We start from the raw sequence: 115343 nt of genomic DNA, 5'->3' as shown, positions 1-115343 counted from the left end.
GGGGGCCTGCCGGGCGTCGCCCAGGCCGCGGTGGTCGTGCGCGACGGCGCGTTGGCCGCCTACGCGGCCGGCGAGGGCCTCGACCCGGACGCGCTGCGCCGGGCGCTCGCCGAGCGGCTCCCCGCCTTCCTCGTGCCGGCCCACTGCATGGTGCTCGACCGCGTCCCGCTCACCGTCAACGGCAAGGTCGACCGGGCCGCGCTGCCGGCCCCGGTCGCGGCCGCCGGCGGCTACGTGGCCCCGCGCACCCCGGCCGAGGACCTGGTCGCCCAGATCTGGGCCGGCGTGCTCGGCGTCGAGCGGGTCGGCGCGCACGACGACTTCTTCGCCCTCGGCGGCCACTCGCTGCTGGCCATCGCCGCGGTCGCCCGGCTCTGCGCGGCCACCGGGCGGGACGTCCCGGTGCGGGCGTTGTTCCTCGACCCGACGGTCGCCGGGCTCGCCGCCGCCGTGGACCGGCACCGCCAGGAGGCGCCGGTGGTCCGCCGGGGCCTGCGCCGGGGCCCGCTCTCCTTCGGCCAGCAGCGCCTGTGGTTCCTGCACCAGCTCGACCCCGAGGACGCCTCGTACAACATCGCCGTCGCCTACCGGCTGCGCGGCCCGCTCGACGCCGACCGGCTGGAGGCCGCGCTCAACGCGGTCGTGGCCCGGCACGAGTCGCTGCGCACGCGGTTCATCCCCACGGAAGACGAGCCGTTGCAGGAGGTCACCGACGCGCGCCTGACGCTGGAACACGGCGAGGACGTCTCGGCTGATGTCCCGGCTTGGACCAACCGCCCGTTCGACCTGGAGTCCGGGCTGCTGCTGCGGGCCGGGCTGGTGACCGATGCGGATGACGACCACGTGCTGGCCCTGGTGGTGCACCACATCGCCGGGGACGGGCGCTCGCTCGGCGTGCTGGTGCGCGAGCTGCGGGCCGAGTACGCGGGGGAGCCGGTCGCGGAGCCGCCGGTGCAGTACGGCGACTTCGCCGTCTGGCAGCGCGAGCGGGACCGCGACCAGCTCGACTACTGGTGCGACCAGCTCGACTACTGGCGCGGGCAGCTGACCGGCGTGCCGATCCTCGACCTGCCCACGGACCGGCCCCGCCCGGAGATGACCGGCTTCGAGGGCGCCTTCCTGGTGCACGACCTGCCCGCGAGCCTCGCCACCGGGGTGCGCCGGCTGGCCGCCGAGGCCCGGTGCACGCCGTTCATGGTGCTGCTGTCGGTCTACGAGGTGCTGCTGGCCCGGCTCACCGGCCAGGACGACTTCTGCGTCGGCACCCCGATCGAGAACCGGCCCCGGGTCGAGGTCGCGGACCTGGTCGGCTACTTCGTCAACACCCTCGCCCTGCGGGCCGACCTGGCCGGCGACCCGACCTTCCGGGAGCTGCTCGGCCGCACCCGGGACACCGCGCTGGCCGCGTACGCGCACCAGGACGCGCCCTTCGACCGGCTCCTCGCCGCCGTCGACGTGCCCCGGCGGCTCAACCGCACCCCGCTGTTCCAGACCATGTTCACCTTCCACACCGAGGAGGCGGCCGGCACCGACGTGCTGCCCGGGGTCGACGCGGCCTTCCACGACCCGGGCGGGCGGCAGGTGAAGTACGAGCTGACCCTCGACGTCTGGCGCACCGCCGACGGGCTGCGGCTGGTGCTCGGCCACCGCACCGACCTGTTCGACCGGGCCACCGCCGAGGCGCTCGCGCACCGCTTCGAGGCCCTGGCCACCGCGCTGCTGTCCAATCCGGACGGTCCACTGTCGACGGTCGACGCCGGGGGCGACGCCGAGGCCCGGGCGGCCTTGCGACGGTCGGTCCGCGCGCCGCGGGCCGTCGCCAAGCAGGGCCCGGCCACCTTCGTCCCGCCCCGCGACGCGGCCGAGGAGCTGGTCGCCGGGGTGTGGCGGGAGGTGCTGGGCCTGGAGCGGGTCGGCGTGCACGACGACTTCTTCGCCGCCGGCGGGCACTCGCTGCTGGCGATGAAGGTGGCCGGGCGGCTGCGGGCGGCGACGGGCACCACCGTGCCGCTGCGCACCATGTTCGCCCACCCGGTCCTCGCCGACCTGGCCGTGGCCGTGGAGGAGCTGATCGTGGCCGACCTGAACGAGCTGTCCGACGACGAGGCGGAGCGGCTGCTGGGGGAGTCCGGATGACGCTGACACCCACCAAGCGGGCACTGCTGGAGCAGCGGCTGCGGGGCCGGTCCACCCGGACGATCCCCGCCCTGCCGCAGGACGCGCCGCCGCCGCTGTCCTTCGCGCAGGAGCGCTTCTGGTTCCTGGAGCAGCTCGCCCCGGGCAACACCGCGGCCGTGATCCCGATCGTGCTGCGCCTGCTCGGCGACCTCGACGCGGACCGGCTCGCCGCCGCGATCTCGGCCGTGGTGGCCCGGCACGAGCCGCTGCGCAGCCGGTTCGTGGACGGCGGGGACGGAAGGCCGCGGCTTCGCATCGACGAGGCCGCACCGGTACCACTGCCGCTGCTGCCCTTGGAGGCGCTGGAGGCGCACCTGGCGGAGCCGTTCGACCTCGCGGCCGGGGGGCTGCTGCGCCCGGCCCTCATCGAGGTGGCGCAGGACGATCACCTGCTTGCCATCGCGGTGCACCACATCGTCACCGACGGCTGGTCGATGGACCTGTTCGCGAGCGAGGTCGCGGCGCACTACCGCGGCGGCACCCCGCCCGAGCTGCCGGTCCGCTACCGCGACTACGCCGCCTGGCAGCGCGCGAACACGGGCTTCGCGGCGAGCGTGGCCTTCTGGCGGGACGGCCTGGCCGGCGTCGAGCCGCTGGACCTGCCGACCGACCACCCGCGCCCGGCCCGGCAGACCTTCACCGGGGCCGAGCACAGCTTCCCGCTCGGCCTGCGCGACGAGCTGTCGGCGCTGTCCCGCGACCACGGGGTCACGCTGCACATGACGCTGCTGGCCGCGTTCCAGGCGGTGCTCGGCCGGCTGAGCGGGCAGACCGAGTTCGCCGTCGGCTCGCCGGTGGCCGGGCGGCAGCCGCCCGAGCTGGAGCGGCTCATCGGCATGTTCGTCAACACGGTGGCGGTCCGCGCGCCGCTGTCCGGCGACCCGACCTTCGCCGAGCTGCTCGGGCGGGTGAAGGAGGGGTGCCTGGACGCGTACGCCCACCAGGATCTGCCCTTCGAGCAGCTCGTGCAGGAGCTCAACCTCCCGCGGGACGTGCGGCGCTCGCCGATCTTCCAGGCGCTGTTCGCGCTGCAGAACTACGACGAGTACGACGGGCGGGACTGGGGCGGGCTCACCCTCGGGCACTGGCCCGCGCCGGTGTCCGCGACGCGCTTCGAGCTCGAGCTGTACGTGAAGGAGGCCCCCGGCGAGCTGTGGGCCACGGTCGTCTACAACACGGACCTGTTCTCGCACGACACCGCGGTCCGCTTCGCCGGGCACTTCCGCCGCTTCCTCGCCGAGGTGGCCGCGGACCCGCAAAGGCGACTGTCCGATGTGGACCTGCTGGAGCCGGACGAGCGCGCGGTCGTGCTGCCGGCGCCGGAGCCGGTCGAGCTGCCCGAGACGACGGTGCCGGCCCTGATCGAGGCGCGGATGGCGGCGCAGCCGGACGCCGTGGCGCTCACGTTCGCGGGCCGGCACATGACCTACGGGGAGCTCGACGAGCACTCGGCCCGCCTCGCCGCCCGCATCCCGCGCGGGGCGCTCGTGGCGGTCTCCATGGACCGCTCGTTCGAGCTGGTCGTCGCGCTGCTCGCGGTGCTGCGGGCCGGGGCCGCCTACGTGCCGCTCGACCCCGAGTACCCGGCCGAGCGCCTCGCGTTCATGCGCGAGGACTGCGCCGCGCTCGACCTCGACGCGGCCCTGGCCGGCGGCGGATCGCCCCTCGAAGGGCCCGAGCCCGGCGACATCGCCTACGTCATCTACACCTCGGGCTCCACCGGGCGGCCCAAGGGCGTGCCGAACACCCATCGCGGCCTGCTCAACCGCCTCGACTGGATGCAGCGCCGCTTCCGCATCGGCCCCGGCGACGCGGTGCTGCAGAAGACCCCGGCCGGCTTCGACGTCTCGGTGTGGGAGTTCTTCTGGCCGCTCATGACCGGCGCCCGCCTGGTGCTGGCCGAGCCGGGCGGGCACCGCGACGCCGAGTACCTGCGCGACCTCATCCGCGCCGAGCAGGTCACCACCCTGCACTTCGTGCCCTCGATGCTCGCCGTCTTCCTGGCGACCGAGGACGTGGCGGCGTGCACCTCGCTGCGCACGATCGTCTGCAGCGGGGAGGCGCTCCCGGCCGACCTCGCCCGCCGCTGCGTGGCCACGCTCCCGGCCGAGCTGCACAACCTCTACGGCCCGACCGAGGCCGCGATCGACGTCTCGGCCTGGCGCTGCGACGGCGACGCGCTGGCCGGCCGGGCCCGGGTCCCGATCGGCGCCGCGGTCCAGAACGTCGCGCTCTACGTGCTCGACGAGCGGCTGCGGCCCGCGCCCGTCGGGGTGCCCGGGCAGCTCTACATCGCCGGGGTGCAGCTGGCCACCGGGTACCTCGGCCGCCCGGCCCTCACCGCCGAGAAGTTCCGCCCGGACCCCTACGGCCCGCCCGGCAGCCGGATGTACGCCACCGGCGACGCCGCCCGCCGACTGCCCGACGGCACCATCGACTTCCTCGGCCGCCTCGACACCCAGGTCAAGCTGCGCGGCCTGCGCATCGAGCTCGGCGAGATCGAGACCGCGATCCGGGCCCGGCCGGGCGTCGAGGACGCGGCCGTGGTCGTGCGCGACGAGCGTCTGGTCGCCTATGTGGTCGGGTCGGACGACGATGTGCGGCCGGCCCTGAAACGCAGCCTGCCCGACTACATGGTGCCTGCCGCGTTCGTCCGGCTCGACGCGCTGCCGCTCACCCCGAACGGCAAGCTCGACCGGCGCGCCCTGCCGGCCCCGACGGTCACCCGCAGCGCCGCGGTCGCGTTTGCCGAGCCCGCGACCGATGCCGAGCGGCTCGTCGCCGGGATCTGGCAGGAGCTGCTCGGCGTCGAGAAGGTCGGCGCCGACGACGACTTCTTCGACCTCGGCGGCCACTCGCTCGTCGCCACCCAGGTCGTCGCCCGGCTGCGCAAGGCCGGCGGCGGGGTCTCGGTGCTCGACGTGTTCCAGTACAAGACGGTCCGCGAGCTGGCCCGGCTGCTGTCCGAGCCGGACCGGGGGCCGCGGCGGCTGCTGCACGAGCTGACCCGGCCCGTGCCGCCCGAGCAGCGGCTGGCCTCGATCGTGGCGGTGCCCTACGGCGGCGGCAGCGCGGTCGTCTACCAGCCGCTCGCCGACGCGCTCCCGGCCGGGTGGTCGCTGCACGCGGTCGCCATCCCCGGCCAGGACATCGGCGTGCGCGAGGAGGCGCTGCCCTTCGACGAGCTCGCCGCCCGGCTCACCGCCGAGGTGCTGGAGCGCGTCGAAGGACCGCTCGTCGTCTACGGCCACTGCGGCGTGGGCTCCTCCGTCGCCGTCGAGCTGGCCCGGCGGCTCGAGGCGGCCGGGCGCACCGTCGAGGCCGTCTACATCGGCGCGGTGTTCCCGTTCGCGCGCCCCACCGGCCGGTTCAGCGGGCTGCTGGCCAAGCTGGCCGGGCGCGAGGCGCTGCTGTCCAACCGAGTCTACGAGAACTGGCTGCGCTCGATGGGCGTCGAGATGGCCGAGTTCGACCGGGACGAGGCCGACCTCATCATCCGCAACATGCGCGAGCACACGCGGCTGGCCGAGGAGTACTTCACCGGCCTGTTCGCCGAGCATCGCGCTGTGCTCAAGGCGCCGATCGTCTCCGTCGTCGGCAGCCAGGACACGCAGACCGAGTTCTACCGCGAGCGCTACCGGGAGTGGCACTTCCTCACCGGGACGACCGCGCTGGTGGTGCTGGACGAGGCGGGGCACTTCTTCCTGAAGTACCGCGCCGGGGAGCTCTCGCACATCGTCACCGAGGTGCACGGCACCGACGAGCGTCTGCGGGACCCGGACGGCGGCTGGGAGGTGGCCGCCCGCTCGTCCACGGTGGAGCACGCGGATGGCCCTGATGGCCCTGATGGCCCTGATGGCCCCGAACCCAGCCTGGGCCGGTTCATGGCGGTCGCCGCCGGGCAGCTCGTGTCGATCGTCGGCTCGGCGCTCACCGAGTTCGCCATCCCGCTCTGGATCTACCTGCAGACCGGCTCGCTGGTGCGCTTCGCGGTCTTCGCGGTGCTGGGCCTGGTGCCCGGCATGCTCGTCGCGCCCTTCGCCGGCGCCGTCGTCGACCGCTTCGACCGGCGCAAGGTGATGCTGGGCGGCGACCTCGCCGCCGGGGCCAGCCAGGCCGCGCTGCTCGCCCTGGCGCTCACCGGCACCCTGCGGGTCTCCCACGTCTACGGGCTGCTCGTGGTGCTGTCGGTGGCGCTGACGTTCCAGCGGCTGGCGTTCTCCTCCGCGGTGCCGCAGCTCGTGCCCAAGCGGTACCTCGGCCACGCCAACGGCATGGTCCAGCTCAGCTTCGGCGCCGGGCAGTTCCTCGTCCCGCTGGTCGCCGCCGGGCTCATGGCCACCGTCGGGCTGCGCGGGGTGCTCGTGCTCGATGTGGTCAGCTACGTCGTCGCGGTCGGCGTCACCCTCGCCGTGCGGTTCCCGCGCACGCTCGCCTGGGCGCGCCGGGAGACGTTCTGGCAGGAGGTCGTCGGCGGGTGGCGCTACGCCCTCGGCGCCGGGAGCCTGCGGCCGGTGCTCGTGTTCTTCGCGGTGCTGAACCTGTTCATGACCCCGCTGTTCCTGCTGCTGTCGCCGCTGGTGCTCTCGTTCGCCGACCTCGGTGCGGTGGCCCGGGTGAGCATGGCGGGCGGGCTCGGCGCCGTCGCGGGCGGGCTGCTCATGAGCTTCTGGGGCGGGCCGCGGCGGCACCGGGTGCGCGGCATGCTGCTGGTCGTCCTCGGCCTCGCGCTGAGCAGCGCCCTGCCCGGCCTGCGCCCCAGCGAGCTGCTCGTGGCCGCCGGCGCGCTGGGCATGTCGCTCGGGCTGACCCTGGCCAACGGCGTCTACACGACGATCGTCCAGGTGAAGGTGCCGCAGCGTTTCCACGGCCGGGTCTTCGCGGTGAACACCGTCATCGCCTTCTCCACCATCCCGATCGGCTACGCGGTCGTGGCGCCGCTCGGCAGCCGGCTGCTCGACCCGCTCCTGGCCCCGCACGGCGCCCTGGCCGGCAGCCTGGGCGCACTGATCGGCACCGGACCGGGCCGCGGCACCGCGCTGCTGTTCCTGCTCCTGGCCGCCGTGATGGTGGCGCAGGTGCTGGTCTCGCTGCGGCTGCCGAGCCTCGCCCGCTTCGACGAGCGGGTGCCCGACGCGGCCCCGGACGACCTCATCGGGGCTCAGGAACGCCAACGCCGCAAGGAGCAGGCCCATGGATGACTACGTCGTCGTGCGCAACGACGAGGAGCAGTACTCGATCTGGCCCGCCGGTGACCCGCTGCCCGCCGGCTGGCACGCCGAGGGGGTGCGGGGGCCGAGGCAGGAGTGCCTCGATCACATCGACCGCGTCTGGACCGACATGCGGCCGGCCGGCTCGCGGGGGGCGTAGGCGATGACTCCCGAGGAGACCACGGTCGCGCGGATCTGGACCGAGCTGGGGCTCAAGCCCACGTCGGCCGAGGACGACTTCTTCGACCTCGGCGGCGAGTCGCTGGTGCTGGTCGGGTTCCTGGCCCGGGTCCAGGCCGAGATGGGCCTGGAGCTCGCCGTCGACGAGCTGTTCGAGGAGGACCTGACGGTCGCGGCGGCGGCCCGGGCGATCACCCGGGCCGCGCTCGCCGAGCTGGACGGGCTGTCCGACGCCGAGGTGGCCGAGCTGCTGAGCCGGGCCGAGTAGCGATGCGGGTGTTGCTCGCGCAGAACATGCCGTGGCTGCCCGGGCACGGCGGGGCCACGAAGTCGAACCGGCTGCTGCTCGAGGAGCTGGCGGCCCGGGGGCACCGGTGCGTGGCCGTCACCCGCGGTACCCCCGGCGTGCGCACCATCGCGGGCGTCGAGGTGTTCGCGGCCGACGGTCCCCGCCTGCCGAGGCTGCTGCGCGAGGTCGCCGCGGCCGAGGAGCCGGACTGGACGCTGGTGCCGTCGGACGACCCCGGCCTCATGGTGCTCGGCACCGCGCTGCGGGCCACCCCGGACCGGGTCGTGTACCTCGTGCACACCCTCCAGCAGCTGCCGTTCGGGCCGCGCGCGTTCTACCCGAGCGACTCCGGCCGCCGGATGGTCGCCCGGGCCCGCGGGATCGTGTCGGTGAGCCGGGCCGCGCACGACTACGTGCTCGAGCACGGCGGGCTCGCCTCGACCGTGCTGCATCCGCACGTCTACCACCAGGGCCCCCCGGCGTTCGACGCCTCCGGTTGCGTCACCATGGTCAACCCGTGCGGCTTCAAGGGGCTGCCCGTCCTGCTCGGCCTGGCCGACGCCCGGCCCGGCCTGCGCTTCCGGGCGGTGCGTACGTGGGGCAGCACCGACGGGGAGCTCGCCGAGCTCGCGGGCCGGCCCAACATCGAGGTCGTGCCGGCCGCTCCGGACATCGCCGACGTGCTGCGGGGCAGCCGCGCGCTGCTGATGCCGTCGCTGTGGGACGAGACGTTCGGGTACACGGCGGTGGAGGCGATGCTGCACGGGGTGCCGGTGCTCGCCTCGGACGTCGGCGGGCTGCGCGAGGCCAAGCTCGGGGTGCCGTACCTGCTGCCGGTCGACCCCATCACGGAGTACGAGCCGCAGCGGGCCGGCGAGCCGTACCCGCGCCCGGTCGTGCCCCCGCAGAACATCGAGCCCTGGCTGGCCGCCCTGGACGACTGCGCCCGATACGCCATCCCGGGCCAGGAGGCCGCCTCGGCCTTCGTCGAGGGACTCGACTTGGGGGCGCTCGAGAAGTACCTGGTGAACCTGTGAGCGCGGACCTGCGGATGCTGCTGCTCATCCGGCACTTCGAGACCGCGCTGCTGGAGCTGTTCGCCCGCGGGCTGCTGCACGGCACCACCCACACCTGCCTCGGCCAGGAGGCGGTGCCGGTCGCGCTGATGCCGCTGCTGGACCCCGAGGACTTCGTGTTCGGCAACCACCGCGGCCACGGGCACTACCTGGCCCGCTTCGACGACCCGGCCGGCCTGCTCGCCGAGATCATGGGGCGGGAGGGGGCGGTCTGTCACGGCGTCGGCGGCAGCCAGCACCTGCGGCGCGACCGCTACCTGTCCACCGGCGTGCAGGGCGAGAGCCTGCCGCTGGCCGCCGGGGCCGCGCTGCACCTCGCGCGGACCGAGCCCGGACGGCTCGCCTGTGCGTTCATCGGCGACGGTACGTGGGGCGAGGGCGCCGTCTACGAGACGCTGAACCTCGCCGCCCTGTGGCGCCTGCCGCTGCTGGTCGCGGTCGAGCACAACGGCATCGCGCAGAGCACTCCGGCGGCGGCCGCGATGGCCGGCACCATCGCCGCGCGGGCGGCCGCGTTCGGCGTCGAGCACCTGCACGTGCCCGCGGCCGAGCTCGGCGACGACGTCGGCGCGATGCGGGCGATGCTGGAGGAGCCGCTCAAGCACGTGCGCGACGGCGCCGGGCCGCTGGTCGTCGAGTTCGCCGTGCACCGGCTCGGACCGCACAGCAAGGGCGACGACACGCGGCCGGCCGCCGAGGTGGCCGCGCTGCCGGACTGGTACGCCCGCCACGCCGGCACCGCGCTGGACACCGAGCAGCGCGCGCGGGTCGCGGCCGTGGTCGCCGACGTGACCGCCCGTCCGCCCTCGGTCTGGGAGTCCCGGTGACACGGGTCGCCGAGCGCCTCAACGCGGCGCTGGGGGAGCTGCTGGCCGGGGACCCGTCGGTGTACCTGCTCGGCGAGGACATCACCGACCCGTACGGCGGCGCCTTCAAGGTCACGAGGGGCCTGTCCACCCGCTTCCCGGACCGCGTGCTCGGCACCCCGATCAGCGAGTCGGCGATCGTCGGCGTCGCCAACGGGCTGGCCCTGGCCGGGGACAAGGCGATCGTCGAGATCATGTTCGCCGACTTCGCGCTGCTCGCCTTCGACCAGATCGTGAACGTCGCGGCCAAGTCGACGGCGATGTTCGGCCGGCCGGTACCGATGCCGCTGATCGTGCGCTGCCCGGCCGGGGGCAACCGCGGCTACGGGCCGACGCACAGCCAGAGCCCGCAGAAGCACTTCCTGGGCGTGCCCGGCCTCGACGTGCACGAGCTGAGCCCGTTCACGGAGCCGCTGCCGATGCTGCGCGCGATGCTCGCCTCCGGACGCCCGTCGGTGCTGTTCGAGGACAAGGTGTTGTACGGCCGGCCGATGGGCCTGCCGCCGCTGTTCCGCGCCGAGGGGGACACGGTCGTCGTGGACGGCGCGCCTGGCGACGACTTCCTGATCGTGGCGCCCGGCGGGCTCGCCCACCGCGCGCTGGAGGCGATGGAGGCGTTGCTGGTGCGGTACGAGCGCTGCGGCGCCCTGCACGTGCCCACACGGCTCTACCCGTGGGACCCCGAGCCGGTGCTGCGCCACCCCGCCCGGCAGATCCTCGTGGTCGAGGACGGGCCGCCGGGCGCGTCCTGGGGCACCGAGGTCGCCTATCGGCTGCGGGACTGCGGGCGGCCCGTGCGCGTGCTGCACGCGGCGGACACGGTGGTGCCGACCGCGGCCCACCTGGAGCGGGAGGTGCTCGTGCAGGCTTCGACGATCGTGGCGGCCTTGGCGGCACTGACGTGACCGAGATCCGGGTGCCGAAGCTCAACACCAACGACGCCGAATACACGCTGCTCGAATGGATCGTGCCGCCGGGGACCCTGGTGCGTGAGGGTGAACCGGTCGCGACCGTGGAGACGTCGAAGGCGGCCGAGGAACTGCCCGCGCTCGGCTCGGGGTATCTGCAGCCGCTGCTCCAGGCCGGTGCGGTGTGCTCGGCCGGGTCGGTGATCGGGCGCCTCTCGGCCGCCCCGGCGGAGCCCGCTGTTTCCAGCGTTTCGGAAATGTCGGATGTCACTATTACGGAGCCGGCGCTGCGGGCCATGGCCGAGCGGGGGATCTCCCGCGCGGCGGTGGAGGCGCTCGGGCGCAGGGTGATCCGGGTGGCCGACCTCGACGAGCTGGCCCCGGCGCCGGGCGCGCCGCGGGAGGAGCGGCTGCCGCCGGTGCAGCGGGCCGTGGCCGCCGTCGTGGCCGAGTCGGCGCGCAGCATCCCGCAGGCGTTCGTGGCCGTGCGCGTGCCCGTCGAGGCCGCGGTCGCGCGCGGGCGGGAGCTCACGCGGCAGTACCGCCGCCTGATCGGCCTCCCCGAGCTCACCATCGCCGCGATCGGCGCGGTCGCGGCCGAGCACCCGGACTGCTTCGCCGCGTTCGTGCCGCCGGACCGGGTGCGCCGGGCCGCGGGCGTCGACGTCGGGGTGACCGTCGACGTCGGCCAGGGCCTGCACGTGCCGGTCATCCGCGACGTGCCGGGCCTGTCGCTCGCCGGCATCGCGGAGCGCCTGATGGCCCTGCGCACCACGGCCCTGCGCGGGGCCTTCCGCCCGGCCGACCTCGCGGACCCGGCGATCCTGCTGGCCCTGCACACCGACCCGGACGTGACCGCCGCCGTGCCCCTGGTGCTGCCCGGCACCACGTGCGCGATCTCGCTCACCGCGCGGGTGGACGGGCACGTGAGGCTCGGGCTGGCGTACGACCACCGGGTCCTCAACGGCCGCGGCGCCACCCTGTTCCTCAAGGCGGTGGCGGCTACGTTAGCGGTATGACCGAGAACTACAGGGCGATCGTGTACACCGAGTTCGGTGAGGCCTCGGTGCTGAACGTGACCGAGCGGGTGCTCGTGGAGCCGGGGCCGGGTGAGGTGCGCGTCCGCGTGGCCGTCTCCGGGGTCAACCCGACCGACTGGAAGACCCGCACCGGCGCCACCGCCATGGCGCCCGTCGCCGCCGAGGGCCAGGTGCCCAACCAGGACGGCGCCGGGGTGATCGACGCCGTCGGGCCCGGGGTGAGCGGGTTCGCCGTGGGCGACCGCGTGTGGCTGGTCATGGCGGCCTACCAGCGGCCGGGGAGCGGGACCGCGCAGGAGTTCACGGTGGTGCCGGTCGATCGGGTGGTACCGCTGCCGGATGCGGCGTCGTTCGAGGCCGGAGCGAGCCTGGGCGTGCCCGCGATGACCGCGCACCGGGCGCTCACGGTGCACGAGGGCGCGCCCGCGCGGCTGGCCCCCGGCGCGCTCGCCGGCCGCAACGTCCTCGTCGCCGGCGGGGCCGGGGCCGTGGGCAACGCGGCGATCCAGCTCGCGGTCTGGGCCGGGGCCAATGTCGCGGCCACGGTCAGCTCGCCGGAGAAGGCCGAGCTGGCCCGCCGGGCCGGGGCGCACCACGTGGTCGACTACCGCGCCGCCGATGCCGCCGAGCGGCTCCGAGCCGCGCTGCCCGGCGGGGCGGACGTGGTCGTCGAGGTGGCCGCGGCCCACAACGCCGAGCTGAACCTGGCCGTGCTGCGCTCCGGCGGGACGATCGCGGTCTACGCCAACGACAGCTCCGGCGGGCCGTTCGCCGTGGACGTGCGGCGGCACATGGTGCTCAACGTGCGGTACCAGTTCGTGCTGCTCTACACCGTCCCGCGTCCGGCCCTGGCCGAGGGCGCCGCGGCGGTGAACGCGGCCCTGGCCGACGGCGCCCTGCGCTTCGGCGCCGAGGCCGGTGTGCCGCTGCACGAATATCCGCTCGCCGAGACGGCGGCGGCGCACGCCGCGGTGGAAAACGGCGCAATCGGCAAGGTGCTCATTCGCGTGACCATCGGTATTTAGGAGGACCCGGTATCGACCGATCGGCCAATCAATTCGACTTGCATTTCGTGAGGCAGAAACCGCAGGTCAGCGGCGTTTTTCGGCCGCCAATTGCCGAGCAGCGGTCCTTTCCGTTGGAAAACCTCGAAACGGTCACGATCGACTTCCGGCGGCCCACGCTTCGTTCGGCGTTCACGATTTCTCCCTCGGCACTTGGCTAAGCCTTGCGAGGTTCAGCACTGCGTTCCCGCCCGGGTCGCAGTGCTGAAGCTGGAGAGGCCATGCCCCAGGTGCGAATCCAGGTCCTGTGTGGACCACCCTCGGTGCATCCGCGCCGGATGGGCTGGTCCACGGGGGCGATCGGGCGCGACGAGTGGTACGCCTGGCGGCTCATCGGCACGAACAACCACGAGCTGGGTCGCAGCGCGCTGAGCTTCCGCAGCTACCAGGCCGCACTCGCCGCGTTCGCCGAGGTCCAGGCGGGCCACGACCGGCTCGTCCAGCTCCCCGTCCCCGAGCGCCCGACCGGCCGCTGGGGCTGGCGGCTCGAGCTCGACGGCGCGGCGGTCGCGGTGAGCGGCCGGTGGTACCAGCGGGACAAGCTCAGCCTGCTCGGTGCGGCCAAGTTCGTCGCCCTGTGCGCCGCGGCCGAGCCGGCCGACGGGGTCGTGGCGCTGCACGATCGGGCCGCGCGATGAGCCAGGACCTCGTCGCCCCGCCGGCGGACGCGCCCGCGGTCCGGCCGGCCCGGCGCAAGCTGGTCGCCAACGCCGGCCCGGCCGACAAGGTCTACCGCGGCGTGGCCCGCGGCGGCGGCAGCCTCGTGCTCGTCCTCATGGCGCTCGTCGGCACCTTCCTCGCCTACCGGGCCTGGGAGGCGCTCAGCCAGGCCGGCCTCTCCTTCATCACCACCGAGCAGTGGAACCCCGACGGCGGCGGCTTCGGCATCGCCGCGGTGATCGTCGGCACCGTGCTCATCGCGATCGTCTCGGTCGTGGTGGCGGTGCCGCTGGCCATGGGCACCGCGCTCTACATCTCCGAATACGCCCCCCGCTGGCTCAAGCGCACGATGATCGCCATGGTCGACCTGATGGCGGCCGTGCCGAGCGTGGTGTTCGGCCTGTGGGGCGCGTTCTTCCTGCAGTGGAAGATCATCGACCTGTCGCGGTGGATCGCCGACTGGTTCGGCTGGATCCCGATCTTCAAGGTCGGCGGCGTCGAGCGGCACGACCCGCTGGCGACGATGACGGCCTACACCTCCTCGACGTTCATCGCCGGCGTGGTCGTCGCGCTCATGGTCGCGCCGATCGCGTGCTCGGTGATGCGGGAGGCGTTCGGCCTGGCCCCGATGGGCGAGCGCGAGGGCGCCTACGCGCTCGGCGCCACCCGCTGGGGCATGATCCGCAGCGTCGTGCTGCCGTTCGGCCGCGGAGCCGTCGTCGGCGGGACCATGCTCGGCCTGGGCCGGGCGCTGGGCGAGACGATCGCCGTCGTCATGATCATCTCGCCGCGCTTCGAGATCCAGCCGCGCGTGCTCGAGCACGGCACCAGCTCGGTCTCGTCGCTCATCGCGCTGCGGTACGGCGAGGCCAGCCCGTTCGGCATCTCGGCCCTCATGGCGGCCGGCGTGGCGCTGTTCGTGCTGACGCTGCTCGTCAACTTCGTGGCGGCCTTCGTGGTCTCGCGGTCCCGCTCCGGCGCGATGAGCGAGGCGTGACCGTGCAGACCGTGCGGCAGACCGTGTCCCAGGCCGAGCCCGCGACGCTGCCCCTCCCCGAGCCGGGCACCGTGGTGCCGCAGCGCCCCACGGGGCCCAGCGCGCAGCGCCGGCGCCGCATCGGCGGGGTGCGCCGCACCGACCTGTACGCGATCGCCGGCGCGATCGCCGCGGGCAGCGCCACGACCGGCGTGCTGTGGACCCAGCTCGGGCCGTTCACCGGCCTGCTCGGGTACGTCATCGTGACCTGGCTGGTGACCGTCGTGTGCTATGCGGCGCTAGTCTCCCTCGACGAGAGCCGCGCGGCGATGCGCGACCGCATCAGCGCGTTCGTGGTGCACTCGCTGGCCGCGGTGCTCGTCACCGCGCTCGTGTTCGTCATCTTCTACACGTTCTCGCGTGGCTGGCGCGCGATGGTCCACCTGAACTTCTACACCCAGGATCTGCGCACGACCCTGGCCACCGACCCGCTCACCAAGGGCGGGGTGCTGCACTCCATCACCGGCACGCTCATCGAGCTGGGGATCGCGCTCGGCATCGCGGTGCCGCTGGGCCTGGTCGCCGCGATCTACCTGCACGAGGTGCCCGGCCGGTTCTCGCGCTTCGTGCGGACCGTGGTCGAGGCGATGACCGCCCTGCCGGACATCATCGCCGGGCTGTTCATCTACGCGACCCTGATCCTGATCTTCCATCTCGGGCCCTCGGGCTTCGCGGCCGCGGTCGCGCTCGCGGTGACGATCCTGCCGATCATCATCCGCACGGCCGACGTGGTGCTGCGGCTGGTGCCCGGGTCGCTCAAGGAGGCGTCCCTGGCGCTCGGGGCGAGCCGGTGGCGCACGACCTGGCACGTGCTGCTGCCGACCGCCCGCTCGGGGCTGGCCACGGCGGTGATCCTCGGCGCCGCGCGGGCGATCGGCGAGACCGCGCCCGTGCTGCTGACCGCCGGCGTGACGGGCTACCAGAACCTCGACCCGATGCACGGCTCGATGATGTCGCTGCCGCTGCTGGCCTTCACGCAGGTGCAGTCGCCGGAGAAGAACGAGATCGCCCGCGGCTTCGGCACCGCCTCCGTGCTGCTCATCCTCGTGCTGCTGCTGTTCATCGTCGCCCGCGTCATCGGCGGCCGCGGCCCCGGCGAGCTCACCGCGCGCGGCCGCCGGGCCCGCGCGGCCGCCTCGCGCCGCGACGAGCGGCGCATGGCCGAGCGGCGCGCGACCCCCGCTGTGTTCGCCCCACTCCCCGTTCCCAGCCAGGAAGAGACCGGACCATGAATCCTCGGCGTTCTCGTTGGCGTCGCCGGACTGCGCAGGGCATCGCCGCGCTCGTCGTGGCGATGGTGAGCCTCGTCGGCACCGCGCGACCCGCGGCCGCGGTGACCTACGTGCCGATCTCCGGTGGCGGATCGACCTGGTCGTACAACGCGTTCCACGCCTGGATCGGCAACGTGGGCCAGTACAAGATGCGGGTCGACTACGAGCCCACCGGCTCCACCACCGGCCGCACCAAGTTCCGGGCGGGCTCCCTGGACTGGGCCGCGTCCGACATCCCCTACGGCGTCAAGGACGGCAACAGCAACGACGATCCGCCGCCGCGCGGGTTCGTCTACATGCCGGACACCGCCGGCGGCACGACCTTCATGTACAACCTGAAGATCGGCAACAAGCGGGTCACCAACCTGCGGCTGTCCGGCGAGAACGTCGCCAAGATCTTCACCGGCGTGATCACCAAGTGGAACGACCCGGCGATCAAGGCCGACAACCCCGCCCTGAACCTACCCGGCACCACCATCGTGCCGGTGGTGCGCTCGGACGGCTCCGGCTCCAGCGCCCAGCTCACCCAGTGGATGATCGCTACGCAGGGCAAGTACTGGACGGCGTACTGCCAGAAGGTCGGCCGCAACCCGTGCACCCAGACGTCGGCGTACCCGGTGCTCGGCGGCTCGGCGATGATCGGGCAGCCCGGTGACCTCGGCGTCTCCGGCTACGTCAGCCAGGCGGGCGCCGTCGGCTCGATCGGCTACGTCGAGTACTCCTACGCGATCCAGGCCGGGTTCCCGGTCGCGAAGGTGCTCAACGACGCCGGCTACTACACCGAGCCCACCGCCGGGCACGTGGCCGTGTCGCTGCTCGGCGCGAAGATCAACAACGACAAGAGCGACCGGGCCAAGTACCTGACCCAGGACCTCTCCGGCGTCTACACCAACAAGGACAAGCGCACGTACGTGCTGTCCTCGTACTCGTACATGATCCTGCCGACCACGAACGAGTTCGGCTTCACCAACGCCAAGGGCCTCACGCTCGGCGACTTCGGCAACTATCTGCTGTGCCAGGGGCAGAGCCAGGTCAACGCGCTCGGCTACTCGGCCCTGCCGATCAACCTGGTCCAGGCGGGCTTCGGCCAGCTGGCCCTGGTCCCGGGCGCCGTCGTGCCGCCGCCGACGGACATGAGCAAGTGCAACAACCCGACCTTCTCGACCGACGGCACCAACACGCTGGCCAAGAACGACCCCTTCCCGCAGGACTGCGACAGGATCGGCACCACCCAGTGCGCCGAGGGCACCGGTGGCGCCACGGGCAACACCGGCGGCACCGGCAGCGGCAGCGGGGGCACCGGCGGCACGGGGACGGGCTCGGGCACCGGCGGCACGGGCACCGGCACGGGTACGGGCGCCTCGGGGGCGCCGACCGACGGTGCCGCGGCGCCCGCGCAGTCCTGCGACGCGGACACCGGCGTCTGCTCCGGCGGCGGCTCGGGCGGCGGCACCGGCGGCGGCGCGGGCGCGCCCGGGCAGGTCGACGCGGCCGCGGTGGAGACGTCGGCCGCGCTGAACAACGGCTTCGAGGTCGTCCTCATGGTGGTCGCCGCGGCGCTGCTGCTCGGCCTCGGCCTGATTCCGCCCCTGGCCGCGCAGCTGGGCTCGAACCGCCGGGCGCGCCGCGACTCCTCGGGCGGTCTGTGATGCGCGACCTGGTCACGCGCGCGCTGGGCACCAGGGCCGCGCGGCGGCGGGTGGCGAGCGCGTTCGCCGCGGCGGCGGCCGCGCTCGGGCTGCTCGCGCTCGGCACGGGCGGCCCGGCAAAGGCGGACACGTCGTCGGACCAGATCACCGGCAACGGGATCACGGACTCCGCGGTCACCGTCCGCTGGGACGCCGGCCTGCTCGGCCTGGACAACAAGACGCCCGTCAAGACCCGCGACTCCGCCGACCCGTACGCCTTCATGCACGCCGACTTCAAGGACCTCGAGGTCACCGTCGGGCAGACCGAGAACCTCGTCCACCAGGCCATCAAGGTGACCTGGAAGGGCAAGCCGATGAAGGGCCTGTTCAACGCCAACTACCTGCAGATCATGGAGTGCCACGGCGACGATCCCGCGGGGCCGGCGCCGGAGAACTGCCAGTTCGGCAGCGAGGGCCTCAAGCAGGACAAGACCGGCGGCTCCTACATCGGCACCCGCAACGGCAACGTCTGCGACAAGCACCAGCCCAGCACCGCCGAGCCGCCGGCGGCGCCGGGCCTGGCGGCGTTCCTGGGCTGCGACCCGGCCGAGGACCCGGCCGCGCCCGGCTACAGCCACCACAATCCGGCCGGGGGCACCGACACCTACACGGTGCCGTTCGTGCCGGTCAACACCACCGACAAGATCTACCAGCCGGGCGAGTGGCCGTTCAACAAGTACAACAGCAACGAGATCCAGCAGGCCGGCACGCGGGCGGACGGGACCGGCGACGCGTACTTCAACACGCTGACCCAGACCGAGGCGCCCGGGCTCGGCTGCGGCGAGATCAAGAGCGACGGCAAGCCGCGGGACTGCTGGCTGGTCATCGTGCCGCGCGGGGAGTACGAGCCCAACGGGTGGAAGCTCCAGGACTTCGACGCGGCCTCGATCATCCAGGAGTCGCCGCTCGGCGCCGCGTCCTGGGCTCAGCGCATGCAGATCCGGCTCAAGTACAGCCCGGTCGAGCCGAGCTGCGCCCTCGGGTCGGCCAAGGAGCGCCAGACCCAGGGCACCGAGCTCGTTTCGCACGCGGTCTTCTCGTGGCAGCTCGCGCTCAACACGGCGGCCAAGTGCTCGAAGCTCTACGGGTACTCGGCCACGCCCGAGGCCTCGAACACGTCCGAGCTGACCCACACGACCTCCGAGACCGGGCTCGCCTTCACCACCGTCCCGATCGGCACCGAGGCCGTTCGGGGCGGCGGTACGCAGCCCACCCTGCCGCCGCTGGCCTACGCCCCGGTCGCGGTCTCGGCGATCACGTTCGGCTTCCACGTCAACCTCGCGGACGGCTACGTCAGCACACCGGTCAAGCTGTCCCCGCGGCTGGTCGCCAAGGCCCTGACCCAGTCCTACAAGAGCGATCTCACCGACGTGCGGGACAACGGCGGGGCGGGCCCCGAGTGGGCCCGGCAGAACCCGGCCTTCATGACCTCGGATCCGGAGTTCATGAAGCTCAACCCCGGCCTGCCCTTCCGGTCCGGCAGCTCGCTCATGGCGCCGCTGCTGACCGCGGATCACTCCGGCGTCATCCAGCAGGTCTGGGCCTGGGTCCTGACCGACCCGGCGGCGCGCGCCTGGCTCGGCGGGCAGCGGGACGAGAACGGCATGATCGTCAACGAGCTGTACCAGAAGCTGGACCTCGGCTCGAGCCCGCTGGACTCGTTCCCGCGCCCCAACAAGTGCTTCAACACCGGCGCGCCGGGCGAGAAGATTCCGGACCGCTGCACGCTGAATCTCCTGCCGTACATGGAGAACTACGACGACAGCGCGAGCCGGGTGCGCGCGGCCAACAACCCCGAGGGCGCCGACTGGAACCCGAACCTGCGCTCGCCGAGCGGCGAGGCGGGCTGGTGGGAGGTCAACCAGCCCATCGAGTTCCCGGGCCAGATCTTCATGTGGGGTGTCATGGACACCGCCAGCCTGGCCAACTATGGGGTCGTGCCGGCCGAGCTGTGCAAGTCGGACGGCACCGGCTGCGTGTCGCCCACGACGGCGTCGCTCACGACCGCCCTCGGCAGCGCCAAGGAGGACAGCAGCGGGCTGCTGCACGTCGATCCGGCCAACGCCGGGTCCGGCGGATACCCGCTGACCACCGTCACCTACGCGGCGGTCCGGCGCAACCAGGACGCCGCGGCGCTGTCGGACTACGCCGCGCTGATCAAGTACGCGGTCAGCGACGGCCAGCGGCCCGGCGTGGAACCCGGCCAGCTCCCGCACGGCTTCCTGCCGCTGCCCGAGAGCCTGCGTGGCACCGCCATGGCCGTCGCCGACCTGCTGCTCACCCCGGTCATCACCGCCTCGGCCACCGAGTCGGAGGGGCCCGGCACCGGCGGCTCCGGCACGGGCGGCAACGGCTCGGGCGGCGTGCCCGAGACCGGGGCGCGGCCGGTGGCGTCGAGCTCGGCCTCCTCCGCGGCACCCTTCGCCACCACCTCGGTGAGCCCCCAGCCCGCGGCCCTGTCCACGCCGGCCCTGGAGGTGGGCGCGGTCCGGTGGGCCCTGCTGGCCGTGATGATCGCCGGCCTCAGCGGGGCCGTCGGCGGCCCGCTGCTGCGCTTCGCGCTCAGTCGCCGACCTCCGGGCGCCGGGGGATAGGCCTACATATCCGCGTAACCCGTCCTTCATGTTGGCGTACACCCACGTATCGCCACCTTCTACACACATCCGGTATCGGCCCGGCCGCCCGGCTCCACAAGATGTTGTCGCTCCCCCCATCGCTGGAAAGGACGCACATGAACAACACGAAGCGGCTCGTGCGGCGGATGCTGGTCGGCGGCATCGCCGCGGCGACCGTTGCCACGGGTCTCGTCGTCGGCGTGGCCGGGCCCGCCTCGGCCGACCCGGTCTCCGACCTGGTGGGCGTCGGGTCCGACACCACCCAGGACGTGGTGAACGGCGTCGCCGACAGCATCGGCCTCGGCCTCATCGGCTCGTGGGACGCCATCGACCCGAGCACCAAGGCCCAGCACGTGGTGATCAACCCGAAGCGGGGCTGCACGTTCAACCGCCCGAACGGTTCCGGCCAGGGCGTCACCGCGCTGCGCCAGTCGGGCGGCGTGGCGGCGGCCATCGCCGCTCCGTTCGCCGACGAGGTCGACCAGCCGGAGGCGGGCTGCGTCGACTTCGCCCGCTCCTCGAGCGACCCGGGCACCGCGCAGTCCAACACCGGCCGCTGGGTCTACATCCCGTTCGCGCTGGACGCGGTCGGCGTGGCCAGCCAGCACTTCGGCGACACCACCGCCGCCAACTACAACGCGCTCAGCTACGACCCGACCAACGCCGCGACCGGCACGGGCACGCTGCAGAAGCTGTACCGCGACGGTCAGCCGGTGGTCATCAACGGCACCACCTACGACCCGCAGTGCAACGTCTCGCCGTGCACCGGTGGCGCCACCCCGATCCACCTCTACATCCCGCAGAACGGCTCGGGCACGCGCTCGTTCTGGCTCAGCAAGATGGGCATCGGCACCGTGCCGGCGTGGCTGCACGACCACGCGTGGACCGGCACCGACTACAGCGGCGCGCTCGTCGAGGAGCACGACGGCACCGTCCTGCAGAACGACGCGAACGGCATCGCCCCGTTCTCGATCGCGCAGTGGGTCTCGCAGCGCAACGCTCACGGTGACCGCCGCCACGGCGCCCACCTGCACAGCCTCGTGAACATCGGCGTCACGCCGAACGCGACCGTCAACCCGCTGTCGGGCGCCTTCCCGACGTCGGAGACGGGCAACCTGAACGCCACCTTCATCATCCGCCGCGAGGTCTTCAACGTCGTCGAGTGGAAGAAGGTCAACGTGGGCAACGCGGCCTTCGACGCGAAGCTCTACTCGGTCTTCGGCCCGGGCCAGGGTCTCTGCGGCAAGTCCGCGGTCATCCTGAGCTACGGCTTCGGCCTGCTCAACAGCGCTCCGCTGGGCCACACCTGCGGCGCGATCGTCGACGGTCTGCGGGCCTACGGCACCGACTGATAACCGTGAATCCGGGCCGGTGCCTGGCCGGCGGGAACCGAGCCGGGCACCGGACCTTCGTGCAGCGTCCTGGACTCGCTCCAAAACTCAGACTCCCCGGGGGCCATCCCGGGGTCGTCCAGGGCTGTGCAGCGGGCATTGCCCTCTATCCGAAAGGTCAGTGTAGCCCCTGATGAAGACCACTTCCCTGAAGCGCCAGGCCCTCGTGGCCGGTGTGGTGCTCGGGGCGATGGGCGCGACCCTGCTCGCGCCCTCGATCGCCCAGGCCGAGGTCCCGAACCCGCTTCCCGCGGGCATCAACCTCGGTGGCCTCCACCTCAACCCGACCTCGGGCAACGGTGGCGAGACCCCGAGCTTCACCGCCGACTCCGCCTGCCCGGCGGGGACCAACCTGGCGAACGTCAACACGATCGACCTCGGTGGCGTGGAGCAGACCATCTCCAACAACGTCGCCGGCATCCTCGCGACGTCGCCCGGCTTCGGCACCACGTTCAACACGGACATGAGCACGGTTCAGGCGCTGGCCGGCAACGGCGGCGCGGAGTCGTTCCTGTTCCTGGTCGACTGCCGCACGGGCGCCGGCCACGGCACCTACACCGACGCCGTCCAGGTGGACTTCGCCGCCGACGGCAGCTGGCAGATCCACGGCTCGGGCCCGGTCCAGCAGCCGACCACCACGACGGTGTCCCCGGCCTCGCAGACCGTGGCGCCGGGCACCAACGTGACGGTGACGGCGACGGTCAGCCCGGCCGCCGCGACCGGCACGGTCGAGTTCAAGGAAGGCGCCACCACGCTGTTCACGGCCCCGTCGGGCAGCGGCACCTTCACCTACTCCTCGGCCTCCCTGGCCCTGGGCACGCACAACATCACCGCGACGTTCCACGCGGCGAACGCGGCGGCCTACGGTGACTCGACCTCGTCCGCGGCCACCGTCGTGATCGCCAGCGACACGACCACGGCCACGGAGAACATCCAGGTCGGCGTTCCGCAGGAGCAGGGCGTGTTCACCATGACGGTGGACCCGGGCATCGTGGACATGGGCACCGCCCACCTGCAGGGCACGGGCGACGCCCGCCACTTCCACGCCGAGGGCAACCTCAAGAACGTGAACATCTCCGACGGTCGCGACCAGACCGTCCCCGGCTGGTCGGTCACCGGCCAGGTCGGCGACTTCACCAACACCGCCGACGCCACCAAGAAGTTCTCCGGCACCAGCCTCGGCTGGCAGCCGGCGGTGGTGGCGCAGAACGCGGCCGGCAACGTCGTTGCGGGCCCGGCCGTCGGCACCGGCGTCACCCCCGGCCTGACCAGCGCCAGCAGCCTCGGCGGGGCGCAGGCCGGCAAGGGTCTCGGCGACAGCAAGCTCGGTGCGGCCCTGTCCTTGGACTTCCCGAAGGGCACCACGCCCGGCACCTACGCCGCGACGATCACCATCACCGGCCTCGGCGGCACCCCGCTCGCCTAAAGGCCAGGCGCATCACGGGAGGGGCGCGCGGCGTCGTCCGCGCGCTCCTCTTCGAACCGTCGATCTGAATGGACATGACATGACCACTCCGCGCCCCCCGCGCGCGATCAGCGCCGTGCTCGGCCTGCTGATCCTCGCCGCGACCCTGGTGTTGGGCACCCCGGCCGGCGCGGAGCCCACGCCGTCGGGCTCGATCACGTGGGCGGTCCAGCCCTCGAGCGCGAACGGGCCGGACAACCGCAAGGAGTTCTCCTACCTCGACATCAAGCCCGGCACCGTCATCCACGACTACGTGGCCGTGACCAACTTCAGCGCGGCGCCGGTGACGTTCCAGATCTACGCGACCGACGCGCTCAACGGCAACAACGGCGTGCTGCAGTTGCAGCCGGCCGCCGAGAAGCCCAAGGACATCGGCTCCTGGGTGACGATGCAGAAGACGAGCGTCACGCTCAAGCCGAACGAGCGGGCCATCGAGCCGTTCACGCTCACCATCCCGGAGACCGCCACCCCCGGCGACCACACCGGCGGCGTGCTGGCCTCGATCGGCGTCGAGGAGAACAACGCCAACGGTCCCGTGAAGGTCGACCGCCGCCTGGGCGTCCCGCTGTACCTGCGCGTGTCCGGCCCGCTCAGCCCGGGCATCGCCATCGAGTCCGTCAGCGCCGCCTACCACGGCACCGCCAACCCGTTCGGCGGCGGCAGCACCGACGTGACCCTGACGGTGCACAACACCGGCAACGTCCGGCTCAACCTGAGCCCCGAGGTCGCCGTGAAGGGCCTGTACTGGGTGAAGGTCGCCGGCGTCACCGGCCAGACCCTGCCCAACCTGCTGCCCGGCTCGTCGGTGCAGTTCACCGTGCACCTCGACGGCGTCTATCCGCTCGGCCCGATGACCGCGCGGGTGCGCGCCGTGCCGAGCCAGATCACCGCGCTCGGGCTGCCCAAGGCGCCCACCGAGCCGCAGACCGTCGAGGCCGAGGCGTTCCTGTGGGCCACCCCGTGGCCGCTGTTGCTGCTGCTGATCCTGCTCGCCGGCGGCTTCGTCGGCATCCGGTGGCTGCGGCGCCGGCGGCGCGGACGCCAGGAGCGCGTGGTCGCCGACGCGGTCGCGAAGGCGCGCCAGGAGACCGTCGAGGAGCTGCGGAAGAAAGGCGCTGGCGGCGAATGCGACCGCCGGCGGCGGGGCGGAGTGACGCCCTCATGACCGCGACCGCCGTGCTGCCGCCCCCCGACGTCGTCGCCCCGGGCCCCAGCGCCCCGCCGCCGCGGCCCCGGCGCCAGGCCGGGCCGTACGTGCGGGTGCTCACGACCGCGCTCACGATCCTCTCGCTGGCGCTGCTCGGCTTCGGCGCCTACGTCGGCTTCGTGTCGCGGCTGCACCACGACCGCGCCCAGCTGACCGCGTACGCGAACTTCCGCAAGGACCTCGCCCTCGGCCTCGCGCCGACCGGCCCGACGCACCCCGACGACCCGGCGAAGCTGCTGGCGCTCGGCACGCCGGTGGCCGTGCTCGACATCCCGAAGCTGCACCGCAAGGAGGTCATCTTCGAGGGGACGACCGGGGCCGTGCTGCAGGGCGGGCCCGGTCACCGGCGGGACACGCCGCTGCCGGGGCAGTCCGGGGTCAGCGTGATCATGGGCCGGGCCACCACCTACGGCGGCCCGTTCGGCGACCTCGCCACGCTGGTGCCCGGCGACGAGTTCACCGTCGTCACCGGCCAGGGCGAGCACCGCTACCGGGTGCTGGACGTGCGGCACGGGGGCATGCCGCAGCCGCCCCGGCCGGCCGCGGGCGCCGGGCGGCTGACGCTGACCACGGCCTACGGCGGCATGTTCGTGCCCTCGGACGCCCTGCGGGTCGACGCCGACCTGGTCTCCGAGGTCATGCCGACGCCGCGGGCCCGGCTCACCGCGTCCCAGCTGCTCCCGGCCGAGCAGGTCATGGCGATCGACACCGGCGTCTGGTTCCCGCTGGTCATTGTCGGCGAGGCGCTGCTGCTCGCGGTCGCCCTGCTCTCGGCCGCGCGGGTGTTCTGGGGCACCTGGCAGACCTGGATCGTGGCCGTGCCGGTGGTCGGATTCCTGGGCCTGATGACCGCCGACTACGTCTCCCGGCTCCTGCCGAACCTGATGTGACGCCGAACCTGATGTGACGACGACGGACTAGGGAAATCATGGTGACTCTGCCAGCCAGCGACGACACCGCCTGGGCGAGCTCGAATGCGGCGATGGCCGCGTACGACGAGTACCTCGGCATCCACCGGGAGCTGCCCTCGCTCGCCGGGCTCGACGCCCGAGAGATCAGCGCCTGGTTCGGCGAGCGCCAGGTGCTGGACCGGGTGAGCCTGGCCATGAAGGCGGGCCAGGTGACCGCGCTGATCGGCCCCTCGGGCTGCGGCAAGTCGACCTTCCTGCGCATCCTCAACCGGATGCACGAGCTGATCCCGGGCGCGGCCCTGGCCGGCGAGGTACTGCTGGACGGCCTGGACATCTACGACCCGGACCGGCGCCTGACCGACGCCCGGCGGCAGGTCGGCATGGTGTTCCAGAAGCCGAACCCGTTCCCGGCGATGTCCATCTACGACAACGTGGTCGCCGGCCTGAAGCTCACCGGGCGGCGGGCCGGCCGCGCCGAGAAGGACGCCCTGGTCGAGGAGTGCCTGACCAAGGCCGGGCTGTGGCGCGAGGTCGCGGACCGGCTGCGCCAGCCGGGCGGGGCGCTCTCCGGCGGCCAGCAGCAGCGGCTGTGCATCGCGCGGTCGCTCGCCGTACGCCCGCGGGTCCTGCTCATGGACGAGCCGTGCTCGGCGCTGGACCCGACCTCGACCCGGGTCATCGAGCAGACCATCCAGGAGCTCGTGGCCGAGGTGACGATCGTCATCGTCACGCACAACATGCAGCAGGCCCAGCGGATCAGCGACCACTGCGCGTTCTTCCTCGCCGAGCAGGGCACGCCCGGCTACATCGTCGAGCACGGACCGACCGACGCGATGTTCGGCAGCCCGCAGGACCCACGCACCTCCGACTACGTCAACGGCCGCTTCGGCTGAGCCACGCCGACATCACGAAGGTCTGCCACCCCTCACTCGGCTGAGCCACGCCGGCATCAGAAAGGTCTGCCACCCCTCACTCGGCTGAGCCACGCCGACATCAGAAAGGTCTGCTACCCCTCATGAAGAGCAAGCGCTCGACACGGCTGGGCCTCGCGCTCGCGGCGGCCATCGGGGCGATCGGGGTGAGCATGCTCATTCCCGCCGTCGCCATGCCCGCGGTTCCGAACCCGTTGCCCGACGGCATCCAGCTCGGCGGCCTGCACCTGAACCCGACCTCGGGCACCGGCGCCGAGATGCCGAGCTTCACCGCCGAGCACGCCTGCCCGGCCGCCGCCACCCTGGCGAACGTCAACACGATCGACCTCGCGGGCACCGAGCAGACACTGTCCAACAACGCCTCGCTGCCCGCGATCTCCTCGGCCGGCTTCGGCAGCACGTTCTTCACCGACATGGCCACGGTGCAGTCGCTGGCCGGCGACGGTGGCGAGGAGTCGTTCCTGTTCGTCGTCGACTGCCGCACGGGGGCCGGCCACGGCACGTACACCGACGCCGTGCAGGTGGACTTCAAGGCCGACGGGAGCTGGCTGGTGCACGGGACCACGCCGGGCACCCCGACGCCGACGCCGACGCTCACCCAGACCCCGACGCCGACGCCGACGGTCACCACGACGCCGACGCCGACCGCCACCGAGACCACGCCGACACCCGAGGCCTCGATCTCGCCGACCCCCGCCGCGGGCACCGGCAACCTGCCGGTCACCGGCGCCGGAGTGGCCGCCATCGCCGCCGTCGCGGTCGCGATGATCGGGGTCGGAATGGGTCTGCGATACGCGGCCCGCCGCCGCGGTTCCGGCTATTGACCGTTCGGCCATTCGTTTCTGCTGAATGGCTTACTCGCCGTTTCTCGATGTTCATCTCGTGCATGTCCGGCGTGTGGTTGGGAACGCGCGGCGCGTCATCGCCGATATCGAGGGTTCACCACGGTGGCCTGCGCGCCGGTTCGCTACGAGCGAACCGGCGCGCCGGTAACGAACATTCGGGGAGGAATGTCCACATGCTGCCGCCGCGGTTCATTTTCCTGGCCATCGTCACACCCGACGACGACGCGTCCTTCGCCGACCGCAAACAGCGGACCGCGTGGATGCTGTGCTCGCCCAACAACCGGATCCTGGGCCGCGGGAGGCTGCCCTTCGACACGGAGGCGCAGTGCCGCGAGGCCGTGCTCGCGCTGGTGCGCGCGGCCGACCGGCTCACGCCCGTCTCGACGGCGCTGGGCAGCAGCGGGCACTGGGTGTGGCGGGCCGAGCTGGACGGGGTGCCGCTCGCCGTCTCGCACCGCTCCTATCTGCGGGCGCGGGAATGCCAGTACAACGTCGGCCGATTTCTCGCCGCCCTGCCCGAAGGGGTGCTCACCGACGGCCGGCGGTCGTTGCGGGAGCCGCCGCGGACGGTCGAGCGAATGACCGCGTGACGATGCCGCAATTCCTTTTGTTCGCCATTCACCGGAACGGACCATTCATGAAATTCGCCCTGGTGTTCGCGGCCGTCGTCGCATTGCTCCTGACGGGGTCCCCCGCGCACGCCGGGACCGCGCGCGACGACGGCGACGGCGGGATGCAGATCCAGGTCGTGGTGAGCGGCAGTCCGGAGACGACGACGAGCCCGACGCCCGGCAGTGGCGGCGGCAAGGACGGCGGCGGCGGGCTGGCCCGGACGGGCCTGAACGTCATGCTCATCGCCGGCGCCGGGATCGCCCTGGTGGCGCTGGGCGCGACCGTGCGGGCCGCGGCCCGGCGGCGTTCTAGCATGGGCGCGTGAATCCCGAGGCCCACCTCGATCTGGAGCTGGTCGCCGCCCGGCTGCGGCAGTGCACGGACGACCTGTCGCTCTTCGGCGGGATGCTCCTCGCGGTGCTCACCGCCGCGCTGCCCGCGCACCTGGTCGAGGTGCGGCGCGAGGGGAGGCTCAAGGCGCGCCTCGGCGGCCGGGAGCCCGCGGTGCTCGGGGTGAGCGTGGAGCTCGGCGGGCGGCGCTTCGAGCTCGACCGGGACGGCGTCGGCGCGCGGCCGGTGACCGTGATCCGGCACGTCTCCCGCGGCGTGGTGCTCTCCTCGGAGTCGGTGAGCGCCGACGCGTGGTGCCGGGCGCTCACCGCCGAGCTGGTCGCGACGGCCGGGGCCGACACCGCCGCGGCCGAGGCGTTGCGGCGCCTCACGTCAGGGGCATGACCATCGTCGGGTGCTCCGGCTGGGCATCCGGGTGCAGCCGGGCGACGGCGGTACCCATGGCGAAGAACTCGATCGCGTGCTGGCCCCACTGCCACGCGGACTCCTCGACCGTCACGCCCACGATGCCGTCGGCCTGCAGCAGCTGCCCCTCGTACTGCATCCGGTCCATGGCGATCTCCCGCGCGTCGTAGGCGGCCTGCGAGAAGTTCGTGAGCTCGACGTTCTGGCCGATGTTCGACAGCATCTGGCGGAACGTCATGTGCGCGATGTGATAGACGCACGTGCCCAGCACCAGCCCGCGCGGGAGCCAGCCGTGCCGGTGCAGGGTCCAGAAGTCCTGTCCGCTGAGGTGCGAGGTGAACGGGCGGCCCTTCGGCGTGCGGTACGACTGCTGCCGGTTCGTGTGCTGCTGGTTCGTGGAACGCACCGCCGTGCCGACCGCGACGAACTCGAGCACGTCGGAGGCGAACTGGTAGTTGAGCGAGCGGATGCGCACCCCGATGACACCGTCGGCGCCGAGCGCGTCGGCCTCGCTCTCCATGCGCGCCATCGCCAGCTCCCGGCACTGGTACATGGCCTGGCTGAGCACCTGCAGCTCCTGGCTCACGCTCCACCGGGACTGCTGGATGCCGACGTGGTAGATGCAGGTGCCCATGACGAGCCCGAGCGGCTCGAAGCCGGTCTGCGTGGTCAGCACGAACTCGTTGACCGACAGGTCGGACGTGAAGAAGGGCTTGCCTTGCTGGGTGCGCGCGAGGCGCGCGCGGGCGCTCTCGGGGAGCTGCTGGGGCTGCTGGGAGACGGGTTCGCTCATGTCCGGACCCTAGGCTCGGGTGGCGGGCGGCGGATGTGCTGTTTGTCAGGGTCGCGTCGTCAGGGGCGGGAAAATGCGCGGCGGCCGGACGGGAGGCGCTGCTACGGTGTCGCCCGTGAGTGGCCGGCTGCGCGAGATCGCCCGTCAGACCGTGACGATCGCCGAGCGCGGCGCCTACGTCAACGCGGCCGGCGAGACCGTGCCCGTGGCCGCCGCGGCCGCGGTGGCCGGCACCCGCCTGTTCGAGCCGGACGACCCCGTCCGGCCCGGCACCCCGGCCCCGGCCGTCGCCGTCGAGGTGACCCGCGAGTCGACGCTTGCGGCCGCGCGCCGGGTCGGCGACGGCGCCGCGACGCTCGTGTTCGCCTCGGCCAAGAACCCCGGCGGCGGCTTCCTCGGCGGCGCGAAGGCCCAGGAGGAGAGCATCGCCCGCGCGTCCGCGCTCTACGCCTGCCAGCGCGCCGCGTCCGCCTTCTACGAGTTCCACCGCCACCAGCACGATCTGCGCTACAGCGACCGGGTCATCTACTCGCCGGCGGTACCGTGCTTCCGCGACGACCAAGGCCACCTGCTCGACGCGCCCTTCCACACCGCGTTCCTCACCGCGGCCGCGCCGAACCTGGGCGCCGTGCTGCGCAGCCAGCCCGACGACGCCGCCGGCGTGCCGGAGATCCTGCTCCGCCGGGCCACACGGGTGCTCCAGGTCGCCGCGGCGCACGGCCATCGCACCCTCGTGCTGGGCGCATGGGGCTGCGGCGTCTTCCGCAACGTCCCGGCCGAGGTGGCGCGCGCCTTCGCGGTCGCCCTGGAGCGGGTGCCGTGCTTCGACCGCGTCGTCTTCGCCGTCTACGACCGCCTGGCGAACACCCCGGTGTATCAGGCCTTCGCGGACGCCTTCCCGGGATCGCATGGAGCGGTGACGGGCTTCTCCGCCGGCAAACCGCTGAACGGGTAAGGGCCCGGCCTCAGGCCGGGCCCATCCCCACGTCGACGCCGGCGGGGCCGGCGTTCAGCGCGCGAACTTGGCGACGTTGGCCTTCTCGCGGGCCTGCATGATCTCGGCGGCCTTGAGCACGGCCGCCTTGATCCCGGTCAGCAGCTGGTGCAGGTCGTTGGCCGCGCTGGTCCACTCGGCCTTGCGCTGGGCGAACGCCTCCTGGGCGTCGCTCTGCCAGGTGTGCAGCAGCGGCGCGACCTGCTGGTCGACGCTGTCGAGCTCGGACTGCATCGACGACAGCGCGGCGCTGATGTCGGACGCGGCCTGGTTGAGCGCGGCGAATTCGACGACGATCTCGTCACCGGCCATGGTGTTCCCTCCCCGTTTCGGCTCAGTTGATCATCAGTGCGCGCGTGATCTCGCCGGCGCTCGCCCCGGCCTGCTGCATCTCCTGGCGCATCTCGTCGTCGCTCAGGGTGTAGTCGCGGCCCGCGGTCGACACGGCCTGCGCGATGCTGCGCAGCGCGACGTTCAGGTTCGCGACGTCGGTGTCGAAGCGGTCCTTGATGCCCTGGAACGAAGAACCGCCGGCGCCCACCCAGGACGACTGCAGCGGGGTGAGCTCGTTCATCAGCTTGTTGAACATGCCAGTGAGCCGGTCCGCGGCCCCGTCGATCTCCTGAGCGGTCTTCGCCATGACCGCGGCGTCAGTAGTTACTCCCTTGCCAGCCATCGTCAGACCCACCTCCATTCGGATGCCGACGCCCCCGTGGGGCGGCGCTTGTGCATATCACCGTATCGAAGTTCTCCCACTTCCCGTAGTGGGCGATTTCGCGGACGGGCCGGTCAGCCCGTCAGCGGACGCTGCGCGGCCCTCGGGTCGAGACCGGGTCCCGCGGGAATCCGGGCGACGACGAAGGACGGCAGCTCGATCGGCTTCACGGAACCGTAGCCGAACCACGCCAGTTGCGCGGGGGCCATCAGGGCGAACCGGCGGCCCTGGTCGGTGACGAAGAACACCTGGCCGGAGCCGGTGTCGGCCGACTGCGCCGAGCGCACGACCGCGCCGCCGCCCGACGGGACCACGACCCGCGTCGCGACCTGGTCGGTGGCGTTGCCGTTGGTCGCGATGCCGGTGCTGTCCGGCTGCGGCTGGGCGTTGATGAGGAACTTCGGCGCGGCCTGCTTGTCGGCCCACGTGGTGCACAGCGTCGCCGCCGGGTCGACGGTCGCCATCGAGGGCACCTGGGCCGGCGGGTCGAGGTCGGACTTGGGCCTGTTCGCCTTGGACACGTTGGCGACCTCGGCGGCCTGGATCGCCTTGGCCTGGGGCGTCGCGTTCGGGTAGGCCGCCGCGGTGGCCGGGTCGGCCAGGATCAGCGCCTGCTCGACCGCCGTGACCTGCACGATGTCGTTCGCGCGCACGAGGTAGCCGGTGGTGGAGCCGCCGACGGTGACCGTGAGCACCTGGCCGATGAGGTAGTTCTTCATCGCGGTGGACGCCTTGCCCTTGTTGTCCACCTGCGGCTGGGTGATCGGCAGGCCCTGCGGCACGGTGTCGAGCCACGCCTCGTCGACGAGGACCCGCGGCTGCCCGTCGATGCCCATGGCGGCGAAGATCTGGCGGGAGTCGACGCGGTACCGGTGACCGTTCCACACCAGGTAGTTCTTCTGGCTGCTGGTGTTGTCGCGCACCACGATGGCCGAGTCGCCGAGGTCCTGCCCGCCCGGCGGGGTCGTGCCGACCATGACCAGGCTCGACACCGTGGCGCCGCCGCTGGAGTCGTGGCCGGCCACCGCGCACATCGACCACCCGGCCGCGCTCATCCGGCTCGCCGGGGGCAGCGCGTCGGGCGCTCCCGCGATGCCGATCAGCGGGCCGCGGGTGGCGCCGGTCAGCGACTCCCGCGAGACCGAGACGGTCGTGGCGGCCTGGCCGATCGCGAGCACCGCGGAGGCGTAGTTGGCGACCGGGTAGAGCACGCCGTCGCGGTACACGTACCGCGTCCCGGTCTCCTTCTCGATCACGACCGCGTTGGCGGCCTGCCAGGACGTGTTGCCGCCGTGCTTGATGAGCCCGATCACCCCGAAGACGGCGAGCACCAGCACGGCGACCATCACGCTGGCGTACCCGGCACCGGCCAGCCGGCGGGTCGGCGACATCGACGGGTCGGCCTCACCCGAGACGAACGCGTTGACCACACGCTGCATCAGATACTGATACGACTGGATCTGTTCCCGTCGGGACGGCATGTCCGGTTGGTCCCCTCCCCGTGGCCCTCGCGCTTGCGTGGGGCTCGGCTGCATACGATAGGCCAGCGAACACGGAGGTGCGGCATTGGTGACGCCTGATGAAGCCACGCAGATCGCCCGGCCCTGGGCACTGGCCAGCCTCCCGTCCAGCGGGGGCGACGTGGGACTCTTCGAGTTCGAGCACGGGTTCGTGGCGTGGGCCAAGGTGCCGCCGTCCGACCCGGACCGCCCGCCGGAGGTGATCGGGGCACCCCTGGCCGTGATCGACAAGGATTCGGGCGAGCTGACCACGTGGCCGTCGCTGTCGCCCGAGGGGGTCGCGGAGCTCTACGAGCTCGAACTGGCGGCCCGGCGCCGGTTTCCCGATGACGTACGGCAGGTGCTGACCGCCGCCGGCTGGAAGTCCAACCGCAACGTCGAGACCTGGATCGCGAGCTGGCTGCGGGAGCTCTACGAGGCCACCCCCGGCCTGGAGCGGCGCCTGCCGATCTTCCCGGTGGCCCGGCGCCTGCTCGAGGAGTTCGGCGGCCTGAGCTTCCGCCAGCTCAAGCAACCGGGCGTGGCGACGGGCGGCTGGAACGTGGAATTCTGGCCGACGAAGGGCCGCGTGCTGACCGACCTCTTCGTCGAGTTCGCGGGCGACCTGGGGATGCCGGTGTTTCCGCTGGCCTGGTTCGAGGACGGGCCGAGCGACATCGTGGCCGCGGCGGATGGGCGGGTCTTTCTGCTGCACGAGGCTGGCGAGTTCCTGATCGGGGCCGACCCGGACGAGGCCGTGCGGAGGCTGGTGCGGGGCGAGCCCTTCACCGAGGTCGACGACCACGGCGAGCCGCTCGGCTCCTGACCATCACCTCGGTATTGGTTTTCTGCTGCCGGAATGTGTTCACCATTTGTGGGTGAAGCTGTCCGGGTTCGTGGTTCGGGTCGCATTCTGGGATAATTTCTGGTGTGCGGCAGTTGCAGTTGTTCACCTCGCGGGAATTGGCTTCCATGCGGGATCGGACGAAGGCTCGGAATTGGTGGCCGGGGAAGGACGAGTTTCGTCGGGAGCAGCAGCGGCGGCGAAATTGGGGGCTGGCGAGGCGGCATGCGGAGAAGCTGCGCCGCATTCACGGGGCCTCGACGCCCGCAAACGAAACTCCGGTGCCGGCCGCGCCCGCGTTGGCCGCGCCCACGCTGCCCGTGCCCGTGCCCGTGCCCGCGCCCGCGCCTGCGCCGCCCGCGCCGTCCGCGCCCCTCGGGTTGTGCGTGCGTCGGTCCGCGTCGGCGCTGTCTGCTGTGTCGCCCGCGCCCCGCGCGCGCCTTCAGCCTCCGGCGCCCGCGCCGACCGCGCCCCTCGCGTTGTGCGCGCGTCGGTCCGCGTCGGCGCTGCCTGCTGTGTCGCCCGCGCCCCGCGCACGCCTTCCGCGTCCGGGCTCGGTCCCCCGCGTGTGCGCCGTCCGCGCCCCCGTGGGCAATCGACGCACTGGTCCACGCTTCGAGAAGCCGCGCCAGCGAACCGCAGCCAAACTATCCGAACAATGAAACAATCCGCCACGGAAATCGTGCCCGATATTGCCGCCCCACCCGCCGCTGCGGACTTCTTCGAACCGGATGCCGGCTATATGCGAGCGGCCGATATGTCGGATTGTGCAACTATCGGGTTCAGCCGGCCAGGCCGCGAATCCAGCTGTAGACGCCCAGCACCTGACAGACGATCGGGATCGTGGCCAGCACCAGCAGCACGTCGAAGATGTCCCCGAGCCGCCCCAGGTAGACCGACGGCGGCCGGACGCTGTACCGCATCCCCGCCGTAACCACGAGCACCGCCACGAGCAGCAGCCCCACCCCGACGCCGACCTGCACGGGCAGGCTCGCCCCGGTCAGCCGCGCCATCAGCAGCGCGAGTCCGGCCAGCCCGGTCAGCAGCAGCGGGAGCCGGTGCCGCACGGTGCCGAAGAGCCGAGCGCGCAGCAGGCTCGCCGCGGCCACCACGCCGACCAGGATGCCCGTCATGATCCCCGGCTCGCGGCTGATCAGCCAGAACGAGGTCACGTTGAGCACGGCGAAGGCGAACAGCAGGCCGGTGAAGATTTCGTCCGCGCGCGCCACGGTGGCGTACGTGGTCGCGGCCGGCGGCACCGGGTCCTGCTGCAGCAGGTCGTCGGTGGTGCGGGGGAGCTGCGGCACCGGTACCTTGCCCAGCCGCACCGACGCCAGCGGCAGGGCCGGCGCGAGCAGGACCAGCAGGCCGACCAGGGCCGCGGCGCACTCGGGCGCGCCGAGTGAGGTCAGGCCGAGCAGGCCCGCGAGCACGCCCAGGGCCCCGGCGAAGATGCCCGCGACGAAGAGGCGGATGTTCGCGCCGACGGCCAGGTAGCCGATCACGGCGAAGACCAGCAGCGCCCCCGCGCCCGTGAGCAGGTGCGGGGCGCCGAGGCGGGAGAGCTTCTCGTCGCCGCCGAGCACGAGCAGGCCGCCGGCGAAGGCGTACACGAGGCTGGCCGCGCCCAGGGTCGAGCCCGCGGTGGCGTCGGACATCGCCCGGGACAGCACGAACCCGCCGGTCAGCAGGCCCGCCGCGACCACGAGCGCGACGATGCCGGGCAGCATCCAGGACGGCCCGGCGAGCAGCAGCAGCGCGAGGGTGCCGAGCAGCAGCAGGACGCCCGTGGCCAGGCCGGTGACGCGGGTCGCGGCCGGGGTCCAGGCGGCGCCGTAGCGGCGGGCGCCGGCCGCGATCGCGTCGACCACGTCGTCGTACTCGAGCTCGGGCCACTCCTCGTAGCGCGGCGCGAGGTGCAGGATGTCGCCGTCGTGCACGTCCTGGGCGGCGAGCGTGCGGCTCATGTCGAGCGTGGTGCCGTCGGTGCGGCGCAGCACCCAGCCGCCGTGGTCGAGCCCGTCGTCGGCGAGGGCCTCGCCGGCCCGGGGCAGTACCCCCGGCAGCAGCATGGCCAGCGGGATCTGCTCCGGCAGTGCCAGGTCGAGGCGCCGCTTGGGGGCCGCGAGCACCACCCGGGCCAGCCCGGCACCAACGTTCTCGGCCATCGACCGTGCTCCCCGCCGTTTCTGCCCGCCATCGAGAGTGCCCAACCTAGCAGCCCACTGGTTAGCATGTGTGCTCGAACGGGTGCTACGGGGAGGGTGGACTCGAGTGAGCACAGTCGTGCGCCGCAGGCCGTCGCGGCGAGCCGAGCCCGAGTACCCCTCGGGCGAGGTCCTGCTCGAGCCGCCCCCCGAGGTGCCCGCGCCCACCGGCAAGGGCTGGGCGCAGATGCTCATGATGATCCCGATGCTGGCCGGGTCCGGCTCGATGGCGCTCATGTTCGCCGGTCAGCGCGGCGGGCCCCTGGCCTACATGACGGGCGCGATGTTCGGCCTGTCCGCGATCGGCATGCTCGCCTCCCAGTTCGGCCAGAGCGCCGGCCCGGGGCGGCAGGAGATGCTGCTCGCCCGGCGCAACTACATGCGCCACCTCTCCCAGCGGCGCCGCCAGGTGCGCCGGGCCGGGCAGAAGCAGCGTGCGGCGCAGCTGTACCGCTACCCGGACCCCAACGCCTTGTGGTCGATCCCGGCCAGCCAGCGGCTCTGGGAGCGGCGCCCCGGCGACGCCGACTTCGGCATGGTGCGCATCGCGCTCGGCCCGCAGGACCTCGCGACGCCCCTGGTGCCCCCGGCGAGCAAGCCGCTGGAGGACCTCGACCCGATGTGCGCGGTCGCGCTGCGGCGGTTCATGACCACCTACGCCACCGTCGACGACCTGCCGATCGTGATGGCCCTCGACGGCTTCGCCCGCGTCTACATGCAGGGCGAGATCGAGCAGACCCGGGCCCTGGCCCGCGCGATCGTCGCCCAGGCGGCGGCCTTCCACTCCCCGGACGACCTGATCGTGGCGGTGTGCGCCGGCCCGGCCAGCAGCGGGCACTGGGAGTGGGCCAAGTGGCTCCCGCATGCGCTGCACCCGAACCGCAACGACGCCCTCGGCCAGCTGCGCCTGGTCTCGACCAACGTGCCGGGCCTCGAGGCGATGCTCGACGACGTGCTCGGCTCCCGGCCCCGGTTCAACCCGGTCAGCAGCGCCGAGCGGGTCGGCGGCCCGCACCTGATCGTCGTGCTCGACGGCGGCGACGTGCTCGGCTCCGACCACCTGATGACGGAGGGCGGCGTCGAGGGCGTCACCGTGCTGGACCTGTCCACCCCGCCGCCCCGGCTGCTCGACCAGACCGCGCTCGTGCTCGGCATCGAGCCCGGCGGCGCCCTGTCCAGCAGCACCTTCGAGGGCAAGGCCGAGGTCGGCCGGGCCGACGGGCTCAGCCTGGCCGAGACCGAGGGCCTGGCGCTGCAGCTCTCGCCGCTGCGGCTGTCCGCGGCCTCGCGCACCGAGCAGCGCGCCACCGGCACCATCGACCTCACCGACCTGCTCGAGATCGGCTCGCCCGAGGACTACGACCCCACCCGCCACTGGGTGCCACGGCCGCAGCGCGACCGGCTGCGGGTGCCGATCGGCTGGTCGCCGGACGGCACGATGGTCGAGCTGGACCTCAAGGAGTCGGCGCAGGACGGCATGGGCCCGCACGGCCTGCTCATCGGGGCCACCGGCGCCGGCAAGTCGGAGCTGCTGCGCACGCTGGTCCTCGCGCTCGCGGTCACGCACAGCTCCGAGGTGCTCAACTTCGTGCTCATCGACTTCAAGGGCGGCGCGACCTTCACCAAGCTCGACGTGCTGCCGCACACCAGCGCGGTGATCACCAACCTCGAGGACGAGCTGCCGCTGGTCGACCGCATGACCGACGCCATCAACGGCGAGCTGCTGCGGCGCCAGGAGCTGCTGCGCAAGGCCGGCATGTACGCCTCCCAGCGCGACTACGAGAAGGCCCGCACGGCCGGCGCCCCGCTGGCGCCGCTGCCGAGCCTGCTCATCATCTGCGACGAGTTCAGCGAGCTGCTCACCGCCAAGCCGGACTTCATCGACATGTTCGTGCAGATCGGGCGGGTCGGCCGGTCGCTGGGCGTGCACCTGCTGCTCGCGTCCCAACGGCTGGAGGAGGGCCGCCTCAGAGGCCTGGACACGCACCTGTCGTACCGCATCGGCCTGCGGACCTTCTCGGCGGTGGAGAGCCGCATCGTCCTGGGCGACGTCGCCGCGTTCGAGCTGCCCCGCGCGCCCGGCCACGGCTACCTGCGCTTCGGCACCGAGCCGCTGCGGCGCTTCCGGGCCGCGTACGTCTCCGGCGTCTACCGCCGCGACACCGCCGTCGCCCTGGCCGCGGCCGGGGGCGGCCCGGTCGTGCGCGACTACGTCAGCGGATACGTCGCGCCGCCGGTGACCGAGGAGCCGGTGGTCGTCAAGGAGGAGGAGAACGTCGTCGGCGACAGCATGCTCGACCTGCTGGTCGACCGCATGCGGGGCAAGGGCATGCCCGCGCACCAGGTGTGGCTGCCGCCGCTGGCCGACCCGCCGTCGCTCGACGCGCTGCTGCCCTCGCGGATCGTGGACCCCGAGCGCGGCCTCACCGTGCAGGTGGCGGAGCTGCAGGGCAGCCTGCACGCCGTGCTCGGCATCGTGGACCGGCCGCTGGACCAGCGCCGCGACCCGGTCTGGTGGGAGCTGGCGGGCTCGGCCGGGCACGCGGTCGTGGTCGGCGGCCCGGGCAGCGGCAAGAGCACGATCCTGCGCAGCCTGGTGCTGAGCCTGGCCCTGTCGCACACCCCGCGCGAGGCCCAGTTCTACTGCCTCGACTTCGGCGGCGGCGCCCTGGGCACGCTGCGCGAGGTGCCGCACGTCGGCGGGGTCGCCACACGGCTCGACCCGGGCGCGGTGCGCCGCACGGTCGCCGAGCTCTACGTGCTGCTGGCCGAGCGCGAGCGGCGCTTCGCCGCGGCGGCCGTGGACTCGATGGCGACCTATCGCCGGGCGCGGCGGGCCGGGCAGCACGCCGACGACCCGTTCGGCGACGTGTTCCTGATCATCGACGGCTGGTCGACGATCCGCTCCGACTTCGAGGACCTCGAGGGCGCGATCAACGACCTGACCAACCGCGGGCTGACGTACGGCGTCCACGTCATCGCCTCCGCGACCCGCTGGAACGACGTCCGGCCCGCGATCCGCGACCTCTTCGGCAGCCGCCTCGAGCTGCGCCTGGGCGATCCCAGCGACTCGCAGCTCGACCGGCGCGCGGCGATGAACGTGCCCGACCGCACCCCGGGCCGCGGCATCGTCCCCGGCGGCCTGCAGTTCCTCGGCGCGCTGCCGCGCGTCGACGGGCAGCAGACGGTCGAGGACCTCTCCGACGGGGTCGAGAAGCTGGTCGCCGAGATCCGCCAGAGCTGGCCCGCCGCCGGTGCCCCGCCCGTGCGGCTGCTGCCGGCGACGCTGCCGTACGAGAGCCTGCCCGTCACCGATCGTGAGCGCTCCGGCATCCCGATCGGCATCGCGGAGGCCGACCTGCGCCCGGTCTGGGTGGACTTCGACCAGGATTCGCACTTCCTGCTCTTCGGCGACTCCGCGTCCGGCAAGAGCGCGTTCCTGCGGGCCTTCGGGCAGTCGCTGATCGATCGGTACGAGCTCAACGAGGCTCGCATGATCGTGGTCGACTACCGGCGCAGCCTGCTCGGCGCGTTCGACTCCAAGCACCTCATCGGCACCGGTACCTCCGCGCAGACGGCGCAGACGATCATGAACGAGGTCGTGGGGGTGCTCAAGAGCCGGCTCCCGGGGCCGGACGTCACGATCGAGCAGCTGCGCAACCGCAGCTGGTGGAAGGGCCCGGAGTTGTACGTCCTCGTCGACGACTACGACCTGGTCGCCGGGGGCAGCACCAACCCCGTGACGCCGCTGCTGGACTTCCTCAGTCAGGCGCGGGACGTGGGCCTGCACCTGATCCTGACCCGGCGCACCGGCGGCGCGAGCCGCGCGCTCTACGAGCCGGTGCTCATGCGGCTGCGGGAGCTGGGCTCGCCCGGCATGCTGCTGTCCGGCGAGCGGGACGAGGGCGCGCTGCTGGGCAACGTGCGCTCCTCGCACCAGCCGCCCGGCCGCGGGTACTACGTGACGCGCAAGGAGGGCGGCCGGCTCGTCCAGCTCGCGTGGCGCCCGCCACCGAGCTGATGAACCTGGGCGTCTTGTGGTGCGTGAACGATATGATTGAGTTGGGTCTATCGGGTTCGACTTCGGCCGACGGGGAGGGCGAATGACCAGAGACGGTTACGAGTACAAGCCGGGACACGACTCGTGGACACCGGTCGACCATTCGCCGATCAAGGTCAATGTGTCGAGCCTCGCCGACTACGTGAAGCTCGTCGGCAAAGAGATCGAGGACTACAACACCAACCTCAAGGACGGCGTCCTGCCGATGACGAAGGTCCAGTCGACCTTCGCCGGCTTCGGCGAGGCCAAGCTCTACCGCGGGGTGCACGCCAACGCGCTGGCGGCGACGGGTGACCTGCTCAAGGACGTCTCGTTCAGCCTGCAGGCGATCACGCAGGCGGCGCTGGGGATCTACTACGAGTACCTCGGCGGCGACGACCTCGGCAAGGCCAACGTCGACGACGTCTACGACGTGTTCTGGCCGAGCGACGGGCGCCCGACGCTGCAGGACCAGGTCAAGGCCGCCCAGGAGGGGCAGAGCACGGACGCGCCCTTCACCGGCTCGGCGAACGCGGCCGAGCACCGCATGGAGACCGAGGGCGCCATCCCGCCCACCGACGGCTCGACCTACTTCAACACCTGGGACCAGGGCTTCTCGGTGGGGGAGGGGACCAATTCGTACTACGTGTACAGCAACGAGAACGACATGATGGGCGCCCCTGAAGACCCGCTGAAGAAGAAGTGAGACGGGGGAACCGATGACCGATCAGTACTACGGGTATGTGAAGTACACGCTTCCCCCGAGCGTTTCGCAGTACGACAACTACAGCGCCTCGAACCAGATCGTCGACTACGACCCCACCGACTGGAACGCCGAGTCGACGACGATCGAGATGATGTGGCCCTGGATCCAGATCGACTCCGACGCGCGCGCGACGGCCCTGGCCGACATGTGGCGCCGGGTGCACACGCTGCTGGACAACACCAGCCGCAACCTGCGCCGGTACACCGACGAGCTCGCGTCGCAGTGGAACTCCGACGCGTCCAAGGTCTTCATGCGCGAGATCGGGGCCTCGCTGTCCTCGATCGACGAGTGGAAGGACGTCGCCAACACCAACGCGACGGGCCTCGACGTGCTCGCCAGCACGATCAAGTACAACCAGAAGAAGGCTCTTGCGGTCTGGAACGAGTACTGCCAGGCGATCAGCAACCCCGGCAGCGTGCCCGGTTCCGCGGCCACGTCGAGGATCGTCGCGGCCGGCAAGGGCGGCGCGATCACGAACACCGAGAGCGACGACAACCGCAAGAAGCGGCTGGTCAAGCACTACACGGAGCAGATCAAGCCGTTCGTCAAGGACCTCGCGGACACGTATCTCAACGTGTACTACAACTTCCTGACGCACGGCTCGACGTACAAGGGCCCGACGAACGCGGCCGTGGCGGTCCAGCCGACCATCCACGGCGGCGGCCCCGGCGGCAGCCTCCCGCCGCCGCCGATCCTCAACCCGCCGTCGATCCCGAAGATCAGCCCGCCGGACCCGAGCCGGCTCCAGTCGCAGCTCGCGGGCCTCGGCCTGCCCGGCTACGACCCGGACCACGCGCTGACCCTGGCCGGCGGCGCGGTCGCGCCCCCGCTGCCGGCGCTGCCCGACCTGCACCTGCCTCCCGCCCCCGGCGGCCCGGGCGTCGTGCCCTCGGTGAACGTGCCGGGCCTGCCGGCGTTCCCGGGCGGCCCGAACTTCCGCGCCACCGGCGGCCTCGCGGGTCTCGACCCGGCCGAGGCGGCCCAGCGGCTCGGCCAGAACCCCGGCGGCATGCGCCCGCAGCTGCCCGGCCGCCCGAACCTCTCGGGCATGCGCCCGCCGCCCGGCGGCGGCGCCCGCCCGCCGATGCCGCCCGGCCGCGGCAACCCGAACCTGCGCGGGTCCAAGGGCCGCCTCCCCGGCGGCGTGCACGGCCCCGACCTGAGCGAGGAGATGGGCCGCGGCACGCCGCGCAGCCCGATGCCGCCCCGCCTGGGCGGCCGGCGCGGGCCCGGCGGCCCCTCGGGGCACATCGGCCCGGAGAACGAGCGCCTCGGCGGCCGCGGCAACGGCCTGCCGCCCGGCCAGCGGGGCGCGGGCCGCGCCGGCGCCCCGGGCGAGCGCCTCAACGGCCGCCGGGCTCCCGGCCTGCCGCTGGAGGAGCAGGAGGGCTTCAACCGCCAGGCGGCGCGCCCGGCGATCGAGGGCCGCGGGGGCATCAAGCGCCCGGCGGGCAGCCCGCTGCCGGAGGGCGAGGGCCGCGGCCCGGCCCTGCGCGGCCGCGGCGGTTCCGGCCCCGGCGAGTCGCCGTTCCGGCCGGTGCGCCGCGACCAGCGGGCCGAGCACGACGACTACGCGGAGGCGACGGAGGACGAGCTGTGGGCGGTGGAGCGGCCGAACCAGGGCGGCGCCGTCATCGACACGCCGAACCTGCCGCAGTCCCCGGAGGCCGGCCCGGCCATCGGGCGGTCGTGATCCTTTAGCACCATCTGCACCGTGCCCCCGCCGGATCGACTTCGGCGGGGCACGGTTCGGATAACTCCAGACACTCCGTGTCCGGGATTTATCCGATTTATCGGTTATTTCATGACCGAGGCGCTCGTCAGTCGGTGCGGGAGCGGGTCGGGAGGGCGAAGAACACGTCCTCCGGCTCGATGTCCGGGTCCCGCTCCGCGCGCTTGACCGGCTGGACCTCGCCCGGGCGCCAGTTGCGGGCGCGCCCGCGGCGGGCGGCGCCGCGCATGGCGAAGATCACCAGGGCGGCCACCAGGATCGCGAGGCCGGCGAAGGCGGCGATGCGCCCCGCCGTCTGCCAGCGGCTCAGGCGAGCCGCGGCGGCCGGGTCGCTCGCGGTGGCGGGGATCGGCGTCGGGGTGGCCGCGCCCTGCTTCGAGGGGGTCTCGTAGACGGCGCGGAAGGGGTCGACCAGGCCGTAGCCGAACTCGGTGCTGCGCTGGGCCCCCGCCATGCGATCCGCGGTCACCTGCAGCCGCCAGGCCACGTCGCTGTTCTTGAGGCCCGGCTGGGCCGACCACACCAGGGCCGCGGCCGCGCTGACGATGGGCGCGGCGAAGCTGGTGCCCTTGTAGTACTGGTGGCCGTGCTCGCGGGTCGCGGCGAGCACGAGGTTGCCGGGGGCGGCGATGTCCACATAGGCGCCGACCTGCGACTCGTCGACCCGGGTGCCGTCCTGGTTGACGCCGGCGACGCCGAGGACGCCGGGGTAGGCGGCCGGATACGACGGCGGGTCGTTCGGGATCGCGCTGCGCGCCGAGCCGATCGGCGGCGGGGTCGCCTCGGCGCTCACGTGGTGGTTGCCCACGGCGGCGACGACGAGCGCGCCCTTGGTGTTGATCGCGTAGTCGACGGCCTCGGCGACGGCGGGGTAGTCGGTGTCGAGGCTCAGCGAGACGTTGATGACGCGGGCGTTCTGGTCGGCCGCGTACCGGATCGCCTTGGCGAACACGTCCGGCCCGGCGGCCTCGCCGTTGGTGCCGTCCTCGTGGTCGGAGACGCGGATCGGCAGGATCTTCACGCCGGGGGCCAGGCCCTCGAAGCCGACGCCGTTGGCGTGTTTGGCGGCGATGAGGCTCGCCACCGCCGTGCCGTGCGACGTGCAGTCGAAGTCCGCCCCCGCCGCGTTGCGCAGGAAGTCGAAGCCGGGCAGCACCTGGCCCGCCAGCTGCGGATGGGCGCCGTCGACGCCGGAGTCGAGGACCGCGACCGTGATGCCGCTGCCGTTGGTGGTCGGCCAGACCCGCCCGATCCCGAAGGTCTGCTGTGGCCAGGGCGTCTCCTTGACCACCTCGCCCGCTTTGGCCGGGTTGTTGCACGTTCCGGCCGGAGGCGGCCCCGCGAGCGCGGTCTGGGGCACGACGAGCGCCGTCGCCGCGGCACCGAGCGCTGCGATGGCGGCGAACCAACGCTTGCGCTGCACGTCGGAGCCCTTCTGTGACATCGATTCACACTGGTGGCGTATTGCCGTTGTTGAGTATCGTACGGTTGGACGGCTTGCTACGGGGAGGGCACCATGGACAACCGTGCGCTCCGGGCGCGCGCCGACGAACTGGCCGGCGAGCTCGAGCGGATGCGCAGCGGCATGGGCACGCTGCAGCAGAAACTCCAGTCGATCACGGCGACGGCCAAATCGGACGACGGGTTCATCACCGCCGTCGTCGGGCCCCGCGGCCAGCTGATCCGGCTGGACATCGACGCGCGCGTCTACCGTCGTCCCGACTCCCGCCAGCTCGCGCAGTCGATCACCAAGACGATCCAGGCGGCGTCGGCGGACGCGATGCGCCAGGTCACCGAGGCGTGCAAGCCGTTCATGGCCGAGTCGACGGTCCAGTCGCACCTGGAGTTCGACCTGCAGGGCATGACCCACAAGCTCGACTCCGAGCTCGGCCTGCTCGCCGCGGACATGGATGCGGAGAAGGAGAAGAAGCGATGACGGACAGCACTGCGGTCAACCCCACCCAGGCGCTCGGTGCCGCGTCGCAGCTGACGACCACCGGCGACGCGATGCTCAAGCGGTGGCGCGCCCTGCGGGCCCGGATCGACGAGCTCAACGGGAGCCAGCCGTGGGGCAACGACGAGCCGGGCAAGAACTTCAACAAGTACTACATGGAGGGCGAGCACCCGCCCTGCACCAGCGTGCTCGAGGGCGGCGAGAGCCTCGTCATCGCCATGTCCAAGCTCGGGGAGCAGGTCCGGGAGGGCGTCCAGGGTGTCGTCGACATCGACGACCTCACCGGCGAGTGGTTCAAGAAGAAGTAGCGCTCCCCGCCTGGGGTTCGACACGGGGAGCCGTCCGAGTTGGCCATTGAGAAGCCCGACCTCCATCCCATCGACTGGTTGTGGGACGCCGTCTGCATCATCGGCGGCGGTTCCGCGTGGCCGGACGGCAACGAGGACCATCTGCGCGAGCTCGCGGAGGCCTGGCAGGATCTCGGCACCGAGCTCAACGGGCTGCTCAACAACTCCGACACCGTCGCGATGCAGATCGCGCAGGCGTGGGGCGGGGACGCGGGGGAGGCGTTCAACCAGTACTGGACGGCGCTCGCGGTCGGTCCCCAGAACGGGCTGCCCCAGGTCGCCGACATCGCGCTCAACTACTCGGCGGCCGCCGACAACGCGGCGATGGAGATCGAGTACGCGAAGCTCGTCCTCGGCATCACGCTGATCGTCACGGTCATCACGATCGTCATCTGCCAGATCCTGGCCGCGTTCACCTTCGGCGGCTCCGAGGCGGCGGCGGCCGGCGCGGTCACCGCGGCCCGCACCATCGCCGGGCGCGTGCTGCAGCGGCTGATCAGCTTTCTCGGCAAGGAATTCGTCAAGAAGTACATCCGCCAATTCATCATCCACGAGATCCAGCAGGTCGTCCTCTCGGTCGGCACCGACTGGCTGGCGCAGGAGATCCAGATCGCGGAGGGGCACCGCAAGGAGCTCGACACCCACTCCCTGATGAACAGCCTGGTCTCCGGCCTCATCACCGGCGCCCTGACGTTCCCGCTGAACTTCGTCCACCTGCCGATCAACAGCCGCCTGCCCAGGGTGGCCGCCAACGCCGCCGTCCACGGCGCGGCCAACGCCCTGATCATGCCCGCCTCGATGATGCTCACGACCGGCTTCATGACCGGCGACTGGAGCTGGAAGAACATCACGCAGGGCATCAACCTCCAGTCGTTCATCAACGGCGCGGCGATGGGCGGCGGCATGGGCGCCATCGGCGCCCTCCGCGGCCCGAAGCCGGGCGAGCACGGTGCCGCCCCGCACGTCGACGGCGAGGTCAGCCGGCCCGGCGAGACGAACACGGGCGGCGAGAACGGCACCCGCGGCCTGGGCGACACCAACCTCGGCGACTCCGGCCTCGACACGAACGTGCGCGACTCGGGCGTGACCGGCAACGGCGGCACCACTGGCGACCGGGGCGCCACCGGTGACGGCGGGACCACGAGTGGTAATCGGCCTGGGGCTGATGTCACAGGGGCCGATTACACTCCAGGGGACGGGCAATCGCTCGCACCGACCTCGGACAATCCGGCCGGCGGCTCGGTCGCGGCCCCCGTGGACTCCAACGCCGGCGCCAACGCGCACGGCGACTCGGGGTCCACGCAGGCCGGCGGCTCGGGCGCTGGGCAGAACGGGCACAGCGGCGGCGATCCGGTCACCCAGCGCGGTGGGGATCCGGTCGTGCAGCGCGGCGGCGAGCCGGTCACGCAGGCGGCCGGGGAACCGGTCGTGCAGCGCGGCGGCGAGCCCGTCGTGCAGCACGCGGCGGACTCCGGGAACGGGGCGAGCGGCGGGGGCGACGGCGGGGCGCGGGCCGGTGAGACGCGGGTCGGTGAGACGCAGGCCGGGAGCAGTGCGGGTGCCCACGCCGGGGAGACCGGGGCGCGGGCCGGGGCCGACAGCGGGTCGAGCGGGCCGGTCGCGGATCGGGCGGCGGCTGGCGCGGACCGGGCGGCGACGGGCGTCGATCGGGCGGCAACGGGCGTCGGCGGGCCGGTGGCGGAGCATCCGGGTGCGGTCATGGGGGTCGACCGGCCGGCCGGGGCGGACGGGGCGCGGACCACGGACGCCGTCGGACGCGGGGCCGAGGGGACCGGGCGCGGTGCCGATGCTGTGCGCGGTGCTGAGGGCACGGGGCGTGGAGCCGAAACAGCCCGCGGTGCCGAGGGGACCGGCCGCGGTGCTGAGGGCACTGGGCGCGGCTCGGAAGGTGCCGGCCGTGGTTCCGAGGGTGCCGGCCGCGGTTCGGAAGGTGCTGCGCGCGGTTCGGAAGGTGCCGGGCGCGGTGCTGAGGGGACCGGGCGCGGGAACGAAGGGGCGCGGACCGGGGACTCGGGGCGGGCCTCCGATGGGACTCGAAGCGGGGAGAAGGCCGGAGAGCGCGGCGGGGACGGGGCGCGTACGACCGATGGGGGCCGTACGGCCGAGCAGAACCGCACCAATGGGTCATTCCGGGCGCCGGAGCGGGCCGGGGAGGTCGGGGCTCGGCCTGGCGAGCACGTGCCGGTTGGAGAGCACGGGCGGCCGGGCGAGCATGCGACGGTCGGTGAGTCCGGGCGGCCCGGCGAGCACGTTCAGGCCGGGGAAGCACGGCCCGGCGAGAACGGGGCGCATCCCGGTGAAAACGGGGCCCGGCCGGGGGAGAACGGAGTTCGGCCCGGCGAGAACGGGGCTCGGCCCGGGGAGCATCAGCCGGTGCACGCCGGCGAGCAGGGCCGTGCGCCGGAGCACGCGCCGGTGCACGACGGGACCGAGCGCGGCGACGGCACCGGGCGGCATCGGGCCGAGGAGCCCGCGGCGGTGTTCGTGCCGTTGCCGCGGCTCGACGACATGCCCGTCCGGCTCGGCGGGAGCGAGCCGGGAGCCGGTTCCCCGCGGCCCGTGTCCATGCACGAGGGCGGCGGGCGCGGCACCGACACGCTGCCGGGGCGCGAGCACGGGCCGGGCGATCGCGGGAGCGGGCCCGGGGAGCGGGGCGAAGGGCCTGGCGGGGACGAGCCGCCGCCCGGGGATCGGCCCGGTGGGGGTGGCGACGAGCCGCCGCCGCCCGGGGACCGGCCCAATGGCGGGGACGAGCCGGCCTCGAAGCTGTCGACGACGGAGACGGCCGGGGGCACGCGCGGGTACGAGGGGCCGCCGCGGCACTTCGAGGGCGAGCCCGGCAGCCGCGAGGGGCGGGCCGCCGTCGACGAGTCGGCGCGGGATCTCGCCGACGCCGTGCGCGACCAGATGAACTCCGAGAACCTGGGCAAGAAGAACCGGGTGCGCGTGGCGGGAGCGCTGCTCACGCCGGAGGACCCGACGATCTCGAGCCACACGAGCACGCGGCCGATGAAGCACGACAACGGTACGGCCACCGACGTGCGAGTACACCCGGAAGCCCAACGGGTCCTGGACGACATCAAGGCCGCCGCCGAGCACGACCCCGACAAGCGGATCGGGCAGAACCACGGCAAGTGTGCCGAGGTGGTGCTCGTCTCCGACAAGCTCTATGAGCTCGAACGGCAGTGGCACGAGGCCGGGGAGCCGGGAGACTTCGGGACCTACGCGCGCGAACAGCTGCGCGACGGTGTCGTCGCCACGCACTGGATCGGCGAGGGCGGGCGGCAGGAGCACGGCGACTACGCGCCGCCGTGCGCGTCGTGTGAACCGTTCGTGCAGGACTTCGGCCTGCATGCGATCGATCCGCACGAGGGCGCCGCGGCGCACGGGCCGACCACCGGGCCGCACGAACCGACCGGCGGGCGCCCGGGCGAGCACGGGCAGGGCGAGGGTGTGCGCCCGCCCGAGACGCTGGGCGGCGTCACCGACCGCCCGCTGTCCGAGGCGCGCACCAACGAGTACACCGGACCCACGCCGCACGAGGTCCGCGAGCTCAACGAGGCCTTCCCGCGCGACGAGCACGGTCAGCCGCTCACGCAGCCCGACGTGCGCGTCGGCGACTGGGCGCACAACGCCAACGACGGCGGCCACACCGAGCCGGGACGCAACAACAACTGCCCCGAGGTGGCCATGGCCGTGCTGGCCAACCACTACGGCGAGCCCACCGTCGCCGGCGCCATGCGCGACCCGCACGCCGCCGGCGAGCGCGGCGCCGCCGACCGCATCTCCCGCTGGACCGGCGGCGAATGGGAGATGCACGGCAGCGACCACCGCGGCTTCGACGGCATCGAGCGGCAGCTGCGCGAGGCGGGGCCGGGCTCCGGCGCCGTCGTCGTCATCAAGTGGGGCGACACCGGCGAGGGCCACGCGTTCAACGCGCTGAACATCCACGGCGACATCGTCTGGGTCGACATGCAGCACAACGTCGTCTCGGACCACGGGCCGATGTACCACGACAACGTCGCCGGCGTCTGGTCCATCACGCTCGACGCGCACGGCGAGCCGCTCCACCCGATCGAGCACGGGACGGGCATGGGCGGCGGGCCGGCGCACGCGGGCGCCGGGCCGGTCGACGGCTACCAGGCCCATGAGTTGAGCGCCGAGCACGTCATCGGCGAGGACATCCCGGTCAAGCTGCAGCTCGGCGACGACGGCAAGCTGCACATGGAGGGCGACCCCAAGGACACCTCCCGGACCATCAAGGGCAACCTCCAGCGCGGCGGAAGCTTCGTCACGGACTGGCACACCGCGATCCGCAACGACATGGTCGCGGTGGCGCACCAGGGCGAGCCGGTCCCGCACCAGCTGACCCACGACCCGGCCCGGCCGGAGAACCCGGTCGAGCAGGTCCGGGAGGCCTCGCGGGACTACCACGAAGCGCACGAGCGCGCCTATGACGCGTTCAACGAGAAGCGCGACGACATCATCAGCCGGTACGAGGAGGAGACCGGGGCCGACTTCAGCGACTTCGGCCCGAAGGACCTCAAGCCGGGGACCAAGGAGTTCGAGACCGCGCTCGACACCCTCAAGCAGGACCGGGTGGGTTCGCGCTTCGCGACCGAGCTGCGGGAGGCGGCCGGGCAGTTCAACAAGGACATGCACCCGGTGCGCATGGCCAGCAACGCGGTAGGCGTGCACGCCGGGCTCGGGGTGGCGTTCCACGAGGCGATGCACGGCAACCTGCCGACGCCGCACACGGAGGTCAACCCGGAGCACGTGTTCCTGTCGGGCGACCCGGTCTCGGCCAAGAACCACGAGCTGGACATCATCGCGCTGCGCTACGACGGCTCGGGCGACGCACCGGCGAACTACAACCGCCTCGACATCTGGGAGGCCAAGGGCAACTCCGGCACCCTGGGCGGGCACGAGATCCCCGAGTTCGGCGGGAAGCGGGCCCAGCAGGGCAGCGGGCCCTACCTGAAGTGGATGCTCGAGAACGACCCGACCATGCTGCGGCTGTACGCCGAGCACCCCACGCTGCTCGCCGACATCCAGACGGGCAAGGTCACGGTCGCCTACCACAAGGTCACGACGGAGCGCTTCGAGCCGGTGCGCGACGGCGCGGGCCGGATCGTCCGGGACCCGGAGACGGGCCGGCCGCAGCTGCTCGACGGCAGCAGCCGGACCCTCGTGCGGGAGTTCGGCCTCGACGGCGTGGACCGCGGCGGCCACGAGCGGAACTACTTCAACCCGGACGAGGTCAACCCGGACCCGCAGAAGATCCACGACGCCGGGGTGCGGGCGGCCGCGGAGGCGGCCGCCGCGCGGGGCGAGCACGTGCCCGAGCGCCTGTCCGGCTACGACCCCGAGCGCGTGTACGACGTGCGGACCACCCAGGGCGGCAGGGTCTGGCACGCCGAGCTGGGGGCGGGCGAGTTCGGGCCCGCGACCCCGCACGAGGTCGAGGCGCGCGTGCACCGGCTGCTGGAGGGCGCCGCGGACCCGCGCACGTGGGTCGACGGCGCCCCGCCGCGGATCGTCGTGCACGCCCCGCACGGCATCGACGCGGCCACCGCCCGGCTGATCGAGCACACCCGCGTCGAGTTCACGCCGCCCGACGCGGGCCACCCGGTCGCCCCGCCGCGGATCACCGTCGACGGGCCGCGGCTGCACGGCGAGCCGATCACGCTGCCGGAAACCACCATCGCGAACGACCGCGCCAACCGCGTGCCCTACTTCGGGGCCGACCCCGAGGCCCCGGCCCGGGTCCCGGTGCGCGTCGTCGACGGGCGGCTGTACGACGCCGGCGGCCTGCCCCTGCACGGGGAGTACATCTACGCGGTCGACCCGCGGACCCAGGAGCTGCACGCGCACCCGTTCATGGCCGACAACACCCGCCACTCGAGCCTGCTCGCGGGCGGCCCCGTCGACGCGGCCGGCACCCTGCGCATCGAGCACGGCCGGATCCTCGGGGTCGACAACGCCAGCGGCCACTACACCCCGGTCGTCGACCACGTGGCCCGGGCCCGGGACGCGCTCGTCCACCTCGGCGCCGACCTCACCCGGGCCGAGTTCCGGGCCGACGTCGGCCCCGAGCCGACCGAGCACTCGCGGGCCCGCGGCGAGCAGGCCTTCGACCGGGCGATCGCGGAGCTGAACCGGCCCGGGGAGATCGACGGCGTGGCCGGCGTCAGCCGCGAGACCAGCCACGTGGAGATGAGCCGGGCCGAGCGGCCGGCGGTCCTGCGGGTCGAGCTCACCGACGGCCGGGTGATCGAGGTCGACGGCGCGGGCGTGCGCGACTTCCTCCAGGCCGCGCGCCACGACGGGCCAGACGCCGAGGGGTTCCGCTTCCCGGCCGAGCGCGAGGGCACCGCAACCGACGCCGACCTGGCCTACCAGGGCGCGGACCAGCTACGCGACCGCATTCAGGGCGAGCTGGACCGGCTGGCGGCGCCGCCCCGCGAGCCCGTGGGCGAGCCGCCCCCGCCGGCCCGCCCCGACCACGTGCTCAACGAGCTCGACCGGCTGCTCGCCGAGCGGACCGGCCAGGAGACGCTGCACGCCCCGGGGCGCGACGGCGAGCCCACGCTGCCGCCGCGGGACACCGACCGCGCGATCGCCTCGCTGCGCAACGTGTCCGACGAGCGCATCGCGGCGCTGGTCGACCGGGCCGGGGTGGCCGGGGAGGCGGCCGCGCGCATGGCCACCGAGCTCGCCGCCCGGCGCGACGCGGTGCTGGAGCGCAACTTCCGGCCCCCGGCGCCGGAGGCGGTGCACACCATGGCCCGGGACGCCCGCAGCCTGCTGGGGCGCAACCCGTCGCCGCGAGAGGTGTACGACGCCCTGCGCGAGGCGTCCATCCGCAACACCGAGACGTACGCGCACGGCATGACGGTCCGCGAGGCCGCCCGCGCGCTGGACCGGCTGATGCCGCCCGAGGGCAACCGCCACGAGACCTTCGAGCAGACGATCGCCGACTTCCTCGACTCGCCGGAGGGCCGGGCGTACCACGAGGCGATCACCGAGCTCGACCTCGCGACGAACCACGCGCCGCACTTCGACCCGGAGGGCTGGCCGTTCCGCGAGCCGTCGCCGGAGGTCGTCGAGCGGCAGAGCGCCCAGCACGCGGCCGGATGGAGCGACGAGCAGCGCGCCGCGCTCGAGCGGTACGCGAACGGGCGATCGGGCGCCGACGAGTACCTGCGCACCGGCAACGCCCAGCACAAGACGGTCGCGCGCGCCGAGGCGTACCGCATCCAGAGCGCGATGCGTGAGACGCCCACCGAGATGCGGCTCACCGGCGACCTGTTCTGGCGGGACCTGGGCCTGCGCGGCGCCGTCGACCTGCCACGGCTGGTCGACGGCGAGATCACCCTCGACGGGTTCACCCGGGTGATGCCCGAGGATCACCTGCGCGCGAGCGGCGACGTGCGGATCGTGGTCGACGCGCCGGCGGGCACGCCGCTGGCCTGGATCGGCGGCGCCCACGAATACGCCGACGGCCAGGCGCTGCTGCCCGCCGGGGCCCGCCTGCACGTGACGGAGCTGCGCCAGACCGGGTTCGACCGGTTCGAGCTGCGGTTGCGCTACACCGGCTTCGAGGACCCGGCGACGATCGGCGGACGGCTGCTGGAGGACGGCGGCCCCCGGCCGGGCGATCTGCACGACGCCGGGCAGCCGGGCGAGGTGCCGCCGCCCGGCGTGCCGGCGCCGGTGGGCGAGCCGATGACCGCCGGCCACGCGTACACCGTCGCGCACGAGGCCGGCATCGACCTGCGCGGCGTCGAGATCCGGGTGGCCGAGGACCCGGCGCTGGCGCAGTACATGCGGGATCAGGGCGTCGCCGCGATCGTGCCGCCCGAGGAGGGCGGCCGCGTGGTGGTGCTCGGGCCGGACGCGTTCGCCGACCGCGACACGCTGGCCACGACGCTGCGCGAACACGGAGGGGGTGCCGGTGATCCGCATCATGGTGGAGCGCCTGTTCGACTGGACCGGCCGGGGTCTGATGGTCTCGGGGTTCCAGATGGGGGGCATCATCGAGCCGGGGATGAGGCTGGGGGACGGTACGGGGATCCGCGCGACGGTGCTGGGGATCGAGCCGGAGAGCCCGCGGGACCGGGCCGAGGGGTGGGTCACCCTCCGGCTGGAGTCCGCGACGCCGAGCCCGGCGGCCGTGGGCGTGATGCTGAAGGTGGAGGAGAGCCCGGCGGTGGCGTACCGCTACCACGCGACCCCGGACCTCGCGACGGCGGCCCTGGTCACGATCTCGGAGGACTCGCCGGGGACGAGCCGGGCGGTGGCTATCGAGCTGGCGACATTCTCTCGATCCTGGGCGGCGAGCCCGCCGCCGGGTTCCCAGGAGATCACCCGGGAGCAGGCGGAGCAGACCCTTCGGGCGGCCCGCACGATCATGCCCTCGGAGGCGGAGCTGCGCCGGATCCTGCTGACGCGAACCTGACGGCGCACCGGCTCGTCCAGGAGCGGATCGCGCCGCACTCGCCGGAGCTGGCGGGCGTGGTCGAGAAGCTGCTGGACGACCCGCACGCGCTCAACGTCACCAACTCGCTGCGCAACCCGCTGCTGCGCGACCTCGTGCTGCGCCACATCGAGGAGCTGGCCCGCGGCGACGCCCTGGCCCGCTACGGCGGCGACCTGCACCAGTTCCTGCAGGAGAACCCGGGCCGCGGGCCGCTCTACGCCAAGGTGCCGGACTGGGTCAACAAGGTTGTCGTGGACGGGGCCGAGCAGCCGCGGATGGGGCTGTACATCGCCGACATGAAGGCCTCCGATCCGGCCCTCGGCGTCGGCACGGAACCGACCGGGGCCGAGATGGGGCTGGTGCGCGAGTACGCGGACCGGCTCACCGCCGAGCTCAAGCCGGAGGTCGACCGGGTCCTGGGGGACATCGCCCAGCGGATTCGCGAGACCACCGACGGGCCGGTCGACTACAACAGCCGGGCCAAGGACGCCGAGGGCCTCATCGACAAGGTCGGCCGGATGAGCCGGGGCCGCGAGAACGCGCCCGGCCGCCCCTGGTACCGCGTCGGCGATATCATCGACGCCGTCGGCGCGCGGATCACCGTGCCCGACACCGGCAGCCTGTGGAAGACCCTGCAGGCGGTCGTCGACGAGTTCGGCGTCGGCGACGGCGGGCGGATCGTGGAGGTCGACAACATGTACGCCTCCCCGAAGTCGAAGAGCCCGCAGTACCGGGTGATCCCGCTCTGCATCGGCATCGAGGTCAACGGGAACAAGTACGCGTTCGAGCTGCAGCTGACCACGCTGCGCGCGTCGATCGCGGCCGACATCGAGCACAACTCGCTCTACAAGCCCTACGTGTCCATGTCGGCGGCCGACGCGCAGGCGGTCCGCGAGGCGTTCGAGGAGGCCGCCGCCCTCGATCAGCTGGAGGACAGCTCATGACAGAGCGCGAGACGCTCTATGTCTTCCGGCTGGGGGAGGCCGACGACGACCTCACGCCCGCGTTCGTCGTCGACGGCCGCGACTACCCCGACGACGAGGCCGTGCGCGCCGCCGTCGGGGCGGCCCGGGCGGCCCTGGGAGAGCGGCGGCTGATCGCGGACTTCGAGACTTCGGCGGCAGCACCCGAGGCCCCGCGATCCCCGCTGCCCTCGTGGCCCGAGTGGCGCGCGCGGCACCTCGAGCGCGGCGAGCCGATCGGCGTGCGGCCCCGCCCCGAGGTCCAGCCGATCCCGGCGGGCTGGGACGACATGGGCCGCTGGCTGGAGCAGTCCCGCTCGTGGCTCGACGCGCAGCTCGCGGCGGCGGCCGGCGCGGTGCCCGGGGCCCGGGTGCGGCGCACGCGGGAGGCCGAGGCGCACCGGATCGGCCCGGGCTCCGTCGTGCTCGCCGAGGAGCGGTACCAGACCGACTGCGAGTACCTCGCCGTCCCGCCCGCCGGCGCCGATGCCGGCACGGTGCTGGGGCAGGTCGCCACGGCGCTGCACGCGGGCGGCTGGACGGTCGAGGCCCTCGAGGAGTCGCCCGGGTACGTCACGCTGCCGGCCGCGCGGGCCGGGTACACGATCACCGCCGTCTGGAGCAGGCGCAACAACGCGGTGCGGCTGACCGGTGCCTCCCCGGTCGTGGACGCCACCACGTTCGAGGCGCGGGGAGGGGCCGGCGGTGCCGCGCACGTTTGACGGCTCCGTGGGCTGGCCCGTGCTGCGCACCCGCTTCGCCGACCGGCTCCCGCCGCCGACCCTCGCCACGCTGGACGCGGCGGTGGCCTTCGCCGTCGAGCGGCACGGCGACCAGCGGCGCCCCGCCGGGGAGCCCTACGTCGAGCACCTGCTCGAGGCGCTCGAGGTGCTGGTCGAGGCGGTCGGCGAGCGCGACCCCGACACCCTGTGCGCCGCGGTGCTGCACGACGTCGTCGAGGACACCCCGACGACGCTCGACGAGGTGCGGGAGCGCTTCGGGCCGCGGGTCGCCGAGCTGGTCGGGTGGGTCACGAAGCAGGGGGACCGGGAGGCGTACCTGGCCGCCCTGCGCGACGCGCCCGACGCCGCGCTCGCCGTGAAGCTCGCGGACCGGGTGAGCAACGTCCAGCGGCTGCGCACGCACCCGCGCCCGGCCAAGCGGGCCTCGTACTACCGCGAGACCGTCGCCACCATCGTGCCCCTCGCCGCCGGGCGGCCCTGGTTCGAGGCGTGGTACCGCGACTGGCAGGCCGAACACGCCGACCTCGAACGTCTCGATGGGGGACAGCCATGAGTCTCGGCGAGTCGGACGAGCCGTTCCAGTTCGTCGTGCTGGGCGAGCAGACCGGCGGGCAGCTGGTGCCGGGCGAGATGACCGCCGGGAACAACCGCCGCTTCTTCCGGGTCCTGCGCTACCTGCGGCGGGGCTCCTGGGTCATCCGCGACCCGCTGACCAGGGGCGCCGACGCGCTCGACCCGCAGGCGGAGCCGGTGGTGCCGCGCGGCTACCGCACCGACGGCGAGTGGGTCTGGCCGCTGGCGCTGGAGTACTACCTGGAGCACCACGGCGTCGCCCCGCCCAAGGGCCTGCTCGACGTGATGACCGAGCGCGCCCACTTCCCGCTGCGGGTCCACGCCGACCGGTGCGGCCAGGCCCACCAGGCGCTGCTGCCGCGCATGCCCGGCCCGTTCGAGCCGCCCGCGCCGATGCAGTTCCGCCTGCCGCCCGACGTGTACGACCTGCTGCTCACCGTGGGCTGGACGCCCGGCCGCCAGATCCCGGTCGCCGAGGGGCTGGACCCGCGGGCCGAGGAGATCCTCGCCGAGTTCGGCGGGCTCACCTACCCCGTCTACGGCTACGTGCGCGACTGGCGGGTGACGGCCTTCCACCTGCTGCCCGACGGCCCGCCGAGCGACCCCGACCGGCTCGCGGCCGCGGCCGGGCGCCTCGGCGGCCCGCTGCTGCCGCTCGGCTCGGTGCCCGGCTGGAACTGCGAGATCGTGCTGCACCCCGAGCACGGCATCGGCACCGCCGGCGAGACCGAGCGGTTCCTGGGCCGCGACATCGACGAGGCCCTCACCGCACTCGTGCGCGGCGTGGCTCCCGCCGAGTCGCGTCGCGCGGGGAGCGGTTGGCTAAGGTAGGCCCATGTCGACCGACCTGCGGATGCTCAGCGGCGACGAGGTCGTCGCGCTGGTTCGCAAACTGATGACCGTGCGGCCGCTGCTGCGCAACGCCCCGGCCGAGCAGATCATCCAGGAGCTCGGCTGGACCGAGATCGAGCACAACGACGAGGTGTTCTTCACCGACCCCGGCGACGGGCTCGGCGAGGGTAGCGTCGGCCTCGGCGACGACGGCACGCCCGAGGTCGTGACGGCGTCGATCCACACCCAGATGCGCGGGCGCGACACCGACGAGCGGCGCGACTTCCGCCAGGACGCGTTCTCGGTGGCGGGCCGGGCCATCAATGCCGCGTTCGGCAAGCCCTACGGGCTCGAGGACGGCAACCTGCCGAAGCTGAAGTGGCGCATCGGCGACTCGGCGATCAACCTGATCCGCGCGCCGATCGGGGTCAAGCTGTGGCTGTGGCGCCCGATCGACCTCAAGGCCCGGGAGTGGATCCCGGATGAGGAGGAGTACCTGTGACCGCGCCGACGACCCCGACGTGGGACGAGTTCGCCGCCGCCCTGCGCAAGGAGCTGGGCCGGATGGGCGACGGCATCCTCTTCGTCATCAGCCATCGCGAGCAGCCCTGGCACTTCGCGCAGTTCGCGCAGTACCTCGACGAGACCTTCGCCGAGGTCAGCGGGGAGACCGTGCAGGACCCGGCGGTCGAGGAGGCCCCGACGCCGGAGGGGACGCGCATCCTCGAGTCGCTCGGCTGGGCACCGCCGATGCGCCGCGAGGGCTACCGGTGGCACCGGTCCGTCCCCTACCCGCCGACCAGCGCGGAGTACCGCGAGATCGTCGACGCCGTGGTGGTCGCCCTCCGCGACGTCAACGGCGTGCCGGGCCCGGACCACCTGACCTACCGGGCCTGGAACGGCAAGGACGACAACAAGCCCTGGCCGGTCGAGCTGCCGGGCGTGCGGCCCGAGGCTCGTTCCTGAGCGCATGACTCGGGTCCGCGGTGGTGCGGACCGTCGCTCCCGCCAGACACCGCTCGGCGCTGCGCGCCGTCGCTGCCAGGCCCGCGGCTGGTCACCCTCTTTTCATTGCAGTTCCCGGCTCTACGGCAGGAGGTCGGGCCGGTAGCGGCGGAACCAGTCGCCGATCCGTCCCGACGTCCAGCCCCGGTCGATCATGGCCAGGCTCATGTTCACGGTCAGCGGGTCGCCGAACGGCACCCACTCCGCGCCGTGCTGCCGCTGCCGCTCGACCTGGCTGTGGTCGAGGATCTCGCCGACGCCCGTGAGGCCCGGCCCGGTGTTGGCGTCGGCGAACATGTCGACGCCCGCCTGGGCCGCGGCCCGGCCCACGCCGTAGGGCGCGATGACGGTGCCGGAGCGGCGGTTGATGACGACGACGCTCTGGATGTCGGCCCAGCGCATGCGCACGACCTTGCCGTCGCGGCGCAGGAACTCCACGCCGCTCGGGGACAGCCGCAGGCCCTGCTGGCGGCTCGCCACCCGGTGCAGCAGCGTGATCCCGCCGACCACCAGGATCGGCCCCAGCACCATGCCCGCGTAGCCCGCGATCATGTAGCCGATGACGAACATCAGCAGGGCGACCACGATGTTGGTGGGCAGGAACGGCTTGCTGTAGTTGTGCCAGGTCTGCGCCCAGCTCGCCCGGAACTCTTCGGGCTCGTTCATACCGTCACCTCCGCGTCGCTCCGGTGCCGTACCTGTGCTGCCTGATGAGCGGCCACTCCGCTTCGCTCCGTACCGCTCATGTGACCGCTTCGAGGTCGGCCGGTTCGAGGATGCGCAGCTCGTCGAGGCTCGGGCGGCGGCCCAGGACCCGCAGGCGCTGCGCCTGGGCCTTGCGGACGCTTTCGAAGAGCTTCCGGGCGTCGCGGGCGTTGCCGAAGTTGGCGTCGCGCTCGACGGCGGCGAAGTGGCGCAGCAGCGCCGGCTCCACGTCGTCGCCGAGCACGTAGTCGTCGGCCGCGCACATCCGGCGCACGATCCGGACGAGCTCCTCCGGGCTGTAGTTCTCGAAGACGATCGTCTTGGTGAACCGGGACGCGAGACCCGGGTTGGCCGAGATGAACTCGTCCATCTCGGCGGTGTAGCCGGCCGCGATCACCGCGATCTCGTGCCGGTGGTCCTCCATGAGCTTCACCAGGGTGTCGATCGACTCCTGGCCGAAGTCCCCGCCCGAGCCCATGGTGCGCGACAGCGTGTAGGCCTCGTCGATGAACAGCACGCCGCCGCGCGCCTCCTCGAACGCGGCCGACGTCTTCTCGGCGGTGTGGCCGAGATACTGCCCGACCAGGTCGCGCCGCGAGACCTCCTTGAACGCGCCCTTCGGCAGCACGCCCAGCGCGGCGAGCAGCTTGCCGTAGATGCGGGCCACGGTGGTCTTGCCGGTGCCCGGCGCGCCCGCGAACACCAGGTGGTGGCTCATCGCGCCGACCGAGAGCCCGGCGCTGCGCCGCCACTCGTTGACCTGGATCTCGTCGATGAGCGCCCGGACCTCGTCCTTGACGCCGGCCAGGCCGACCATCGTCTCCAGGTCGCCCAGCAGCGCCTCGACGGCGGCCGCGTCCCCGCCGGCCGCCGGGGCACCGTCGCCGATCGTCAGCGGCGCCGCGTCGGGCCGGGCGGTGATCAGCGTCGTGGTCGCGCCCTCGGCGATGTCCACGGCCGGCACGCCGGTGTTCTCGATCTGGCACTCCTCGATCGCGCCGCCGCACCCGCGCGCGACGGAGACGCCGACGCCCTGGGTGTCGTGGATCTTGCAGCGGCGGATCGTCGGCGAGCTCTGGTGGGCCACGACCACCCCGGCGTCGCCGGTCTGGGTCACCTCGCAGCCCTCGAGCGTCGGCTTGCCGAACTGGTACACGTAGACGCCCCGCCGCCCGCACCCGCGCACGACCGTGCCGGTGATCACCGGATCGGCGCCGATGCGCACGATGATCCCGTCCTCGGCGACCTCGCTGATCTGGCAGTCGTCGATGGTGCCCGGCGCGTCCTCGACCACCACGCCGTACTGCGCGCCGGTGATCGTGCACTTGCGCAGGTCGATCGAGCCACCGGCCAGGTCGACGCCGGGCCCGAAGCGCGCGGTCAGGTCGCAGCCGTGCAGCGCGAGCTGGGTGCCGCGCGCGGTGACCACGGGCGCGTCGGCCGCCAGCAGCGTGAAGCCCTCGATCGTCAGCGTGGCGTTGCGCGCGCTCACGGCCGGATAGGGGATCGCGGACGCGTCCAGCGTCACGGTGCCGCCCGCCGGGTCGGAGCTCACCAGCTTCAGGCGCTTGCCGGTGACGAAGATGGCCTCGGCGTAGGTGCCCGGGGCCACCGCGATCACCGAGTCGTCGGTGGCCGCGGCGAGCGCGTCGCCGATGGTGGCGTACGCACCCCGCTGCTGCGGTGAGACGAGAAGTGTGCGAATGACGGCCCCCGGTGCTCCAGACGAAAGGTGCCCTCGCATTATCGCAGCCAGCCGCGCTCACCACGACGCCCGCCTATGGGCAGTCAGTCCGCGTTTGGGCGGCTACGCTGTGCGGCATGGCGACCAGGGCGACGACCGGCCGCAGGCTGCCGCTGACCGCGGGCGCGCTGCTCGTGGGCGACACGGTCTACCGGCACACCTCCGTTCGCGGCGACACCCCGCCCGAGCTGCACGCGCTGATCCGGCGGTTCCTGCACGAGCTGCCGGTCGAGTCGCGGGAGCGCTACGCGGGCTCCTGCGCGGAGATGGTCCTCGTCTCCGACCGCCTGCACGAGGCCGAGCGCGCCCTCGGCGGCACCCCGCTGACCCCGGCGGCCGCGCGGGCCGAACTCTGGGGCGCGCAGCTGTCGCTGGTGCACATCCGCGAGGAGGGCGACCCGGTGCACGGCACTCCCGCCCGGCCCTGCCGCACCTGCACCGCGCTGCTGGACTGGCTCGGCATCGAGGCGGGCACGTCATGAGCCGCGCTTTCGCCCCCGTCTGCGTCGCGCTGCTGGAGTGTGCGTCATGAGCCGCGTCGAGCGTTTCGCCTCCGGCGCGGAGACCGGCCGCGTCTGCGTCGCGCTGCTGGAGCGTGCGTCATGAGCGGCCCCGCGCGTTTCGCCCCCGACGTGGAGACCGCGCTGCGCGAGGCGGGCTGGGAGCCCGGCCGCGACGTGACGCCCCAAGCGCGCATGTGGGGCCTGGCGCTCGCCTCGCACGCCTCGCCGTCCGGGCAGCAGCACACCGTCGTGCCCGCCGCCCTGGCCGTGCTCGCCGAGTTCGGCGGCCTCACGGTCCGGGCCGCGGGCGAGGGCGCCGAGATCGCCCGCACCGGCATCGTCTTCGACCCGCTGCGCGGCCTGCACGCCGCCACGACGCTGGCCGAGCTCGGCGAGCTGATCCAGGCCCGGCTCACGCCGATCGGCGAGCAGGACGACGGCGCCGGGCTGCTGGCCATGGACGAGCACGGCCGCGTCTTCGTGCTCGACCACACCGCCGACTGGTTCGCCGGCGCGACCGTGGACGAGGCGATCGCCACGCTGCTAGGAGGCCGCCTCCCGGCCCGCGTCACCGACGACGGCACCTGGTCATGACGCCGTCGTACGACTCAGGCCCCGCCGGCGCATACGGCCCGCACGACGACTGGCGCCCGCCCGGCACCGACGATCGACGGCCCTCGCCCGGCGCCGGGGACTGGCGACCGTCGCCGGGCGCCGATAGCCCGCAGCCCTCGCCCGGCGCCGAAGACTGGCGGCCCTCGCCCGGTGCCGGAGACCCGCGGCCCTCGCCCGGTGCCGACGGCCCGCGGCCCTCGATCGGTGGCGGGGACTGGCGGCCGTCGACCGAGGCCGAGGAGGCCATGGCCGCGGCGGTCGCGGCCGGTGACCAGATCGCCTACCTGAAGGCGCTGTCCGACGAGGCGCTCTACCTGCCGATCACCCCGGCCGCGGCCGCCGGGCGCGAGCCGGTGACCCTGGCGACGTCCCCGGCCGGCGGCACGACCTACGTGCTGGCCTGGACGTCCGGCCCGGCGCTGCCGCCCGAGGTTCAGGCCGTGCGCCGCACCCCGCTCTTCGAGGTCGTGCACGCCATCCAGGAGCGCGGCTGGGGCATCGCCGTGGACCCCGGGCTGCCCGTGCAGGCGTACCTGTCGCCGGACGCGGTGCAAACCCTGCCGCCGTGGGAGCCCGAGTGGTGGCCGCTGGACGACGCGCTGCGCCGGGCGGTGCTGGCCGAGGACCGGGAGGCGTACATGGCCGCCCTCCTCGAGGCACATCTGGTGCTGCCGCTGCCGACGGAGGAGGAGCTGGCCGCGGCGAACCCGCAGCCCGACCCCGACGATCCCGAGGCGGCCTACTGGACCGTCGTGCGCACCGACCGGATCGTGCCGAGCATCTCCCGCGACGTGACCGACCCCGAGTTCCCCTGGTGGCGCGCCGAGCTGGTCGACGGCCGCGAGATCATCTTCGCCTTCACGTCGGTGGCGCACATGCAGGCCGAGGTCGGCGACCGCGAGTGGGTCTCGGTACCGTTCGTCGACATCGTGGTCGCCTGGCCGGAGAACGAATCGGAGAGCGGCCCGCAGAGCCGGCCGCGGACCGGGGCGTCGAGCGGCGCCGGAGGCTGGGCGGCCAGCGGGTCGCAGAGCGGCGCCGGGAGCTGGTCGCAGACCGCGCCGAGGGGCGGGTCGCAGGGCGGGGCGACGAGCGGGCCGGCGCTGCGGCTCAACCCGGGCGGCACCAACGGGATGGAGCTGCCGCCCGAGGCCCTCGCGGAGATGTACAAGCTGTTCATGGCGGCCCTGCACGAGAAGCACACCGCGCGCGACGAGTGATCAGCGCTGCGGCGGCCCGTGATACTGCTGCTCGACCCCGGTGGGGGAGAGCCAGACGTACCGGTTGGCCCCGCTGCCCATGAGCGCGAGCATCTCCGGGGTCATCTCCTGCAGCAGGCCGGCCCCGCTCTCGGTGAGGTTCAGCGCCTGGCCCGCCACTGCGGCCTCCTGGTGGCTGAGCTTCTGCAGCATCACGAGGTTGCAGCCCTGCAGCGTGTGCGCGTGCTCGGCGCCGAGCTTGCGTACCACCGTCACCTGCGTCTGCCACGCCCCGAGCTCCGGGCGCGCGCCGAAGCCGACCTGGCTCACGTCGGTCACGATGAGCAGCGGCTGCCGGGCGCTCGCCGGGGCGGTGGGCGGGCGCGGATCGTTCCACAACAGCAGCCGGTCGCTCATCCCGGTCGCCCACTCGCCGAGCCCCTGCCACGGGCGCGGGTCGCCGGTCATCACGATCACGCGGGCGCCCAGGGCGAGGGTCCGGAAGACCAGGAGCCGCTGCGCCCAGAGCCCGGCGACCAGGGTCACGCGGGTCGGCTCCGGGCGGAACAGCCGGATCGGCACCGGCTGGCGCTGGTAGTCCACGCCGAGCATCAGGCCCGTCGCGCCCGTGCCGCCCCGCACCTGCTTCAGCGCCGCCGCGCTCACGTCGTGCCAGCCCACGTGCAGCCGGGGCAGGCTCGGCCCGAGCGGCTTGCCGGTGCGCCGCGCCGGGGCCGGGGTGCTCGTCGGCGGCCCGGTCGGGCCCTGCCGGCGGACCGCGAGGTCCTCGGGGCGGGCCTGGGCCGGGGCCTGCGCGGGGTGCTGGGCAGCGAGCGTCCCGGCCGCGGCCTGGGCCTGCTGCCACGGCAGGTTGGGCGCGGCGGTGCGGGACAGGGAGCTCTCGAGGTCGAACTGCGGGGGCGCGGCGGCCGGGCGCACCTCGGTCGTCACGTGCTCGCGAACCGGCTGGGCCTGCTGCGGCACGGCGGCCCGCGCCTGAGCGGCGTACTGAGCCTGCTGCGCGGCCTGAGCTTGAGCGGCCTGAGCTTGAGCAGCCTGAGCCTGAGCGGCGGCCTGAGCCTGGGCATACTGCGCCTGCTGCGCGGCGTAGGCGGCCTGCGCCTGGGCGGCCGCCTGGGCCTGCGCGTGCGCTTGGGCGGCGGCCTGAGCCTGAGCAGCCTGAGCGGCCTGAGCAGCCTGGACCTGGGCCGCGTAGGCCGCGGCCTGCTCCGGGGAGTACTGCGCGGCGCGAGCCGCCGGCGGCACCTGGGCCCGGCCGACCCCGCCCCGGTGCAGCCCGATCTGCTCCGGCGGCGGCGCGCTGTGCCGCCCGGGCTGCTCCTCGTAGGGCTCCGGCGGCTGCTGCGGGTGGCTCACTTCGCACCGCCCCCGGTCGGGGCGCACGCGTACATCCCCGGCCCGTGCTCCCCGTCGAGCCGCACGAGCTCGGCGTGCGCCGCGGTCGCCGCCTCCGTCACCGCGCCGGCCGAGGCCTCCAGCGCCGCGGCCGGGGCCGAGACGCGCACGAGGCAGCGCAGCGCCAGCCCCCCGCCGTCGCGGGTCAGCGTCAGCGAGGTCGCCGACGACGAGGACGGCAGCGAGATCAGGTGCTCCAGCAGCGCGGAGGTGTCGTCCAGCCGCGGCCAGGTCTTGAGCCAGAAGACGTTGTGCGCCAGTTCGCCGGAGCGCCAGTTCGTCCAGTCCTCCTGCGGCCGCCACGACTCGCCGGGCACGGCCGGGTCGAGCTCGCAGGCCCGGGCGAGGGCGTCGGTGAGCTCGTCGCCGGTGAGGATGTGGTGCTCGAGGCCGGCGTCGCGCAGCAGCCGGCCGACCTTGCGGATCAGCGAGCCGACGAGCGCGGGCGCGTGCTCGGCGTCGTAGCTGCCGGCCATGCCGACCTCGGCGCGGGCGCGGGCCTCGAGCCGGACCGCGACCCACGTGGTGCGCTCGGCGGGCAGGGCGGGGCCGGGCTGCAGCTGCTGCAGCTCGCGGTAGGAGCGCGCGGCGAACTGGGTGTTGTCAACCCGCTGCCACGGCGCCGGGACGCTCACGGTGGTGACCTGCACGACCGCGCCGGGGTGCTCGGCCTCGTCCAGCACGCGGGCGAGGAGATCCAGCGGTACACCCGGCTCGGCATCGCCCCGCATGGACGTCTCGGTGCCGAGGACGGCCGCGGCGTACCACCCGGCGGCGTCGCATCCGATGCCGATCTTCGGGCCGTCGGCGGTGGCGCCGGGCACCTCGCGGACCAGCATCCCCGGTGCGAGGGTGCGCAGCATGACCAGGCGGCGGTCGGGCTCGTGGGCGGGGTCGGGCGCGGCGAAGCGGCGGCGGTTGTGCTCGCGGGTCATCGCGCGCCGCTCCAGCCACCAGCGGCCGCGGCTGCGCAGCAGGGCGACGAGGACGACGGCCAGGCCGGCGGCTCCGGCGATCCCGGCGACGATCGGCCCGCGCGGCAGCAGGGCCGCGATGCCCAGCACGACGGCCTCGACCAGCACCAGGCGCCCGATGTGGATCCCGCCGACGTATCCGGGCCGGCGCCGCAGCTGCGGCCGGTCCACGGCGTCGGGTCGTCCGGCGGGCGGCGCGGTCGCGCTGCCCCGCGCGGACACGGGCGCTTGTGTCATCCGGCCGGCACCCCCCGTAGCTCTAGCCGCTCAACTCGTCGTCGGGATCGCAGCTTACCTATCCCGTTCACCCTATGGGGGCAGGCGGGAGAGCGTACCGCGTCACCCTCATCATCCCTCCCGGGCCGGCGATCGCGCTCACCGGCGGACCACTCTGTGCGGTATCCGCCAGCCGATGCCCAGAAGATGCCAGCCGCGCCACGGCATCCTCGTGGGTCACGCTGCCCACACGGCCGTCCCGGTTGATCCGAGCCCCCTCGGACAGCACGCGTACCGCCACTTCCCGGCCCGGCGATCGCCGCGCGACGGAGTCACCGCGCCGGGTGAGGGTTGAACGGCGCCGGCCGGGCACAGGGCGCTCCATGCCAGCCACCAAGCCAGCCACCAAGAAGAAAAGCGGCAGCCAGCCCTGGCTGCACCAGCAGGGCCGCGAGATCCAGCGGTTCGGCCAGCTGCGCCAGTTCCCGGTCGCGCTGTCCCACGACGCCCGCCTGTACTCCTGCGAGCGGCTCAACCAGGTGCTCGCCGACACCCAGATCCTCTACTCGCTCTACAAAAAACACCACTGGCTCATGCGCGGCCCGACCTTCTACCAGCTGCACCTGCTGCTCGACAAGCACGCCGAGGAGCAGATCGAGCTCGTCGACACCCTCGCCGAGCGGGTCCAGACGCTGGGCGGCATCGCCGTCGGGGACCCCCGGCACGTGGCCGAGCTGACCCGGGTACCGCGGCCGCCGGACGGTGCCGAGGAGGTCCCGGCGATGCTGTCGCGCCTGCTCGAGGCGCACGAGATGATCCTCCAGGAATGCCACGACGCCGCGGGGCGGGTCATGGAGCAGGGCGACGACGGCACCAACGACCTGCTGGTCTCCGACGTCATCCGCCGCAACGAGCTGCAGGCCTGGTTCCTCGCCGAGCACCTGGTCGACACCCCCCTCGTGCACACCGAAGAGGAGGCGAGGGCGGCCGCCAACGGACGGCGTTGATGGCAGGCGTTACCGTGACGGCGTGACGAGGCATATCGAGTCGCAGCTGGGCATCGACCTGGGCACCACGCACACGGTCGCCGCGCTGACCGCCGCCGACGGTCGCAGCCAGCCGCTGCTGTTCGACGCCAGCTTCCTGCTGCCGTCGTCGGTGTACGCCGAGGTCGACGGGCACCTGCTCGTCGGCCGGGATGCCGAGCGCAGTGCCCGGCTCGATCCCTCCCGCTTCGAGCCCAACCCGAAGCGCCGGGTCGATGACGGCACGGTGCTGCTGGGGCAGCGCGAGTACGCGGTGTCCGACCTGCTCGCCGCGCTGCTGCGGCGCACCGCGGACGAGGCGTCCCGGGTGCTGGGGGTCATGCCGGTGCGCACCGTGCTGACCTACCCGGCGAACTGGGCCACCCACCGCCGCTCGGTGCTCGCCGACGCCGCGGCCCGGGCCGGCATGCCGTCGCCGATCCTGGTGCCGGAGCCGATCGCGGCCGCCGCGTACTTCACCAGCATCCTCGGGCGCACCATCGTGCCCGGCGGGGTCCTGGTGGTGTACGACTTCGGCGGCGGCACCTTCGACACCACGATCCTGCGGCGCCGGCCCGACGGCGGCTGGGACGTGCTGGCCAGCGACGGCCTGCCCGACGTCGGCGGGGTCGACCTCGACGCGGCGATCATCGGACACCTGGGCCAGTCGCTCACCGCCACCGACCCGGACCGCTGGCGCCAGCTGGTCGAGCCCGCCGACGACGCCGCCCGCCGCCGGCACCACCTGCTGCGCGAGGACGTGCGCGCGGCCAAGGAGCAGCTCTCCCGCGCCTCGACGGCGAGCGTGCACCTGCCGCTGTTCGAGACCGACATCCACGTCACCCGCTCGGAGTTCGAGCAGCTGTCCCGCTCCTACCTGCAGCGCACCGTCGACCTCACGGCGAGCACCCTGCAGCGGGCCGGGGTGCGCATCGACCAGATCGGCGGGCTGTTCCTCGTCGGCGGCTCCAGCCGCATCCCGATGGTCTCCACGCTGCTGCACCAGCGGCTCGGGGTCGCCCCGACGATCATCGAGCAGCCCGAGCTCGTCGTCGCGCTCGGCAGCGTGCTGGCCGCGATGCCCTCGCGGCCCGCGCCCTTCCCGCAGGGCCCGCCGCCGGCCGGCCCGCGCCCGCCGATGATCGCCCCGCCGAACGCCCCGATCTCCGGCCCGGTCCCCGTCCCGGTCTCGGGCCTGCCGACTGCGCCCATGTCCACCACCCCAATGCCCACCGCGCCCATGTCCGGGCCGCCGAGCCCGGTGTCGCCGGCGGCGTTCCAGTCCTCCGCCACGCCGACGTCCCCGCCCACGAGCGCGCCGCCCAACCCCACCGCGGTGTTCGGGGCGCCGCCCCCGGTCGCGCCGCCGTTCCAGCCCGTCGCGCCGCCGCGCCCGGGCGGCGGCGGGAGCAAGACCGGCCTGCTCGTGCTCATCGTGGTCGGCGCCGTGCTGCTGCTCGGCGTCGGTGGCGCGGTCGCCTGGAACGCGGTCAGCGACGACAAGCCGGACACGGACCGCACCGCCACGGCCGGCAACGGCAGTCGCGGCAACGGTGGCACCGGGACGGACAACGGCACCGGGACGGACAACGGCGGCGGGGCGGCCCCGACCGCCAACGCGAAGCCGGGCGCGGCCACGCAGACCGTCGACGTGAACAAGACGATCTGGTACTCCCAGTTCAAGGTCACCGTGGCCAAGGTGACGTACGACGCCAAGACCGACAGCACGCCGAAGCTCACGGCCGAGCTCGTGATCGAGAACCTCGGCTCGGACAACGAGCGGCCCTATCTGCCGACGGTCTTCAACGTCGGCGGGCAGCAGTACACGGGCCAGTTCCAGGAGAGCACCACGGTGGCGGGCGGCCAGAAGAGCAACTACACCCTGGACTTCGGCATCTACGACCCGTTGAAGGTCAGCATCGCCACCGGCGAGCTCATCTTCGGCGCGGCCGACCGCGAGCAGCCCAAGATCTCGCTGGCGAGCGGGGACGTCAACGCGTACGAGCCGGTCAACCTGATCAAGGACCAGAAGGTGACCGTGCGGGACGTGACCGCCACGTTCACCACGTGCGACCTGCGCGGCGGCTTCTTCGACTACAACGGGCAGGCGAAGAAGGGCTACCGCGTGGTGATGTGCAAGGTCGACATCCAGTACAACGGGAAGTCCTCGGAGTACGTCGGGCAGGAGCACTTCCGCCTGGGCACGCCGGACAACTCCGAGCTCGGCCCGGACACGGCGCCGAACGAGGCCCTGTCCAGCGGGCAGAAGGCGGTCGGCACCGACCTCGCGTTCCAGGTGAAGATCGACCAGCCGGGCACGTACAAGCTGCGGCTGGTCGACCTCGGCGACCACAAGGACCGGCAGGCCGGCGACGTCGCCGAGGTCGACCTCACCCTGAAGTAGCTAGCGGGCGCCGCCGTTGACGTAGAGGGTCTGGCCGGAGACGTAGGAGGCCTCGTCGCTGGCCAGGAACGCGATGACGGCGGCGACCTCCTCGGGCCGGCCGACCCGGCGCAGCGGCGTGCGCTCGGCCACCATCGCCTGGTGCTCCTCGGCGGTGCTGCCGACGCGCTCGGCCGTGGCCGCGGTCATCGGGGTCGCGATGTAGCCCGGCGCCACCGCGTTGACGGTGATGTCGTACGGCCCCAGCTCGATCGCCAGCGTCGCGGTGAGCCCCTGCACGCCCGCCTTCGCCGCGGCGTAGTTCGCCTGGCCGCGGTTGCCCAGGGCCGAGCGGCTGCTGAGGTTGACGATCCGGCCGTACCGCTGGGGAACCATCACCCTCTGCACCGCCTGACAGCACAGGAACATGCTGGTCAGGTTGGTGTTGAGCACCGCCGACCACTCGTCGAACGGCATCTTGAACAGCAGGTTGTCCCGCGTGATGCCGGCGTTGTTGACCAGGATGTCGATCCGGCCGATGCCCGCGAACACCTCGTCGACCTGCACCTTGTCGGTCACGTCGCACGCCACGACCCCGTCGGCGGCCTTGAGGTCGAGCACCACCACGTTCGCGCCCTGCTCGCGCAGCAACGCCGCGGTGGCCGCCCCGATGCCCTGGGCCCCGCCGGTGACGACGGCCGTCCTGCCCTCGAATCGCATGCTCAGATCCTTTCCACCAGTACCGCGGAGCCCTGCCCGACACCCACACACATCGACGCCAGCCCGCGGGAGTCGCCCGTGCGCCGCATCCGGTGCAGCAGCGTCGTGAGGATCCGCGCGCCGGAGCAGCCCAGCGGGTGCCCGAGCGCGATCGCGCCGCCGTCCGGGTTGACCAGCTCCGGGTCGAGCCCGAGCTGGTCGGCGCACGCGAGCACCTGCGCCGCGAAGGCCTCGTTGAGTTCGGCCTGCCGCACGTCGCCGACGGACCAGCCGGCCCGGGCGAGCGCCTTGCGGGTCGCCGGCACCGGCCCGATGCCCATCACGTCGGGGTGCACGCCCGCCGACGCCCCGGCCACATAGCGGCCCAGCGGCTCCAGCCCGAACTCGCGCAGCGCGTCCTCGCTGACCAGCAGCAGCCCGGCCGCGCCGTCGTTGAGCGGCGAGGAGTTGCCGGCGGTCACCGTGCCGCCGTCGCGGAAGACCGGCTTGAGCTTGGCCAGCTTCTCCAGGCTCGTGTCGGCCCGGATGCCCTCGTCGGCGCCGACCCCGTCGACCGGCAGCAGCTCGGCCGCGAAGTGCCCGTTCGCGGTCGCCTCGGCCGCCCGCTGGTGGCTGCGCAGCGCGAACGCGTCCTGGCGTTCGCGGCCGATGCCGTGCCGCGCCGCGACCTCCTCGGCCGTCTCGCCCATGCTCAGCAGCCCGTGCAGCTCCCGCATGCGCGGGTTGACCAGGCGCCAGCCGAGCCGGGTGTCGGAGACGGCCATCGCGTGCGGCAGCGCCTCGTCCGGCCGCGGCAGCACGAACGGCGCCCGGCTCATCGACTCCGACCCGCCGGCCACGACCACGTCGGCCTCGCCCGCGGCGATGGTGCGGGCGGCGACGGTGACCGCCTCCATCCCCGAGGCGCAGAGCCGGTTGACGGTCGCGCCGGGCACGCTGTCGGGCAGGCCCGCCAGCAGTACCGCCATCCGCGCCACGTTCCGGTTGTCCTCGCCGGCCTGGTTGGCCGCGCCCCAGTAGACCTCGTCGACGCGGGCCGGGTCGATGCCCGACACCAGCTCCCTGACCACGGCCGCCGCGAGGTCGTCGGGCCGCACGTGGGAGAGCGCCCCACGCAGCCTCCCGATCGGTGTGCGCCGGGCGGCGGCAAAGTACACGGTTCGCATGCCCATAAACTAACACTGTTAGTTGGACGCGGGAACCGTCCGGCCGCCTCCCGCGTCCAACCCGCCATGAAGCCTTCGCGCCTGATCCTGGCGACCGCGCTCCTCGCGGCCGCCTGTGGCTCGCCGTCCACCACCGGCGAGCCGCCCATTGCCTACGCCCCGGACGATCTCGTCCTGCAGGTGCGCAGCTCCGGCGGCATGCTGCCGGTCGAGATGCTGGTGACCCAGGTGCCGGAGATCAGCGTGTACGGCGACGGAAGGGTCATCACCGCGGGCCCGGTCACGGAGATGTACCCGGGCCCGGCCCTGCCGAACGTGCAGGTGCGCCACGCGAGCCCGGAGACCGTGCGCAAGCTGGCCGAGCGGGCCGTCGAGGCCGGCGTCGGCAACGGCGCGGACCTCGGCACCCCGCAGATCATGGACGCCGGGACGACGATCATCACCGTGCGCACCGGCACGGGCCTGGTCACGTCGGACGCGCCCGCCCTCGGCCTCGGCGACGACGGCCTGAGCGCGGCCCAGCACCAGGCCCGCAAGCCGCTGGTCGAACTGGTGCGCTACCTGCGCGAGCTGGACCTGGGCGAGCCCGTCGCCTTCGAGCCGAGCCTGGTCGCCGCCGTCGGGCACCAGTGGCAGCCGCGGGAGGACGGCCTGCCCACAGACCCGCCGCCGGTCGACTGGCCCGGCACGGCCCCGCTGCCGGGCGATCCCGTGGGCAACCTGAACGTGCGATGCGTGACGGCCGACGCCGCACCGGTGCTCGCGGCGGCGAGGAACGCCAACGCGCGCACGCCCTGGATGTCGGGCGGCGCGCGCTGGGAGGTGGGCCTGCGGCCACTGCTGCCGCACGAGTCCTCGTGCTCGGACGTGAACCGATAAGTCGGGCGCTCCGCGCCACGACTTATCGCATTTTTCGCCTGTCAGGTCATAAGTCCGAAATGTCGTGGCGCGAAGCGCCCGACATTTCGCATTCGAGCGGTTCCTTACGTCGGCTCCGAGCCCTGGACCGCCCGCCACAGCCAGGCGCCCGAGTTGCGGCGGGAGAGCAGGCCCGTGATGCGGTACGGGAACGGCTCGACCGACCCGTCAGGGCCGTGCTCGGCGCCGTCGGCCTCGGCGATGACGAAGGCGCCGCCCGGCAGGGTGTGCACCGTCGCCGACGTCGCCTGCCAGGTGTAGGCCGCGGGCCGTGCGAAGAGCCCCGCGAGGAGCTCCCGCACGGCGTCGCGGCCGGTCGCGCACTCGCCGGCCTCGGAGCCGACGTACGTGATGTCGTCGTCGGGCACGAAGCAGGCGAGCGCGCCTTCCAGATCGCGGGCGAGAAAGGCCTGCCCCAGCCGGTCCACCAGCTCGACCACGTCGCTCATGACGGCACCACCAGTTGCTTGGGCGAGCGCATGCCCGGCAGGTAGAGGAACGCGAGGGTCACCGCGGCCCCGAGCACACCCGCGCCGATGAGGGTGTTCTGCACGCCGATCGCGGTCGCGACGGGCGCGGCCATGGCGTAGCTCAGCGGTACCAGTGCGATCGAGATGAACCAGTCGACCGAGCTCACGCGACCCATCAGCTCCGCCGGGACGAGCCGCTGCTTCGCGGTCGCCCACGCGATCGTGCCGGCCGCCTCCAGGCCGTTGACGAGCGCGCACGAGATGGCGAGCTGCCACGACGCCGTGGCCAGCCCGTAGCCCGCCACCGCGAGGGTCGCCAGCGTCCAGGTGACGTAGATGAAGCGCATGTACTCCTGCGGCACCCCGCGCTGCCCGACGATCAGGGCCGCCGCGACGGCGCCGATGCCACCGCTGGCCAGGACCAGGCCCAGGTCGCCCGCGGTGCCGTGCAACTCGTGCTTGACCACGAGCGGCAGGAGGACCTCGGTGGGGCCGATGAAGAGCAGGTAGGCGAACGTCGCGGCGAGGAAGGTGCCCCAGAGCCACACGTTGCCGCGCACGTAGTGCATGCCGGCCTTGAACTCCTCCCACACCGACGCCTCGGGCGCCTCCGCGGGTCCGGCCGCCGCCGGTCGGGCGCGCATCAGCAGCAGGCAGGCCGCCGAGATCGCGAACGTCACGGCGTCCACCGCGAAGGCCAGCCCGCTGCCGCCGACGGCGATGAGCACGCCGCCGAGGGACGGGCCGGCCATCTGCAGGGCCGCGGGCCGCACGAACTGGTCCAGGGCGTTGGCCTGCACCAGCTCCTCCTCGTCGACCAGGGTGGGCACGAGCCCGTCGAACGCCGGGCCGAAGAAGCCCGACGCTGCCCCGTAGACCGCGACCAGCGCCACGATGTGCCACACCTGCACGACGCCGGTGAGGCTGAGCACCGCGAGCACCGTCAGCACCGAGCCCCGTACCACGTCGGTGGCGAGCATGATCTTCCGCCGGTCGAACCGGTCGCTGACCACGCCGCCGAACAGTAGCGTGGCGACCTGGGGCAGGGTCAGGGCGAACCCGACGACGGACATCGCCGCCGGGGCGTCCGACAGCGCGTACACCTGCCAGGCCATCGCAACGAGGAGGATCCCGTCGCCGATCAGCGAGCTGCTCATGCCCGTCCACAGGAGCCGGAAGTCCCGGACCCGCAGCGGGATCAGCAGCGCCGGCAGCTGCCGCCGGGCGCGGTGCCGGGCCTGATGCTCGTGCTTCAAGCCGCGTTCCCGAGGGTGAACACATCCGTCCGCAGCAGGCGGCCGGCGTGGGCGAGCTCGGTGATGACGCCGTTGAGCTGGTCGATCTCGGCGTCGGTGTTGGCCGCGGTGACCTGGACGCGGAAGCCGACCTGGTCGCGCGGGACGAGCGGGTAGGCGGCCAGGGTCACGTAGGTCTCGCGGTCCCACAGGAACTGCCCGACCTGGGCGATGTCCTCGCCCGGGGCCAGCGGCAGCTCGATGATCGGCGTGGTGCCGGAGTTCGGGGTGTAGACGCCGAGCGCGCGCACGTGGTCGAGCACGCGCATGGTCTTGCGGTACAGGTCGGCGCGGATCTCGTCGCCCCGCTTCTCGTTGACGTCGAGGCCGGCCATGACCGTGGCCAGCGAGGCCGTCGGGGACGGGCCCGAGTACAGGTACGGCGGGGCGGCGACCTTGAGGTGGTTCTTGAGCCACGTCGGCAGGGCCAGGAACGCCATGAGCGACGAGTAGGACTTCGAGAAGCCGCCGACGAGCACGATGTTGTCGTAGGTCTCGCCCGCGTACTTCACGATCGCGTTGCCCCGCGAGCCGTACGGCGAGGTCTCGTCGGGCCGCCGCTCGCCGATGACGCCGAAGCCGTGCGCCTCGTCGACGTAGAGCAGCGCGTCGTACCGGCGGCAGACCTCGGCGAAGCGGGCCAGGTCGGGCGCGAGGCCGGTCATGCTGTTGACGCCGTCCATCGCCACGAGCTTCGCCTTGCCGGCCGGGGCCTTGGCCAGCAGCTCGGCCAGGTGCTCCGGGTCGCCGGCCTTGAAGCGCTGGACCGTGGCGCCGAGGCCCTTGGCGTACATGCAGCCGTCGTAGATGGTCTTGTGCGACTGCGAGTCGAGGAAGATGGTGCCGTCGCCGGCCAGGATCGGGATCACCGACATGTGGATGTGCGTGATCGTCGGCAGCAGCAGGGTGTCCGGGGCGCCGAGCAGCTCGGTGAGGCGCTCCTCGATGTCGATGTACGGCCGGGAGTTGCCCAGCAGCCGCGACCAGCTGGGGTGCGTGCCCCAGGTGCGGATGTACGGGTCGACGGCGTCCATGATCTCCGGCTCCAGGTCGAAGCCGAGGTAGTTGCACGAGGCCCAGTCGGTCAGCCAGTGACTGCCCACCCGGATGCGGCGGCCGTCGATCTCCTCGATGACGGCGTCGTACATCGGGCTGGTCGTGCGCAGTCGCTCGAGGTCGTCCCAGCGTCCGTCGCGACGAACGTAGGAGCCCTGGGTGCTGTGCAGCGGGTGGACGGTCATGCGGGTCTACCTTCCATGGTTGAGGAGCGTTCCTGTGGAGCTCGCCGGGGTCTCCGGTCGAGTCACGCCATCGCGGCGAATGGCGCGGTCTTCGGGATGAGCGCGAACGCGTCGGGCTCGGACAGCGGCCGGGCGAACAGGTAGCCCTGGCCGTAGGGGCAGCCGATCTGCTGCAGGGCCTCGCGCTGGCCGGCCTCCTCGACGCCCTCGGCCACGACCGAGAGGTTGAAGGTCTGGGCCAGCTGGACGATCGCCGTGACGACCGCCCGCTGCTGGGTCGAGCTGAGCATGTCGTCGATGAACGACTTGTCGATCTTCAGGACGTCGATCGGCATGTGCTGCAGGTACGACAGCGACGAGTAGCCGGTGCCGAAGTCGTCGATGGCGAGCCGGATGCCCATCGCCCGCAGCGCGTCGAGGTCGGCGCGCACGGTGTCGTCGTTGCGCAGCAGCAGGCTCTCGGTGATCTCCAGCAGCAGCGTGCCGGGCTCCACGCCCGAGGTGCGCAGCATCTGGCGCACCTCCTCGACGAAGCCGGGAGTGCGGAACTGGCGAGCGGAGACGTTCACGCTGATGTACCGCAGCGCGCCGGGCGCCGTCGAGCGCTGCCAGCGGCCGGCGGTGTTCAGCGCCTGCTGCAGCACCATCCGCCCCATCGGCACGATGAGCCCGCTCTCCTCGGCCACCTCGATGAAGTGGCCGGGCGCGATCATGCCCCGGGTCGGGTGGTTCCAGCGCACGAGCGCCTCGAAGCCCAGCGGCACGCCGGTCTCCAGGTCGACGATCGGCTGGTACTGCAGCACGAACTGGCTCTCCTTGACGGCCTGGTCGAGCGCGGCGCGCAGCTCCAGGCGCTCCAGCACGGCGGTGTGCAGGTCGGACTGGTACCGCCGCCACTGCCCCTTGCCGGCCCCCTTGGCCACGTAGAGCGCGAGGTCGGCCTGGCGCATGAGCTCCTCGGCCGAGTTCGCGTCGATCGTGGTGGACAGGCCGATGCTGCTGATGCCGTTGACCGACTCGCCGGCCACGGCGAACGGCTCGGCGAGCGCGAGGTTGATGCGCTCGGCGGCCAGCTCGAGGTCGGCGATGGAGTCGGCCTCGATGAGCGCGGCGAACTCGTCGCCGCCGAGGCGGGCGACGGTGTCGGTCGGGCGCAGCTCGGCGGTGATGCGCTTGCCCACGGCCTGCAGCAGCTCGTCGCCGACGGCGTGGCCGAGCGTGTCGTTGACGATCTTGAAGTCGTCGAGGTCGATGAAGAGGACGCCGACCAGGCTCCCGTCGCGCTGGCCGCGGAACACGGCCTGCTCGACCCGGTCACCGAAGAGCACCCGGTTGGCCAGGCCCGTGAGCGAGTCGTGGAACGCCTGGCGGATGAGCTGCTCCTCGAGGCGCCGGCGCTCGGTCACGTCCCGCACGGTCAGCACCAGGCCGCCGACGGTGGTGTCCTCGCGCAGGTCCCGGCAGTCGACCTCGACCAGCAGGTCGGAGCCGTCCACGCGCTCGGCCCGCACGTCCATGACGTCGTGGCCGTGCGCGCCGGAGCGGACCTGGCCGAGCAGCTCGGCGAGGCGGGCGCGCTCGTCGCGGGCGATGAACTCCCACAGCTCGTAGCCCGCGATGCGCTCGTCGCCGAAGACCGTGCCGGCCGAGGGGCTGGCGTACTGGATCACGTCGTTGTCGTCGACGATCAGGATGACGTCGGACGTGTTGTGGATCAGGGTGCGGAAGTACGCCTCGCTGTTGCGCCGGTTGACCTCGGCGGTCAGCGTGATGCGCTCCAGCGCCATGGCGGCCTGCGAGGCGAGCACCTCGAAGGTCGGCTGGAGCAGCTGGAGGACCTCGGTCGGGGCGGCGAGGTACAGCACGTCGCTGGTCACGCCGAGCGGGTGGCGCAGCGCCGAGCTGAACTCGCGCAGCCGGGACCGCACGTCCGGGGCGAGCCCGGAGACGCGCACCAGGCCGGGCGCGGGCAGCTCCTCCTCGGCGCCGACACGCACGAGGGTCACCACGTGCGGGGTGTCGGCCGGCAGCAGCCGCTCGAGCGTGGTCTGCACGGCGGAGAGCGCCTCGCGGGTGTCGGCCGCGGAGACGAGCGTGGTCGTCGCCTCGCGCAGCTCCCGCTCGCGGGCCAGCGACTGGCGGTGGTTGCCCATGACGCCGGCCAGGCGCAGCAGCACCAGGGCGAACATGACGCCGGAGGCGGCCGCGACGACGGCGGCGTCGCGCACGGTGCCCAGGCTCGCCTCGACCAGCAGCACGCCGGGGGCGATCAGCGAGGCGGCGCCGAGCAGCGCGATGCGGCGCCCGCCGAGGTCGGCGGTGGCCGAACGGGTCGGCTCGGTCATCTCCTGCATCGACGGGTGCAGCGCGGCCGCGGCCCACGCCGAGTAGCACACGACCCAGCCGAGGTCGGTGGGGCCGCCGACGTGCCAGGAGCCGTTGAGCTGGATGAGGCCGTAGACGACGTCGGCCGCGAGCAGGCCGGCGGTGCCGAGGCCGAGCAGGTTGATCGAGCCGGTGCGGCGCACGCCACCGGTGAGCAGGCGGGCGAAGACGGCCAGGGTCAGCACGTCGCCGAGCGGGTAGCCGATCGAGACCAGCTTCTGCAGCAGCGTGAGCTCGGTGCTGCGCACGTACGGGTCGATCAGGAAGATCCAGGACAGCAGGGCCAGGCCGATGGTGAACGTGGCGGCGTCGATCAGGCTGTCACGGTTGTTGCGCCCGGTGCGGGAGCGGATGAAGCCGAGCAGGCCGCCGGCGAGGATGGGGTACATCGCCAGGTACAGCACGTCGGAGAACGACGGGAACGGGTTCTCGAGGCCGAACACGTCGGTGAGCAGGTTGTAGCGGAAGTCGCCGAAGCCGAAGCAGGCCAGCGCGGCAGCCAGGAGGAACCACGGCCAGCGGCGGCTCGGCCGGTGCACCACGACGCCCACGACGACGCCGACCACGCTGGACAGGCCGATCGCGCCCCACCAGATCATGTGCATGTCGGGCCACTGGTAGAACGCCACGGTGAGCAAGGCCATCCAGACCGCGAACCAGGCGCTGAGCTTGTTCTTCAGCACGTGTTCCGCCTCCTTCCTGCTCACGACTAGGGCTTTGTGCAATCCCTGAATCGGTCAGGCGGCGGGAGTCTGAACGAGAACCCGGGTGCGGGCTGGGTCGGGCGAGTTGCCGGACGGGTCCCCCGAACGGTGGACATCGCGTGCTCAACCGGCCACGCTCCGTGTTTGATCTTGCCACCGCGGAGGCCGGGATGTCTGGCGGGAGCAACGGTCCGCAGGTGACGCGGGCCCGAGCAAAGATTTCTACGCTCTTGACGCCCGTCGGGGTATAAATCCGAAATGTCGGGCTAGCGAAGCGCCCGACATTTCGTTGTCCCGGGTTATCGGCGGGCGGGGCCGCGGGATGCGCTGAACGCCAGGCCCGGCGGCGGGGGCTCCGACTCCTCCGTGACCGTGCGGTGGTGGTGCTGCGGCTCCGCGTAGAAGCTCAGGCCGATCACGCCGGCCAGGGTCACCACGAAGCCCACCGCCACCAGCCACTCGCGGTGCGGCCACACGCCGTCGCCGAGGAGGAACAGGCCCACGAGCGCGGCCGGCACGGCGCCGGCGGCGTCCATCGCGGCCACGGCGGCCGTCGTCGAGCCCCGCTGCATGGCCAGGCCCAGGAGCAGCTGGCCGACGAGGGAGTGGGCGATGAGCAGGTACGACAGCGGGTCGGTCACGAACTGCCCGAGCGAGTCGGCCGAGGCCAGCGGGCGGGACGCCACCGCGGCGGCGCCGAACGCCACGCCCGACAGGGAGCCGAGCACCACCGAGCCGGGCGCGCCGTGCAGCCGGCTGGCGAAGAAGCCCAGCACCGCCAGCACCACCAGGACCACGGCCAGGCCGATCACGCCCCCGGTGCCGAGCTGGCGGGACGGGGCCGGCTTGGCCGCGAGCACGAGCGCGGCGATGCCCGCGGTCAGCGCCAGTAACAGCGCGACCTCGGTGCGCGGCAGCTTCCACTTGAGGATCAGCACGCCCAGCAGCGTGGTCACGCCCAGGCCCGCGGCCATGGCCGACTGCACGAGGAAGAGGGGCAGGTCGCGGCGGGCGAAGAAGGCCAGCGCGAAGCCGGCGCACTGGCAGGCGACGCCGACCAGGTAGGACTTGTGGCGGCCGAGGCGCAGCAGGAGCATCGGCTGAAAGCCCTGATGCAGATCGGTGCGCGCGGCGGCCACGGACTGCAGCAGGTTGGCGACGCCGTAGGCGGCGATCATCGCGCCGAGGAACAGCCAACTCCAAGATGCCACCCGGGCAGGATAGACCCCGTGCGGGTGCCGGGCATACGGACCTTTGGGTTTACCCGGACAAACCGGACAGTCGGGTGTTGCTCAAACGGGTGAGCACGTCCTCGTGCAGCCGGCCGTTTGTCGCGACCGCGCTGCCGCCGCCCGGACCCGGCGTACCCTGCAGGTCGGTGAAGGTGCCCCCGGCCTCGGTCACGATCGGCACCAGGGCCGCCAGGTCCCACAGCGACAGCTCGGGCTCCACCATGATGTCGACGGCGCCCTCGGCCAGCAGCATGTACCCGTAGAAGTCCCCGTAGGCCCGCTGCCGCCAGGTGCGCCGGCTGATGTCGAGGATGGCGCCCAGCCGCCCGGCCTCCTCCCAGCCGCCGAGCGACGAGTAGCAGAACGAGGCGTCGGCCAGCCGCGACACCGACGACACCCGGATCGGCGTCGCGGCGGCGGTGTGGCGCCCCGCGTACGCCCCATGGCCGAGCGCCCCCCACCAGCGGCGCCCGAGCGCGGGCGCCGACACCAGGCCGACGACCGGCTGGTCGCCCTCCATGAGCGCGATGAGCGTCGCCCAGATCGGCACCCCGCGCACGAAGTTCTTCGTGCCGTCGATCGGGTCGATGACCCACTGGCGGCTGCCCGGGCCCGCGGCGGCCTCGGTCGCGCCGTACTCCTCGCCGAGCACCCCGTCGCGCGGGCGCGCCCGGCCGAGGGTGGCCCGCAGCGCCTTCTCCACCGCGGTGTCCGCATCCGTCACCGGCGTCAGGTCCGGCTTCTCGGACACGTGCAGATCCTGGGCGCGGAAGCGCGGCACGGCGATCGCGTCCGCGGTGTCGGCGAGAAGATGAGCGAGGGCCAGATCGTCCGCGTAGCGAGCCATGCGCGGAAACTTAGCCGACGATCGCCACCTTCTGGCAGTACTGTCGCCGTTTGTGACTCCCACAGCCCTGTGCGGCCTGCTTGCCGAGTCCGAGCGTCTCCAGGTCTTCGCGGCCGTGGTCCTGGGCGCACGCACCCCCAGCGCCGTCGAGTCCGCCACCGGCCTGCCCGCCCGCGTCATCGAGCCCGCCATCCGGCGGCTGCAGCAGGGCGGCCTGCTCGGCGTGGAGGGCGGCGAGCTCGCCGCGTCGGCGGACACGTTCAAGGAGGCCGTGCGCGCCGCCGCGGTGAGCGCCGGCCCGCAGCCGCAGCTGGACCCGGACCGGCAGCGCGACCTCGTCCTGCGCACGTTCATCAGCGACGGCCGGCTGACGCAGATCCCGGCCGCGCACGGCAAGCGCATGGTCGTGCTCGAGCACATCGCCTCGTCCTTCGAGCCCGGGGTGCGCTACCCCGAGCGCGAGGTCGACGCGATCCTGCGCGCCTGGCACGACGACCACGCGGCGCTGCGGCGCTGCCTCGTGGACGGCGGGCTGCTGTCCCGGGACAACAACGTCTACTGGCGCTCAGGCGGCCCCGTCGTCGTCTGAGGGCGTGCCCTCCTTCGAGGCCAGCAACCGGCGGAACGAGGCGAGCCGGCGCGGGTCGGCCCCGCCCTCGGCCACGAGCTTGTCCAGGCCGCAGTCGCCGCCCGCGCCGGTGTGGTCGCAGTTGGGCGAGCAGCGCGTGGAGGCCTCCACGAGGTCGGGGAAGCCGTGCAGCAGGCTGTCGGCCGAGACGTGCGCGAGGCCGAACGAGCGCACGCCCGGCGTGTCCACGATCCAGCCGAGGTCGTCCGGGAGCTGCAGGGCCACGGCGCTGGTCGAGGTGTGCCGGCCCTTGCCGACCGCGCTCACCGAGCCCACCGCGCGGTCGGTGCCGGGCACCAGCCGGTTCACGAGCGTGGACTTGCCGACACCGGAGTGCCCGATCAGCACCGACACCCGGCCGGTCAGCTCGGCCACGAGGTCGTCCAGGGGGCGGTCGGGGCGGCACAGGACGTACGGCAGGTCGAGCTCGGCGTAGTAGTCCAGCACCGCGTCCGGGGACGCGAGATCGCCCTTGGTCAGGCACAGCAGCGGGTCGATCTCGGCGTCGTAGGCCGCGACCAGACATCGGTCGATGAACCCGGTCCGCGGCGGCGGGTCCTGCAGCGAGTTCACGATCACCAGTTGCTCGGCGTTGGCCACCACGACCCGCTCGAAGCGGCCCTCGGTGCCGCCCTCCTCGTCGTCCGCGGTGCGCATGAGCACGGAGGTGCGCTCGTCGATGCGCACGATGCGCGCCAGCGTGTCGGGGCGGCCGCTCACATCCCCGACGATCTGCACGTGGTCGCCGACGACCACCCCGTGCCGGCCCAGCTCGCGGGCGCGCATGGCGGTGACGGCGGCGCCGGTGTCGCCGATGTGGCAGGTGTACCGCCCGCGGTCCACCGCGACCACGAACCCCTCGACGGCGTCGCTGTGCTTGGGGCGCTGGCGCGTGCGCGGTCGCGAGGACCGGCTCGGGCGCACCCTCACGTCATCCTCGTCGTACTCGCGCTTCCGCCTCAGCCGACCCTCCCGCTGAACCCGACCCTCATCGCCCGGCCACCATCGTTGACCATAGCCGGGGAAAGTCCGGCAGCGTCTTCGCGGTGCATGCCACGTCGTCCAGACGCAGCCCGGGCACCGCCAGCCCGAGCACCGCGCCCGCGTGCGCGAGCCGCCGGTCGCCGTTCGTGCGCAGCGTGCCGCCCCGCAGCGGGCGCGGCCGGATGCGCAGCCCGTCCGGCTCCGCGGTCACGTCCGCGCCCAGGCCGGTCAGCGCCGCGGCCACCTGGGCCAGCCGGTCGGGCGGCTCCTGGCCGCGCAGGTGCGACGGGGAGTCGGCGAGCGCGGCGACGGCGGCCAGCACCGCGGACACGTCGGCCAGCCCGGTGAGGTCGGCGCTGACGCCGTGGACCGTCCCGGAGCCGCGCACCATCAGCCCGCCCGGCGTCAGGGCCGCCTCGCCGCCCATCTGCCGCAGCACGTCCAGCAGCCGCCGGGTCGGCTGGCTGGTCGCGGCCGGCCAGCCCCGCACCGTGACCGTCCCGCCGGTGACGAGGGCCGCGGCCAGGAACGGGGCGGCGCTGGCGAGGTCCGGCTCGATGTCCCAGGCCCGTCCCTTGAGCCGCCCGGGCTCGACCGCCCACACGTCGGGGCGGGTGTCGTCGATGCCGGCGCCGGCCGCGCGCAGCATGTGCACGGTGAGGTCCACGTGCGGCTTGGGGACCGGGGCGCCGACGTGGCGTACGACCACACCCCGGTCGTAGCCGGCCGCCGACAGCAGCAGCCCGGAGACGAGCTGGCTGGACGCCGAGGCGTCGATGGTCACCGGGCCGCCCGTGATCCGGCCCGAGCCGTGCACGGTGAACGGCAGCCCGTTGTCGGTGTCGATCCGCGCGCCCAGCGTCCGCAGCGCGCCGAGCAGCGGGGCCATCGGGCGGCGCCGGGCGGCGGGCTGGCCGTCGAAGGACACCGAGCCGGTGGCCAGGCCCGCGACCGGGGGCAGGAAGCGCAGCACCGTGCCGGCCAGCCCGACGTCGACCCGGGCCGGGCCCTCCAGCGGCCGCGAGCGCAGCAGCCACAGGTTGTCGTCGGCGGTCGACACGTGGCAGCCCATCGCGCGCAACCCGGCCGCCATCAGCTCGGTGTCCCGGGCCCGCAGCGGGGTCCGCAGGGTGCTGGCGCCGTGCGAGACGGCCCCGAGGACCAGCGCCCTCGCGGTCATGGACTTCGACCCCGGCAACCGCAGCGCGGCGTCCAGCGGACCGGCGGCGGTGGGAGCGGGCCACGGTAAGTCGGTTTCCACGCGCTCAGTGTGCAATCAACTTCGATATGTAGCGACTGTTGAGTTGCCGGGCAGGATTTTTCTCATACCGCACGGATACCGTTGGCCCCATGTGTGGCAGGTACGCGACCTCGCGCAGCAACGCCGACCTCAGCGCCCTGTTCGAGGCGGCCGACGAGACCGACGGCCTCGAGCCGGACTACAACGTCGCCCCCACCGACCCGGTGCCGGTCGTGCGGGTGTCGCAGTCGGCGGGCGGCCGGGTGCTGGCCACGGCCCGCTGGGGGCTGGTGCCGACCTGGGCCAAGGACCCGAAGGCCGGCGCCCGGATGATCAACGCGCGGGTCGAGACCGTCGAGTCCTCCGGCGCCTTCGCGCAGTCGTTCGCGCGGCGGCGGTGCCTGGTGCCCGCGGACGGATGGTACGAGTGGGTCCGCAGTGACGACGGGAAATCCAAGCAGCCCTACTTCATGACCCTCGGCGACGCCGAGCCGTGCGTATTCGCGGGCCTGTGGTCAGTGTGGGGCAAAGGCGACGATCGACTCCTCACGTGCAGCATCATCACCACACCGGCCGTCGATGACCTGGCGCTCATCCACGACCGCATGCCGTTACTGCTGCCGGAGGCGCGATGGGCCGACTGGCTTACCGCACAACCGGATGCAAGCCTCCTGTTGCCGACGCCATCGTCGCACGTCGCACGGCTGGAGCTACGCCCTGTAGGCGCCCGCGTGGGCGACGTACGCAACGACGGTCCTGACTTGGTCGCGAAAGTTGCGGCACCCCCACTCCGATCGAGCGATGTCGAGCCGATCGATCTGACCCTTTTTTAGGCTGTAAGTCCAGAAAAAATCCGACCGTTTTTGCGGATCGGCCGATGAACTCTTGAATTTGCAGCCGTTTCTGCGATACAACACAGCGCCGGTGGGTCTATGTCGGATGGGGGCATCCCGACGTTTTCCCGCCTTGCGTTCGTTTGACCCACGGGGGAGGTGGGTGTATGACCCGGGCGAGGATGCCACGCCCTCACGAAGTTGCAGCCGCGAAGCGAGACCCGCGACTGCTCAGGGCCGTCAAGGAGCAGCAGGGCGACGGAGCCTGGCGCATCCGCGGCGCATGTCAGGCGGTTGACCCAGAAACGTTCTTCCCGGCTCCGACGGAGCCGGCCGACGCCGCGGTGGCCCTGTGCCGCACGTGCGACGTCCAGGGAGCCTGCCTCGCGTGGGCCCTCGACGTCGGCGACTGCCACGGTGTCTGGGGAGCCACAACACCGCGCGAGCGGCGTGCGATGCTCGTCGCATGGCGCAGCGAGGGGCAGGGGCCGGGCGTTCCCGGCCAGAGCGACCCACGGCTCGGCGCGATGGCGTGCCTGCCGATCCTGCCGTTGCAGCGGGCCCGGACCCGGGAACAGCCGGATCCGGTCGGGGCGGGCGCTCCGCAGTAAAGCCGTCCTCGTCCGCCGCCCGGCCCCGGCCGGGCGGCGGGCGTTCGGTCGCGACCCCGTTCGGCCCGGCGCGGTACAAGCTCGACGTGCCCGAGAACTACGGCGGGACGCTGCTCATGCTCGGCCACGGCGCCGGCGGCGACGTCGACGCGCCCGACCTGGTGGCCGTGCACGACGCCGTGCTCGGCCTCGGGGTCGCCGTGGCGCTGGTGACCCAGCCGTACCGGGTCGCCGGCCGGCGTGCGCCCGCGCCCGCCGCCCAGCTCGACGCCGCCTGGCTGGCCGTCGTCGCCCGGCTGCGCCGGAACCTCGAGTTCGGCGCGCTCGTCGTGGGCGGGCGCTCCAGTGGCGCCCGGGTCGCCTGCCGCACCGCGCGCGAGGCCGGGGCGGCACGGGTCCTGGCCCTGGCGTTCCCGCTGCACCCGCCGGGCAAGCCGGACAAGTCCCGCGCCGACGAGCTGCTCACCGGGGTGCCGACGCTCGTGCTCAACGGCGACCGCGACGCCTTCGGGGTGCCGGGGGCGTCGCCCGGGGTACGCGTGGAGGTCCTGCCCGGCGAGACCCACGCGCTGTCGAAGCGCCCCGCGGCCGTCGCCGAGGCCGCCGTGGCCTTCGTCACCGGGGCCGGACTGCCTCGTTGATCGGGATGTGGCCGGCTTACACCGGTCACGCTGCCACAACTCCCAGGCCCTTCCTGCTCCCAGCGGCCGGCCCGGTCCCAAAGTGGTCCGGCCGCTGGAGCGGTGAGGCGGAATGGCGGGCCGCGTTGCGGTGTTACACCACCCGAGCGGCGCTGCCGACGGCGCCGTCAGCGGAGGGAACCAGAGCGTGGCAACACTCGAGCGTGACGACCTGCGGATCCGCGAGTTGCTGTTCAGTCCGGCGTGGCCCGGGACGACCGACGCGGAGCCGGATGCGTCGTGGCAGCCGATCGCCCGTGAGCGATTGACGGGCGCCACAAACACAGAACTCGCACAGGAACTCGGCGTATCCTCGACCGGACGGTCAAGGGTGGGGGTCGCACGAGTGGTGAGCAGCGAGAGCGCGGAGCAGCAGCGGGTCCGGTTCGAGCACGACGCGTTGCCCTTCATCGACCAGCTGTACGCCGCGGCCCTGCGCATGACGCGCAACCCGTCGGACGCTGAGGACCTCGTGCAGGAGACCTTCCTGAAGGCCTACGCGGCGTTCCACCAGTTCGAGACGGGCACCAACCTCAAGGCGTGGCTGTATCGGATCCTCACGAACACGTACATCAACTCGTATCGGCGCCGGCAGCGTCAGCCCGTCCAGGCGCCCACTGAGGAGATCACCGACTGGCAGCTTGCCGAGGCGGAGTCGCACACGTCCAGCGGGCTGCGCTCGGCCGAGACCGAGGCCCTGGACCGGCTGCCCGACTCCGACGTGAAGGAAGCCCTGCAGTCGCTGCCCGAGGAGTTCCGCCTCGCGGTCTACCTCGCCGACGTCGAGGGCTTCTCCTACAAGGAGATCGCCGACATCATGAACACGCCGATCGGCACCGTGATGTCCCGGTTGCACCGCGGACGGCGCAACCTGCGCCGGCAGCTCGAGACCTATGCTGCCGACCGTGGGTTCACCCGCACTCCGTCCGCTGAGCCGAGCGAGGTCTGAGATCGATGAGCTGTGGAGACCCGCACGAGACCGACTGCAGTGACGTGCTCGCGGAGGTATACCTCTACCTCGACCTCGAGTGCGCCGACGAACGCCGCACGGTGATCCGCGACCACTTGGACGAGTGTTCGCCGTGCCTGCGCGAGTTCGGCATCGAGCAGGAGGTCAAGGCCCTCGTGGCACGCTGCTGCGGCTCGGAGCTGGCACCGGCGGAGCTGAAGGCCCGCCTGCGCGCGAAGCTCTCGGAGTTCGTGGTGAACGCCGACTCGCGCGAGCTGCGGACCGACTAGCCGCGGTCACCGCTTGTGTTCGCCTCCTACCTCCGCGTCGAAGCTTGATCGTCAGATTTGGATGCGTCGGGTAGGCTTAGGTTTGAATCGGCCGCGCACCGCCTGAGTGGGCCTTGGCTTGCTTGAGCTCTGCGTGGGCATTCGTCCTCGTTGCTTCCACTCCTTCTTGCTTGTGCTGCTGGGCTTGTGCTCCTGGCTTTTGGTGCGGCGGCTCAACGCGGCCGCCGCAGGCCTCGGTGGTGGGGTCCGTGGCGGTCGCGGTAGGGCCGCGCGGCGGGTGATGCCCCCGATATGCTGCGAGCGCACACAATGCAGCCGCGAGGGAGACCGGGGATGTCCGACGAGATCCGTGCCGAGATGGTCGCCAACGTCTGGAAGATCACGACCCAGGTGGGCGCCGAGGTAGCCGAGGGCGACACCCTGGTGATCCTGGAGTCGATGAAGATGGAGATCCCCGTGGTGGCCGAGTCCGAGGGCACGGTGAGCCAGATCGCCGTGAACGAGGGCGACGTGGTGCAGGAGGGCGACCTGATCGCCGTGATCGGGTGACCTCACCCGCCACGGGCGGCTCGCCGGCCTCGCCTGTCTTGGGCGGCTCGCCGGCCTCGCCTGTCTTGGGCGGCCCGCCGGCTGCTGCGGACCGGGCGCTCGTGCCCGGTCAGCCGACCGGCCCGGACTCGGGTGGCGTTCGCGTCCGGCTGATCACGCTGGACGACTACGACGCCGTGTCGCGGCTGACCGTCGAGGCCTATCGGGCGGACGGGCAGCTGGAGGCGTCACCCGAGTACGCGGCGGTGCTCGCCGACGTCGCGAGCCGCGCCGAGGCCGCGGACGTGCTCGTCGCCGAGCTCGACGGGGTGCTGCTGGGGGCGGTGACGTTCACGCTGGCCGGCGGGAAGTACGCGGAGGTTTCGCGGCCCGGCGAGGCCGAGTTCCGCACGCTCGCCGTCGACCCCGCCGCGCAGCGCCGCGGGGTGGCCCGGGCGCTCGTGCGGGCGTGCCTCGATCGCGCCGCCGAGCTCGGGTGCGGTGGGGTGGCGATCTGCGTGCGCGACGACAATCCGGGGGCGTTTGCGCTGTACGAGGGGTTCGGCTTCACGCGGGACGCCTCGCTGGACTGGTCGCCGGTGCCCAAGATCAACCTGCTCGGGCTGCGGATCGAGCTGCCGGCTCTGGCGAAATAGCCGCTGGCCGTCGGTGGTCGGGGCCGGCGAATGGGCCGCTGGAGGTCGATCAAGCGTGGTCGGGTGGGGTCGGGGTGCCTTCGATCCGGGGCCCGCTGCGGGCGGCTATGTTGACGAAGCGCGTTATAGGCGGATTTATCCGGACTCGTGGGCCCTCGCGGCGGGCGGAAGCTGCGCCGTCGGCTGGTCGGTGCGTCGGTGACGCGCAAAAGCCGCGAAATCGACCGGCAGATGTGCGGTACACCGCCTCGGCCCAGCCCGGGATCTCCGAGGTGAAGAGGCGGGTCAGTCCGTGGGGTCGCGTGGCTCGGTGGGCGTCGCGCGGTCGGCTGCGGCCAGGAGTTCCGTGGCCACCTCCAGGGCCGCGGCCCGGCGCTCCTCGCCCGTCCCGGGCCGTTCCCGCAACAGGAACCAGCTCGCGTGGATCGAGAACAGCGCCATCGCCCGCCGCAGCTGCTGAGCCAGCGAATCCGCCGGGTCCGTCAGCAGAGCGAACACGCGCAACATCTGCTCACGCATGCGCTTGCCGGCCGGCAGCGTGTTGATCAGCGTCTGGTTGCGCTCGAAGAAGCGGATCACGTTCTCGTGCACGAACTCGTCGTGCAGGACCGAATACCGCTCGACGAACTGCAGCCGCGTAGCCGAGTCGCGGGGCTGGGACTCCGCCCAGTCCAGCAGGGCGTCCACTGCCGCGATCCGCTGCTCGATCAGGCTCGAGATGATGTCGTCCTTCGTCGGGAAGTGGTAATACAGCGCCGCCTTCGTCACGCCCAGCTTCTCGGCGATCTCGCGCAGCGACGTCTTGTCGTACCCCTCCTCGATGAACAGGTCGAGCGCGACCCGCTGGATGTGGGCGCGCGCGTCCGGGGCCCCGTCGGCGTCGCCCGTGCGGATGCGATTGCGCCCGCGGACGACCCGCGCGGCGGTCTCGTGCTCGCTGGAGTTCATCGCCACCAATCCTACTTGACGCCCGGCTAGTACCCAGCTTACCGTACGGCTAGTAAGTCACCTAGCCGGTCGACAAGTAAGTTCGGGGAGCAACCGACAATGGCAGACAAGACGGCGCAGAGCCCGGTGAAGGTCGTCCTTCCCGGCCTGCTCATGGCCATGCTGCTGGCCATGCTCGACAACGTGATCGTGGGCACCGCGATGCCGCGCATCGTCGGCGACCTCGGCGGCGTCGACCACCTCTCCTGGGTGGTCACCGCATACGTCCTCGGCACGACGGTCTCCACCCCGCTGTGGGGCAAGCTCGGCGACCTCTACGGCCGCAAGACCGTCTTCATGACCTCGATCGTGCTGTTCCTGCTCGGCTCGGCCCTGTGTGGCTTCGCGCAGACCATGCCCCAGCTCATCGGCTTCCGCGCGTTCCAGGGACTCGGCGCCGGCGGGCTCATCGTCGGGGCGATGTCGGTGCTGGGCGACCTGGTGCCGCCCCGCGACCGCGGCAAGTACCAGGGCCAGTTCGCCGCCGTCATGGCCATCGCGATGGTCGGCGGGCCGCTCGTCGGGGGCTTCATCACCGACCACGCCGACTGGCGCTGGGCGTTCTTCGTCAACCTGCCGCTGGGCGGGGCCGCGCTCGTCCTGCTCGCGCTGCGCCTGCACCTGCCGAAGCGCCGCACCGAGCACCGCATCGACTGGCTGGGCGCCCTGCTGCTGTCCGTCGGCGTGACCGCGCTCGTGCTGATCACCACGTGGGGCGGCACGCAATACGCCTGGGGCTCGGCCGAGATCCGCGGCCTCGCGATCGTGGCGGTGCTCGGGCTCGTCGCGTTCGTGCTCGTCGAGCGCCGGCACCCGGAGCCGATCGTGCCGCTGTCGGTGTTCGCGAACCGCAACTTCACCCTGGTCGCGGTGCTCGGGTTCCTCGTCGGTTTCGCGATGTTCGGCGCCATCACCTTCCTGCCGCTGTACCAGCAGATCGTCCAGGGCGCCTCGGCGACGAACTCGGGCCTGCTCCTGCTGCCGATGATGGCCGGCATGCTGGTCACCTCGCTGGTGGTCGGCCGCGTGATCACGAAGACCGGGCGGTACCGGATCTTCCCGATCGCCGGCGGCGTGGTCATGGTCGCCGCGACGCTGCTGCTGGCCCAGCTCGGCCCGCACACCTCCAAGCTCTCCTCGGGCCTGTACATGACCGTGCTCGGTATCGCGCTGGGCTTCCTGATGCAGACCACGATGCTCATCGCGCAGAACAGCGTCGAGCTCAAGGACATCGGGGTGGCCAGCAGCACCGCCACCTTCGCCCGGTCCATCGGGGGAGCGTTCGGCGTGGCCGTCTTCGGCGCGATCTTCAACCACCGGCTGCACGCGCTGCTCGGCGAACGGCTCGGCTCCGCGGCGGCGGACAAGATGGCCAGCGGCGGCGGGGGCGCGCGGATCGACCCGGCCACCCTCGCGCAGCTGCCGCCGGGCGTGCGCACGGCGGTCCTCGACGCGATCGCGGGCGCGACGTCGAGCGTGTTCCTGTGGTCGACCGTGGCCGCGGTGCTCGTGCCGGTGATCGCGCTGTTCATCCGCGAGGTCGCCCTGCGCGGCGGGGCCGCGGAGGGGTCCGAGCGCACACTGGTTGCGCAAGAGGGCTAGTTTCGCGCACGCGGTGCGCGAAGTTGCTCCCAAAACTGGCGATCGGTGCGCGAAACTGCGAGACTACGAGCAGGAACGCGCACCGATCGCTCATTGGGAGGACCGTCATGACCGGCGCCGGGATGAAGGCCGACATCGCCGAACAGCCGGAGGTGTTCGCTCGCCTGCTCGACGAGCGCGCCGGCCAGATCGCCGAGGTCGCCGCGAAGATCGCAGAGTGGAAGCCGCGCAGCGTCGTGTTCACCGCGCGCGGCACGTCCGACCACGCGGCCCTCTACGCCGCCTACCTCACCGAGATCCGCCTCGGCATCCCGGCCGGGCTCGCCAGCCCGTCGGCGATGACGCTGTACGGCGCCCGCCCCGACCTGCGCGACACGCTCGTCGTCGGGGTCAGCCAGAGCGGCGGCTCGCCCGACCTGCACGGCGTGCTCAGCGTCGCCCGCGAGCAGGGCGCGCACACGCTCGCCGTGACCAACAACGCCGAGTCCCCGCTGGCCCGGGCGGCCGAGCTGCACGTCGACGTGGCGGCCGGGCACGAGGTGGCGGTCGCGGCCACGAAGACCTACACGGCGGAGCTGCTGGCCCTGCTCATGCTCGTCGAGAGCGTGCGCGGCGGCGGCACCCTGCCGGACGAGGAGCGCGCCGAGCTCGCCAAGCTGCCCGGGCACGCCCAGGCGGTGCTGGCCGACGACACCGTGGTCGACCTCGCCGCGCGGTACCGCTTCGCCGGCCGCCTGGTCACGACCGGCCGCGGCTACGCCTACCCGACCGCCCGGGAGACCGCGCTCAAGCTCATGGAGACGTGCTACCTGGCCGGCCTCTCGTTCTCCGGCGCCGACCTGCTGCACGGCCCGCTCGCGATGACCGACCCGGACGTGCCGGTGCTCGCGGTCGTCGGCAACGGCCCCGCCGGGCAGTCGATGCGCGATGTCGTCGGCCGGCTCGGCGAGCGCCGCGCGGACACGGTCGTCTTCGGGCCGGCCGCCGTCGAGGGCGCCTCGGGCTGGGTGCGCACGCCGGACGTGGACGAGCGCTACGCGCCGCTGCTGGACATCCTGCCGCTGCAGCGCCTCGCGCTCTCCCTGGCGCTGCTGCGCGGCGAGAACCCGGACGCGCCGCGCGGGCTCAAGAAGGTGACGACGACGCTGTAGCGGCCGCCACGGGGATCACCGCGGGGCGACCCTCCGCGAGGTCCTTGGTCGCGAACGAGGTGGCCGGGCGGCTGCCGACCGAGATCTGGTACGTCGCCCGGCTGCTGGACACGTTGCGCTGCTCGAACGCGAAGTTGCAGTCGAATCCGCCCCCGTCGGCCGCCAGCACGCCGGCCGCCAGCTCCGCCGCGGCGATCGGGCGCCCGGAGGAGTCCGCGATGCGGACCGTGCCGCCCTGGTACACATCCCGCACCGACGACGGCGCCAGGCACGCGCTGCCCGTCACGCCCGCGGCGGCACCGGCGACGGAGACGTAGCCGTGCAGCAGGAACCCGTCGGGCTTGGACGTCTCGTCGTGGCGGCCCACCCAGCCACAACCGCCGAGCGCGAGCACCAACAGCAGGGGAAGTAGCAAACGCCGCACCCGGCAACCTTAGTCTTGTCCTCGTGTCCACCCTGCGCGACCTCGTCGAGGAACACACGAGCCTCGAACCCGATGACATCGAGCACCTGCACCGGCTGGCCGGCGACTGGCAGATCGTGTCCGACCTCAGCTTCGCCGACCTGCTCATGTGGGTGCCGATCGAGGTCCGGGGCGAGTTCATCTGCGTGGCCCAGGTGCGCCCGACCACCGCGGGCACGGCCTACCAGGACGACCAGGTGGGCCGGATCGCCGGCGGTCCCGAGGTCGCGCACCTGGCGATCGTGCGTCAGCAGGGGCGCATCTGGCGCGAGGGCGATCCGGTCTGGTACGGCGACATGCCCGCCCGCCACGAGGCGATCCCGGTCCGCCGGCGCGGCCACGACAAGGTCATCGCGGTGCTGGGCCGCGACACGAACCTGAGCACCGCCCGCACCCCGGCGCAGCTGGAGCTCAACTACCTGACCACGGCCGACGACCTGGCCCAGATGATCGTCGACGGCAGCTGGCCGCCGCCCCGGCATCCGGGCGAGACGACGAGCGCGCCGCGCATCGGCGACGGCCTGGTCCGCCTCGACGCCACCGGCAAGGTCACCTACGCCAGCCCGAACGCCCAGTCCGCGTACCGCCGGCTGGGACTCGCCGCCCACCTGGTGGGCGAGAGCCTCGCCGAGACCACGGGCCGGCTCGTCGACGACCCGCTCGAGGGCGCCGACGCGACCGACCGCATCCACCAGGCCCTGCACGGGGAGGCCCCGGCCCGCAAGGAGCTCGAGGCCCGCGGCGCGACCGTGCTCATGCGCGCGCTGCCGCTCATGCCGGCCGGGGTGCCCATCGGGGCGCTCGTGCTCGTCCGGGACATCACCGAGGTCCGGCGGCGCGACCGGCAGCTCATGACCAAGGACGCGACCATCCGCGAGATCCACCACCGGGTCAAGAACAACCTGCAGACCGTCGCCGCGCTGCTGCGGCTGCAGGCGCGACGGGTGAGCGTCCCGGCGGCCCGGCACGCGCTGGAGGAGTCGGTACGGCGGGTCGCCTCCATCGCCCTGGTGCACGAGACGCTCTCGATGTCCTCGGAGTCCTCGGACGAGGCGGTCGAGTTCGACGACATCGTGGACCGGGTCGCGGCGGCCGCCGTCGAGGTGGGGGCGGCCGGGTTCAGCGTCGCGGTCCGGCGCGAGGGCGACTTCGGGGTGCTGCCCGCCGAGATCGCCACCCCGCTGGTCATGGTGCTCAACGAGCTGCTGCAGAACGCGGTCGAGCACGCCTTCGAGCCCGCCGGGCCGGACGCGCCCGAGGTGGTCGTCTCGGTGCACCGCTTCCGCAAGCAGCTGCACGTGACCGTGGCCGACAACGGGTGCGGGCTGCCGGAGGGCTTCGACCTCGACGCCAGCGAGCGGCTGGGCCTGCAGATCGTGCGCACCCTCGCCACGGGGGAGCTGCGCGGCACCATCGAGCTGCGCGGGCGGGCGGACGGCGGCACCGAGGCCGTCATGGTGGTACCGCTGGCGAAACGGTGAAACCAACCGGACTGTGGGACGCATGGGCGGCGTGGCCGGTCCCGGCGCTGATTCGCGTCCCCGAATTCCTATCGGCTGAGTGTTATTCCAGTTACATGTTCGTCAAATCCTACTGAGAGAACCCTCACGTGGACGTGGCGTAAGGACCGCTCCCCGTGGAAGACTGCACCCTATGCACGCTGCTTCTCTGCGGCTCGTCAGCCGCCGACACGTCGACTACGGTCGCGTGCGCAGCGCCATCTGTCCGGCTTGCTGAACGCCGCCCGCCGAATTTCTTCCCGGGTGCGCGACTTCGCGCCGGATTCTTATGACATCGACGTCATCCGTTCCCGCTTCGATCGGGGACGGCCGGCGCTTGGCCGCGTGCTCTCGATCCTGAGAGGACGCCGACATGTCGGTGAACACTGTCCGCGGACGTGGTGCGGCCGGTGGTCGTCCCCGCGGTGAGGGGCAGTGGGCCCTGGGGCACCGCGAGCCGCTCAACCCGAACGAGCGCAGCAAGAAGGACGACAACCCGCTCAACGTACGGGCCCGCATCGAGAACATCTACGCGCACCGGGGCTTCGACTCGATCGACCCCGCGGACCTGCGCGGACGGTTCCGCTGGTTCGGGCTCTACACCCAGCGCCGCCCCGGCATCGACGGCGGGCGCACCGCCGTGCTCGAGCCGGAGGAGCTCGACGACCGCTACTTCATGCTGCGCATCCGCAGCGACGGCGGCCAGCTCTCGCTCGAGCAGCTCAAGACGATCGCCTCGATCGCCCAGCGCTTCGCCCGTGACACCGCCGACGTCACCGACCGGCAGAACATCCAGCTGCACTGGATCGAGATCGAGAACGTCCCGACGATCTGGCGGGAGCTCGAGGCGGTCGGCCTGTCCACCCTGGAGGCCTGCGGCGACTCACCCCGCGTCATCCTCGGCAGCCCCATCGCCGGGGTCGCGGAGAGCGAGGTGCTCGACCCGACCGAGGCGATCAACGAGATCAACGCCCGGTACATCGGCGACCCGGAGCTGTCGAACCTGCCCCGCAAGTTCAAGACCTCCATCTCGTGGCTGGCCGACACGCCGTACGAGGCCAACGACGTCTCGTTCGTGGGCGTCATCCACCCCGAGCACGGCCCCGGCTTCGACGTGTGGGTCGGTGGCGGGCTGTCGACCAACCCGATGCTGGCCCAGCGCCTCGGCGCCTGGGTGCCGCTGCACGAGGTGCCCGACGTGTGGCACGGCATCATCCGGGTCTTCCGCGACTACGGCTACCGCCGGCTGCGGGCCCGCGCCCGGCTGAAGTTCCTGGTCGCGGACTGGGGCGTGGACCAGTTCCGGCAGATCCTGGAGAACGAGTACCTCGGCCGGCGCCTGATCGACGGCCCGTCGCCCGAGCTGCCGGAGAAGCCGGTGGACCACATCGGCGTGCACAAGCAGTGGGACGGCAAGTACTTCGTCGGCGCCGCCCCGATCGCCGGGCGCAGCTCCGGCACCCAGCTCGCCGCGGTGGCCGAGCTCGCCGAGCGGCACGGATCGGCTCGGGTGCGGCTCACGCCGTACCAGAAGATCCTGGTCCTCGACGTCGAGCAGGAGCACACCGAGTCGCTCGTGCGGGGCCTGGCCGCGGTCGGGCTCGAGGCCCGCCCGTCGAGCTGGCGGCGCAGCACGATGGCGTGCACCGGCATCGAGTTCTGCAAGCTCGCGATCGTGGAGACCAAGGCGCGGGCGGCGGAGCTCATCGAGTACCTCGAGAAGCGGGTCGCCGACCTCGACGCCGACATCTCGATCCACCTCAACGGCTGCCCGAACGCGTGCGCCCGCACCCAGGTCGCCGACATCGGCCTCAAGGGCATGCTCGTGCGCGACGACAGCGGCGAGATGGTCGAGGGCTTCCAGATCCACCTCGGCGGCGGGCTGGGCATGGCCGAGGGGCAGACGGCCGGCTTCGGCCGCAAGCTGCGCGGTCTCAAGACGACCGCCGCGGCCCTGCCCGAGTACGTCGAGCGGGTCGCCAACCACTACCTGGCCGGGCGCGAGCCCGGGGAGTCCTTCGCCCGCTGGGTGATGCGAGCGCCGGAGGAGGAGCTGCGATGAGCGAGCGGATGGCGCCGTTGCACTGCCCCTACTGCGGCGAGGAGGACCTTCGACCCCACGAGGACGCGCACGGTGCCTGGGAGTGCCGCAGCTGCGCCCGCGTCTTCTCCCTGAAGTTCCTCGGACTGGCCGCGAACGCTTTGGAGGCGAAGCGATGAGCAGCACGACCGTTGCCCGGACCGCACAGGAATCCATCGAACTGGCCGCCGCCGCATCGGCGAAGCTGGAGGGCCAGACGGCCGAGAAGATCGTGGAGTGGGCCGCCGGCCAGTTCGGCGAGCGCTTCTGCGTGACCAGCTCCTTCGCCGACGCGGTGCTCGCCCACGTGGTGTCGAAGGTCGTGCCCGGCGTGCCGGTCATCTTCCTCGACACCGGCCTGCACTTCGCCGAGACGCTGCGGGTGCGCGAGATCGTCCAGCGCACGCTGCCGGTGACCGTCCGCTCGATCCGCCCGCGTCAGACGGTCGCCGAGCAGGACGCCGAGTTCGGGCCGCGGCTGCACGCCCGCGAGCCCGACGAGTGCTGCTTCCTGCGCAAGGTCGAGCCGCTGGAGCGGGCCCTCGAGGACTACGACGCGTGGGCCGCGGGCCTGCGCCGCGACGAGTCGCCGAGCCGCGCCAACACGCCGATCGTGGGCTTCGAGCGGGCCCGCGGCAAGTTCAAGGTCTCGCCGCTGGCGCTGTGGACGCAGGCGGACGTGGATCAGTACATCTCGCGCTACAACGTGCCGGTGAACGCGCTCATGCGGCAGGGGTACGCCTCCGTGGGCTGCTGGCCGTGCACCCGGCGCACGCCTCCCGGCGGCGACCCGCGCAGCGGCCGCTGGGCCGCGTTCGACAAGACCGAGTGCGGTCTGCACACCTCCGGATGACCGCTGTTCTCCTGGTGGCGCACGGATCCTCGGATCCGCGCGCGGCCGCGGCCACTCGCGCGCTGACGCGGGCGGTCGCGGCCCAGCGGCCCGGCCTGGACGTGCGCTGCGCGTTCCTGGACCACGCCGGGCCGCGCCCCGGCGAGCAGCTGGCGGCGTTCGAGGCGCTGGGGCACCGCGCCGCCGTCGTCGTGCCGCTGCTGCTCACCAACGCCTTCCACGGCCGCTTCGACCTGCCAGCGGTGCTGGAGCGGGCCCGGGCCGACGGCCTGGGCCTCGACGTCACCACGACCGACGTGCTCGGCGCCGGCACGCCCGCGCTGCTGCTCTCGGCGCTGCGCCGGCTGCTGCCCCCGATGCCCTTCGACGGGGTCGTGCTCGCCGCCGCCGGCACCCGCGACGACCTGGCCCGCCACAGCGTCGACCAGGCGGCGGCGGCCCTGGGAGCGTCGCTGGGCGTGCCGTGCGTGCCGGGCTATGCCTCGGCGTCCACCGTCACCGGCGCGGCCGCGGTGGACGCGCTGCGGGCCCGGGGCTGCGAGCGGATCGCCGTCTCGTCGTACTTCCTCGCCCCCGGCCGGCTGCACGATCTCGTGATCGGCTCGGCGGTCGCGGCCGGCGCGCTGGAGCCGGTCGCCGCGCCCCTGTGCGCCCACGTGGACGTCGCCCGTCTGGTGATGTCCCGGATCGGGGATTTCGCGCTCGTACGAGCCGCCTGAGGGGCCGCGGCACCGTTACGTGGTGCTGGACGGTTACCGTTGGGGGATGATGACGTGCCCCAAGTGTCGCGGCGAGATGCGCCAGTTCGAGCGGAGCGGTGTCACCGTCGACCAGTGCCTGGAGTGCCGCGGGATCTTTCTCGACCGCGGCGAGCTGGAGCGGCTGATCGACGCCGAGCAGGCCTGGCAGGGCAGCCGGCAATCTCATCAGCAGACCCATCAGCCGACCCACCAGCCGTCGTACGGCTATCAGCAACCATATCCCCAATCGCACGGTGGCTATGGTCATTACGGACATCACAAAAAGCATCGGCGCCATCACCGGGAGAGTTTCTTCGGAGAGCTTTTCGACTAGATGCAGCAAACGCCCCGGCCATTCGGCCGGGGCGTTCGTTGTCTAGATGCGTGCGTTTGAAAGGCTCAGGCAGAGTGAGCGCGGACCCGAAGGCCGCCGCGACGCTTCATCAGGCGACGCTCGTCTTCGCTCATTCCGCCCCAGACGCCGGCGTCCTGACCCGAGTCGAGGGCCCACTGGAGGCACTCGGAGGTCACGGAGCAGCGCTGGCAGACCGCCTTCGCCTGCTCAACCTGCAGCAACGCCGGTCCGGAAGTCCCAATGGGGAAGAACAGCTCCGGGTCCTCGTCGCGGCAGAGGGCATGGTGGCGCCAGTCCGACATGGCGGCAACACTCCTTGTTTGTTTCGCGGATCGTTGTTGGTGATTCCCGTTATGCATCTCATGTAACGGTTCGGCTAGGCGGAGCCTGAAGATCCGTTGCATGTGTGCGGGCAACGCTCAGTGGTCGTTTCGCTTGTGAATGCTTTCACGAACTACCGCGATGTCAAGGGGTCCAAACCAAAAAAATCCAAGTCGGTGAGCAAGCTCACGCACTGTTTGTCCGATTTTATGGCGACTGGTGACCCTGGATCGCAACAGTCAGTGACCAATGTAGTACGGTTCGGTCAACGACCGGAGGGCTTTCGGAGATGCGGCCGCGGTGTCTCTGTCGCGACTCTCTGCAACTTTCTCCCCCTTCGGTGGATGATCGCCCGGGGTGACTCAACACACTACGCGTAACGCACCCGGGACGGACGCGAAATCCAACTTGTCAACCTCGCCGAGGTACTCCCCGTCGACCTGATACGCCATCGGCTTGGCGGCCGTCAGCGTGAACCCCGGCAGGTCGTGCAGTCGCAGCACCTGCTTCCCCTTCGGGGTCCGGCGGCTGGACAGCAGCTGCGACACCGTCCGAGCGGTGCCGGCGATCTGCAGTTCCCGAAGGCCGAGCACGTCCAGCCCCGTGTCGAACGAGGCGCGCGGGTTCGGATTGACCGGCCGCTCGCCGATGTACGTCCACGGTGCCGTGTTCTGCACCAGCATCCACGTTAGCCCGCTTGTGGCCGGTTCGCCCGGCAACTGCATGGTGAGCAGCGGCACGCGCCGATTCGTGGCGGCGTACTGGCCTATGAAGGCGCGCAGGTACAGCAGCGGCGTGGACGTCGAGCCCTTGTGCCGGGCCTGGTCGACGCGGCGCACGACCTCGGCGTCGAGGCCCAGGCCGGCGCAGAAGGTGAAGTAGCGGTCGTCGGCGCGGCCGAGTCCGATCAGCCGTTCGCGCCGGTCCCGCAGCGCCTCGAGGATCGCGCCGGTGCCCTCCGCCCAGTCGCTGGGCAGCCCGAGCGCCCGGGCGAACACGTTCGTGGAGCCGCCGGGCACGACCGCGAGGGCCGGGCGCTCCTGGGCGCGGTTCGCGGCGGGCCCCGCGTCGAAGGTCATCAGGCCGTTGACGGCCTCGTTGACGGTACCGTCGCCGCCGAGGGTCACGACGAGGTCCAGGCCGTCCCGGGCGGCGTCGCGGGCCAGGTCGGCGGCGTGCCCCCGGCGGCGCGTGTAGACCACGTCCAGGTCGACCTGGCTGCGCAGCGCCCGCACCAGGATGTCCCGGCCGCGCTCGGTGGTGGTCGTCGCATTGGGGTTGACCACCAGAAGGGCTCGCATGGGCGGCACTGTACCCGGTTCGCTGCGCGATAAGGTTGGCCCGTGAGGATGTCGTGAGCAGGAGGGACGTGCAGGTGAGCGCGGTCGAGGAGCTTCCCGGCCGGACCCCGGCGACCCTGCGCTGGGCGGTCCGGCTGCTGCTGGTGGAGGGGGCCGGGCTCGCCGCCGTGACCCTGTGGCTGGTGTATCTCGACCTGACCTCCGACGCCGCCTCGGTGCCCGGGGCCGTCTCGGTGACCGTCTATCTTGCCCTCATGACCGTGTGCTTCGTCGGCGTCGGGATCGCCCTGCACCGCCGGCGGCGCTGGGCCCGCGGCCCCGGCATCGTGGTCTCGATGCTGCAGATGCCGATCGGCCTCACGATGCTGCAGACCGGCCAGCCGTGGATCGGCGGACCACTCTTCGTGCTCGGGCTGACCGGGGCTGTGCTGCTGTTCGCGCCCTCGACGCGCATCGCGCTCGGTGTTCGTTAGATCGATAGATGTAACGCTCGTCGTCGTTCGTTGTCCGCACCTGTTCGCCGCCCGGACAGGATTCCGTACCGGACAGCGAGTCCGTTATCTCACAGTGACTGATCCGTAAACGGTTTCGGTGCTTTACGCTCGGTGGTCGTGACGGTCGCTCCCGCCTATCAGGTCCTCGCCGAGCGCATCCGCGTCGACATCGTGTCCGGCCAGCTGCGCCCCGGCGAGCGCCTGCCCACCGAGCCGCAGCTGTGCGAGCAGTCGGGCCTGAGCCGCTCGACGGTGCGCGAGGCGCTGCGGTTACTGAGCAGCCAGCACCTGATCGTCACCACGCGGGGCGTCAACGGCGGCAGCTTCGTCGCCGAGCCCGACGCGTTCGCCCTGGGCGAGACCCTCGCCGACGGCGTGGGCCTGCTGCTGGCCAGCGGCGCGGTGACCGGCGAGGACTTCCTCGAGGTGCGCCGCATGCTCGAGGTGCCGGCCGCGGGCCTGGCCGCCGCCCGCCGGGAGCCGCAGCACCTGGAGGAGCTCGAGCGGGCGATGTTCGACCCGGAGCACGACGACCTGGAGCGGCGCATCGAGGCGCAGGCGGCCTTCCACCTGGCGGTCGCGGCGGCCACCGGCAACTCGCTGCTCGCCCTCGTGGTGCGCCCGCTCTACAGCCTGGCCAACCGCGAGTCGGTGGAGCGGGTGTTGCCGCCGCCGTTCTGGCGGACGGTGGACCGCGACCACCGGGCCCTGCTGGGCGCGATCCAGGCGCAGGACGTGGCCCGGGCGATGGAGCTGGCCCGCGCGCACATCGACAACATCCGCCCGGCCGAACGCGTGCCGGTCGTCGTCTGAGCTCAGCTGCGCGACGGGCGGCGCTTGGTCAGCCGGATGCCGGCCTGGTGCGCGTCGACGCTCGCCGAGACCTCGTCGGCCAGGGCGCTGAGCACCTGCCACGCGAACGACTCGCCGCCCGGCAGCCGCTCGTCCGGCGAGCCCAGCGGCACGGTCGTGTAGACCGTGAGGGCGTCGGGCGTGACGGTGAACCGGCAGGAGAGTTCCACCGTGTCACCCAGCTGGGGGGTGTCCGCGGCCACGGCGAGCAGCATCGCGCAGGCCTCGTCGACCGCGATGCGCAGGTCCTCGATCTCGTCCAGGGTGAACTGCAGGCGCGCGGCCAGGCCGGCCGTCGCGGTGCGCAGCACGCCGAGGTAGGCGGGCGACGCCGGCACGGCCAGCAGCACCACGTCGTCGCCGTCGGCGCCGGACCTCTTCGGAGCGACCTGAGTCAACGCTATCGAACCCCCCTTCACCGCGACCCTGCCCGCGACTCTACGACGTCGGCGCACCCGACGACGCGGCGAGTGCTTCCAGCGGCGCGCCGGAGAGGCGGTACGGCACCCAATCGTGCTTCGGCCCCGCCCCGAGCCGGTCGTAGAACTCGCGTGCCGGGTTCCAGTCCAGGACGGCCCACTCCAGGCGGCGGTACCCGTGCGCGACGCACACCGCGGCGAGCGCGGCGACGAGGGCCTTGCCCGCACCGGTGCCGCGCGCCCCCGGACGCACGTAGAGGTCCTCGAGGTAGATGCCGTGCACGCCCTCCCACGTCGAGTACGTGAGAAACCACAGCGCCATGCCCACCACCTCGCCCCCGTCCTCGGCCACGTGACAGAACACGGCGGGGGAGGGGCCGAAGAGCGCCGCGTGCAGCTGGGCCTCGGTGAGGTGGCACTCGTCGCGGGCGCGCTCGAACTCGGCGAGCTCGTAGACCATCTCGACGAGCGCGGGGACGTCGTCCGGGGTGGCGGGGCGGATCATGCTGCTACTCCCTGAAAAGCACGACCCCCACCCCGCGGGTGCGGGATGGGGGAGGTCCGATGACGCAGACTCCACAGGCCGGTTCAGGCCTGCTTGGTCTCCCAGAAGATCTTCGCGATCTCATCGATCTTGCCCAGGAGCTGCTCGGCGACGGCCGGGTCGGCCGAGCCCTTGGCGCCGGACGCGCCCGCGAGCTTGGTGGCCTCGTTGAACAGGCCGTGCAGCTGCGGGTACTTCTCGAAGTGCGGCGGCTTGAAATAGTCGGTCCACAGCACCCACAGGTGGTGCTTGACCAGCTCGCTGCGCTGCTCCTTGATCAGCAGAGCGCGAGTGCGAAACTCGGCGTTGTCGTTCGCCTGGTACTTCTCACAGATTGCCTTGACGGACTCGGCCTCGATTCGGGCCTGCGCCGGGTCGTAGACACCACACGGCAGGTCGCAGTGGGCGCTCACCACAGTGCGCGGGGTGAAAAGCCGCGACAGTCGCATCGAACCCTCCAGGGTGATTTGCGATGATCCTCAGTGCTGACCCTACTCCTATCCAACTTCGGGGATTTCATGCGCCTGCCGTGGTTTGCGGCACTCGTCTCGGGCCCGTCCATGGTGCCGACACTGCGCTCTGGAGACCGGATTCTGGTGCGGCGCGGGACATCGGCGCGCCCCGGCGACGTGGTGGTCGCGCAGTTTCGCGCCCGGCCCGGTCTGCTCGTGGTCAAGCGCGTGGAACGGGCCGATGCCGACGGGTGGTGGGTGGTCGGCGACAACCCCTTCGCCAGTGATGATTCTGTGCGTTACGGTCGCGCGGACATCGTCGGCCGTGTGACATTTCGCTGGTGGCCACAACCGGTGCGCCTGCGCCGCGTCCCACGCTAAGGTGAGGCGGATACGGGCGACCCCCGGCCGCATTCGCACATTCTTTCGCGCTTTCACCCGCGCCGCGCGTCCTTCCTGTATCGCAAACCGTGGCAAAGGAGCCCCCGGTGCTGACATCCGTGTCCGATTCCGTGTCCGATCCCGTGTCCGATCCCGTGTCCGATCCCGTGTCCGATCCCGTCTTCGACCTGCACGTCGGCGGAAAACTCTCGGTGCAGTCGACGGTCCCGCTGTCCACCCGCGAGGACCTCTCCCTGGCGTACACGCCCGGCGTCGCCCGCGTCTGCGAGGCCATCGCCGCGGACGAGTCGCTCGTCCACCAGCTCACCTGGGTCGGCAAGGCCGTCGCCGTCGTGACCGACGGCTCCGCGGTGCTCGGCCTGGGCAACATCGGCCCGCGCGCGGCGATGCCGGTGATGGAGGGCAAGGCCGTGCTGTTCAAGCAGTTCGGCGGCGTGGACGCGGTGCCGATCTGCCTCGACACCCAGGACCCGGACGAGATCGTGCGGATCGTGACCGCGCTGGCGCCGTCCTTCGGCGGGATCAACCTCGAGGACATCTCGGCGCCGCGCTGCTTCGACATCGAGCGGCGGCTCGAGGACACGCTGCCGATCCCGGTCTTCCACGACGACCAGCACGGCACCGCGATCGTGGTGCTCGCCGCGCTGCGCAACGCCTGCAAGGTGCTCGGGCGCGGCCTCGGCGACCTGCGCATCGTGGTCAGCGGCGCGGGCGCGGCCGGCATCGCGGTGACCCGGATGCTGATCAGCGGCGGCGCGGCCGCGGGCGAGATCATCGTGCTGGACTCGCGCGGCTGCCTGCACACGGGCCGCACCGACCTCAACCCGGCCAAGGCCGCGCTCGCCGCGGAGACCAACGCCGGCGGCGTGACCGGCGACATCGCCTCCGCGCTGCGCGGGGCCGACGTGCTCATCGGCGTCTCCGGCGGCACGATCGGCGAGGCGGCGCTGGCGGGCATGGCGCCGGAGGGCGCGATCTTCGCGCTGGCCAACCCCACGCCCGAGGTGCACCCGGAGATCGCGGCGCGGTACGCGAGCGTCGTCGCCACCGGCCGCAGCGACTTCCCGAACCAGATCAACAACGTGCTGGCCTTCCCCGGCATCTTCCGCGGGGCGCTGGAGTCGGGGGCGACCCGCATCAGCGACGGCATGAAGGTCGCCGCGGCCGAGGCGATCGCCGGCGTGCTCGGCGCCGGTGAGCTCGCGCCCGACACGATCGTGCCGAGCGCCCTGGACCCGCGGGTGGCCCCGGCGGTCGCGGCCGCGGTGTCCGAGGCGGCCCGCCGCGACGGCGTCACCCGTTAACGAGAGTTAAGGTCCTGGGTATGCGTGCCGCTTTCGCAACCGCGTTCAACGATGCCGACCCGCTCGCCGTGCTCGAGGTCGGCGACGCTCCCGAGCCGGCGCCCAGGGACGGCTGGGCCGTGGTGGACGTGCGCGCCAGCGCGCTCAACCACCACGACCTGTGGTCCCTGCGCGGCGTCGGCCTGCGCGAGGAGCAGTTGCCCATGATCCTCGGCTGCGACGCCGCGGGCATCGGCCCGGACGGGGCCGAGGTCGTCGTCTACCCGGTGGTCTACAACGAGAAGGGCGACTTCACGATCCTCTCGGAGTACTACCAGGGCACGGTCGCCGAGAAGGTCACCGTCCCGGCGTACAACCTGGTGCCCAAGCCCGCGGAGCTCACCTTCGCCGAGGCCGCGTGCCTGCCGACGGCCTGGCTCACGGCCTACCGCATGCTCACCACCAAGGGCCGCCTCGAGTCCGGCGGGGCGGTGCTCGTGCAGGGCGCGGGCGGCGGCGTGGCCACGGCCGCGGTGCTGATCGGGACGGCCCTCGGGGCGCGGGTGTACGCCACCAGCCGCGACGCCGCCAAGCGCGAGCGCATCGCGGCCCTGGGCGCGACGGCCGTGGAGCCGGGCGGCCGCCTCCCCGAGCGCGTCGACGTCGTGGTGGAGACGGTGGGCGAGGCCACCTTCGAGCACTCGATGAAGTGCGCGAAGACGGGCGGGCGGATCGTGGTCTCCGGCGCGACGAGCGGTCACCTGCCGCAGGTGAACCTGCGCCGGATGTTCGCGCTGCAGCTGGAGATCCTGGGCACGAGCATGGGCACGCCGGAGGAGCTGGCCGACCTCATGGCCCTGCTCGCGCGCACCGGCATCCGCCCGGTGATCGACTCGGTGGTGCCGTTCTCGGAGGCGCGCAAGGCGTTCGAGCTGCTGCACTCGGGCGACGTCTTCGGCAAGGTCGTGCTGGACCACACCAGCTGAATGCCCTGCTCGCGGCGCCCTGGCCTCTCGTGGCCGGGGCGCCGCGGCGTTTGTGCCCCGGCGGGTGCGCCGCGGGCCGGCTCAGAGGTGCGAGTCGAGGTCGGCGGTGGGCGCCAGTGCGGACCGGGCCGCGGTATCGCCGTACAGCTCCAGCCGCAGGAACTCCAGCGTGCTCTTCGCGACCGTCGGGTACGACGTCGAGGACGGGCTCAGGTACGGGTCGTCGTGGTTGCCGCCCGGGATGGTCAGCATCGCCTTCGCCCACGGGACCAGGTCGTACGTCGCCTTGGCGCTGTCGTAGGTCACCAGCGGGTCCGCGTCGCCGTGGACGAAGAACAGGGCCGCCGGGGTGCCCTGGAACTCGGTGCCCACCCCGAGGCCGCTGCCGGCCAGCACCACCCCCGCGCGCAGGCGTTTGTCGCGCCCGGACGTGAACAGGCCGACCGTCGTGATCGCGCCCGCCGAGTGGCCCGCGGCGGCCAGGCGCCCGGCGTCGATGCGCTTGCCCAGCGGGCCCGCGAGCACCTGCCCGAGCACGAAGCTCGCGTCGGCCGGCTGGTTCAGCACGTCGTACACGTCGAAGTGCGCCGCGCCCCGGGTCGTGTTCGGGTAGGCGGGGGCGATCACCACGAACCCGGCCGCCGCCCAGCTCTTCAGCAGCGGCGCGAACCCCTCCGGAGTGCCGTTGAGGCCGTGGCTGAACAGGACCGCGGGGTAGCGCCCGGCCCGGTCCGGCGTCCAGACGACGGTGCGCAGGATGCGGCTCTCACGGGTGTACGTCACCTGCTGCGACGACACGGAGAGCCCCGGTGGCGGCAGCGTCAGGGACGGCGGCAGCTGTACCGGGGCCAGCCCGCCCGCCAGCGAAGGCGCGACCGAGGGTGAGGCGACCGCCCGGCGCGCCGGCGCCGGGGCCGTCGAACAGCCGCTGAGCAGGGCGAACAGGCATACGGCGGCGGCGAGTCGGCGCATGGCACCAACGGTACGGGCGGGCTCGGCGAACGACCGCTTCCCCGCGGGGCGAAATCCGGCTACCTTCCGGCGCATGACTGTCGTGTTCCGCGCGCTGACCGCCGTGTGCGCGGTGGCCGGGATCGTCGCGCTGCAGGTGTGGAACCACGGGGACTGGGGCTCGTTCGTCTACTTCACCGTGCAGAGCGCCGTCATCATCGCCGTGGTGTCCGCGGTCGCCGTGTTCCGGCCGGTGCCCGCCTGGGTCCGCGGCGCGGCCACGCTCTACAGCTGCATCACCGGGATCGTGTACCACACCCTGCTGGCGAACCCGTCCAGCCCGTTCTACCAGGCCGACTCCGGGGCGCACACGCTGCACAACCTGCTGCTGCACTCGGCCGTGCCGATCCTGGCCGCCATCACCTGGCTGGTCGTCGAGCGGGAGCGGGTGCGGTGGTGGTACGCGGCCGCGTGGCTGTGCTATCCGCTGGCCTACCTGGTGTTCGCCCTCGTGCGCGGGGCGTTCGTGCACGAGTACCCGTACCCGTTCATCGACGTCAACAAGCTCGGCGGGCTCGGCGTGACCGAGACCTCGCTCGGCTTCACCGTCGCGTTCTTCCTGCTCGGCCTCGCGCTCATCGGCCTCGGGGTGCTGCTGCGCCGGCTGCTGACGCGCGACCGCGCGGGCGAGACCGCCCCCGCCGAGGACCCGGCCTCGGTCTGACCGGGTGGAGTACCCCGACCGGGGGAGTATGCCCGCAATCCGACACTGTTCGGGACCTGGCGGCCCCGACACGCTCGGTAGTGTGTCGGCCATGCCCGATGAGCGTATTGACCCGAGTCAGAACACTCAGGCGTTCCAGGCGTGGGTGGACCACAGCAGGAATCAGCCGGCCGAGCCCGCGAGCTCCAAGACGTTGCTCTGGGTCGGCGTCGGCGTCGGTGTCGTCGTGGTGCTCGCGATCGTGCTGTTCGTCGCGCTCGGCTGAGCACCGCGCTCCGCGTAGATCCCCGAGGATTCGAAGTGCGTGAAGCCCGGGAGGGTGGCGTCGTTCGTCAGCCGCATCCAGGCCACGTCATCGCCGTTGAGCGCGAAGTCGAGGAAGTCCAGCAGCGTGGCCAGCACCTGCACGTGGCCGCGCTCCGGGTCGTTCGTGCCCGCCCCGTGCTCGCCGCCCTCGATGGTCAGGAACGCCTTGGGCCACGGGTTCTTGCCGTAGGACTCGCGGCCCTGGCTGTAGGCGACGACCGGGTCCTTGTCCCCGTGGACGAACAGCAGCGGCACGGGGCTGCCCTTGTAGGCCGTCGTCGGCCGGCCCGCGAAGATCACGCCGACCTTGAGCCGCGGGTCGCGCTTGCCGGTGAAGAGCCAGTCGGTCGTGGTGCCGCCGCCGGAGTGCCCGATCGCGCCGAGCCGGTCCGGGTCGATGCTGTCCGCGAGCGGGTTGCCCGCCTTCATCATCTGCGTGATCACGAACGAGGCGTCGACGGCCTGGTTGGGCACGTCGGTCTTGTCGAACTTCGGGCCGTCCTTCTTCGTGAAGGGATAGGCCGGGGCGGCGACGACGTATCCGGACTCGGCCAGGAACTTCGTCATGCCCTCCTGCATCTGCGGGTTGCTGTAGAAGCCGTGGCTCCACAGGATCAGCGGGAACTCGCCGGGCAGGGGCGTGGCGTCGACCTGCACGCGGCCGCGGGTCTGGCGGGCGGAGCCGCGCACCGGATACCACACGGTCGTCGGCAGCGACCGGCTGCCGCGCGCGAAGCTGAAGTGCCGCACGCCGACCGCGTGCGGGGCCTTGGCGGAGGCGTCGACGGCGGTCGCACCGGCCGCGGTGGTGAAGGGCGTGCCGCTGTCGTCACTGCCGGACGCGGCGAAGGCGCCGCCCAGGATCAGCAGGGCGGCGGTCAGCAGCGTGACGGTTGCGGTTCGGGTGCGACGAGCGGGCACGAGGAAAATGTAAGGGCCGCTCGTGCTAAACCCATATCGCCCGACTGGGGACATTCGATTGGCTTGCCGGACTACACCAGGATGTCACCGGATGAACCATTTGGACGACGTGGCTACCCTCAGGGGGATAGGCGCCCGCTGATCAATCTGCCGAATTGTGGCAAATGTCCGAAATGGACGGACCGGCCTACTCGTCGTCCTCGTCGTCCAGCCGCGCCAGGTAGACGGCCAGGCGCTCGATCGGCGTCTCGAACTCGGGGTTGAGGTCGACGAAGTCGCGCAGCCGCTCGGCCAGCCACTCGATCGAGACTTCCTCCTCGCCGCGGCGCTGGGCCAGCTCCTCGATGCCGCGATCGGTGAAGTACATGACGCGTCCTTCCGGAAGATACGAAACGGGGGCACGGCGTCGCCGCCGTGCCCCCGGAAGTTACCGAACCGCTGTCACGGCTTCGGCAGGGCCGCCTCGATCAGCGCCTGCTGCTCGGCGTCGTGCAGCTTGGTCGAGCCCACCGCGGGTGCGGCGGCGGCCGGCCGGGAGATGCGGCGCAGCCCCACGCCCTGCAGCTGCTCGAGCAGGTTGAGCGCGATGAACGACCAGGCACCCTGGTTCGCCGGCTCCTCCTGGACCCAGGCGAAGTCCTCGGCGTTCGGGTACTGCTCCAGCGCCGCCTTGAGCTCCTCGATCGGCATCGGATAGAGCTGCTCGACGCGGAGGATCGCCGTGTCGGTGATGCCGCGGTCGGTGCGCGCCTGGAGCAGGTCGTAGAAGACCTTGCCCGAGCAGAGCAGGACCCGCTTCACCGCGTTCGGGTCCAGCGCGGTGCCCTTCACGCCCGGGTCGGCCAGCACCGTGGAGAAGGTGCCGGTGGTGAAGTCCTCGACGCCCGACACGCACAGCCGGTGCCGCAGCAGCGACTTGGGCGTGAAGACCACGAGCGGCTTCTTCTTCGGCGACAGGGCCTGGCGGCGCAGCAGGTGGAAGTGGTTCGCGGGGGTGGTCGGCACCGCCACGCGCATGTTGTCCTCGGCGCACAGCTGCAGATACCGCTCCAGCCGCCCCGACGTGTGGTCCGGGCCCTGGCCCTCGTGCGAGTGCGGCAGCAGCAGCGTGACCGAGGCCAGCTGGCCCCACTTGACCTCGCCGGAGGAGATGAACTCGTCCACGATCGACTGGGCGCCGTTGACGAAGTCGCCGAACTGCGCCTCCCACATGACCAGCGCGTCCGGGTTCTCCACCGAGTAGCCGTATTCGAAGCCCATCGCCGCGAACTCCGACAGCAGCGAGTCGTAGATGAAGAGCTTCGCGTTGTCCTTGATCAGCGACGACACCGGCATGTAGTCCGCGCCGGTCTCGGCGTCGACGATCCCGGCGTGGCGCTGCACGAACGTGCCGCGCCGCGAGTCCTGGCCGGAGAGGCGGACCGTGACGCCGTCGTGGACCAGCGAGCCGAACGCGATGATCTCGCTGAAGCCCCAGTCGATGTCGCCCTCGGCGGCCATCTTCGCGCGGCGGTCGAGCAGCTGCTGGACGCGCTTGTGCGGGGTGAAGCCGTCGGGGAGCTTGACGTGGGCCTCGCCGATCGCCCGCAGTACCGATTCATCGATCTTGGTCTCGACCGCCGGCTCGGCCTCGGGCTCGCGCAGCCGGGTGAGGCGCGCGGCGGGCGAGCTGGAGGCGTCCCGGGTCGCCTTGAACACCGTCTCGAGCTGCTCGTGGTAGTCCTTGAGCAGCGCCTCGGCCTCGGTGATCGGGATGTCGCCGCGGCCGATGAGCTCCTCGGTGTAGATCTTTCGCACCGAGCGCTTCTGGTCGATGATCGCGTACATCAGCGGGTTGGTCATCGAGGGGTCGTCGCCCTCGTTGTGCCCGCGGCGGCGGTAGCAGACCAGGTCGATCACGACGTCCTTGTTGAACGCCTGGCGGTATTCGAACGCCAGCCGCGCCACGCGCACGACGGCCTCGGGGTCGTCGCCGTTGACGTGGAAGATCGGCGCCTGGATCATCCGGGCGACGTCGGTCGAGTAGAGCGACGAGCGCGAGTACTCCGGCGCGGTGGTGAACCCGACCTGGTTGTTGACCACGACGTGGACGGTGCCGCCGGTGCGGTAGCCGCGCAGCTGCGACAGGTTCAGCGTCTCGGCCACGACGCCCTGGCCGGCGAAGGCCGCGTCGCCGTGGATGAGCAGCGGCAGGACGGTGTAGCCCTCGAGCTTGAGGTCGATCTTGTCCTGCTTGGCCCGCACGATGCCCTCGAGCACCGGGTTCACGGCCTCCAGGTGCGACGGGTTCGCGACGACCGAGACGGTGGTCGCGTGCTCGCCGTCCGGGTGCGTGTACTTGCCGGTCATGCCCAGGTGGTACTTCACGTCGCCGGAGCCGTGCGCCGACTTCAGGTCCAGGTGGCCCTCGAACTCGGAGAAGATCTTCTCGTACGGCTTGCCGACGATGTTGGCCAGCACGTTGAGCCGGCCGCGGTGCGCCATGCCGATGACGACCTCGTCGAGCTCGCCCTCGGCCGAGTTCTGCAGGATCTCGTCGAGCAGCGGGATCAGCGACTCGCCGCCCTCCAGGGAGAAGCGGCGCTGCCCGACGTACTTCGTCTGCAGGAAGGTCTCGAAGGCCTCGGCGGCGTTGAGGCGGTTGAGGATGTGCTTCTGCTCGTCGGTGCCGGGCTTCTCGTAGGGCTTCTCGACCCGCTCGGCGATCCAGCGCCGCTCCTCCGGGTCCATGATGTGCATGTATTCGACGCCGACCCGGCGGCAGTAGGAGTCGCGCAGCACGCCGAGCACGGCCCGCAGCTTCATCTTCTGCTTGCCGGAGAACCCGCCGACCGGGAAGACGCGGTCGAGGTCCCACAGGGTCAGCCCGTGCTCGAGCACGTCGAGGTCCGGGTGCCGGCGGATGCGGAACTCGAGCGGGTCGGTGTCGGCCATCAGGTGGCCCCGCACCCGGTAGGCGTGGATGAGCTCCACGACCCGGGCCGCCTTGTCGATCTGGCCCTCGGAGGTGCGGGCGACGTCGCGGACCCAGCGCACCGGCTCGTACGGGATGCGCAGCGCGGTGAAGATCTGGTCGTAGAACCCGTGCTCGCCGAGCAGCAGCTCGTGCATGACCTTGAGGAACTCGCCGGACTGGGCGCCCTGGATGATCCGGTGGTCGTAGGTGCTGGTCAGCGTGATGATCTTGCTGATGCCGAGCTCGGCCAGGGTCTCGTCGGACATGCCGGCGTAGGGCGCCGGGTATTCCATCGCGCCGACGCCGATGATCGTGCCCTGCCCGGTCATGAGCCGCGGCATCGAGTGCACGGTGCCGATGCCGCCCGGGTTGGTCAGCGAGATCGTGGTGCCGGCGTAGTCGTCCATGGTCAGCTCGTTGCGCCGGGCGCGGCGGACGATGTCCTCGTAGGCCGACCAGAACTGGCGGAAGTCCATGTCCCCGGCGCCCTTGATGCTGGGCACGACGAGGGTGCGGGAGCCGTCCGGCTTGGCCAGGTCGATCGCGATGCCCAGGTTGAGGTGCTCGGGCTCGACCAGGTTCGGCTTGCCGTCGATCTCGGCGAAGCTGTTGTTCATCTCCGGGTGCGCGGCGATGGCCCGGACCAGCGCGTATCCGATCAGGTGCGTGAAGGACACCTTCCCGCCGCGGCCGCGGGCGAGATGGTTGTTGATCACGATCCGGTTGTCGGAGAGCAGCTTGGCCGGCACGGCGCGCACGCTCGTGGCCGTGGGAACCTCGAGCGAGGCGTCCATGTTCTGCACGATGCGAGCGGCCACGCCGCGCAGCGGGACGCGCTTCGCGCCGCCGGCGGGGGCGGGGGCCTCCCGCGTCGGCGCGGGCTTGGTGGCCGGGACGGCCTTCTTCTCCGCCGCCTTCTCGGGGGCCTTCTCGACCGGCCTGGCCGCCGGTGCGGGCGCGGCGGGCTTGGCGGCCTTCTTCTCGACCGGCTTCTCGGCGGGCTTAGCCGGAGCCGCGGCCTCGGCGACGTCCGGGGCGGGCTTGTAGTCCGCGAAGAAGTCGTGCCACGCCGAGTCCACGCTGGCCGGGTCCGCGAGGTACCGCTGGTACATGTCCTCGACGATCCACTCGTTCGGGCCAAATCCCGCCAGCGGATTCTCCTGCGAGTTGGTCGCTTGGGTCGACACGGCTCTTGATCGCCTCTTCCAAACGCGAGTTGCTAGGGGTTACGGATGTCCGGTCCTTTAGGCTACGCGCTGCCTAACGCTCGTTCGTCGCCGACGCCGCCGGAGTGACCATGTTGGCGAGCGGCCTGACGTCCTACCCTTACAACTGTGGCCGCCCTCGGGCGGCCACAGTTGTCCAAGATCTTGCAGTTACTTCTTGCGCAACTCTTGAGGCGGTGCTGCGAGCACCCGGTCACGCACCGTCACGCGATGTCGCGCTTGCGGGTGATCAGGGTGCCGATTGTGCCCAGGATCACCGCCCAGCCGACGAGCACCACGACACCGACCCACCGGGCGGGCAGGTGGGTGTCGCCCACCTGGCCACTCAGCGTGCCGACCACATGCTCGGAGGCGAGCGGCGGAATGTAGACGGCCGCCTCCATCACCCAGTCCTCCTTGATGAGGTACGTCCGGATGAGTGCCAGCATGGCCAGCGCCGCGTAGGTGCCGATGGTGTAGACGACCGCGGCCGTGATCGTCGCGCCGATCTGGCTGCGGATGAGCACCCCGATGCCGATGCCGAAGATTCCCCACAGGACGTACACCAGCAGGTTGAGCAGGATCGCCTGTTGCGCTGTCCAGTGCCCCAGACTGTTGGCCACGCCCTCGCTGGAGAAGAAGATCGCGCCGACCACGACGTTGATCACGGTGGCGATGAGCCAGAAGATCACCGCCATCGCGCCGCCGGTGATCAGCTTCGCCGCGATGACCTTGGTGCGCTTCGGCGTCGCCAGGAACGTCGCCGTCGCGGTCTGGTGGTAGAACTCGTTCGTGATCAGCAGGATCGCCAGCAGCATCACCATCATCAGGCCGAAGAACTGGCCCGACGTGTAGACGTTGGCGGCGATGCGGGCGAGCCCGGCCCCGGTGTGGTTGGCCGCCGCCTCGTCCTTCGCGGCCTGCTGCTGGGCCAGGAAGTCGGCCTGGTCCTGCGGCGACATCCCGGGCGGCGGGGCCTGGTTCAGGTAGTCCGGCGTGGACAGGTCCGAGTCCGCCTGGGCGGTGTTGATGAGCAGCGCGAGCCCGACGAACGCCACCGAGCACAGCAGGAAGATCCACCACATGTTCGTGGTGCGCAGCTTGATCAGCTCGCTGCGGATGAGCCGGATCATCGGATGTCCGCCCTTCCCTGGGTCAGTTCGAGGAACACGTGCTCCAGGTCGGGCCGCTCGGCGACCAGCTCGTGCAGCTCGACCCCGGCCTGCAGGGCGAGCTTGCCCACGGCCGGGGCGTCCAGGCCGGTGATCATGTGCGCGCCGGTGCTGCCGGGGTTGATCGTCCCGCCGGCCTCGCGCACCGCGGTGACCAGCTCCTGGATGTTGGGCGTGCGCACCCGCACCGTGGCCTGGGTCGAGCCCTGGCCGATGATCTTCTCGACGGGGCCCTGGGTGACCAGCTTGCCCGCGGCGATGATGACCACGTCGTCGGCGAGGATCTCCATCTCCGACAGCAGGTGGCTGGAGACGAGCACCGTGCGCCCCTGCTGGGCCAGGCCCTGCAGCAGCCCGCGCATCCAGCGGATGCCCTCGGGGTCCAGGCCGTTGGCCGGCTCGTCGAGGATCAGCACCTTCGGGTTGCCCAGCAGCGCCTGCGCGATGCCGAGGCGCTGCTTCATGCCCAGCGAGTAGCCGCGGAACTTGCGCTTGGCCGCGGTGGTGAGCCCGACCAGCTCCAGCACCTCGTCGACCCGCGAGGCGGGGAAGCCGCCGGCCGCGGCGACGCAGCGCAGGTGGTTGCGCGCGGTGCGGCCCTTGTGCGCGGCCGAGGCCTCAAGAATCGCCCCGACCAGCTGCAACGGCTCGGCGACGTCGGCGTAGCGGTGCCCGCCGATGGTCGCGGTGCCGGACGTCGGCGTGACGAGGTTGAGCACCATGCGCAGGGTGGTGGTCTTGCCGGCACCGTTCGGCCCGAGGAACCCGGTGACGCGGCCCGGCTCGACCACGAACGACAAATTGTCGACGGCTCTGACGTTGCGGTACTGCTTCGTCAGGCCGGAGACGACGATCTGCCCGTTGGACAACGCGCCGCTCCCTCCGTGAGACAGGTGAAGGCGCCAATATGGCATGTCCGGACAAGTTGCGTGCGATCTAGGGTCGATCCGCCACGCGGATGACGTGTTTGAGCCCGGACCAGGTTTCGTTGATCGCGCACACTTTAACGTCCACGCGCCCGTTGGCCAGGGCATATCCGCGAACGATGTTCTCGTCGAGATCGGTGGCCATCCCGGAGGCGCGCTTCGGCCAGGCCACCCAGAGCGCGCCGGCGGGCGGGGTGAGCCGGTGCAGAACCCGCCATCGGCGGCGCAACCGGGCGGAGTCGGGACAGAACAGGACGATCACGTCGTACAGCCCCGGCGTGCTGCGGCGGTGGAGTACCACGTCCGCGGGCAGCTCCGCGAGGTCGAACCCGGGCGGGGCGCCATCCAGCAGGACGCGATGTCCCGCGTGGATCCCGAGCTTCTTGGGTAACGGTGTGCCTGAATATCCCGCCATGGCTGACCACGGTAGCGACAGTTCACCCGCGCGCCATCAGGCGAACCTGTGAGCGTCAGCCATCCGCAGACCTCGACGCCTACACCGAACGCATGACGATTCTCGCCGTCGCCGCCGGCCCGCAAGAGCTGGGCGACTTGCAGCGCTACACCCTGCTGGTGGCCACCGACGGCGCCCAGGTCCGGGCCGCACAACGGCTCCGCCACGACGTCTTCGCCGGCGAGCTGGGCGCCACCCTGCACGGCTCCGAGGAAGGCCTCGACACCGACGCGTTCGACGAGCACTGCGACCACCTGATCATCCGCGAGGAGCTCACCGGCGAGGTCGTGGGGACCTACCGTATGCTCCCGCCGGACCGGGCGGCCGCGGCCGGCGGACTCTACGCCGACACCGAGTTCGACCTCACCGGCCTCGCCCAGCTGCGCGAGGGCCTGGTCGAGACCGGCCGCTCCTGCGTGCACCCCGACCACCGCAGCGGCGCCGTCATCAACCTCATGTGGGCCGGCATCGCGCGCTACATGCACCTGCACGGGCACCGCTGGCTCGGCGGCTGCGCGTCGGTCCCGCTGGCCGACGGCGGCGCGACCGCCGCGGGCGTCTGGGACCTCGCCCAGCGCAAGCACCTGGTGCCGAGCGCCTGGCGGGTGCGCCCCCGCAACCCGTGGGTCTGCGACCTCGAGCCCCCGGCCAAGGTCAACGTGCCGCCGCTGCTCAAGGGCTACCTGCGCCTGGGCGCCTGGGTGGGCGGCGCGCCGGCTCACGACCCCGACTTCGACTGCGCCGACTTCTACGTGCTGCTGTCGCTGGATCGGGTCAACCCGCGGTACATGCGCCACTTCCTCGGACAGGAGTGACCCCATGGCGGTCATGGACAGCCTCTGGCTGCCTCGCTCGACGTGCGGCGCGGACTGCCTGCCGGCCGCCTCGGACCGGCACGTCTCGCGCCTGATCGTGGCCAAGCGCATCGCGGTCACCGGCGCCGTGCTGCTCTTGGCCGCACTCTCGGTGCCGGTGCTGGCCCTGCTGCCCCAGCGCGGCCTGATCCGCGCCCAGCGCGCCCTGGCCCGCTCGGTGCTGGCGGGCCTCGGCATCAAGCACTCCGCGACCGGCCGCATCCCGCAGTCCGGCGCCCTGCTCGTGGCCAACCACGTGAGCTGGCTGGACGTGATCGTGATCCTCGCCCACGCGCCGGCCCGCCTGCTGGCCAAGCGCGAGGTCCGCTCGTGGCCCCTCATCGGCCGCCTGGCCGCGACGCTCGGCACCGTGTTCGTGGACCGCTCCCGCCCGAAGAGCCTCCCGTCGACGGTCGCGGAGGTGCGCGGCAACATCGCGGCCGGCGGCGTGGTCGCGGTCTTCCCGGAGGGCACGACCTGGTGCGGGCGCATGGGCGGGACCTTCCGCCCGGCGATGTTCCAGGCCGCGGTCGATGCCGGCGTACCGGTCGTGCCCGTCCGCCTCACCTTCGCCCAGAGCGGGGTGGTGACGACGGTGGCCGCCTTCATCGGCGACGAGACCCTGCTGGCGTCCCTCAAACGAGTCCTCGCCGCCCGCGACCTCTCCATCAGCCTGCGGGCCCATCCGAAGCTGCACCCGGCCCCGTGCGACTCCCATCCGCACGCTCACACACACTCCCGCCGAGTCCTGGCACGCGCCGCGACCGCCATGGTGGCGGCCTGACCCCTGCCGCGCGTATCACCGCCCTTCCGAAGTCGGACGAGCCTCAAGGGCCCGTCCGACTTCTTTGCGTTGAAGAGCGCGCCGCTCAAGACCATCCACTCGAGGCACTCACGCTGCCCGACGCCACGACCGCCCGGCGGAGGCCGTCACTGCTCCAGGACCTCCCAGGCCTTCGGGACCCAGATCCAGTGGTCGTTCACGTACACCAGACCCTCGTAGGCGCGGCCCGTGTCCTGGCCCGGCTCGGTGTACTTCCAGCGGTACACCGTGAGGCCCGGCCGCAGGTGGGCGCCGAGCTTCTCATAGCCGCCCGGGAAGTCGCGCTCCACGGCCGGGGTCCACTTCTGGATGTCCTCGGTCGTGGCCTGGTACAGCTTGAGGTCCGTCTGGGACGCCGAGCCGGCCAGCTCGACCTTCTGGCCGTTCCACACCTTCGTCTTGTAGTACGACTCCGCCTTCGATGCCAGTTCGTCCGTGAACACCGCGGCGTAGTCGGCCGCCGTGGGCTGGAGGGTCTTCACCGTCTCCGCGCCGTCGGCCGCGCGCAGGGCCTCCATCAGGGCCTTCGCGCCCGTCTCACCCTTCGGGAACGCGGCGGCCTTCGCGGTTGTGGAGGCCGCCGGGGCGGGGGTGTCGGCGGCGGGAGTGTCGGCGGGATCGCTGCAGGCGGTCAGGGCCAGGCCGAGCAGGGCTATGGGTAGCGCAAGACGCTTCATATGAATGCTCCTTCAATGATCACGAAGCGCTCACGCTAGACGCGGGTGTCAAACCTTGACGTCGGCGTGTTTCCGCAGGTCGCGGCCAAGGTTGCCCCGGCCCCGGGAGCTGATTGGTCACATAGCCGACACGCCGCCGGCGGGCGCTCCAGCTCGGCCCGCGTGTCGATCGGTGCTCGGTGTTGAGGGTGTAGTGGTGGACGGCCGTGGCGAGGTCCGCGACCTGTACGAGCGGGTCGGCGCGTCGTCGACTGCGGCCCGCTCCTCGACGCCGTGCGGGTGGCCGGACGGCTTGCGGGCGGTTGGTAGCGTCCGCGCGCATGGGCGGCATCGGGTTCTCGATCGGCATTGACGGCGACGGTGACGTCGACGCGGCGCGCGTGGCGGTGTGGGAGGAGATGCGGACGTTCGCGCAGTGGTTCCATGTGCTCGGCGGCAAGGCCTACGACGAACTGGACCACTACCTCGACGGGCTCGAACCGGCCGCGGAGCCGCATCGGGCCGGGGACCGGCAGATGGTCTGGTGGTTTCCCAACCCCGCCGGCAGCTGCCCGCGCTCGATGCTCGCCTGGTGGCACTGGTGCGAGGTTGCCGCTGCCGTCGACTGGGAGCAGATCGGGTACGTCGCCGAGCGGCGCGGGGTCACCATCACCGGGCCGCGGCCCGACCCGGCGGCGAGCAGGGAGCGGTTCGTGGTCGTGCGCGACCGGCTGTGGCTCGTGGAGG

101 protein-coding genes and 1 pseudogene (1 of these 102 running past the window's edge) are annotated in these 115343 nt (G+C 72.5%); 67 read left to right on the top strand and 35 right to left on the bottom strand.

Annotation, left to right across the window (positions count from 1 at the left end):
* The 23 genes from ABT369_RS11690 to ABT369_RS11580 form a co-directional block, all read left to right on the top strand.
* Positions 1–2136: the final stretch of a non-ribosomal peptide synthetase gene (locus tag ABT369_RS11690; protein WP_350611694.1), read on the top strand. It extends 5343 nt beyond the left edge of the window; 2136 of the gene's 7479 nt are visible here — the last part of the coding sequence; the start codon falls outside the window, past its left edge; the stop codon is at positions 2134–2136.
* Entirely contained in the window at positions 2133–7379 is a 5247-nt protein-coding gene (locus ABT369_RS11685) for a non-ribosomal peptide synthetase/MFS transporter (protein WP_350611693.1), read from the top strand. Before ABT369_RS11690 ends, ABT369_RS11685 begins: the two co-directional genes overlap by 4 nt.
* Complete coding sequence (locus ABT369_RS11680; RefSeq protein ID WP_350611692.1) at positions 7372–7548, top strand: MbtH family protein; 177 nt, start codon at positions 7372–7374, stop codon at positions 7546–7548. The genes ABT369_RS11685 and ABT369_RS11680 overlap by 8 nt, the downstream gene beginning before the upstream one ends.
* A 3-nt stretch (positions 7549–7551) precedes the next feature.
* Positions 7552–7836, top strand: coding sequence for a phosphopantetheine-binding protein (locus tag ABT369_RS11675; protein ID WP_350611691.1), 285 nt, complete (start codon positions 7552–7554; stop codon positions 7834–7836).
* A gap of 2 nt (positions 7837–7838) precedes the next feature.
* On the top strand, positions 7839–8894 hold the full coding sequence (locus ABT369_RS11670; protein ID WP_350611690.1) for a glycosyltransferase family 4 protein: 1056 nt from the start codon (positions 7839–7841) through the stop codon (positions 8892–8894).
* A complete protein-coding gene (locus tag ABT369_RS11665) occupies positions 8891–9760 on the top strand; it encodes a thiamine pyrophosphate-dependent enzyme (RefSeq protein WP_350611689.1) in 870 nt (289 codons plus the stop codon). The genes ABT369_RS11670 and ABT369_RS11665 overlap by 4 nt, the downstream gene beginning before the upstream one ends.
* Positions 9757–10704: an alpha-ketoacid dehydrogenase subunit beta gene (locus ABT369_RS11660; protein WP_350611688.1), complete on the top strand. Its 948-nt coding sequence runs from the start codon at positions 9757–9759 to the stop codon at positions 10702–10704. The genes ABT369_RS11665 and ABT369_RS11660 overlap by 4 nt, the downstream gene beginning before the upstream one ends.
* A complete protein-coding gene (locus tag ABT369_RS11655; RefSeq protein WP_350611687.1) occupies positions 10701–11726 on the top strand; it encodes a 2-oxo acid dehydrogenase subunit E2 in 1026 nt (341 codons plus the stop codon). The genes ABT369_RS11660 and ABT369_RS11655 overlap by 4 nt, the downstream gene beginning before the upstream one ends.
* On the top strand, positions 11723–12772 hold the full coding sequence (locus tag ABT369_RS11650) for an NADPH:quinone reductase (RefSeq protein WP_350611686.1): 1050 nt from the start codon (positions 11723–11725) through the stop codon (positions 12770–12772). The genes ABT369_RS11655 and ABT369_RS11650 overlap by 4 nt, the downstream gene beginning before the upstream one ends.
* Positions 12773–13032: 260 nt before the next feature.
* Complete coding sequence (locus tag ABT369_RS11645) at positions 13033–13449, top strand: hypothetical protein (protein ID WP_350611685.1); 417 nt, start codon at positions 13033–13035, stop codon at positions 13447–13449.
* A complete protein-coding gene (gene pstC / locus ABT369_RS11640) occupies positions 13446–14468 on the top strand; it encodes a phosphate ABC transporter permease subunit PstC (RefSeq protein WP_350611684.1) in 1023 nt (340 codons plus the stop codon). Before ABT369_RS11645 ends, pstC begins: the two co-directional genes overlap by 4 nt.
* The gene (gene pstA / locus ABT369_RS11635) at positions 14465–15739 is read left to right on the top strand and encodes a phosphate ABC transporter permease PstA (RefSeq protein ID WP_350611683.1); all 1275 of its coding nucleotides are present in this window, start codon (positions 14465–14467) and stop codon (positions 15737–15739) included. Before pstC ends, pstA begins: the two co-directional genes overlap by 4 nt.
* On the top strand, positions 15736–17427 hold the full coding sequence (locus ABT369_RS11630) for a phosphate ABC transporter substrate-binding protein PstS (protein ID WP_350611682.1): 1692 nt from the start codon (positions 15736–15738) through the stop codon (positions 17425–17427). The genes pstA and ABT369_RS11630 overlap by 4 nt, the downstream gene beginning before the upstream one ends.
* Positions 17427–20060: a hypothetical protein gene (locus tag ABT369_RS11625; protein WP_350611681.1), complete on the top strand. Its 2634-nt coding sequence runs from the start codon at positions 17427–17429 to the stop codon at positions 20058–20060. The genes ABT369_RS11630 and ABT369_RS11625 overlap by 1 nt, the downstream gene beginning before the upstream one ends.
* Before the next feature lie 137 nt (positions 20061–20197).
* A complete protein-coding gene (locus ABT369_RS11620; RefSeq protein ID WP_350611680.1) occupies positions 20198–21433 on the top strand; it encodes a hypothetical protein in 1236 nt (411 codons plus the stop codon).
* 172 nt (positions 21434–21605) lie between these two features.
* Positions 21606–22898 carry an Ig-like domain repeat protein gene (locus tag ABT369_RS11615; RefSeq protein ID WP_350611679.1) on the top strand — a complete coding sequence of 431 codons (1293 nt, stop codon included), beginning with the start codon at positions 21606–21608 and terminating at the stop codon, positions 22896–22898.
* 79 nt (positions 22899–22977) lie between these two features.
* Positions 22978–24102: a WxL protein peptidoglycan domain-containing protein gene (locus ABT369_RS11610; RefSeq protein ID WP_350611678.1), complete on the top strand. Its 1125-nt coding sequence runs from the start codon at positions 22978–22980 to the stop codon at positions 24100–24102.
* Complete coding sequence (locus tag ABT369_RS11605) at positions 24099–25034, top strand: sortase (protein ID WP_350611677.1); 936 nt, start codon at positions 24099–24101, stop codon at positions 25032–25034. Before ABT369_RS11610 ends, ABT369_RS11605 begins: the two co-directional genes overlap by 4 nt.
* 38 nt (positions 25035–25072) lie before the next feature.
* Positions 25073–25948, top strand: coding sequence for a phosphate ABC transporter ATP-binding protein (locus ABT369_RS11600; protein WP_502891726.1), 876 nt, complete (start codon positions 25073–25075; stop codon positions 25946–25948).
* A gap of 122 nt (positions 25949–26070) precedes the next feature.
* Positions 26071–26811 carry a hypothetical protein gene (locus ABT369_RS11595; RefSeq protein ID WP_350611676.1) on the top strand — a complete coding sequence of 247 codons (741 nt, stop codon included), beginning with the start codon at positions 26071–26073 and terminating at the stop codon, positions 26809–26811.
* Between the two features lie 194 nt (positions 26812–27005).
* Complete coding sequence (locus tag ABT369_RS11590; protein ID WP_350611675.1) at positions 27006–27422, top strand: hypothetical protein; 417 nt, start codon at positions 27006–27008, stop codon at positions 27420–27422.
* Positions 27423–27469: 47 nt separating this feature from the next.
* Entirely contained in the window at positions 27470–27769 is a 300-nt protein-coding gene (locus tag ABT369_RS11585) for a hypothetical protein (protein ID WP_350611674.1), read from the top strand.
* Positions 27766–28179: a hypothetical protein gene (locus ABT369_RS11580; protein WP_350611673.1), complete on the top strand. Its 414-nt coding sequence runs from the start codon at positions 27766–27768 to the stop codon at positions 28177–28179. Before ABT369_RS11585 ends, ABT369_RS11580 begins: the two co-directional genes overlap by 4 nt.
* On the opposite strand, the gene ABT369_RS11575 is transcribed toward ABT369_RS11580, so the two are convergent.
* The gene (locus ABT369_RS11575; protein WP_350611672.1) at positions 28163–28993 is read right to left on the bottom strand and encodes a heavy metal-binding domain-containing protein; all 831 of its coding nucleotides are present in this window, start codon (positions 28991–28993) and stop codon (positions 28163–28165) included. The genes ABT369_RS11580 and ABT369_RS11575 overlap by 17 nt on opposite strands.
* 115 nt (positions 28994–29108) lie before the next feature.
* Here ABT369_RS11575 and ABT369_RS11570 point away from each other — a divergent pair, with 115 nt between their 5' ends.
* Positions 29109–29948: a TIGR02452 family protein gene (locus ABT369_RS11570; RefSeq protein WP_350611671.1), complete on the top strand. Its 840-nt coding sequence runs from the start codon at positions 29109–29111 to the stop codon at positions 29946–29948.
* A 54-nt stretch (positions 29949–30002) separates the two neighbouring features.
* On the opposite strand, the gene ABT369_RS11565 is transcribed toward ABT369_RS11570, so the two are convergent.
* The 3 genes from ABT369_RS11565 to eccB form a co-directional block, all read right to left on the bottom strand.
* A complete protein-coding gene (locus ABT369_RS11565; protein ID WP_350611670.1) occupies positions 30003–30299 on the bottom strand; it encodes a WXG100 family type VII secretion target in 297 nt (98 codons plus the stop codon).
* Positions 30300–30321: 22 nt separating this feature from the next.
* Positions 30322–30663, bottom strand: a complete 342-nt coding sequence (locus ABT369_RS11560) for a WXG100 family type VII secretion target (protein ID WP_350611669.1) — start codon at positions 30661–30663, stop codon at positions 30322–30324.
* A gap of 113 nt (positions 30664–30776) precedes the next feature.
* On the bottom strand, positions 30777–32183 hold the full coding sequence (gene eccB / locus ABT369_RS11555) for a type VII secretion protein EccB (protein WP_350611668.1): 1407 nt from the start codon (positions 32181–32183) through the stop codon (positions 30777–30779).
* 88 nt (positions 32184–32271) lie between these two features.
* On the opposite strand from eccB, the gene ABT369_RS11550 reads away from it, so the two are divergent.
* Complete coding sequence (locus tag ABT369_RS11550; RefSeq protein ID WP_350611667.1) at positions 32272–33027, top strand: SUKH-3 domain-containing protein; 756 nt, start codon at positions 32272–32274, stop codon at positions 33025–33027.
* Positions 33028–33827: 800 nt separating this feature from the next.
* Here the strand turns inward: ABT369_RS11550 and eccD are convergent.
* Positions 33828–35213, bottom strand: a complete 1386-nt coding sequence (gene eccD / locus ABT369_RS11545) for a type VII secretion integral membrane protein EccD (RefSeq protein ID WP_350611666.1) — start codon at positions 35211–35213, stop codon at positions 33828–33830.
* Between the two features lie 106 nt (positions 35214–35319).
* Here eccD and eccCa point away from each other — a divergent pair, with 106 nt between their 5' ends.
* The 3 genes from eccCa to ABT369_RS11530 all read left to right on the top strand — a co-directional run bounded on the left by eccCa (position 35320) and on the right by ABT369_RS11530 (position 41750).
* Complete coding sequence (gene eccCa / locus ABT369_RS11540) at positions 35320–39273, top strand: type VII secretion protein EccCa (protein WP_350611665.1); 3954 nt, start codon at positions 35320–35322, stop codon at positions 39271–39273.
* A gap of 82 nt (positions 39274–39355) precedes the next feature.
* Complete coding sequence (locus ABT369_RS11535; protein WP_350611664.1) at positions 39356–39997, top strand: hypothetical protein; 642 nt, start codon at positions 39356–39358, stop codon at positions 39995–39997.
* Between the two features lie 13 nt (positions 39998–40010).
* Positions 40011–41750 (top strand): WXG100 family type VII secretion target, encoded by a 1740-nt coding sequence (locus ABT369_RS11530; protein ID WP_350611663.1) that lies wholly within the window; start codon positions 40011–40013, stop codon positions 41748–41750.
* Between the two features lie 127 nt (positions 41751–41877).
* Here the strand turns inward: ABT369_RS11530 and mycP are convergent, their stop codons facing one another.
* Complete coding sequence (gene mycP, locus ABT369_RS11525) at positions 41878–43233, bottom strand: type VII secretion-associated serine protease mycosin (RefSeq protein ID WP_350611662.1); 1356 nt, start codon at positions 43231–43233, stop codon at positions 41878–41880.
* Positions 43234–43305: 72 nt separating this feature from the next.
* On the opposite strand from mycP, the gene ABT369_RS11520 reads away from it, so the two are divergent.
* From ABT369_RS11520 to ABT369_RS11485, 8 genes and pseudogenes are all read left to right on the top strand, one after another.
* Complete coding sequence (locus ABT369_RS11520; RefSeq protein WP_350611661.1) at positions 43306–43725, top strand: YbaB/EbfC family nucleoid-associated protein; 420 nt, start codon at positions 43306–43308, stop codon at positions 43723–43725.
* Entirely contained in the window at positions 43722–44051 is a 330-nt protein-coding gene (locus ABT369_RS11515) for a hypothetical protein (RefSeq protein ID WP_350611660.1), read from the top strand. Before ABT369_RS11520 ends, ABT369_RS11515 begins: the two co-directional genes overlap by 4 nt.
* Positions 44052–44090: 39 nt before the next feature.
* A pseudogene (locus ABT369_RS57955) lies at positions 44091–50111 on the top strand (WXG100-like domain-containing protein); the annotation flags it as partial.
* A gap of 3422 nt (positions 50112–53533) precedes the next feature.
* Positions 53534–54277, top strand: coding sequence for a hypothetical protein (locus ABT369_RS11505; RefSeq protein WP_350611658.1), 744 nt, complete (start codon positions 53534–53536; stop codon positions 54275–54277).
* On the top strand, positions 54261–54851 hold the full coding sequence (locus tag ABT369_RS11500; protein WP_350611657.1) for an HD domain-containing protein: 591 nt from the start codon (positions 54261–54263) through the stop codon (positions 54849–54851). The genes ABT369_RS11505 and ABT369_RS11500 overlap by 17 nt, the downstream gene beginning before the upstream one ends.
* Positions 54848–55702: an SUKH-3 domain-containing protein gene (locus ABT369_RS11495; protein ID WP_350611656.1), complete on the top strand. Its 855-nt coding sequence runs from the start codon at positions 54848–54850 to the stop codon at positions 55700–55702. Before ABT369_RS11500 ends, ABT369_RS11495 begins: the two co-directional genes overlap by 4 nt.
* Before the next feature lie 4 nt (positions 55703–55706).
* Complete coding sequence (locus ABT369_RS11490) at positions 55707–56204, top strand: DUF6301 family protein (RefSeq protein WP_350611655.1); 498 nt, start codon at positions 55707–55709, stop codon at positions 56202–56204.
* On the top strand, positions 56201–56668 hold the full coding sequence (locus ABT369_RS11485; protein WP_350611654.1) for a TY-Chap domain-containing protein: 468 nt from the start codon (positions 56201–56203) through the stop codon (positions 56666–56668). Before ABT369_RS11490 ends, ABT369_RS11485 begins: the two co-directional genes overlap by 4 nt.
* A 120-nt stretch (positions 56669–56788) precedes the next feature.
* Here the strand turns inward: ABT369_RS11485 and ABT369_RS11480 are convergent, their stop codons facing one another.
* A complete protein-coding gene (locus ABT369_RS11480) occupies positions 56789–57373 on the bottom strand; it encodes a hypothetical protein (RefSeq protein WP_350611653.1) in 585 nt (194 codons plus the stop codon).
* 76 nt (positions 57374–57449) lie between these two features.
* Complete coding sequence (locus ABT369_RS11475; RefSeq protein ID WP_350611652.1) at positions 57450–59156, bottom strand: right-handed parallel beta-helix repeat-containing protein; 1707 nt, start codon at positions 59154–59156, stop codon at positions 57450–57452.
* 77 nt (positions 59157–59233) lie between these two features.
* Between ABT369_RS11475 and ABT369_RS11470 the strand changes: the two genes are divergently transcribed.
* The 3 genes from ABT369_RS11470 to ABT369_RS11460 all read left to right on the top strand — a co-directional run bounded on the left by ABT369_RS11470 (position 59234) and on the right by ABT369_RS11460 (position 61494).
* Positions 59234–59638 carry a YwqJ-related putative deaminase gene (locus tag ABT369_RS11470; protein ID WP_350611651.1) on the top strand — a complete coding sequence of 135 codons (405 nt, stop codon included), beginning with the start codon at positions 59234–59236 and terminating at the stop codon, positions 59636–59638.
* Positions 59639–59758: 120 nt separating this feature from the next.
* Positions 59759–60253, top strand: coding sequence for an SUKH-3 domain-containing protein (locus tag ABT369_RS11465; protein ID WP_350611650.1), 495 nt, complete (start codon positions 59759–59761; stop codon positions 60251–60253).
* The gene (locus ABT369_RS11460; protein ID WP_350611649.1) at positions 60250–61494 is read left to right on the top strand and encodes an SseB family protein; all 1245 of its coding nucleotides are present in this window, start codon (positions 60250–60252) and stop codon (positions 61492–61494) included. The genes ABT369_RS11465 and ABT369_RS11460 overlap by 4 nt, the downstream gene beginning before the upstream one ends.
* On the opposite strand, the gene ABT369_RS11455 is transcribed toward ABT369_RS11460, so the two are convergent.
* Positions 61495–62850, bottom strand: coding sequence for a hypothetical protein (locus ABT369_RS11455; protein ID WP_350611648.1), 1356 nt, complete (start codon positions 62848–62850; stop codon positions 61495–61497).
* Positions 62847–64100, bottom strand: a complete 1254-nt coding sequence (locus ABT369_RS11450) for a type VII secretion protein EccE (protein WP_350611647.1) — start codon at positions 64098–64100, stop codon at positions 62847–62849. Before ABT369_RS11450 ends, ABT369_RS11455 begins: the two co-directional genes overlap by 4 nt.
* A 362-nt stretch (positions 64101–64462) precedes the next feature.
* On the opposite strand from ABT369_RS11450, the gene ABT369_RS11445 reads away from it, so the two are divergent.
* Entirely contained in the window at positions 64463–65086 is a 624-nt protein-coding gene (locus ABT369_RS11445; protein WP_350611646.1) for a Dps family protein, read from the top strand.
* Positions 65087–65108: 22 nt separating this feature from the next.
* Positions 65109–67508 carry an Hsp70 family protein gene (locus tag ABT369_RS11440; RefSeq protein WP_350611645.1) on the top strand — a complete coding sequence of 800 codons (2400 nt, stop codon included), beginning with the start codon at positions 65109–65111 and terminating at the stop codon, positions 67506–67508.
* On the opposite strand, the gene fabG is transcribed toward ABT369_RS11440, so the two are convergent.
* Positions 67509–68207: a 3-oxoacyl-ACP reductase FabG gene (gene fabG, locus ABT369_RS11435; RefSeq protein WP_350611644.1), complete on the bottom strand. Its 699-nt coding sequence runs from the start codon at positions 68205–68207 to the stop codon at positions 67509–67511. It lies immediately after the preceding gene.
* Between the two features lie 2 nt (positions 68208–68209).
* The gene (locus tag ABT369_RS11430) at positions 68210–69373 is read right to left on the bottom strand and encodes a thiolase family protein (protein ID WP_350611643.1); all 1164 of its coding nucleotides are present in this window, start codon (positions 69371–69373) and stop codon (positions 68210–68212) included.
* 66 nt (positions 69374–69439) lie between these two features.
* On the opposite strand from ABT369_RS11430, the gene ABT369_RS11425 reads away from it, so the two are divergent.
* Positions 69440–70252 carry a hypothetical protein gene (locus ABT369_RS11425; RefSeq protein WP_350611642.1) on the top strand — a complete coding sequence of 271 codons (813 nt, stop codon included), beginning with the start codon at positions 69440–69442 and terminating at the stop codon, positions 70250–70252.
* Between the two features lie 104 nt (positions 70253–70356).
* On the opposite strand, the gene ABT369_RS11420 is transcribed toward ABT369_RS11425, so the two are convergent.
* From ABT369_RS11420 to hisN, 6 genes are all read right to left on the bottom strand, one after another.
* On the bottom strand, positions 70357–70740 hold the full coding sequence (locus ABT369_RS11420) for a YybH family protein (protein WP_350611641.1): 384 nt from the start codon (positions 70738–70740) through the stop codon (positions 70357–70359).
* On the bottom strand, positions 70737–72017 hold the full coding sequence (locus tag ABT369_RS11415; RefSeq protein ID WP_350611640.1) for an MFS transporter: 1281 nt from the start codon (positions 72015–72017) through the stop codon (positions 70737–70739). Before ABT369_RS11415 ends, ABT369_RS11420 begins: the two co-directional genes overlap by 4 nt.
* Positions 72014–73297 carry an aminotransferase class I/II-fold pyridoxal phosphate-dependent enzyme gene (locus ABT369_RS11410; protein ID WP_350611639.1) on the bottom strand — a complete coding sequence of 428 codons (1284 nt, stop codon included), beginning with the start codon at positions 73295–73297 and terminating at the stop codon, positions 72014–72016. The genes ABT369_RS11415 and ABT369_RS11410 overlap by 4 nt, the downstream gene beginning before the upstream one ends.
* Positions 73298–73359: 62 nt before the next feature.
* Positions 73360–76389 (bottom strand): putative bifunctional diguanylate cyclase/phosphodiesterase, encoded by a 3030-nt coding sequence (locus ABT369_RS11405; RefSeq protein WP_350611638.1) that lies wholly within the window; start codon positions 76387–76389, stop codon positions 73360–73362.
* 296 nt (positions 76390–76685) lie between these two features.
* Entirely contained in the window at positions 76686–77564 is an 879-nt protein-coding gene (locus ABT369_RS11400; protein ID WP_350611865.1) for a hypothetical protein, read from the bottom strand.
* Between the two features lie 82 nt (positions 77565–77646).
* Entirely contained in the window at positions 77647–78465 is an 819-nt protein-coding gene (gene hisN / locus ABT369_RS11395) for a histidinol-phosphatase (RefSeq protein WP_350611637.1), read from the bottom strand.
* A 52-nt stretch (positions 78466–78517) separates the two neighbouring features.
* On the opposite strand from hisN, the gene ABT369_RS11390 reads away from it, so the two are divergent.
* Positions 78518–79054, top strand: coding sequence for a DUF2087 domain-containing protein (locus tag ABT369_RS11390; protein ID WP_350611636.1), 537 nt, complete (start codon positions 78518–78520; stop codon positions 79052–79054).
* Here the strand turns inward: ABT369_RS11390 and rsgA are convergent.
* Together rsgA and aroA are read right to left on the bottom strand one after the other, a co-directional pair.
* Positions 79031–80017 carry a ribosome small subunit-dependent GTPase A gene (gene rsgA, locus ABT369_RS11385; protein ID WP_350611864.1) on the bottom strand — a complete coding sequence of 329 codons (987 nt, stop codon included), beginning with the start codon at positions 80015–80017 and terminating at the stop codon, positions 79031–79033. The two genes, ABT369_RS11390 and rsgA, sit on opposite strands and share 24 nt — an antisense overlap.
* 64 nt (positions 80018–80081) lie before the next feature.
* Positions 80082–81338: a 3-phosphoshikimate 1-carboxyvinyltransferase gene (aroA, locus tag ABT369_RS11380; protein WP_350611635.1), complete on the bottom strand. Its 1257-nt coding sequence runs from the start codon at positions 81336–81338 to the stop codon at positions 80082–80084.
* A gap of 89 nt (positions 81339–81427) precedes the next feature.
* Here aroA and ABT369_RS11375 point away from each other — a divergent pair, with 89 nt between their 5' ends.
* The 7 genes from ABT369_RS11375 (at position 81428) to ABT369_RS11345 (ending at position 85864) form a co-directional block, all read left to right on the top strand.
* The gene (locus ABT369_RS11375) at positions 81428–82150 is read left to right on the top strand and encodes an SOS response-associated peptidase (RefSeq protein WP_350611634.1); all 723 of its coding nucleotides are present in this window, start codon (positions 81428–81430) and stop codon (positions 82148–82150) included.
* Between the two features lie 167 nt (positions 82151–82317).
* Positions 82318–82761, top strand: coding sequence for a WhiB family transcriptional regulator (locus tag ABT369_RS11370; protein ID WP_350611633.1), 444 nt, complete (start codon positions 82318–82320; stop codon positions 82759–82761).
* Positions 82762–82847: 86 nt separating this feature from the next.
* Positions 82848–83402 (top strand): alpha/beta hydrolase family protein, encoded by a 555-nt coding sequence (locus ABT369_RS11365; protein ID WP_502891725.1) that lies wholly within the window; start codon positions 82848–82850, stop codon positions 83400–83402.
* 112 nt (positions 83403–83514) lie between these two features.
* Positions 83515–84390 carry a sigma-70 family RNA polymerase sigma factor gene (locus ABT369_RS11360; RefSeq protein WP_502891724.1) on the top strand — a complete coding sequence of 292 codons (876 nt, stop codon included), beginning with the start codon at positions 83515–83517 and terminating at the stop codon, positions 84388–84390.
* A gap of 5 nt (positions 84391–84395) precedes the next feature.
* Positions 84396–84680, top strand: coding sequence for a mycothiol system anti-sigma-R factor (rsrA, locus tag ABT369_RS11355; RefSeq protein WP_350611631.1), 285 nt, complete (start codon positions 84396–84398; stop codon positions 84678–84680).
* Between the two features lie 333 nt (positions 84681–85013).
* Positions 85014–85229, top strand: a complete 216-nt coding sequence (locus ABT369_RS11350; RefSeq protein ID WP_350611630.1) for a biotin/lipoyl-binding carrier protein — start codon at positions 85014–85016, stop codon at positions 85227–85229.
* Positions 85230–85330: 101 nt separating this feature from the next.
* Positions 85331–85864, top strand: a complete 534-nt coding sequence (locus ABT369_RS11345) for a GNAT family N-acetyltransferase (protein WP_350611629.1) — start codon at positions 85331–85333, stop codon at positions 85862–85864.
* Between the two features lie 285 nt (positions 85865–86149).
* On the opposite strand, the gene ABT369_RS11340 is transcribed toward ABT369_RS11345, so the two are convergent.
* Positions 86150–86812 (bottom strand): TetR/AcrR family transcriptional regulator, encoded by a 663-nt coding sequence (locus ABT369_RS11340; RefSeq protein ID WP_350611628.1) that lies wholly within the window; start codon positions 86810–86812, stop codon positions 86150–86152.
* 99 nt (positions 86813–86911) lie between these two features.
* Here ABT369_RS11340 and ABT369_RS11335 point away from each other — a divergent pair, with 99 nt between their 5' ends.
* Together ABT369_RS11335 and ABT369_RS11330 are read left to right on the top strand one after the other, a co-directional pair.
* A complete protein-coding gene (locus ABT369_RS11335; RefSeq protein WP_350611627.1) occupies positions 86912–88453 on the top strand; it encodes an MDR family MFS transporter in 1542 nt (513 codons plus the stop codon).
* A 122-nt stretch (positions 88454–88575) separates the two neighbouring features.
* Positions 88576–89604: an SIS domain-containing protein gene (locus ABT369_RS11330; protein WP_350611862.1), complete on the top strand. Its 1029-nt coding sequence runs from the start codon at positions 88576–88578 to the stop codon at positions 89602–89604.
* On the opposite strand, the gene ABT369_RS11325 is transcribed toward ABT369_RS11330, so the two are convergent.
* Entirely contained in the window at positions 89579–90028 is a 450-nt protein-coding gene (locus tag ABT369_RS11325; protein ID WP_350611626.1) for a hypothetical protein, read from the bottom strand. The genes ABT369_RS11330 and ABT369_RS11325 overlap by 26 nt on opposite strands.
* A 23-nt stretch (positions 90029–90051) precedes the next feature.
* On the opposite strand from ABT369_RS11325, the gene ABT369_RS11320 reads away from it, so the two are divergent.
* The 6 genes from ABT369_RS11320 to ABT369_RS11295 all read left to right on the top strand — a co-directional run bounded on the left by ABT369_RS11320 (position 90052) and on the right by ABT369_RS11295 (position 95573).
* Positions 90052–91548 carry a sensor histidine kinase gene (locus ABT369_RS11320; RefSeq protein WP_350611625.1) on the top strand — a complete coding sequence of 499 codons (1497 nt, stop codon included), beginning with the start codon at positions 90052–90054 and terminating at the stop codon, positions 91546–91548.
* Positions 91549–91939: 391 nt separating this feature from the next.
* The gene (locus ABT369_RS11315) at positions 91940–93628 is read left to right on the top strand and encodes a nitrite/sulfite reductase (RefSeq protein WP_350611624.1); all 1689 of its coding nucleotides are present in this window, start codon (positions 91940–91942) and stop codon (positions 93626–93628) included.
* Positions 93625–93786 carry a hypothetical protein gene (locus ABT369_RS11310; protein ID WP_350611623.1) on the top strand — a complete coding sequence of 54 codons (162 nt, stop codon included), beginning with the start codon at positions 93625–93627 and terminating at the stop codon, positions 93784–93786. The genes ABT369_RS11315 and ABT369_RS11310 overlap by 4 nt, the downstream gene beginning before the upstream one ends.
* The gene (locus ABT369_RS11305) at positions 93783–94499 is read left to right on the top strand and encodes a phosphoadenylyl-sulfate reductase (RefSeq protein ID WP_350611622.1); all 717 of its coding nucleotides are present in this window, start codon (positions 93783–93785) and stop codon (positions 94497–94499) included. Before ABT369_RS11310 ends, ABT369_RS11305 begins: the two co-directional genes overlap by 4 nt.
* Complete coding sequence (locus ABT369_RS11300; RefSeq protein WP_350611621.1) at positions 94496–95218, top strand: sirohydrochlorin chelatase; 723 nt, start codon at positions 94496–94498, stop codon at positions 95216–95218. The genes ABT369_RS11305 and ABT369_RS11300 overlap by 4 nt, the downstream gene beginning before the upstream one ends.
* A 49-nt stretch (positions 95219–95267) precedes the next feature.
* Positions 95268–95573: a zf-TFIIB domain-containing protein gene (locus ABT369_RS11295; protein ID WP_497986613.1), complete on the top strand. Its 306-nt coding sequence runs from the start codon at positions 95268–95270 to the stop codon at positions 95571–95573.
* Positions 95574–95638: 65 nt separating this feature from the next.
* Here ABT369_RS11295 and ABT369_RS11290 read toward each other — a convergent pair whose 3' ends face one another.
* Positions 95639–95896 carry a WhiB family transcriptional regulator gene (locus tag ABT369_RS11290; protein WP_190257048.1) on the bottom strand — a complete coding sequence of 86 codons (258 nt, stop codon included), beginning with the start codon at positions 95894–95896 and terminating at the stop codon, positions 95639–95641.
* A 381-nt stretch (positions 95897–96277) separates the two neighbouring features.
* Entirely contained in the window at positions 96278–97216 is a 939-nt protein-coding gene (locus ABT369_RS11285; protein ID WP_350611620.1) for a diacylglycerol/lipid kinase family protein, read from the bottom strand.
* 53 nt (positions 97217–97269) lie between these two features.
* On the opposite strand from ABT369_RS11285, the gene ABT369_RS11280 reads away from it, so the two are divergent.
* Positions 97270–97689 carry a hypothetical protein gene (locus ABT369_RS11280; RefSeq protein WP_350611619.1) on the top strand — a complete coding sequence of 140 codons (420 nt, stop codon included), beginning with the start codon at positions 97270–97272 and terminating at the stop codon, positions 97687–97689.
* 138 nt (positions 97690–97827) lie between these two features.
* On the top strand, positions 97828–98523 hold the full coding sequence (locus ABT369_RS11275) for a FadR/GntR family transcriptional regulator (RefSeq protein ID WP_350611618.1): 696 nt from the start codon (positions 97828–97830) through the stop codon (positions 98521–98523).
* Between the two features lie 2 nt (positions 98524–98525).
* Here the strand turns inward: ABT369_RS11275 and ABT369_RS11270 are convergent, their stop codons facing one another.
* From ABT369_RS11270 to sodN, 3 genes are all read right to left on the bottom strand, one after another.
* A complete protein-coding gene (locus ABT369_RS11270) occupies positions 98526–98960 on the bottom strand; it encodes an ATP-binding protein (RefSeq protein WP_350611617.1) in 435 nt (144 codons plus the stop codon).
* Positions 98961–99000: 40 nt separating this feature from the next.
* A complete protein-coding gene (locus ABT369_RS11265; RefSeq protein WP_350611616.1) occupies positions 99001–99486 on the bottom strand; it encodes a GNAT family N-acetyltransferase in 486 nt (161 codons plus the stop codon).
* A gap of 83 nt (positions 99487–99569) precedes the next feature.
* On the bottom strand, positions 99570–99974 hold the full coding sequence (gene sodN / locus ABT369_RS11260; RefSeq protein ID WP_350611615.1) for a superoxide dismutase, Ni: 405 nt from the start codon (positions 99972–99974) through the stop codon (positions 99570–99572).
* Positions 99975–100043: 69 nt separating this feature from the next.
* Here sodN and ABT369_RS11255 point away from each other — a divergent pair, with 69 nt between their 5' ends.
* From ABT369_RS11255 to ABT369_RS11245, 3 genes are all read left to right on the top strand, one after another.
* Positions 100044–100358 (top strand): S24/S26 family peptidase, encoded by a 315-nt coding sequence (locus ABT369_RS11255; RefSeq protein ID WP_350611860.1) that lies wholly within the window; start codon positions 100044–100046, stop codon positions 100356–100358.
* 143 nt (positions 100359–100501) lie between these two features.
* On the top strand, positions 100502–101683 hold the full coding sequence (locus ABT369_RS11250; protein WP_350611859.1) for an NAD(P)-dependent malic enzyme: 1182 nt from the start codon (positions 100502–100504) through the stop codon (positions 101681–101683).
* Between the two features lie 20 nt (positions 101684–101703).
* Positions 101704–102648, top strand: coding sequence for a zinc-binding dehydrogenase (locus ABT369_RS11245; RefSeq protein WP_350611614.1), 945 nt, complete (start codon positions 101704–101706; stop codon positions 102646–102648).
* 81 nt (positions 102649–102729) lie between these two features.
* On the opposite strand, the gene ABT369_RS11240 is transcribed toward ABT369_RS11245, so the two are convergent.
* Positions 102730–103620, bottom strand: coding sequence for an alpha/beta hydrolase family protein (locus tag ABT369_RS11240; RefSeq protein ID WP_350611613.1), 891 nt, complete (start codon positions 103618–103620; stop codon positions 102730–102732).
* A 73-nt stretch (positions 103621–103693) separates the two neighbouring features.
* On the opposite strand from ABT369_RS11240, the gene ABT369_RS11235 reads away from it, so the two are divergent.
* A complete protein-coding gene (locus ABT369_RS11235) occupies positions 103694–104323 on the top strand; it encodes a Pr6Pr family membrane protein (protein ID WP_350611612.1) in 630 nt (209 codons plus the stop codon).
* A 162-nt stretch (positions 104324–104485) separates the two neighbouring features.
* Here the strand turns inward: ABT369_RS11235 and ABT369_RS11230 are convergent, their stop codons facing one another.
* From ABT369_RS11230 to ABT369_RS11205, 6 genes are all read right to left on the bottom strand, one after another.
* On the bottom strand, positions 104486–105550 hold the full coding sequence (locus ABT369_RS11230) for an alpha/beta hydrolase family protein (protein WP_350611611.1): 1065 nt from the start codon (positions 105548–105550) through the stop codon (positions 104486–104488).
* A gap of 187 nt (positions 105551–105737) precedes the next feature.
* The gene (locus tag ABT369_RS11225) at positions 105738–105917 is read right to left on the bottom strand and encodes a DUF6104 family protein (protein WP_350611610.1); all 180 of its coding nucleotides are present in this window, start codon (positions 105915–105917) and stop codon (positions 105738–105740) included.
* 74 nt (positions 105918–105991) lie between these two features.
* Positions 105992–109693 (bottom strand): multifunctional oxoglutarate decarboxylase/oxoglutarate dehydrogenase thiamine pyrophosphate-binding subunit/dihydrolipoyllysine-residue succinyltransferase subunit, encoded by a 3702-nt coding sequence (locus ABT369_RS11220; RefSeq protein ID WP_350611609.1) that lies wholly within the window; start codon positions 109691–109693, stop codon positions 105992–105994.
* A 242-nt stretch (positions 109694–109935) separates the two neighbouring features.
* A complete protein-coding gene (locus ABT369_RS11215) occupies positions 109936–110844 on the bottom strand; it encodes a DUF2705 family protein (protein WP_350611608.1) in 909 nt (302 codons plus the stop codon).
* The gene (locus tag ABT369_RS11210) at positions 110841–111752 is read right to left on the bottom strand and encodes an ABC transporter ATP-binding protein (RefSeq protein ID WP_350611607.1); all 912 of its coding nucleotides are present in this window, start codon (positions 111750–111752) and stop codon (positions 110841–110843) included. Before ABT369_RS11210 ends, ABT369_RS11215 begins: the two co-directional genes overlap by 4 nt.
* Before the next feature lie 67 nt (positions 111753–111819).
* Complete coding sequence (locus ABT369_RS11205) at positions 111820–112224, bottom strand: DUF3052 domain-containing protein (RefSeq protein WP_350611606.1); 405 nt, start codon at positions 112222–112224, stop codon at positions 111820–111822.
* Between the two features lie 92 nt (positions 112225–112316).
* Here ABT369_RS11205 and ABT369_RS11200 point away from each other — a divergent pair, with 92 nt between their 5' ends.
* Positions 112317–113078: a GNAT family N-acetyltransferase gene (locus ABT369_RS11200; RefSeq protein WP_350611605.1), complete on the top strand. Its 762-nt coding sequence runs from the start codon at positions 112317–112319 to the stop codon at positions 113076–113078.
* 4 nt (positions 113079–113082) lie between these two features.
* Complete coding sequence (locus ABT369_RS11195) at positions 113083–113901, top strand: lysophospholipid acyltransferase family protein (protein WP_350611604.1); 819 nt, start codon at positions 113083–113085, stop codon at positions 113899–113901.
* Between the two features lie 146 nt (positions 113902–114047).
* Here ABT369_RS11195 and ABT369_RS11190 read toward each other — a convergent pair whose 3' ends face one another.
* Positions 114048–114617 carry a hypothetical protein gene (locus ABT369_RS11190; RefSeq protein ID WP_350611603.1) on the bottom strand — a complete coding sequence of 190 codons (570 nt, stop codon included), beginning with the start codon at positions 114615–114617 and terminating at the stop codon, positions 114048–114050.
* Between the two features lie 320 nt (positions 114618–114937).
* Between ABT369_RS11190 and ABT369_RS11185 the strand changes: the two genes are divergently transcribed.
* On the top strand, positions 114938–115343 hold a 406-nt coding region (locus ABT369_RS11185; protein WP_350611602.1), incomplete at its 3' end, for a hypothetical protein.

Source organism: Dactylosporangium sp. NPDC000244 (assembly GCF_040300725.1).
GTDB lineage: Bacteria > Actinomycetota > Actinomycetes > Mycobacteriales > Micromonosporaceae > Dactylosporangium.
This window is presented reverse-complemented; position numbering and strand designations above follow the sequence as displayed.

What these genes read in the sequence shown, in the direction of transcription:
- ABT369_RS11685 (WP_350611693.1), top strand. Translation starts at nt 2,133, where the DNA reads ATGACGCTGACACCCACCAAGCGGGCACTGCTGGAGCAGCGGCTGCGG.
- ABT369_RS11680 (WP_350611692.1), top strand. Translation starts at nt 7,372, where the DNA reads ATGGATGACTACGTCGTCGTGCGCAACGACGAGGAGCAGTACTCGATC.
- ABT369_RS11675 (WP_350611691.1), top strand. Translation starts at nt 7,552, where the DNA reads ATGACTCCCGAGGAGACCACGGTCGCGCGGATCTGGACCGAGCTGGGG.
- ABT369_RS11670 (WP_350611690.1), top strand. Translation starts at nt 7,839, where the DNA reads ATGCGGGTGTTGCTCGCGCAGAACATGCCGTGGCTGCCCGGGCACGGC.
- ABT369_RS11650 (WP_350611686.1), top strand. Translation starts at nt 11,723, where the DNA reads ATGACCGAGAACTACAGGGCGATCGTGTACACCGAGTTCGGTGAGGCC.
- ABT369_RS11645 (WP_350611685.1), top strand. Translation starts at nt 13,033, where the DNA reads ATGCCCCAGGTGCGAATCCAGGTCCTGTGTGGACCACCCTCGGTGCAT.
- pstC (WP_350611684.1), top strand. Translation starts at nt 13,446, where the DNA reads ATGAGCCAGGACCTCGTCGCCCCGCCGGCGGACGCGCCCGCGGTCCGG.
- ABT369_RS11630 (WP_350611682.1), top strand. Translation starts at nt 15,736, where the DNA reads ATGAATCCTCGGCGTTCTCGTTGGCGTCGCCGGACTGCGCAGGGCATC.
- ABT369_RS11625 (WP_350611681.1), top strand. Translation starts at nt 17,427, where the DNA reads ATGCGCGACCTGGTCACGCGCGCGCTGGGCACCAGGGCCGCGCGGCGG.
- ABT369_RS11620 (WP_350611680.1), top strand. Translation starts at nt 20,198, where the DNA reads ATGAACAACACGAAGCGGCTCGTGCGGCGGATGCTGGTCGGCGGCATC.
- ABT369_RS11615 (WP_350611679.1), top strand. Translation starts at nt 21,606, where the DNA reads ATGAAGACCACTTCCCTGAAGCGCCAGGCCCTCGTGGCCGGTGTGGTG.
- ABT369_RS11610 (WP_350611678.1), top strand. Translation starts at nt 22,978, where the DNA reads ATGACCACTCCGCGCCCCCCGCGCGCGATCAGCGCCGTGCTCGGCCTG.
- ABT369_RS11605 (WP_350611677.1), top strand. Translation starts at nt 24,099, where the DNA reads ATGACCGCGACCGCCGTGCTGCCGCCCCCCGACGTCGTCGCCCCGGGC.
- ABT369_RS11600 (WP_502891726.1), top strand. Translation starts at nt 25,073, where the DNA reads ATGGTGACTCTGCCAGCCAGCGACGACACCGCCTGGGCGAGCTCGAAT.
- ABT369_RS11595 (WP_350611676.1), top strand. Translation starts at nt 26,071, where the DNA reads ATGAAGAGCAAGCGCTCGACACGGCTGGGCCTCGCGCTCGCGGCGGCC.
- ABT369_RS11590 (WP_350611675.1), top strand. Translation starts at nt 27,006, where the DNA reads ATGCTGCCGCCGCGGTTCATTTTCCTGGCCATCGTCACACCCGACGAC.
- ABT369_RS11585 (WP_350611674.1), top strand. Translation starts at nt 27,470, where the DNA reads ATGAAATTCGCCCTGGTGTTCGCGGCCGTCGTCGCATTGCTCCTGACG.
- ABT369_RS11575 (WP_350611672.1), bottom strand. Translation starts at nt 28,993, where the DNA reads ATGAGCGAACCCGTCTCCCAGCAGCCCCAGCAGCTCCCCGAGAGCGCC.
- ABT369_RS11565 (WP_350611670.1), bottom strand. Translation starts at nt 30,299, where the DNA reads ATGGCCGGTGACGAGATCGTCGTCGAATTCGCCGCGCTCAACCAGGCC.
- ABT369_RS11560 (WP_350611669.1), bottom strand. Translation starts at nt 30,663, where the DNA reads ATGGCTGGCAAGGGAGTAACTACTGACGCCGCGGTCATGGCGAAGACC.
- eccB (WP_350611668.1), bottom strand. Translation starts at nt 32,183, where the DNA reads ATGCCGTCCCGACGGGAACAGATCCAGTCGTATCAGTATCTGATGCAG.
- eccD (WP_350611666.1), bottom strand. Translation starts at nt 35,213, where the DNA reads ATGGCCGAGAACGTTGGTGCCGGGCTGGCCCGGGTGGTGCTCGCGGCC.
- ABT369_RS11535 (WP_350611664.1), top strand. Translation starts at nt 39,356, where the DNA reads ATGACCAGAGACGGTTACGAGTACAAGCCGGGACACGACTCGTGGACA.
- ABT369_RS11530 (WP_350611663.1), top strand. Translation starts at nt 40,011, where the DNA reads ATGACCGATCAGTACTACGGGTATGTGAAGTACACGCTTCCCCCGAGC.
- mycP (WP_350611662.1), bottom strand. Translation starts at nt 43,233, where the DNA reads ATGTCACAGAAGGGCTCCGACGTGCAGCGCAAGCGTTGGTTCGCCGCC.
- ABT369_RS11520 (WP_350611661.1), top strand. Translation starts at nt 43,306, where the DNA reads ATGGACAACCGTGCGCTCCGGGCGCGCGCCGACGAACTGGCCGGCGAG.
- ABT369_RS11515 (WP_350611660.1), top strand. Translation starts at nt 43,722, where the DNA reads ATGACGGACAGCACTGCGGTCAACCCCACCCAGGCGCTCGGTGCCGCG.
- ABT369_RS11505 (WP_350611658.1), top strand. Translation starts at nt 53,534, where the DNA reads ATGACAGAGCGCGAGACGCTCTATGTCTTCCGGCTGGGGGAGGCCGAC.
- ABT369_RS11495 (WP_350611656.1), top strand. Translation starts at nt 54,848, where the DNA reads ATGAGTCTCGGCGAGTCGGACGAGCCGTTCCAGTTCGTCGTGCTGGGC.
- ABT369_RS11490 (WP_350611655.1), top strand. Translation starts at nt 55,707, where the DNA reads ATGTCGACCGACCTGCGGATGCTCAGCGGCGACGAGGTCGTCGCGCTG.
- ABT369_RS11480 (WP_350611653.1), bottom strand. Translation starts at nt 57,373, where the DNA reads ATGAACGAGCCCGAAGAGTTCCGGGCGAGCTGGGCGCAGACCTGGCAC.
- ABT369_RS11475 (WP_350611652.1), bottom strand. Translation starts at nt 59,156, where the DNA reads ATGCGAGGGCACCTTTCGTCTGGAGCACCGGGGGCCGTCATTCGCACA.
- ABT369_RS11470 (WP_350611651.1), top strand. Translation starts at nt 59,234, where the DNA reads ATGGCGACCAGGGCGACGACCGGCCGCAGGCTGCCGCTGACCGCGGGC.
- ABT369_RS11465 (WP_350611650.1), top strand. Translation starts at nt 59,759, where the DNA reads ATGAGCGGCCCCGCGCGTTTCGCCCCCGACGTGGAGACCGCGCTGCGC.
- ABT369_RS11460 (WP_350611649.1), top strand. Translation starts at nt 60,250, where the DNA reads ATGACGCCGTCGTACGACTCAGGCCCCGCCGGCGCATACGGCCCGCAC.
- ABT369_RS11450 (WP_350611647.1), bottom strand. Translation starts at nt 64,100, where the DNA reads ATGACACAAGCGCCCGTGTCCGCGCGGGGCAGCGCGACCGCGCCGCCC.
- ABT369_RS11445 (WP_350611646.1), top strand. Translation starts at nt 64,463, where the DNA reads ATGCCAGCCACCAAGCCAGCCACCAAGAAGAAAAGCGGCAGCCAGCCC.
- fabG (WP_350611644.1), bottom strand. Translation starts at nt 68,207, where the DNA reads ATGCGATTCGAGGGCAGGACGGCCGTCGTCACCGGCGGGGCCCAGGGC.
- ABT369_RS11430 (WP_350611643.1), bottom strand. Translation starts at nt 69,373, where the DNA reads ATGCGAACCGTGTACTTTGCCGCCGCCCGGCGCACACCGATCGGGAGG.
- ABT369_RS11425 (WP_350611642.1), top strand. Translation starts at nt 69,440, where the DNA reads ATGAAGCCTTCGCGCCTGATCCTGGCGACCGCGCTCCTCGCGGCCGCC.
- ABT369_RS11420 (WP_350611641.1), bottom strand. Translation starts at nt 70,740, where the DNA reads ATGAGCGACGTGGTCGAGCTGGTGGACCGGCTGGGGCAGGCCTTTCTC.
- ABT369_RS11410 (WP_350611639.1), bottom strand. Translation starts at nt 73,297, where the DNA reads ATGACCGTCCACCCGCTGCACAGCACCCAGGGCTCCTACGTTCGTCGC.
- ABT369_RS11400 (WP_350611865.1), bottom strand. Translation starts at nt 77,564, where the DNA reads ATGATCGCCGCCTACGGCGTCGCCAACCTGCTGCAGTCCGTGGCCGCC.
- hisN (WP_350611637.1), bottom strand. Translation starts at nt 78,465, where the DNA reads ATGGCTCGCTACGCGGACGATCTGGCCCTCGCTCATCTTCTCGCCGAC.
- ABT369_RS11375 (WP_350611634.1), top strand. Translation starts at nt 81,428, where the DNA reads ATGTGTGGCAGGTACGCGACCTCGCGCAGCAACGCCGACCTCAGCGCC.
- ABT369_RS11370 (WP_350611633.1), top strand. Translation starts at nt 82,318, where the DNA reads ATGACCCGGGCGAGGATGCCACGCCCTCACGAAGTTGCAGCCGCGAAG.
- ABT369_RS11360 (WP_502891724.1), top strand. Translation starts at nt 83,515, where the DNA reads ATGGCGGGCCGCGTTGCGGTGTTACACCACCCGAGCGGCGCTGCCGAC.
- rsrA (WP_350611631.1), top strand. Translation starts at nt 84,396, where the DNA reads ATGAGCTGTGGAGACCCGCACGAGACCGACTGCAGTGACGTGCTCGCG.
- ABT369_RS11350 (WP_350611630.1), top strand. Translation starts at nt 85,014, where the DNA reads ATGTCCGACGAGATCCGTGCCGAGATGGTCGCCAACGTCTGGAAGATC.
- ABT369_RS11340 (WP_350611628.1), bottom strand. Translation starts at nt 86,812, where the DNA reads ATGAACTCCAGCGAGCACGAGACCGCCGCGCGGGTCGTCCGCGGGCGC.
- ABT369_RS11335 (WP_350611627.1), top strand. Translation starts at nt 86,912, where the DNA reads ATGGCAGACAAGACGGCGCAGAGCCCGGTGAAGGTCGTCCTTCCCGGC.
- ABT369_RS11330 (WP_350611862.1), top strand. Translation starts at nt 88,576, where the DNA reads ATGAAGGCCGACATCGCCGAACAGCCGGAGGTGTTCGCTCGCCTGCTC.
- ABT369_RS11315 (WP_350611624.1), top strand. Translation starts at nt 91,940, where the DNA reads ATGTCGGTGAACACTGTCCGCGGACGTGGTGCGGCCGGTGGTCGTCCC.
- ABT369_RS11310 (WP_350611623.1), top strand. Translation starts at nt 93,625, where the DNA reads ATGAGCGAGCGGATGGCGCCGTTGCACTGCCCCTACTGCGGCGAGGAG.
- ABT369_RS11305 (WP_350611622.1), top strand. Translation starts at nt 93,783, where the DNA reads ATGAGCAGCACGACCGTTGCCCGGACCGCACAGGAATCCATCGAACTG.
- ABT369_RS11300 (WP_350611621.1), top strand. Translation starts at nt 94,496, where the DNA reads ATGACCGCTGTTCTCCTGGTGGCGCACGGATCCTCGGATCCGCGCGCG.
- ABT369_RS11295 (WP_497986613.1), top strand. Translation starts at nt 95,268, where the DNA reads ATGACGTGCCCCAAGTGTCGCGGCGAGATGCGCCAGTTCGAGCGGAGC.
- ABT369_RS11290 (WP_190257048.1), bottom strand. Translation starts at nt 95,896, where the DNA reads ATGTCGGACTGGCGCCACCATGCCCTCTGCCGCGACGAGGACCCGGAG.
- ABT369_RS11285 (WP_350611620.1), bottom strand. Translation starts at nt 97,216, where the DNA reads ATGCGAGCCCTTCTGGTGGTCAACCCCAATGCGACGACCACCACCGAG.
- ABT369_RS11265 (WP_350611616.1), bottom strand. Translation starts at nt 99,486, where the DNA reads ATGATCCGCCCCGCCACCCCGGACGACGTCCCCGCGCTCGTCGAGATG.
- sodN (WP_350611615.1), bottom strand. Translation starts at nt 99,974, where the DNA reads ATGCGACTGTCGCGGCTTTTCACCCCGCGCACTGTGGTGAGCGCCCAC.
- ABT369_RS11255 (WP_350611860.1), top strand. Translation starts at nt 100,044, where the DNA reads ATGCGCCTGCCGTGGTTTGCGGCACTCGTCTCGGGCCCGTCCATGGTG.
- ABT369_RS11245 (WP_350611614.1), top strand. Translation starts at nt 101,704, where the DNA reads ATGCGTGCCGCTTTCGCAACCGCGTTCAACGATGCCGACCCGCTCGCC.
- ABT369_RS11240 (WP_350611613.1), bottom strand. Translation starts at nt 103,620, where the DNA reads ATGCGCCGACTCGCCGCCGCCGTATGCCTGTTCGCCCTGCTCAGCGGC.
- ABT369_RS11235 (WP_350611612.1), top strand. Translation starts at nt 103,694, where the DNA reads ATGACTGTCGTGTTCCGCGCGCTGACCGCCGTGTGCGCGGTGGCCGGG.
- ABT369_RS11225 (WP_350611610.1), bottom strand. Translation starts at nt 105,917, where the DNA reads ATGTACTTCACCGATCGCGGCATCGAGGAGCTGGCCCAGCGCCGCGGC.
- ABT369_RS11215 (WP_350611608.1), bottom strand. Translation starts at nt 110,844, where the DNA reads ATGATCCGGCTCATCCGCAGCGAGCTGATCAAGCTGCGCACCACGAAC.
- ABT369_RS11205 (WP_350611606.1), bottom strand. Translation starts at nt 112,224, where the DNA reads ATGGCGGGATATTCAGGCACACCGTTACCCAAGAAGCTCGGGATCCAC.
- ABT369_RS11200 (WP_350611605.1), top strand. Translation starts at nt 112,317, where the DNA reads ATGACGATTCTCGCCGTCGCCGCCGGCCCGCAAGAGCTGGGCGACTTG.
- ABT369_RS11195 (WP_350611604.1), top strand. Translation starts at nt 113,083, where the DNA reads ATGGCGGTCATGGACAGCCTCTGGCTGCCTCGCTCGACGTGCGGCGCG.
- ABT369_RS11190 (WP_350611603.1), bottom strand. Translation starts at nt 114,617, where the DNA reads ATGAAGCGTCTTGCGCTACCCATAGCCCTGCTCGGCCTGGCCCTGACC.